Annotated in this window: 97 protein-coding genes and 10 pseudogenes (2 of these 107 running past the window's edge); 40 read left to right on the forward strand and 67 right to left on the reverse strand. The window is 58.6% G+C overall.

From position 1 onward, the window contains the following. From N2601_RS28185 to N2601_RS28200, 4 genes are all read left to right on the forward strand, one after another. Positions 1-323: the end of an electron transfer flavoprotein subunit alpha/FixB family protein gene (locus tag N2601_RS28185; protein WP_104827664.1), read on the forward strand. The gene continues 613 nt to the left of window position 1, outside the view; the window shows 323 of its 936 coding nt (coding positions 614-936); its start codon lies beyond the left edge, outside the window; its stop codon occupies positions 321-323. Continuing rightward, the gene (locus tag N2601_RS28190) at positions 320-1174 is read left to right on the forward strand and encodes a 3-hydroxybutyryl-CoA dehydrogenase (RefSeq protein WP_104827665.1); all 855 of its coding nucleotides are present in this window, start codon (positions 320-322) and stop codon (positions 1172-1174) included. The genes N2601_RS28185 and N2601_RS28190 overlap by 4 nt, the downstream gene beginning before the upstream one ends. Positions 1175-1420: 246 nt before the next feature. Then, positions 1421-2383 (forward strand): C-terminal binding protein, encoded by a 963-nt coding sequence (locus tag N2601_RS28195; protein WP_104827666.1) that lies wholly within the window; start codon positions 1421-1423, stop codon positions 2381-2383. 21 nt (positions 2384-2404) lie between these two features. Continuing rightward, entirely contained in the window at positions 2405-3400 is a 996-nt protein-coding gene (locus N2601_RS28200; RefSeq protein ID WP_104827667.1) for a phosphotransferase family protein, read from the forward strand. A 222-nt stretch (positions 3401-3622) separates the two neighbouring features. Here N2601_RS28200 and N2601_RS28205 read toward each other — a convergent pair whose 3' ends face one another. From N2601_RS28205 to N2601_RS28245, 9 genes are all read right to left on the reverse strand, one after another. Then, the gene (locus tag N2601_RS28205; protein WP_104827668.1) at positions 3623-4177 is read right to left on the reverse strand and encodes an NADPH-dependent FMN reductase; all 555 of its coding nucleotides are present in this window, start codon (positions 4175-4177) and stop codon (positions 3623-3625) included. A gap of 53 nt (positions 4178-4230) precedes the next feature. Beyond that, positions 4231-5361, reverse strand: a complete 1131-nt coding sequence (locus tag N2601_RS28210; RefSeq protein ID WP_104827669.1) for an alcohol dehydrogenase catalytic domain-containing protein — start codon at positions 5359-5361, stop codon at positions 4231-4233. 93 nt (positions 5362-5454) lie between these two features. Then, positions 5455-6669 carry an amino acid ABC transporter substrate-binding protein gene (locus tag N2601_RS28215; RefSeq protein WP_199773633.1) on the reverse strand — a complete coding sequence of 405 codons (1215 nt, stop codon included), beginning with the start codon at positions 6667-6669 and terminating at the stop codon, positions 5455-5457. Positions 6670-6751: 82 nt separating this feature from the next. Beyond that, positions 6752-7753 (reverse strand): VOC family protein, encoded by a 1002-nt coding sequence (locus tag N2601_RS28220; protein ID WP_104827670.1) that lies wholly within the window; start codon positions 7751-7753, stop codon positions 6752-6754. Positions 7754-7850: 97 nt separating this feature from the next. Continuing rightward, positions 7851-9167 (reverse strand): phosphopyruvate hydratase, encoded by a 1317-nt coding sequence (gene eno / locus N2601_RS28225; RefSeq protein ID WP_104827993.1) that lies wholly within the window; start codon positions 9165-9167, stop codon positions 7851-7853. Between the two features lie 47 nt (positions 9168-9214). Then, on the reverse strand, positions 9215-9808 hold the full coding sequence (locus N2601_RS28230; protein ID WP_104827671.1) for a cupin domain-containing protein: 594 nt from the start codon (positions 9806-9808) through the stop codon (positions 9215-9217). Then, positions 9798-10505 carry an ABC transporter ATP-binding protein gene (locus N2601_RS28235; RefSeq protein ID WP_104827672.1) on the reverse strand — a complete coding sequence of 236 codons (708 nt, stop codon included), beginning with the start codon at positions 10503-10505 and terminating at the stop codon, positions 9798-9800. Before N2601_RS28235 ends, N2601_RS28230 begins: the two co-directional genes overlap by 11 nt. Then, positions 10495-12237: a branched-chain amino acid ABC transporter ATP-binding protein/permease gene (locus N2601_RS28240; protein ID WP_104827673.1), complete on the reverse strand. Its 1743-nt coding sequence runs from the start codon at positions 12235-12237 to the stop codon at positions 10495-10497. Before N2601_RS28240 ends, N2601_RS28235 begins: the two co-directional genes overlap by 11 nt. A 2-nt stretch (positions 12238-12239) precedes the next feature. Next, entirely contained in the window at positions 12240-13085 is an 846-nt protein-coding gene (locus tag N2601_RS28245; protein ID WP_199773634.1) for a branched-chain amino acid ABC transporter permease, read from the reverse strand. A 379-nt stretch (positions 13086-13464) separates the two neighbouring features. Between N2601_RS28245 and N2601_RS28250 the strand changes: the two genes are divergently transcribed. Continuing rightward, positions 13465-14475 carry a LacI family DNA-binding transcriptional regulator gene (locus tag N2601_RS28250; protein WP_104827674.1) on the forward strand — a complete coding sequence of 337 codons (1011 nt, stop codon included), beginning with the start codon at positions 13465-13467 and terminating at the stop codon, positions 14473-14475. A gap of 164 nt (positions 14476-14639) precedes the next feature. Here the strand turns inward: N2601_RS28250 and N2601_RS28255 are convergent, their stop codons facing one another. The 3 genes and pseudogenes from N2601_RS28255 to N2601_RS28265 form a co-directional block, all read right to left on the reverse strand. Continuing rightward, a complete protein-coding gene (locus N2601_RS28255; protein ID WP_104827675.1) occupies positions 14640-15176 on the reverse strand; it encodes a carboxymuconolactone decarboxylase family protein in 537 nt (178 codons plus the stop codon). A gap of 162 nt (positions 15177-15338) precedes the next feature. Then, positions 15339-16217: a fumarylacetoacetate hydrolase family protein gene (locus tag N2601_RS28260; RefSeq protein ID WP_104827676.1), complete on the reverse strand. Its 879-nt coding sequence runs from the start codon at positions 16215-16217 to the stop codon at positions 15339-15341. A gap of 78 nt (positions 16218-16295) precedes the next feature. Further along, a pseudogene (locus N2601_RS28265) lies at positions 16296-16532 on the reverse strand (ISL3 family transposase); the annotation flags it as partial. Between the two features lie 271 nt (positions 16533-16803). Here N2601_RS28265 and N2601_RS28270 point away from each other — a divergent pair. Continuing rightward, a complete protein-coding gene (locus tag N2601_RS28270; protein WP_104827678.1) occupies positions 16804-18288 on the forward strand; it encodes a DUF1254 domain-containing protein in 1485 nt (494 codons plus the stop codon). 347 nt (positions 18289-18635) lie between these two features. On the opposite strand, the gene N2601_RS28275 is transcribed toward N2601_RS28270, so the two are convergent. Beyond that, positions 18636-19427, reverse strand: coding sequence for a hypothetical protein (locus tag N2601_RS28275; RefSeq protein ID WP_104827679.1), 792 nt, complete (start codon positions 19425-19427; stop codon positions 18636-18638). Between the two features lie 658 nt (positions 19428-20085). Between N2601_RS28275 and N2601_RS28280 the strand changes: the two are divergent. The 6 genes and pseudogenes from N2601_RS28280 to N2601_RS28305 form a co-directional block, all read left to right on the forward strand. Further along, positions 20086-20222: pseudogene (locus tag N2601_RS28280) on the forward strand (IS3 family transposase); the annotation flags it as partial. 171 nt (positions 20223-20393) lie between these two features. Then, positions 20394-21404: a sugar ABC transporter substrate-binding protein gene (locus tag N2601_RS28285; RefSeq protein ID WP_104827680.1), complete on the forward strand. Its 1011-nt coding sequence runs from the start codon at positions 20394-20396 to the stop codon at positions 21402-21404. Positions 21405-21473: 69 nt separating this feature from the next. After that, positions 21474-23024, forward strand: coding sequence for a sugar ABC transporter ATP-binding protein (locus N2601_RS28290; RefSeq protein ID WP_104827681.1), 1551 nt, complete (start codon positions 21474-21476; stop codon positions 23022-23024). Beyond that, complete coding sequence (locus N2601_RS28295) at positions 23014-24036, forward strand: ABC transporter permease (RefSeq protein ID WP_260304427.1); 1023 nt, start codon at positions 23014-23016, stop codon at positions 24034-24036. The genes N2601_RS28290 and N2601_RS28295 overlap by 11 nt, the downstream gene beginning before the upstream one ends. Positions 24037-24038: 2 nt before the next feature. Then, entirely contained in the window at positions 24039-25040 is a 1002-nt protein-coding gene (locus N2601_RS28300) for an ABC transporter permease (RefSeq protein WP_260304429.1), read from the forward strand. A 42-nt stretch (positions 25041-25082) separates the two neighbouring features. Then, positions 25083-26174, forward strand: a complete 1092-nt coding sequence (locus tag N2601_RS28305; RefSeq protein ID WP_104827684.1) for an LLM class flavin-dependent oxidoreductase — start codon at positions 25083-25085, stop codon at positions 26172-26174. Here the strand turns inward: N2601_RS28305 and N2601_RS28310 are convergent. Next, a pseudogene (locus N2601_RS28310) lies at positions 26142-26276 on the reverse strand (gamma-glutamylcyclotransferase); the annotation flags it as partial. The gene N2601_RS28305 and the pseudogene N2601_RS28310 overlap by 33 nt on opposite strands. Before the next feature lie 163 nt (positions 26277-26439). Here N2601_RS28310 and N2601_RS28315 point away from each other — a divergent pair. Then, positions 26440-28788, forward strand: coding sequence for a PBP1A family penicillin-binding protein (locus N2601_RS28315; RefSeq protein ID WP_104827685.1), 2349 nt, complete (start codon positions 26440-26442; stop codon positions 28786-28788). A gap of 716 nt (positions 28789-29504) precedes the next feature. On the opposite strand, the gene N2601_RS28320 is transcribed toward N2601_RS28315, so the two are convergent. Both N2601_RS28320 and N2601_RS28325 read right to left on the reverse strand, forming a co-directional pair. Beyond that, positions 29505-30992, reverse strand: a complete 1488-nt coding sequence (locus N2601_RS28320; protein ID WP_104827686.1) for a DUF1254 domain-containing protein — start codon at positions 30990-30992, stop codon at positions 29505-29507. Then, positions 30989-32395, reverse strand: a complete 1407-nt coding sequence (locus tag N2601_RS28325) for a DUF1254 domain-containing protein (protein ID WP_104827687.1) — start codon at positions 32393-32395, stop codon at positions 30989-30991. The genes N2601_RS28320 and N2601_RS28325 overlap by 4 nt, the downstream gene beginning before the upstream one ends. A gap of 1078 nt (positions 32396-33473) precedes the next feature. Here N2601_RS28325 and N2601_RS28330 point away from each other — a divergent pair. Next, a complete protein-coding gene (locus N2601_RS28330) occupies positions 33474-34094 on the forward strand; it encodes a diguanylate cyclase domain-containing protein (RefSeq protein ID WP_245464130.1) in 621 nt (206 codons plus the stop codon). Positions 34095-34376: 282 nt separating this feature from the next. Here the strand turns inward: N2601_RS28330 and N2601_RS34265 are convergent, their stop codons facing one another. Genes N2601_RS34265 through N2601_RS28340 form a run of 3 tightly spaced genes read right to left on the reverse strand, consistent with a single transcriptional unit; the run spans position 34377 to position 36544 of the window. Further along, complete coding sequence (locus N2601_RS34265) at positions 34377-34757, reverse strand: TadE/TadG family type IV pilus assembly protein (protein WP_104827690.1); 381 nt, start codon at positions 34755-34757, stop codon at positions 34377-34379. Further along, positions 34754-35308, reverse strand: coding sequence for a TadE/TadG family type IV pilus assembly protein (locus N2601_RS28335; protein WP_104827691.1), 555 nt, complete (start codon positions 35306-35308; stop codon positions 34754-34756). The genes N2601_RS34265 and N2601_RS28335 overlap by 4 nt, the downstream gene beginning before the upstream one ends. Positions 35309-35314: 6 nt before the next feature. Continuing rightward, a complete protein-coding gene (locus N2601_RS28340) occupies positions 35315-36544 on the reverse strand; it encodes a TadE/TadG family type IV pilus assembly protein (protein WP_245464131.1) in 1230 nt (409 codons plus the stop codon). A gap of 210 nt (positions 36545-36754) precedes the next feature. Between N2601_RS28340 and N2601_RS34270 the strand changes: the two are divergent. The 7 genes and pseudogenes from N2601_RS34270 to N2601_RS28375 all read left to right on the forward strand — a co-directional run. Continuing rightward, positions 36755-36922: pseudogene (locus N2601_RS34270) on the forward strand (cupin domain-containing protein); the annotation flags it as partial. A gap of 174 nt (positions 36923-37096) precedes the next feature. Then, a complete protein-coding gene (locus N2601_RS28350; protein WP_104827693.1) occupies positions 37097-37843 on the forward strand; it encodes a CHAP domain-containing protein in 747 nt (248 codons plus the stop codon). Between the two features lie 307 nt (positions 37844-38150). Next, positions 38151-38303: pseudogene (locus N2601_RS28355) on the forward strand (SOS response-associated peptidase); the annotation flags it as partial. Positions 38304-38591: 288 nt separating this feature from the next. Continuing rightward, positions 38592-40118, forward strand: coding sequence for an IS21 family transposase (gene istA, locus N2601_RS28360; protein WP_260303847.1), 1527 nt, complete (start codon positions 38592-38594; stop codon positions 40116-40118). Then, positions 40108-40920: an IS21-like element helper ATPase IstB gene (gene istB, locus N2601_RS28365; RefSeq protein WP_260303922.1), complete on the forward strand. Its 813-nt coding sequence runs from the start codon at positions 40108-40110 to the stop codon at positions 40918-40920. The genes istA and istB overlap by 11 nt, the downstream gene beginning before the upstream one ends. A 191-nt stretch (positions 40921-41111) precedes the next feature. Next, positions 41112-42296: an ROK family transcriptional regulator gene (locus N2601_RS28370; RefSeq protein ID WP_158704613.1), complete on the forward strand. Its 1185-nt coding sequence runs from the start codon at positions 41112-41114 to the stop codon at positions 42294-42296. 168 nt (positions 42297-42464) lie between these two features. Continuing rightward, positions 42465-42884, forward strand: a complete 420-nt coding sequence (locus N2601_RS28375; RefSeq protein ID WP_104827700.1) for a VOC family protein — start codon at positions 42465-42467, stop codon at positions 42882-42884. 328 nt (positions 42885-43212) lie between these two features. On the opposite strand, the gene N2601_RS28380 is transcribed toward N2601_RS28375, so the two are convergent. Then, the gene (locus N2601_RS28380) at positions 43213-44076 is read right to left on the reverse strand and encodes a LysR family transcriptional regulator (RefSeq protein ID WP_104827702.1); all 864 of its coding nucleotides are present in this window, start codon (positions 44074-44076) and stop codon (positions 43213-43215) included. A 581-nt stretch (positions 44077-44657) separates the two neighbouring features. On the opposite strand from N2601_RS28380, the pseudogene N2601_RS28385 reads away from it, so the two are divergent. From N2601_RS28385 to N2601_RS28405, 5 genes and pseudogenes are all read left to right on the forward strand, one after another. Continuing rightward, positions 44658-44954, forward strand: a pseudogene (locus N2601_RS28385) (pirin-like C-terminal cupin domain-containing protein); the annotation flags it as partial. Positions 44955-44971: 17 nt separating this feature from the next. Continuing rightward, positions 44972-46030, forward strand: a complete 1059-nt coding sequence (locus N2601_RS28390) for an LLM class flavin-dependent oxidoreductase (RefSeq protein WP_104827704.1) — start codon at positions 44972-44974, stop codon at positions 46028-46030. Positions 46031-46043: 13 nt separating this feature from the next. Further along, positions 46044-46913 (forward strand): SDR family NAD(P)-dependent oxidoreductase, encoded by an 870-nt coding sequence (locus tag N2601_RS28395; RefSeq protein ID WP_104827705.1) that lies wholly within the window; start codon positions 46044-46046, stop codon positions 46911-46913. A gap of 41 nt (positions 46914-46954) precedes the next feature. After that, the gene (locus N2601_RS28400; protein WP_104827995.1) at positions 46955-47413 is read left to right on the forward strand and encodes a nuclear transport factor 2 family protein; all 459 of its coding nucleotides are present in this window, start codon (positions 46955-46957) and stop codon (positions 47411-47413) included. A 68-nt stretch (positions 47414-47481) separates the two neighbouring features. Beyond that, positions 47482-48075 (forward strand): NADPH-dependent F420 reductase, encoded by a 594-nt coding sequence (locus N2601_RS28405; RefSeq protein ID WP_104827706.1) that lies wholly within the window; start codon positions 47482-47484, stop codon positions 48073-48075. Between the two features lie 835 nt (positions 48076-48910). Here the strand turns inward: N2601_RS28405 and N2601_RS28410 are convergent. The 12 genes and pseudogenes from N2601_RS28410 to N2601_RS28465 form a co-directional block, all read right to left on the reverse strand. Then, a pseudogene (locus N2601_RS28410) lies at positions 48911-49021 on the reverse strand (HNH endonuclease); the annotation flags it as partial. A gap of 76 nt (positions 49022-49097) precedes the next feature. After that, positions 49098-50255 (reverse strand): amidase family protein, encoded by a 1158-nt coding sequence (locus N2601_RS28415; protein ID WP_104827707.1) that lies wholly within the window; start codon positions 50253-50255, stop codon positions 49098-49100. 11 nt (positions 50256-50266) lie between these two features. After that, positions 50267-50974, reverse strand: a complete 708-nt coding sequence (locus N2601_RS28420) for an ABC transporter ATP-binding protein (RefSeq protein WP_104827708.1) — start codon at positions 50972-50974, stop codon at positions 50267-50269. Further along, entirely contained in the window at positions 50967-52724 is a 1758-nt protein-coding gene (locus N2601_RS28425; protein ID WP_245464133.1) for a branched-chain amino acid ABC transporter ATP-binding protein/permease, read from the reverse strand. Before N2601_RS28425 ends, N2601_RS28420 begins: the two co-directional genes overlap by 8 nt. Continuing rightward, entirely contained in the window at positions 52717-53550 is an 834-nt protein-coding gene (locus tag N2601_RS28430; protein ID WP_260304433.1) for a branched-chain amino acid ABC transporter permease, read from the reverse strand. Before N2601_RS28430 ends, N2601_RS28425 begins: the two co-directional genes overlap by 8 nt. Before the next feature lie 50 nt (positions 53551-53600). Then, complete coding sequence (locus N2601_RS28435) at positions 53601-54749, reverse strand: substrate-binding protein (RefSeq protein ID WP_104827711.1); 1149 nt, start codon at positions 54747-54749, stop codon at positions 53601-53603. 30 nt (positions 54750-54779) lie between these two features. Continuing rightward, a complete protein-coding gene (locus N2601_RS28440) occupies positions 54780-55625 on the reverse strand; it encodes a nitrilase family protein (RefSeq protein ID WP_104827712.1) in 846 nt (281 codons plus the stop codon). A gap of 194 nt (positions 55626-55819) precedes the next feature. Continuing rightward, entirely contained in the window at positions 55820-56443 is a 624-nt protein-coding gene (locus tag N2601_RS28445) for an ANTAR domain-containing response regulator (RefSeq protein WP_104827713.1), read from the reverse strand. 1 nt (position 56444) lies between these two features. Continuing rightward, entirely contained in the window at positions 56445-57578 is a 1134-nt protein-coding gene (locus N2601_RS28450) for a transporter substrate-binding domain-containing protein (RefSeq protein WP_104827714.1), read from the reverse strand. 123 nt (positions 57579-57701) lie between these two features. Further along, positions 57702-59052 (reverse strand): annotated as a pseudogene (locus tag N2601_RS28455) (M20 family metallopeptidase); the annotation flags it as partial. Between the two features lie 133 nt (positions 59053-59185). Further along, a pseudogene (locus N2601_RS28460) lies at positions 59186-59602 on the reverse strand (serine hydrolase); the annotation flags it as partial. 49 nt (positions 59603-59651) lie between these two features. Continuing rightward, positions 59652-60319 (reverse strand): annotated as a pseudogene (locus tag N2601_RS28465) (ATP-binding cassette domain-containing protein); the annotation flags it as partial. 808 nt (positions 60320-61127) lie between these two features. On the opposite strand from N2601_RS28465, the gene N2601_RS28475 reads away from it, so the two are divergent. Next, positions 61128-62426, forward strand: a complete 1299-nt coding sequence (locus tag N2601_RS28475; RefSeq protein WP_104827716.1) for a mechanosensitive ion channel family protein — start codon at positions 61128-61130, stop codon at positions 62424-62426. A 184-nt stretch (positions 62427-62610) separates the two neighbouring features. On the opposite strand, the gene N2601_RS28480 is transcribed toward N2601_RS28475, so the two are convergent. After that, the gene (locus N2601_RS28480; protein ID WP_104827717.1) at positions 62611-62910 is read right to left on the reverse strand and encodes a hypothetical protein; all 300 of its coding nucleotides are present in this window, start codon (positions 62908-62910) and stop codon (positions 62611-62613) included. 644 nt (positions 62911-63554) lie between these two features. Beyond that, positions 63555-64226: an HAD hydrolase-like protein gene (locus N2601_RS28490; protein WP_104827996.1), complete on the reverse strand. Its 672-nt coding sequence runs from the start codon at positions 64224-64226 to the stop codon at positions 63555-63557. A gap of 796 nt (positions 64227-65022) precedes the next feature. Between N2601_RS28490 and N2601_RS28495 the strand changes: the two genes are divergently transcribed. Continuing rightward, complete coding sequence (locus N2601_RS28495; RefSeq protein ID WP_104827719.1) at positions 65023-68238, forward strand: PAS domain S-box protein; 3216 nt, start codon at positions 65023-65025, stop codon at positions 68236-68238. A 188-nt stretch (positions 68239-68426) separates the two neighbouring features. Here the strand turns inward: N2601_RS28495 and N2601_RS28500 are convergent, their stop codons facing one another. Both N2601_RS28500 and N2601_RS28505 read right to left on the reverse strand, forming a co-directional pair. Continuing rightward, a complete protein-coding gene (locus N2601_RS28500) occupies positions 68427-68786 on the reverse strand; it encodes an SPW repeat protein (RefSeq protein WP_104827720.1) in 360 nt (119 codons plus the stop codon). 358 nt (positions 68787-69144) lie between these two features. Beyond that, positions 69145-70080 carry a sugar phosphate isomerase/epimerase family protein gene (locus N2601_RS28505; RefSeq protein WP_158704614.1) on the reverse strand — a complete coding sequence of 312 codons (936 nt, stop codon included), beginning with the start codon at positions 70078-70080 and terminating at the stop codon, positions 69145-69147. A 196-nt stretch (positions 70081-70276) separates the two neighbouring features. Here N2601_RS28505 and N2601_RS28510 point away from each other — a divergent pair, with 196 nt between their 5' ends. After that, the gene (locus N2601_RS28510; protein WP_260304434.1) at positions 70277-71152 is read left to right on the forward strand and encodes a LysR substrate-binding domain-containing protein; all 876 of its coding nucleotides are present in this window, start codon (positions 70277-70279) and stop codon (positions 71150-71152) included. 245 nt (positions 71153-71397) lie between these two features. On the opposite strand, the gene N2601_RS28515 is transcribed toward N2601_RS28510, so the two are convergent. From N2601_RS28515 to N2601_RS28525, 3 genes are all read right to left on the reverse strand, one after another. Next, positions 71398-72822: an aldehyde dehydrogenase family protein gene (locus tag N2601_RS28515; protein WP_104827723.1), complete on the reverse strand. Its 1425-nt coding sequence runs from the start codon at positions 72820-72822 to the stop codon at positions 71398-71400. Positions 72823-73170: 348 nt separating this feature from the next. Beyond that, positions 73171-74112, reverse strand: coding sequence for a choline ABC transporter substrate-binding protein (locus tag N2601_RS28520; protein ID WP_104827724.1), 942 nt, complete (start codon positions 74110-74112; stop codon positions 73171-73173). 68 nt (positions 74113-74180) lie between these two features. Then, on the reverse strand, positions 74181-75851 hold the full coding sequence (locus N2601_RS28525) for a choline dehydrogenase (protein WP_104827725.1): 1671 nt from the start codon (positions 75849-75851) through the stop codon (positions 74181-74183). Between the two features lie 191 nt (positions 75852-76042). Here N2601_RS28525 and N2601_RS28530 point away from each other — a divergent pair, with 191 nt between their 5' ends. After that, positions 76043-76642 carry a TetR/AcrR family transcriptional regulator gene (locus tag N2601_RS28530; protein ID WP_158704615.1) on the forward strand — a complete coding sequence of 200 codons (600 nt, stop codon included), beginning with the start codon at positions 76043-76045 and terminating at the stop codon, positions 76640-76642. A 271-nt stretch (positions 76643-76913) separates the two neighbouring features. Here N2601_RS28530 and N2601_RS28535 read toward each other — a convergent pair whose 3' ends face one another. The 3 genes from N2601_RS28535 to N2601_RS28545 are packed head-to-tail and all read right to left on the reverse strand — an operon-like array spanning position 76914 to position 79030. Continuing rightward, on the reverse strand, positions 76914-77549 hold the full coding sequence (locus N2601_RS28535) for an HD domain-containing protein (protein ID WP_104827727.1): 636 nt from the start codon (positions 77547-77549) through the stop codon (positions 76914-76916). Between the two features lie 27 nt (positions 77550-77576). After that, the gene (locus N2601_RS28540; RefSeq protein WP_104827728.1) at positions 77577-77948 is read right to left on the reverse strand and encodes a Rieske (2Fe-2S) protein; all 372 of its coding nucleotides are present in this window, start codon (positions 77946-77948) and stop codon (positions 77577-77579) included. After that, the gene (locus tag N2601_RS28545; protein WP_104827729.1) at positions 77945-79030 is read right to left on the reverse strand and encodes an amidohydrolase family protein; all 1086 of its coding nucleotides are present in this window, start codon (positions 79028-79030) and stop codon (positions 77945-77947) included. Before N2601_RS28545 ends, N2601_RS28540 begins: the two co-directional genes overlap by 4 nt. A gap of 169 nt (positions 79031-79199) precedes the next feature. Here N2601_RS28545 and N2601_RS28550 point away from each other — a divergent pair, with 169 nt between their 5' ends. Further along, the gene (locus N2601_RS28550; protein WP_104827730.1) at positions 79200-80084 is read left to right on the forward strand and encodes a LysR family transcriptional regulator; all 885 of its coding nucleotides are present in this window, start codon (positions 79200-79202) and stop codon (positions 80082-80084) included. Positions 80085-80112: 28 nt separating this feature from the next. Here N2601_RS28550 and N2601_RS28555 read toward each other — a convergent pair whose 3' ends face one another. From N2601_RS28555 to iolD, 14 genes are all read right to left on the reverse strand, one after another. Next, positions 80113-81177, reverse strand: coding sequence for a hybrid-cluster NAD(P)-dependent oxidoreductase (locus tag N2601_RS28555; protein WP_104827731.1), 1065 nt, complete (start codon positions 81175-81177; stop codon positions 80113-80115). A gap of 393 nt (positions 81178-81570) precedes the next feature. Continuing rightward, positions 81571-82335 carry an SDR family NAD(P)-dependent oxidoreductase gene (locus tag N2601_RS28560; protein WP_104827997.1) on the reverse strand — a complete coding sequence of 255 codons (765 nt, stop codon included), beginning with the start codon at positions 82333-82335 and terminating at the stop codon, positions 81571-81573. Positions 82336-82367: 32 nt separating this feature from the next. Next, positions 82368-83678 carry a histidinol dehydrogenase gene (gene hisD, locus N2601_RS28565; protein ID WP_104827732.1) on the reverse strand — a complete coding sequence of 437 codons (1311 nt, stop codon included), beginning with the start codon at positions 83676-83678 and terminating at the stop codon, positions 82368-82370. 121 nt (positions 83679-83799) lie between these two features. Then, positions 83800-84804: an inositol 2-dehydrogenase gene (iolG, locus tag N2601_RS28570; protein ID WP_104827733.1), complete on the reverse strand. Its 1005-nt coding sequence runs from the start codon at positions 84802-84804 to the stop codon at positions 83800-83802. 30 nt (positions 84805-84834) lie between these two features. Beyond that, positions 84835-85704 (reverse strand): SMP-30/gluconolactonase/LRE family protein, encoded by an 870-nt coding sequence (locus N2601_RS28575; RefSeq protein ID WP_104827734.1) that lies wholly within the window; start codon positions 85702-85704, stop codon positions 84835-84837. 2 nt (positions 85705-85706) lie between these two features. Further along, on the reverse strand, positions 85707-86621 hold the full coding sequence (locus tag N2601_RS28580; RefSeq protein ID WP_104827735.1) for a TIM barrel protein: 915 nt from the start codon (positions 86619-86621) through the stop codon (positions 85707-85709). Further along, positions 86621-87754, reverse strand: a complete 1134-nt coding sequence (locus N2601_RS28585) for a Gfo/Idh/MocA family protein (RefSeq protein ID WP_104827736.1) — start codon at positions 87752-87754, stop codon at positions 86621-86623. The genes N2601_RS28580 and N2601_RS28585 overlap by 1 nt, the downstream gene beginning before the upstream one ends. A gap of 20 nt (positions 87755-87774) precedes the next feature. Continuing rightward, positions 87775-88578: an ATP-binding cassette domain-containing protein gene (locus tag N2601_RS28590; protein WP_104827737.1), complete on the reverse strand. Its 804-nt coding sequence runs from the start codon at positions 88576-88578 to the stop codon at positions 87775-87777. An 11-nt stretch (positions 88579-88589) separates the two neighbouring features. Then, on the reverse strand, positions 88590-89705 hold the full coding sequence (locus N2601_RS28595) for an ABC transporter permease (protein ID WP_104827738.1): 1116 nt from the start codon (positions 89703-89705) through the stop codon (positions 88590-88592). A 57-nt stretch (positions 89706-89762) separates the two neighbouring features. After that, positions 89763-90698: a sugar ABC transporter substrate-binding protein gene (locus N2601_RS28600; protein ID WP_104827739.1), complete on the reverse strand. Its 936-nt coding sequence runs from the start codon at positions 90696-90698 to the stop codon at positions 89763-89765. Positions 90699-90755: 57 nt separating this feature from the next. Beyond that, positions 90756-91526 (reverse strand): HpcH/HpaI aldolase family protein, encoded by a 771-nt coding sequence (locus N2601_RS28605; RefSeq protein ID WP_104827740.1) that lies wholly within the window; start codon positions 91524-91526, stop codon positions 90756-90758. Beyond that, positions 91516-92493, reverse strand: coding sequence for a hydroxyacid dehydrogenase (locus N2601_RS28610; protein WP_104827741.1), 978 nt, complete (start codon positions 92491-92493; stop codon positions 91516-91518). Before N2601_RS28610 ends, N2601_RS28605 begins: the two co-directional genes overlap by 11 nt. A gap of 12 nt (positions 92494-92505) precedes the next feature. Next, positions 92506-93339, reverse strand: a complete 834-nt coding sequence (locus N2601_RS28615; protein ID WP_104827742.1) for an NAD-dependent epimerase/dehydratase family protein — start codon at positions 93337-93339, stop codon at positions 92506-92508. A 3-nt stretch (positions 93340-93342) separates the two neighbouring features. Further along, positions 93343-95190: a 3D-(3,5/4)-trihydroxycyclohexane-1,2-dione acylhydrolase (decyclizing) gene (iolD, locus tag N2601_RS28620; RefSeq protein ID WP_104827743.1), complete on the reverse strand. Its 1848-nt coding sequence runs from the start codon at positions 95188-95190 to the stop codon at positions 93343-93345. 230 nt (positions 95191-95420) lie between these two features. On the opposite strand from iolD, the gene N2601_RS28625 reads away from it, so the two are divergent. Next, positions 95421-96218: an IclR family transcriptional regulator domain-containing protein gene (locus N2601_RS28625; protein ID WP_158704616.1), complete on the forward strand. Its 798-nt coding sequence runs from the start codon at positions 95421-95423 to the stop codon at positions 96216-96218. 41 nt (positions 96219-96259) lie between these two features. Here N2601_RS28625 and N2601_RS28630 read toward each other — a convergent pair whose 3' ends face one another. The 5 genes from N2601_RS28630 to madL all read right to left on the reverse strand — a co-directional run bounded on the left by N2601_RS28630 (position 96260) and on the right by madL (position 100735). Next, complete coding sequence (locus N2601_RS28630) at positions 96260-96451, reverse strand: hypothetical protein (RefSeq protein WP_158704617.1); 192 nt, start codon at positions 96449-96451, stop codon at positions 96260-96262. 137 nt (positions 96452-96588) lie between these two features. After that, complete coding sequence (locus tag N2601_RS28635; protein WP_104827745.1) at positions 96589-97257, reverse strand: GntR family transcriptional regulator; 669 nt, start codon at positions 97255-97257, stop codon at positions 96589-96591. Between the two features lie 74 nt (positions 97258-97331). Further along, positions 97332-99290: an acetate--CoA ligase gene (gene acs, locus N2601_RS28640; protein WP_260305265.1), complete on the reverse strand. Its 1959-nt coding sequence runs from the start codon at positions 99288-99290 to the stop codon at positions 97332-97334. A gap of 246 nt (positions 99291-99536) precedes the next feature. Continuing rightward, positions 99537-100301, reverse strand: a complete 765-nt coding sequence (madM, locus tag N2601_RS28645; protein ID WP_104827747.1) for a malonate transporter subunit MadM — start codon at positions 100299-100301, stop codon at positions 99537-99539. An 11-nt stretch (positions 100302-100312) separates the two neighbouring features. Further along, positions 100313-100735, reverse strand: a complete 423-nt coding sequence (madL, locus tag N2601_RS28650) for a malonate transporter subunit MadL (protein WP_104827748.1) — start codon at positions 100733-100735, stop codon at positions 100313-100315. Positions 100736-100911: 176 nt separating this feature from the next. Between madL and mdcA the strand changes: the two genes are divergently transcribed. From mdcA to N2601_RS28685, 7 genes are read left to right on the forward strand one after another with little or no spacing between them, the layout of a single operon-like run. After that, positions 100912-102561 carry a malonate decarboxylase subunit alpha gene (mdcA, locus tag N2601_RS28655; protein WP_104827749.1) on the forward strand — a complete coding sequence of 550 codons (1650 nt, stop codon included), beginning with the start codon at positions 100912-100914 and terminating at the stop codon, positions 102559-102561. A 10-nt stretch (positions 102562-102571) separates the two neighbouring features. Next, positions 102572-102883, forward strand: a complete 312-nt coding sequence (gene mdcC, locus N2601_RS28660) for a malonate decarboxylase acyl carrier protein (RefSeq protein WP_104827750.1) — start codon at positions 102572-102574, stop codon at positions 102881-102883. Further along, complete coding sequence (locus tag N2601_RS28665; protein WP_260304438.1) at positions 102880-103791, forward strand: biotin-independent malonate decarboxylase subunit beta; 912 nt, start codon at positions 102880-102882, stop codon at positions 103789-103791. The genes mdcC and N2601_RS28665 overlap by 4 nt, the downstream gene beginning before the upstream one ends. Next, complete coding sequence (locus N2601_RS28670) at positions 103778-104500, forward strand: biotin-independent malonate decarboxylase subunit gamma (protein ID WP_104827752.1); 723 nt, start codon at positions 103778-103780, stop codon at positions 104498-104500. The genes N2601_RS28665 and N2601_RS28670 overlap by 14 nt, the downstream gene beginning before the upstream one ends. Continuing rightward, the gene (gene mdcG / locus N2601_RS28675) at positions 104493-105134 is read left to right on the forward strand and encodes a malonate decarboxylase holo-[acyl-carrier-protein] synthase (RefSeq protein WP_260304439.1); all 642 of its coding nucleotides are present in this window, start codon (positions 104493-104495) and stop codon (positions 105132-105134) included. Before N2601_RS28670 ends, mdcG begins: the two co-directional genes overlap by 8 nt. Beyond that, complete coding sequence (gene mdcB, locus N2601_RS28680) at positions 105131-105985, forward strand: triphosphoribosyl-dephospho-CoA synthase MdcB (protein WP_260304440.1); 855 nt, start codon at positions 105131-105133, stop codon at positions 105983-105985. The genes mdcG and mdcB overlap by 4 nt, the downstream gene beginning before the upstream one ends. Then, positions 105982-106902: an ACP S-malonyltransferase gene (locus N2601_RS28685; protein WP_104827755.1), complete on the forward strand. Its 921-nt coding sequence runs from the start codon at positions 105982-105984 to the stop codon at positions 106900-106902. The genes mdcB and N2601_RS28685 overlap by 4 nt, the downstream gene beginning before the upstream one ends. A gap of 126 nt (positions 106903-107028) precedes the next feature. Here the strand turns inward: N2601_RS28685 and N2601_RS28690 are convergent, their stop codons facing one another. From N2601_RS28690 to N2601_RS28715, 6 genes are all read right to left on the reverse strand, one after another. Next, entirely contained in the window at positions 107029-108996 is a 1968-nt protein-coding gene (locus N2601_RS28690) for a glycoside hydrolase family 3 protein (RefSeq protein WP_104827756.1), read from the reverse strand. A gap of 95 nt (positions 108997-109091) precedes the next feature. Next, positions 109092-109940 carry a fumarylacetoacetate hydrolase family protein gene (locus N2601_RS28695; protein WP_260304442.1) on the reverse strand — a complete coding sequence of 283 codons (849 nt, stop codon included), beginning with the start codon at positions 109938-109940 and terminating at the stop codon, positions 109092-109094. 44 nt (positions 109941-109984) lie between these two features. Further along, entirely contained in the window at positions 109985-111295 is a 1311-nt protein-coding gene (locus N2601_RS28700; protein WP_260304443.1) for an MFS transporter, read from the reverse strand. Positions 111296-111347: 52 nt separating this feature from the next. Next, positions 111348-112844 carry a bifunctional 3-(3-hydroxy-phenyl)propionate/3-hydroxycinnamic acid hydroxylase gene (locus N2601_RS28705; RefSeq protein WP_245464213.1) on the reverse strand — a complete coding sequence of 499 codons (1497 nt, stop codon included), beginning with the start codon at positions 112842-112844 and terminating at the stop codon, positions 111348-111350. Positions 112845-112957: 113 nt separating this feature from the next. Next, a complete protein-coding gene (locus tag N2601_RS28710; protein ID WP_104827760.1) occupies positions 112958-113851 on the reverse strand; it encodes a VOC family protein in 894 nt (297 codons plus the stop codon). Positions 113852-113855: 4 nt separating this feature from the next. After that, the gene (locus tag N2601_RS28715) at positions 113856-114794 is read right to left on the reverse strand and encodes an amidohydrolase family protein (protein ID WP_245464134.1); all 939 of its coding nucleotides are present in this window, start codon (positions 114792-114794) and stop codon (positions 113856-113858) included. 124 nt (positions 114795-114918) lie between these two features. Between N2601_RS28715 and N2601_RS28720 the strand changes: the two genes are divergently transcribed. Beyond that, on the forward strand, positions 114919-115343 hold the 5' portion of the coding sequence (locus tag N2601_RS28720) for a GntR family transcriptional regulator (protein ID WP_260304444.1). The gene runs 301 nt beyond the window's last position; only the first 425 of its 726 coding nucleotides appear in the window; the start codon lies at positions 114919-114921; its stop codon lies off the right edge, out of view.

Consider the following 115343-nt stretch of genomic DNA (forward strand, 5'->3'; position numbering starts at 1 on the left):
GTTCGGCGGAGAAGTTCAAGGAAGTCATCCTTCCCGTCGCCGACAAGCTCGGGGCTGCGGTCGGCGCATCCCGCGCCGCCGTCGATGCCGGTTATGCCCCGAACGACTGGCAGGTCGGCCAGACCGGCAAGGTGGTGGCACCGCAGCTTTATATCGCCTGCGGCATCTCCGGGGCCATCCAGCATCTCGCCGGCATGAAGGACTCGAAAGTCATCGTCGCCATCAACAAGGACGAAGAGGCCCCGATCTTCCAGATCGCCGACTACGGCCTCGTCGCCGATCTCTTCGAAATCCTACCACAGTTTGAGCAAGCAATATCATGAACGATCAAGGTCCAATTCCAATCCGGTCGGTCGGCATCATCGGCGCCGGACAGATGGGGCTCGGCATTGCCCAAGTCTCCCTCCAAGCTGGGCTTAGCGTACGGCTTTACGATGTCTCGAACGAGCGCGTCTGCGAGGGTATAGAGAAAGTTCGCCATTCGCTGAGTCGAAAGGTTGGTGAAGATCGGCGTCTGGAGGGAACGTTCAGCGGTTCGGACTCCATCGGTGACTTGGGCAACTGTGATCTCGTGGTAGAGGCAGCGACAGAAAACGAGAATATTAAGAAAAATATTTTTGAAGGGCTATGTCCGATCCTGAAGCCCGAGGCGATCCTCGCCACCAATACCTCATCTCTTTCGATCACTCGTCTTGCAAAATCGACGGACCGGCCAGACCGTTTCATGGGCATTCACTTTATGAACCCGGTTCCGGTGATGAAGCTCGTTGAGCTAGTAAGAGGAATGGCCACGTCGCAACAAACATACGAGGCGGCCAAAAGCTTCGCCGCACAGCTCGGCAAACAGGTGACGACCTCAGAAGATTCCCCCGCGTTTATTGTGAATCGAATAATCTTGCCGATGATCAACGAGGCCATTTTTGCGCTTTACGAGGGTGTCGGAAGCATTGAAGCCATTGATACAGGGGTAAGACTTGGCGCTAACCATCCCATGGGACCGTTGCAATTGGCCGATTTCATAGGTCTCGACACCTGCCTTGCGATCATGCGAGTGCTGCACGAAGGTTTGGCAGACCCAAAGTACCGGCCTTGTCCTCTCCTCGTGAGATATGTTGAAGCCGGTTGGCTTGGACGTAAGGCAGGTCGGGGATTTTATGACTATCGTGGTAAATAGATTGTTCGGGCAGATCAGGTCGATCCTGTCAATTAACCCTTAGAGTTTGCATAAAGGATCGTGCGCTCCGTAATTTATGCTAACGTTAGCATAAATTTAATGATCGCAACGTCGAGCTATCGATGCGGCGATGCTGGATGCATCCGCGCTCCGAAACAGTTAGCGACAGCCTCCTATCGATCACCAATTTTCCTTGACTCAGATAGCACGCTTGCGCTAACGTTCGCATAAACAGGAGGATCTTTCATGACTCGCACCGTGTTGCTGACCGACTACGCATGGCCGGATGACAATGTGGAACGGGAGGTCATTGAGCGAGCCGGATTTACTCTCGTGAGCGGACCCGCAAAACCATCCTCGGCCGCCGAAATTGATGCGTTGGCGGTCCAGCATCTGCCGGATGCCATTTTGACCTGCTGGGCCCAGGTCAGCGAAACCGCGATCGCGGCATCTCCAAATCTCAAGATTGTTGCTCGTCTGGGCGTTGGACTGGATAACATCGCTGTCGACGCAGCCTCGGAGCGCGGCGTCTGGGTGACGAACGTTCCTGACTATTGTGTCGCGGAGGTTTCGGATCACGCGGTCGGCTTTGCCATCGCTTGGGCCCGCGGCCTGATCCATTTCGATCGTGAGGTTCGTAGCGGTCATTGGGACCCCGCCTCCGCCAACCTTCGTCGACTGTCAGAACTAACCTGCGGCATCGTGGGATTTGGCCGGATTGGCCGAGCAACCGCAGCGAGGATGCAAGCGCTAGGCTGCAAAGTATTGGCGCACGATCCCTTTGCATCCAACCTCCCTGATAATGTCGAGCTGGTCGATTTTGAAGCCCTTCTTGGCAACAGCGACATCGTCGTGGTTCATGCGCCGCTTTCCGCATCGACCCACCACCTGATCGATCGGGACGCAGTTTCGAAAATGCGTCGAGGCAGCTTGTTGATCAACGTCAGCCGAGGCGGGGTTGTCGACACTGCGGCCGTGATCCATGGACTGGAATCCGGCATCCTGAGCGGCGTCGGCCTTGACGTTTTGGAAGATGAGCCGCGCGTTCCGCAAGAATTGATCAATCACCCTGGGGCGATGATCACCCCGCACGTCGCTTTTTCTTCCGACGCATCGCTCATCGAGTTACGCCGCCGCGCCGCGGAAGAAGTCGTCAGGGTTCTCTCTGGAGAAATGCCTGAACAGCCCCGCAACACGCCCCGCCGCTAGATCGCACAGGACACTCAATTCATGTCTGTATCTGAGATGACCATTTTCGATGTGTTTTTACAGAAGAGCGGGCTAAAAGAACCTTCAGAGGAAGCAATATACAAGCCTCTGACGGGCGGCGTCTCTTCTGATATCTATCGAGTTGAGCTTCCCGGGCGGGCCCTCTGCGTAAAACGGGCCCTTCCCAAGCTAAAAGTCGCTACCGACTGGCAAGCCCCGGTATCGAGAAATGAGTACGAATGGAACTGGATCTCCTTCGTAGCCAAACATTTCCCATCCGCTGTTCCCAAGCCGCTCGCCCATGACCCATCGTCGGGCGTGTTTGCGATGGAATTTCTCCCTGGCGACGAATATCCACTATGGAAAGCAGAGCTTCTTCAGGGGCATGTTGATCTGAAGGCCGCGGAAATTATCGGTCGACGGATCGGGCAGATTCATTCGGTGAGTGCGCGTATGCCCGGGCTACCCGAACAGTTCGATTCAACTCGCAACTTTTACGCTCTGCGGCTTGAGCCTTATCTGGTCGCTACCGCGGCCAAACACCCATTCATCTCCGATCGTCTATCAGAATTGGTCGACCGTACCGCTAATACAAGGCACGCACTCGTTCATGGGGATGTAAGCCCCAAAAACATTCTCTTGAGCAAGATCGGCCCCGTCTTCCTGGATGCAGAATGCGCGTGGTTCGGCGATCCGGCCTTCGATTTGGCTTTCTGCCTGAATCACTTACTGTTGAAGAAGCTCATTGTAGAGAATGCAGCACCTGAGCTTGCGGCGTCCTTCGAGGCGCTGACTTCTGCGTACCTCAATGAGGTAGATTGGGAAGATCGGGAAGCTGTCGAAGCCCGGACATCGAGCCTTTTACCTGCCCTCTTTCTCGCTCGTGTCGATGGCAAATCGCCGGTCGAATACGTGACAGAGGAAAGCCAACGAATGCTCGTGCGCAAAGTCGCCGTCCCGTTGATCGCTTCGCCGCGCAGGAAACTGGCTGAAATCGCGCAAGCTTGGTTTTCCTAACGCCAGATAATGCACTATCTGGCTGGCGCAGCTTGCGTCAACGCGACGAACGCCTGCCATCGTGGCAGTGAAATTTTCTTCCAAGATTTGTTGGATTTCGGACCTGCATCGCGGCGGAAGCGGTCAGTTCTGTAACTGGCTGTTAAAGAAAAGCCATCGCCCCTTTTTGGGAGCGATGGCAGGCTGGGAACGAATATTTGCTTGATGTGCGGGAGCCTCTGCTTACATGAACCGAGCGACCCATACCTCGAACGCATCGAGAAAACTTTCGATGAACTTCTGAGTTCCTTCGTTTAAGAATTCGCCGCTATCCCCCACCAGCTTGTCTGCGGTGCTAAGATAAACTTCCGGCTGCGGCAGCGTAGGAACGTTGATGTTGGTGAGAATTACGCGGAGTTGAAGCGCCGCTGCCGCACCTCCTATGAGACCTGGGGAAGCCCCGGTCACTGCACCGGGCTTGTGATCCCACACGCTCTTCCCGAACGGCCGAGAACCGACTTCGATCGCATTCTTCAATACCGCTGGTACGGATCGATTGTACTCGGGCGTTACGAAGATTGCGCCATCGCAAGCCTTGATGCGTTCGCGGAAGGACGTCCACTCCGCCGGCGGCGTCTCCGTCTCCAGGTCTTGATTGTAGAGCGGAAGATCGCCGATCGGTACGATCTCCAGGTTCAGCCCGCCGGGCGCCACTTTCTGCATTGCACGGGCGAACTTCAGGTTGATCGAAGCCTGACGAAGGCTTCCAACCAAGACCGCGATATCTTTCTTGGACATGTTCTCTCTTTTCGCGTGAGGGAGGCGTCGGTGATAGCCGGCGCCGGTGATTGTTATTGATAAGCGGCGGGGACCGGAGGAACGACCACGTAGTTGCTGAAGCCGCCATCGCGTTCGCCGATGCCGGAGATGGCTTCGTTCACCCGCTCGAGCGGATAGATCTTGTGCTCGAGATACGAGAGGTCGAGCGCACCGGTGCGGACCATGTCGGCCATTTCCTGCCCCTGGGCAGCGCTGAACCAGTTGGAGCCGATGAGCTGAACCTGCTCGTCCATCAGCCACTTCACGTCGACGGGAACATCTTCCGCGACGCCGCCAACGACAACCACACGACCGCCCCGGCGAACCCCGCGCATGGAGTCGACCACGGTCGCTGCCGGGGCTCTCGCACCCAGCGCACTGATAACGAAGTCCACTCCCTCGCCGCCAGTTTGAGCCTTTGCCCATTCTCCAGTCGAGCCTTCGCCGAGCAGGATTGTGTCGATGCGGTCGGGAGCGATGGCCTTTATGCGGTCCATCAATTCTTTGTTTCTGCCGGTGCCCAGAATTTTGGAGAGGCCCATTGCAAGACCGAGCTTGGTGGCTGCGACGCCGAGTGTGCCGGTAATCCCATCGACGAGGCAAACCTGGCCGGGTCCGGCCTGTGCGTTCTTCAGGGCGCCGTATGATGTACCGAGGTAGCCGAAGCGACCGGCCTGTTCGAAGCTGAGATTATCCGGCAGGCATACGAGGGAATATTCCGGGGCAGTCATGTACTGGCTGAAGCCGCCGTACGGATAAAGATCAAAGATTCTTTGGCCATCGCGGCTGGTGCTGAAGTACCCATTCAAGGTGTAGTAGCGGCATTGGCTGCGATTGCCTGACCGGCACGCCTTGCAAGAACCGCAGGATCTGAGGGGGCTGACATAGACACGATCGCCAATTTTGACATTGGTGACCGCCTCGCCGACTTCGGCGACGACCCCGGCTGGGTCCAAGCCAAACACTGCCGGAAACTTCGGTAGTGGCTGGTGGGGAAACCAGGTTGGCCAATTATTGATGACGTTGGCCATGTTGGGCACGATACCGCAAGCCCTGACCTGCACCAGGACGTCGTTGGGCCGGGGCGTGGGAACCGGAATCTCATCCAGCGACATCGGCTGATGCAGAGCATGCAGCCGAGCGGCGATCATAGTTTTAACCATTAACTCCTCCATAGGGACATCGGTCGGACCGTGCCCGACCGAATGCATTTTTTCAGTTTCAGACAGGTGGGCGGGAGTGCCGGGCGGCATTCGTCAGGGGGTCAGGAACTCCTTCCCAGCCGGTCGGAAGTCCGCAGGCCAGACAGTCACCCAATCCTTTCCTTGAATTTGCTTGAGCTTCGTCGATGGCTTTCCGGCATTGAACTTGCCGTCGAAAGTCCTGGGCCCGACGACCGTCTTGACGGTATTCGAGCGCAACCACGCAGCCATCGCGGCGTCGTCCAACTTCCCTGCACCTTCTGCTGCCGCTGCAAGGATTTGCCACGCAGCATATTCCACGGCGGCCTGATACTCGGTGCGCGGATACGGGAAACCCGCCGCCTTCGCCTTGCTGTCATATGCGCTTACGAAATCCTGAGCGCCGTCATACTTGAGGAACGGCTCGTGCTCTTCAAACCAGGTCAGCGAGGTCAAGCCATTCGCTTTAGGGTGAGCTGCGGTCGGGCCGGGTGCCGGGAACAGGTAGAACTGGTTCTTTGGCTGGTAATCGATCCGGCTCATTGCATCGAGAAGCTGCACGGCCTCCATTCCGATCGCACCGGACCACAGCAGGTCCGGATCAGCCGCCTTGATGCGGTTGGCGATTGCGCCGAAGTCCTTCGTGCCGAACTCGTATTCAAGATCCAGCACGTTCTTGATGCCACGCTTCTCAGCGACTTGCTGGCCGCCCTTGGCAATCGTCAGAGCCGACGGAAATTTGCTGGTGACAAACGCGATCGTCTTGGGAGGGGTCGGCAGGCTCGCATAGGCATCGAGAACGACCTCGGTGTCCGTCAGTTGCGGTTCGGCCCCGATCGGAAGAGACGGGAACTGCAGCGGATACGGTGCGAGACTCGGGTCGCCAAGGCTGCTCTGAACAAGCATCTTCTTGAATCGAGCGGCAACGCCCATTGCTGCGATAATCGAGGACGTGCCATAGGGGCCCATCAGGAGGTCGACCTTGTCGGCCGTCACAAGGCGCTCATAGAGCGTTCGAGCATTGGCGGGAACCGATTGGTCGTCGAGAAGGACAAACTCCACCTTTCGTCCCAGAATACCGCCTTTGGCGTTGGTCTGTTCAACGAAAACCTCTGCCGCGAGTTTATGGATTGCGCCTACGCCCGCAAGCGGACCCGTCAACGGCAGCGTTCCGCCAACGCGGATCGGCCCCTCTTGGGCAAAAGCCCTCGGCATCGCGCTGAAGGCAGCCACGGCGGCGGCAGACCCGAGAAATGCTCGTCTGTTCAGTATAGTGGAATTCGCACTCATCTTTTCCTCCCAAGTGCCTCCAGCATGTCATCGTGCTCATGACTCTCGCAGCGCGTCAGTCTCCCGCCGCTGGCGGCAGGTCTCACCTCTTCGCCAGCTCTCCTGCGTAGCGTTCCAGCGTCATGGGGTTCGGCATTTTCTCGGGGTGCTCCAACGGTACTCCCGTAAATTCGCTGGCCTCGAAGAACCACTTCGAGACGGCCGGCATTCCCCAATGCACATTGGTGCTAAGGGACGCCGCGTCCCAACGAATGGGCTCCAATTCCGCGTCTATCGTGGTGTAGTGATTGTTGAAGAACTCCACCCGATGTCCATCGGGATCGCGCAGATAGACGAACAGGACTCCCGAAGGACCATGGCGCCCGGGCCCGCGCTCAACGCTGTCTCCATATCCATAACGGCTGGCAAAGTCGCACACGGCGAAGATGTCGCTGCTTTCCGGAACCGTATAAGCAAAATGATGCAGTTGCGGGCCGATGCCAGGCACCAACGCCAGGTCGAGGCAGACACCTTTGCGATACAGGAAGTTCGCAATGAGAGTGTCGCCTGCCGCAATATATTCCGAAGTCCGGAAGCCGAGTTCGCCGTAGAATGCACTTAGACCCAGCGGATCGGCAACTATGACCTGGCAATGGTCGAGGCCCTGGGCTCGCGCGCCACGATGCTCATGCACCTCGAGAAACTTGCGGGGATGGACGCTCATGCTGGAGCAAAGCTCGATGCGGGCGCCCGACGGATCGCTGACAAGCAGGGTCCGTCCTTGATTTCGAACTTCGACCCATTCCGTCGGAAGCCCCTTCTCTTCAAAAAAGACCTTGGCCTTGTCGAGATCCTCCTCCAGGAACACCCGGTAACCGATCCGCCTGCACGCCGGCTTCCCGCCGGTAGGTGCCAGGACAAGACTGTGATGGCAGGCCTCGGACAATCCGCGAAGGTAGGAAACACCGTCCGCGAATTCTGTTTCGACCAGGCCGCCGACATTGACATAGAAATCTCGGCTGCGCTCCACATCATTGACCTCAAGCACGACATGGCTGAAGCGCGTGATGTTGAAGGGAGGTTTCAAATTAACAGCCGGAAGCATCTCATCCTCATTCATTTTGCTAACGTTAGCATAAAAGGGCCGGATCTTTTGTCAACGCCTGTTTTTGAGCGAGACCCGCAGCCGGCCCATCGAAATTCTAACCTACAGCGGCAGCCGCGGCTGGCTTTTCAGCCAAGTCCAGCGCCGACCATCCGGCGAACGAAGCCTCTTTTCCGAGGGCCTCCTCGATCCGGAGAACCTCGTTCCACTTGGCCATCCGTTCGGAACGGGAGAAGGATCCGACCTTGAGCTGCTTGGCATCCCACCCGACCGACAGATGGGCGATCGTTACATCTTCCGTCTCACCGGATCTGGCCGAAACGATCGTCCGAAAACCCGCCTTCTTGGCAACGGAGAGCGCATCGAACGTCTCTGTGATCGTGCCCGCCTGGTTCGGCTTGATCAGAACCGCATTGGCGCTTTTATCCTTGATCGCTTCGGTTACCCGCGCCGCGTTCGTCACGAAAAAGTCGTCGCCGATGATCTGGCATCTGGAGCCGTAGCGCGCGGTAAATTCCTTGAACCCATCCGGATCGTCCTCGGCGAGCGGATCCTCGATGGAGACGATTGGATAGGCCTTCAACCAGTCGCCAAGCATGTCGATCATCTCGGCCGTATCGAGCTGCCGATCTTCCAGTGCCAGCGAATACTTGCCGCCGCGACCGAATTCGGAGGCCGCAATGTCCAGTGATATCGCAACTTGGCCGCCTGGCTTCAGACCGGCAGCCTCGATCGAACGCACCAAGGCATCAAGAGCCTCTTCATTGCTGGTAAAGGCAGGCCAGTAGCCTCCCTCGTCCGCCACGCCCTGGAGCTTGCCGGTGCGTTTCATGATGTCGCCTGCCGCGCGGTAAACTTCAGCAGTCCACTCCAAAGCCTCCGAGAAAGTCGAGGCAGCAGGGCACATGATCATGAAATCCTGGACGTCTACCCGGCGCGCTGCGTGCGCTCCGCCTCCGAAAATCTGGATTTCCGGGAGCGGCATGGTAATTCCCGTGTCGGAGCCCGCGAGATACCGCCAGATCGGTTGATCGGCCGCGGCCGCTGCCGCGTGAAGCAGCGCCATCGACGTTGCTACCGACGCATTTCCACCCAATCTGCTCCGGTTTGGGGTGCCATCCAGCTCGATGATTGCACGATCCAGCTCGACTTGATCTTTGGCATCCCGGCCAACCAGCAACTTGGCGATTTCACCGTTGACGGCGCCCAAGGCCTTATTGATGCCCAAGCCAGCAAGGGCGCTGCCGCCGTCACGAAGGTCTAGAGCTTCGCCGGTGCCGGTCGATGCGCCGGCAGGTGCGATGGCCCTGCCGATCGCGCCAGACGCCAGCTCGATCTCTACCTCAACGGTGGGCCTGCCACGGGAATCCCAGACGCGACGGCCCTGCACTTTTCTGATTTCGGTGTTGGTCATGTTCAGTTGGTCCACAAAGTCGGATTGAGATTTTGGATCATTGAGGCTCACAGGCCGTCATCGTAATCCGTTGTTTCGGGGGTTCTTGCGCCAACCAGCACCACGGCGATGCTTGCCGGTTTGTCGCTTTTATTTCGCCAGGCGTGACGCGTTCCGTTCTGCACGAAGGCGTCGAACTGACCCAAGCGGGTCTCATTGCCATCGTCGAGTTCCATCCAGATTTCGCCGTCGAGAACGATGCCATAATCGACGGTGGGAGTTTGATGTTTGCCATCCGGCTGGAAGCGTTCGGCCAAACCTGGGCTGACCGCCAGATTCTCCGCCCTGGCCGCCGGGCCATCGAAATCCGGAGACATAAAAACAGCATCTGGCGGGAACGTTAGCACTAAAAAGCGCGTTTCGCCGGGCTGAGGAACGAAGCTTGTCACCAGCGGAGTTGGATCGTGTCCGTTAAATGGGACGGCCGTGGAAGTCGATGTCGACCAGACCATCCGCGACACCAATCCAGGGATCGTTCTGAATATGTCCGTACGCGGAACGGCGCCGTCTTGGGCGAACCTGGCAACGCCCTGACTGCAATGCTCCGTCACGACGCGTCGAACATGCACGGGAACTCCCCCGCTCGAATTTTCAGATACCAAGATACGCCTCCCTGATGCTTGAATCATTGATGAGAATCTCAGGCGCTCCGGATGCCGTCACGCGGCCTTGCTCGATCACGTAGGCCTGATGGGCAATTTCAAGCGCCTTGTTCACGTTCTGCTCGACAAGCAGCACGGCTACGCCTCGCTCATTGATCATCTGGATGATTTTGAACATTTCCCCGACGATCAAAGGCGACAGCCCGAGCGACGGCTCGTCCATGAGCAGCACGCGCGGCTTGGCCATCAGGCCACGGCCGATCGCAACCATTTGCTGCTGCCCACCCGACAAGGAGCCCGCCAATGAATCCTGGCGCTCTTTCAGAACAGGGAAAAGCTGAAACACCTCAGCGAGCGTAGCATCGCGATCAGCCCGAGCGATCGAGCGGTACGCACCGAGCAACAGGTTGTCGAGGACCGTCATCGCGGTGAAGAGCCGGCGCCCTTCCGGGACGACTGCTATGCCGTAGTCGCAGACCCGATGGCTGGGCACTTTGGAAACGTCGTTACCCTGGATAACGATCTTTCCCTTGTGCGGCCGAAGAATTCCGGCGATGGCATTTACCAGCGTGCTCTTCCCTGCTCCGTTCGGGCCGACGACGGAAACGATCTCGCCTGGCCTTACACTGATAGACAGGTCCCACAGAGCGATCGCATCTCCGTAGCCAACCTCGATCTTATCGACCTCAAGCAGCATAACTGCCTCCCAGATATGCGCTGACCACTGCTGGATCTCTCATCGTTTCGCTTGGATGCCCAAGCGCCAGAACTTTGCCTTGATCCAGCACCGCGACACGGTCCGCCAGCGCGACAACCGCACGCATGAGGTGTTCAACGAAGATGATCGCCGTACCGCCAGCCTTGATACGCTTGATCATTTCGACTGCGTGGTCGACCTCGGCTGGGTTCAAGCCACAAAGCACCTCATCAAGCAGGAGCAGGCGTGGTTTTGCGGCCAGCGCTCTGGCGAATTCGACAAACTTTCTATCATGCAGGTTCAAGGCCTCGGGAAGCACGTTGGCCTTGTCAGCCAGGCCAGTGAAGGCGAGCGCTTCCCTGGTGACTGCGTCGACCGCAGCCACGCCCATGCGATCCGCGCTGCCAAATTTCGCGCAGAGCCGAATGTTTTCGAGGACGGTGAGATTATCGAACAGGCGCGGGATCTGGTAAGTTCGCGCCACGCCCTGTTGCGCGATCAGATGCGGTGATCGACCGGAAATCTCCTCGCCTTCCAGTGTGATCTTACCGGAGGTCATGGAGTAGTGGCCGCTGATCATGTTGATCAGTGTGGACTTGCCGGAACCATTTGGCCCAACCAGGGCCAGGATTTCGCCCCGCCGGACGTCCAGGGTTACTCCAGTCAAGGCACGGATACCGCCAAAGGATTTCGTGACATCTTCGCACTTCAGAAGCACCGAACCGGAATCTGACGCGGTTGAAGGCGGGAGCTCAATAGCAGCCTGAGCGGCTGCCTCCGGTGCTCCAGTTTCTTTGCGATTGGCGGCGAACTTGCGAATAAGGCTGGGAACAATGCCAGACGGCAGCACCAGGATTACAACTATCAGCGCAAGAGCCACGCCCGCGCGGCCGAATTCCGCATGGGCACCGCTGACGATAGCGCTCTGCAGCACGGTGATGATGACTGCGCCGATTGCGGGTCCAGCCCAATGGCGAGCGCCGCCAAGAATGCTCATGAGCACGACATAGAGAGGAACGGTCACCGCAAACGTCTCGCCAACCGTGACGTAGCCTACATATACGGCATGGATCGCACCCATTCCGCCGGCAAGCGCCGACGAGACGGCAAACGACATCAGCTTATAGCGAAACGTCGGAACGCCTTTCACCTCTGCGACGTCTTCATCGTCGTGGATTGCAAGCAAGCCCTGACCGAATTTGCTGTGAAAGATGATGTAGGACGTCGCCAGCGCAGCAAGAGCCGCGATAAGCCCGAACATGTAGAGGGAGCCAGACGCCGTCACGCCGATCATCGGGATTTCGATCCCTGAGAGGAATACGCCGGTGCCCGAGTCCAGCGCAGTGTTCGACACAATGGCCGCGATGACAAACGTTACCGACAGCGTCAGCAGCGCGAAGAACTCGCCGCGCAAAGCTCCGGAGCGAAAGACAACCAAGCCAATCAGCACGGCAATTGCGGCCGCAAGCAGTGCCGCAGCAGGTATCGTCGCGACGAAGGGCCATGACAACTGCGTCGCCAGCGTGGCCGTTGTGTAGACGCCAATCCCGAAAAATGCGGCGTGGCCAAAACTCCAGTAGCCCGTGTAACCGCTCAGGATGCCCCAGCTCGTTGCCAGCACGACCCAGAAGAAGATAATGTACAGGTAGGACAGGTAGTAATCCGCCATTCCCAAGTAAGGCAGCGAGGCCAAAATCGCCACGCCCAGCGCTGTGATTAGAAGCTTTTTCATGGTCAAATCACCGGTTTGCGCAAGAGGATGACGATGAGCACGCTGAATGCGACGAGCGGCGCCCAAGCGGGATTGACGACGGACATGGTAAGGCTCTCGGCCACGCCAATCAGCATACCGGCACCCAGCGCGCCGATAGGGCTGCCCAATCCTCCAATGATGGCGACGGCAAATACGACCCCAATCCAGGCCTCGATTTGAGATGGAGCCAAAGTTCCAATCAGGGCAATGAAGACACCCGCGATGCCGGCCGTAGCTGAGCAAAAGCCGGCTAGAATGTATGAGACGCGGGTGGAATTGATCCCAAAAGCCGACGCTACGGGGGCGTCATGGGCAGCGGCACGCAGGGCCTTGCCGAGCATGGTCTTGTTCAACGCGTACCAGGCCATTGTGGCAAGCACCCCTGCACAGACAAACGCTGAAAGATCCAATACGGGCACGAAGATCGGTCCGAGCCGGATGGTGCTCTGGGCATAGGGTGTTTCATAGCGAAGGAAGTCAGCCGACCAGATCCATTGGATCAGCGACTCGATCAGGATCGTGACGCCGAACGTCACCAAGAGAGAGGCGAATTCCTTCACCTTGAAGCGCACGAACAAGCTGTGCAACGCAACTCCGAGCGCGAAGAACAGCGGCGCGATCAGAAGAGCGCTCAAATATGCCGGGATGCCATAGACGGTCCCGAGCTGGTAGGTCAGGTAAGCGCCAAGGAACGCCAGCGCGAAATGGCTGAGGTTCACAAGCTTCAACAGCCCCCAGCTCAGGCTGAGGCCCATCGCCAGCAGGCCATAGATCCCACCCAGCAAGACGCCACCGACAGCGGATTGCAAGAAAAGAGCAAGAGTCATCGGGATCCACGTCCTTCTGTGGACACGATGGTCGACTCCGGGAACACCAGAATATCCATACGTTATGCCTCCTCCCGATTGCGCTAACGTTAGCATAGATATTCATCCCACAGCGAAGCCTCCGTGTCAACGGCGTTCAAGAGGCTAATTCGCTGCCTCTTCGCTGCGGGCGCATCGACGCGGGACGAAAAAATCCCAGAAAGTGAGATCAAATCTATGAGAAATCTACTAGTTTAGAATCGCAACTCGATACCGAGCTTCAGTATCCGGGGCGAAAATTAGATTAGTTCAATTTGGCAGAAACGTCTGCGATCTCGGAGTTTGACAACTGCGACGCCAATGCTATCGTTGGCGAAAGTGATCATTCGAGCCAAACACAATGGTAACAATTAAAGACATCGCCGCCATACTGCAAGTTTCACCCTCAACCGTCGGTCGCGCTCTTGCCGACGATCGACGTATCAGCGCCGAGATGAAGCGAAAGGTGAATGAAGCTGCAGCGCAAGCGGGGTACGTTGCCAATCGTGCTGCACGGATGATGCGCGGGGTTCAGAGTAATCTCGTTGGGCTGATCGTTCCAGATATCAGAAACAGCTTTTATTCGACTATTGCACACGCTCTCTCGCGGTGCCTTCTTTCGGCGAATTACCAACTGACTTTGTGCGAAACCGATGACGACAGAATGCATGAGCTTCGTCACATCAAGGAACTTACTAGCGCCAACGTTGCGGGGATCATTCTGGTCCCGAGCGCAAAACCTCATCCCGATTCTGCGCGAATCCTGAAGATGACGCCTCACATCCAATTGCTGCGAAAGGCACCACTGCTCGGTGACCAATGGTTTGGGATTGATGACCGACGGGCACTTTACGAGAGTACTGAACATATCATCAATGAAGGTCACAAACGGATCGCTTACATCGGCGGCACGGAAGAACTGCCCACTGGCGCGGCTCGCGTGCAGGGTTTCCGGGAGGCCGTAAAAAGCTCCGGTCAAGCGATCACCGTTCGTGAGGAGCTTGGCGCGCCCTCCTCGCCCGAATTCGGACGGGAGGCCGTGCGTCGCCTACTTTCCTTAAAGGATCGACCCACGGCGCTCGTGATCGGTGCGGTACAAAACACCTCAGGAGTTATTGATGAACTCCAGGACCAAGCTTTAAGCATCCCCCAAGACATTTCCGTCATCGGATTCGGAGATGAGCTCGGGTACCGGTGGTGGGGTCCAGGATTGACCACCGTACAGCTACCTGTTTCGGAGTTGGCAACGGCTTGCGGACTTTGGTTTTTGCATCACCTTCAGAATAAGTCTGACCTTAGCAAGCCGTACAGCTTCATCTCTCCGCCTCAATTGATTGTTCGTGGCAGTACGGCGACCCCATCGAAGCAATGACGGCGTCATTTCCCCACGTTTCAAGGCCATGGGGAAAAAGGGGCCGTCCGCCATACGACCACACCTCTTTCTCCGGACGGCCCCTCATCCGCCACTGCGATCTTGAGGAGAGGCCGCTTTAAGGACCAGAGCAAAGTAAAGGCCTCGATGGTGATCTCAGGTCCCTACTTCTTGTAGGAGTCCTCAAGATCTACTTTCAACGCGCCCATCAACCGTACGCCGGAATTGTACCACGCGACATTAATTGCCAATTCGACCAATTGCTTCTCGGAAAGGAATTTCGCGATACCGTTCCAAACCTCGTCGGAAACATCGACATGCAGGGTCGAGTCCTTCGCGAAAGCCATCACCGCCCTTTCCTCTTCCGTGAATAAGTCCGAGGTCTCGAATTCAGGGATAGCTTGGAACTGCTCCTCGGTGAGTCCTGCCTTCAGACCATGCGAATGGTGATGAACGATCTCATATTCCGAGTTGGTGCAGTAACCTACCGTAAGGATCGCCATCTCTCTCAGCTTCGGACTGAGGTCAGAAGCACGAACAGCATTGGCGTAGGTCAGGAAGTCATTCAAAATTGCTGGTGCATTTGCGAGTGCAAGGAAAATGTTCCCTGTCGGCACCTTCCTTTCCTTCAGCAGGCGCTCATTGAGCGCCGCGTGCGTGTCTGCCAGTTCTGAATTCGGAACATATCTAACTCGTGCCATTACTCCACCCTTGGGTTGTCATCGAAGATCACTATTGGTCAAGTGCCACAACGAAGGCCACCGCGAAAATTGACCCGTTATGCGCTAACGTTTGCATTACTAACATCGAGTCACCCGGGATCAATCGCTTCTTTTCCTAAACAAATCCCGAAAGGTCTCGTTCTAATTTGCTTTCTGGGAGTCCTCACCACGGCTGAAGCGAGCCGACCGCGCGTGAAATGGGCGCGGGTTGCCATGCACACCTTGGACGCTCTCAAGCATGGCTCGATGCGCGGCAAGTACAACTGGATTCTTCAAAATGCCGATGCCGGGGATCTCCACTTCGAGATCATCACCCGGACTGATGGGGCCTACCCCGGCAGGAGTGCCCGTCATGATAGCATCGCCTGGCAAAAGCGTCATGAACCGGCTCAAATAAGCAACGATGTCAGCCACTGAGTAAACTAGATCCCTTGTGTTTCCGGACTGCTTCACCGCACCATTTTGACGAAGAATGACGTCGAGATTTGTGGGATCAAGGTCGGTTACGATCGCCGGCCCCATGGGCGCAAAGGTGTCGTATCCTTTCCCGGCCAAAAGGCAGCCGAACTTGCTTTCCTGACGCTGTATGATGCGATCGCTGATGTCGTTGCCGCATGTATATCCAAGGACGTGGCTCAGTGCCTGGTCCTTGCTGATGTGCCGACCACCCTTGCCAATGATCGCGACTAGCTCAGCCTCGTAATGTACGATTTCACCGTCTCGCGGGAATTCGATCCCATCTCCGTTGCCGCTCGCTGCGGTGCTAGGCTTCATGAACAAAACCGGAAGTGAAGGCTGCTCTTTCCCTGACTCGTTGGTATGTTCTCGATAATTGTATGCCACTCCAAAAATGCGGGGACGGTTGACTGGGCATAGTAAGCGAACCGTGGACAGATCGTCCACCTTTCCAGTTCCTTTTATCTCGCTGAATGGCTCTCCAGCGATCCGCACGATACTGCCGCCGCCGCTATCGACACCATAGTGAATCCCATCGGCCGCCTCGTATCGCAAAATTCTCATTTCGATCTCCATTTTTGCTAACGTTAGCGCAAACCATCGGTCGTCGTCAACGCCATCTCTAGCCGTTAGTGATCTTTCTCAATTTGCGTGGTGTTCGGCATTTTTGATCGGCATCATCCGTACCCTGAGAAACTCTGAGCCAGCACTGCCGTGCGTTGCACGCTTGATCGTTTTCAAACGGTTGATATGAGCTTGTGCTTGGCCATTGCTCCACGGGAGGTCGATTGCATTGCGAATGGCGTCGATGTCGCGGCGAAGAACGAGAGCGAACCGAGCAAGCGAGATAAGGCCGGAGACGATGGCATCAATCCAAGCACTTCTTAACACCATTCGTTGGATGTCTTTTGCTGGACGCAAATTCCAGTGCTGGCCCCCTGCTGACGACCTTCGTCCGGGGTTGCCTTCAGCGATTTCCGTCGTCGGTTGCACCCATATGAGTTATCTGCCTCCGGTATTAGAGTAACTATCCTAAGTTTAGTTTTCTCTTTATAATTCGACTCGTCACGTAGCTGGGGAGCTATGTGCACAGGGGATACATCAACAGGTCCGTTCGCATTTCACCTGATCTTAACAACAGGAGGACGCAATGCGTGCATTGGCGAATGACGACAGAAACCTGTTCTGCAAACTGAGACCGGTCGCTTTTCTCACTATTGGCCTTACGGCCTTTTCGATCGGCGCGGCAGATGCGAACACCATCACCGAAGAGGAAGCCCATGCGATAGGCGTGGACGCGTACGTGTATTTCTATCCACTGCTATCAATGGACATCACCCGGAAGCAACTGACCAACGCCGATGCCAAAAAAGGTGCGATCGGCGGCCCGTCCAATCAGTTCAACAACATCCTCGAATTCCCTCCCGCGGACATGAAGGTGGTGGTCCGGCCGAATTTTGACACTCTATATTCGAGCGCCTGGCTTGATCTGACGAAAGAACCGGTCGTGGTTTCGGTCCCCGACACCGGCGGACGCTTCTACTTGCTGCCCATGCTCGACATGTGGACGGACGTGTTTGCGGCACCGGGCTGGCGGACCACTGGAACTGCGGTCGGCCATTTCCTGATTGCCCGTCCCGGCTGGCGGCCCGATCTCCGTGAAGGGTTCAATGAGTTCAAGCTGCCGGCAGGAACCCAGCGGATCGATGCGCCGACACCCTATGTCTGGGTCATCGGACGGACAAAGACCGACGGACCGCCAGACTATGACGCCGTTCATAAGATCCAAGATGGTTACACTGTCACATTGCTTTCGCAGTGGGGAAAGGATGCAAAACCGGTGGAGGTGAAAATCGACCCGTCGGTGGATATGAAGACACCACCCAAGACCCAGGTCGATACCGCCTCGGCAGGAGCTTATTTCGCCTACGCTGCCGAGCTCCTGAAGCTCCATCCGCCGCATGTCACCGATGAGCCCATAATTGCCCGAATGAAGAAGATCGGCATTGAGCCGGGCAAGAGCTTCGATCTTTCCAAAGCAGATACAGTCGTCCAAAAGGCACTCGAGACAGTTCCACAAGACGCTCAGGCGCTGATGGCCTGGAAGGTGAAGACGCTGGCACGCGTCGCCAATGGCTGGTCGATGAATACCGACACGATGGGTGTTTATGGCAATTACTACCTGAAGCGCGCTATCGTTGCGCAGCAGGGCCTCGGCGCCAACCTGCCCGAAGACGCCATCTATCCGCTCAACCTTGCTGACGAAAATGGCCACCCGCTTGACGGCAGAAACAACTATACGATCCACTTTGACAAGGATCAAATTCCGCCAGTTCAAGCCTTCTGGTCTGTGACATTGTATGACGACAACGGATTTCAGGTCGCCAATTCCCTCAACCGCTTCGCAGTCAGCAGTTGGATGCCGTTCAAGTATAACGCCGACGGCTCGCTCGATCTCTATTTCCAGAACGAGAGCCCAGGCAAGGACAAGGAATGGAACTGGTTGCCAGCGCCCAAAGGGGCGTACAACCTGACAATGCGGCTCTACGCACCCAAGCCCGACGCGCTGACGGGCAAGTGGAACCCGCCGCCGGTCAGTGAAGCAATCGCAGCATCTCCACTTGCTGCGCAATAACCGGTAGTGAGAAAGTGAAACGTATCGCAGTGCGCATGCTGTAACGCCAAGGGGGCCGCATTCGTACCTCCTTGGCGGATATACAGCGTTGCTGGCGTGTGAGTACGGCTTGGATTTTTTGTTGCCGGCGTTCATTTCTAACAAGCCGAAGCCGTTTTGGAGCCTTAAGGGGAATGGCAAGGTTCCACCGTTACGAACCTCGAAGGCTGACCGCAGCATGACGGAGTTCTGCGCAACTCCGTCATTCGAAGCTTGTGTCGATATCGCAACTGTATGCTCGTCTCGAGACCAGACGATCAACTGCAAGCATGGATCTGGGACTGGAGCGGACCGCGAGGATTGATATTTCAGAATCGGATCGCAAGCCCCAAAATAGGTCCTTGCTGAACCACGTCGAATATAAAGCCGTCATTGCGATAATTGACGCCGAGAGCGCGATAACCGGCGACGGCGGAGATGGTATCGTTGAACTTGTAGCCGAGCCCTGCCATGACATCCCAATCGATATCTGCGCCGCCGCCGCCGACAAGGCCCCAGCCCGTCAGGTAGACTTTCGGTGTAAAGAAATAGCTACCCTTGACGCCGGCCAGGGCGTCCACCCAGGTGGCGCTGTCGTCTTGGGAGATCCCGTCGAGAAACCCGCCGTTGAAAGATATATTGGTGTCAACGGACCAGAGCCTGGCGCCTCCCACGACGTCGAGATGACCGTCAGGGCCGTCAAGGACCGAGTAGCCTACGCCGAGCAGCCCCGCAAAGGTCTTGGAGGTAACCTCGACATTGTTCACGATGATGCCCCTCGGCGTGTGGGCGTCATTGGAGAGTTTAGTGTACATGATGTCGCCGAAGATGCTGAAGCGGTCGTAGCGCGCTTCGCCAATGGCCATCATGGCAAAATCAAGGTTCTCGAAGAGATCGCCGAAGCTTGCGTCGACATGAACCTCAGGAAGGCCGAACTGCGCCACGTCTCCGGACATGCTCGCGCCCCAAAAATAAGGGGCAAACGTAAAAGTCCATCCACTCTGGGTCTCGATCGATGGTGCCTGCGGGTTCAGAAGTGGCGTCAGATCCGCCGCCTCCAGCGGGCCGCAAGCTGTCATTGCGCCCAAAAGAACAGCAACATAGCCGACATGGTATTTCATAGTCTTGTCCCCCCAGATCAGCCGGCTCTTTGCCGGCGATTCAAATCGTGCTTCCACCCCTCATGCATTCGTTCGACCCACATCGCGACGCCAAAAGGCAATCCCAGCCATAGACGGTGTGTCCCCCAAAAATGTCATTTTGGAAAGGCATGCGGATCAGCAATGCTATCGGATTGGACACCTTCTTTGCGTGACCCGCAAAGTTATCCTCGGCCACTGCCAAGAACACCACGGATAGAACCAGAGGAACGCAAATCAGGCACTGAACTGAGATAACTGCCACACGAACCCCCGTCGCAGTTAGTCGCCGAACGATATATTAGAATCCCCTTACCATTCAATGGTATGAACTGAAAACGAGCCTTGGTCAATATCTCATTGCCGATTGGGATGAGCCCCTAGTTTGGGTGATGGCTGTGTTCCAGGGACCGTCGAAGGTGCTGGATTCGGTTTGGGAAAACCGCCCATTTTCCGAAGATGAATTGCCCGCGGAAGGGACAATCTGCTGCGAATTTCCCTCGTGCTCTCCGAAACTGGGCGTCCGACCATGATGTTTGATCCCAGGATCGCAACTACGTCTGCCAAAGCTGCCAGATCGCACGAGGACGTCTTTTCCTTCAGTGCGTAATTGGCGTTGATGGGTTCGTTGGATGGCTTCAAGCGTGAAGGCTCCGATGTGGCTCGCTGCTCGGTTGCTCGGCTCACAAGATCGATGGACCTTCAAGGCATCGTCAGCGAAAACCGATCCGCACGATGTTCTCAGGCGAGGCGGCTCCGAGCCCACTCGACCGCGTGAAGTTCGGGCGCCGAAGAGATTCTGATTTCTGATCTCACGCGTCTCAAGCAGCATGTTCGCCGTGCTGATGCAGGTTCTTTTCCTCGGTATCCGCTTATTTTGGAAATTCGTATCTCCTCATCCCTTTTAATGCACATAATCTATAGACATTATTATTTTAGGGGTTACCTATGGGCATCGAAAAATCTGAAAGCGGCCTCGGAAGACGGGACTTGTTGAAACTGTCTGCTGCGATGGGGGCCGCCATTGCCGGCGCTGCCCTTGTGGGGCAAAAGCCAGCCTCTGCGGAGGGTGAACTTTCTCTCAAGGGAAAGCGCATCGCCATCAGCGCAACGGGCACCGATCACTTCTTCGATCTTCAGGCCTATAATGCACAGATTGCCGAGGTAAAGCGCCTCGGCGGCGAGCCGATCGCGGTGGATGCCGGGCGTAACGACGGCAAGCTCGTCTCGCAGCTACAGACGCTGATCGCCCAAAAGCCGGATGCAATCGTCCAGATTCTCGGCACGTTGAGCGTCATCGATCCCTGGCTGAAAAAGGCGCGCGATGCCGGCATTCCCGTGCTGACGGTCGATGTCGGCTCTACCAATTCGCTCAACAACACCACGTCCGACAATTGGGGCATCGGCAAGGATCTTGCCCTGCAGCTTGTCTCGGACATCGGCGGCGAAGGCAATATTGTCGTCTTCAATGGCTTTTATGGCGTGACGCCTTGCGCGATCCGCTATGACCAATTGGTGAACGTGGTCAAATATTTCCCGAAGGTAAAGATCCTTCAGCCGGAATTGCGCGACGTCATTCCCAACACCGTTCAGGACGCCTTTGCGCAGATCACCGCAATCCTGAACAAGTATCCGGAAAAAGGATCGATAAAGGCAATCTGGTCGGCCTGGGACATTCCGCAGCTAGGGGCGACCCAGGCATTGACGGCTGCCGGCAGAACCGAGATCCGCACATACGGCGTCGACGGCAGCCCGGAAGTTCTGCAGCTTATCGCCGACAAAAGCTCTCCGGCCGGCGCCGACGTAGCGCAGCAGCCGGCGGAAATCGGCCGCACGGCGATCCGCAACGTCGCAAGACTGCTTGCTGGAGAAAGCTTGCCGCGCGAGACCTATGTCCCGGCCTTACTGGCCAACAAGGACAATGTTTCGGACGTCGTCAAGAAACTCGGCATCGGCTGACGCCACTCAATCGCGATCCGGGCAATTCCCGGATCGCTTACTATTGGTGCGGTGTCGGGAGAAATTGATATGACGGCCATTTCGGTCACGCAGCCGGTCAAGGCGCGAGATGACATCATCCGCTTCGAGGGGATCTTCAAGCACTTCGGCGGGGCGCAGGCACTCGCGGGGGCGTCACTGATCGTCAAGCGCGGAACCATCCACGGTCTTGTCGGCCAGAATGGCGCGGGCAAGTCGACGCTGATCAAATTGCTCGCCGGTCTCCATCATCCCGACGGGGGCACGATCGAGATCGAGGGCGAATATGTCGACAGGTTGACACCCCATCTTGCCGAAGAACTCGGCATCCACTTCATCCATCAAGACCGCCTGCTGGTGTCGACATTCACGGTCGGGGAGACCCTGTTCCTTGGTCGCGAGCCACGGATTGCTGGAACCCCGTTCCTCGATCGCAGGCTAATGCAGCGCCGTGCATCCGAAATCCTCGACGATTATTTCGGGGTTCGGCTTCCGAATGGCGCCTTGATCAGTGAGCTTTCGACCGCCGAAAAGCAGATCGTGCAAATCACCCGCGCGCTTCTGAACCGGCCGAAAGTGCTTGTTTTCGACGAGCCGACAGCGGCGCTCGTTCGCCGTGAGGCGGACATCCTGTTCCGGTTAATCCGCCGTCTTCGGGATGAAGGCGTCACCATTCTCTACATTTCCCATTACCTGAACGAGATCGAGGATCTCTGCGATCATGTCACCGTGCTGCGCAACGGGCTCGATGTGGCTTCCCTGCCGATCAAAAGCACGTCCGCCGCAGCGATTGCCCGGCTGATGGTGGAACGGGACATCAAGGAGATGTTTCCCAAAAGGCAGGTCGCGTTCGGCGATGAAATCGTCAGGGTCGAGCAGCTCAGCGCGCCGGGCAAATACAGCGATATCACCTTTACACTTCGGCGCGGCGAAGTGCTCGGTATCACCGGCCTGCTGGGTTCCGGCGCAAAAGAACTCGTCCGAACGCTCTTCGGCCTGGAGAACCCGGCGTCCGGCAGCATCGAGGTCAATGGCAGGGCGGCGCGTTTCTCCAATCCGACCCATGCCGCAGACCACAATTTTGCGCTTGTGCCGGAAGATCGACGCCGCCATGGGATAGCGCTCGACCTCAGCGTGAAGGAAAACATCAGCCTTTCCAGCCTGGAGCGTTTCACCCGCTTCGGTTTCCTCGATCGAAAAAGCGAACAGGATGAAGCCGATAGCTTGATCAAACGGCTTGAGGTCAAGACTAGTAGTCGGGATGCCTTGTTGCTGACGCTGTCGGGCGGCAATCAGCAAAAGGTCGCGATCGCCAAGTGGCTGAGCCGGCAATCGGAGGTCTATCTTCTCGATGAACCAACTGTGGGCGTCGATATCGGCTCGAAGGTCGAAATCTACAGCATCATCGGCGAACTCGCCGCCCGAGGCGCCGGCATTATCGTGCTTTCTTCCGATTTGCCTGAGCTCGTCGGCATCACCGATCGAATACTGGTTCTCTTCCGCGGCCGCATAGTGCGAGAATTTAAATCATCAGACACCACGGCGGATGAAGTCCTGGCCGAATCCACCGGATCCTCGGAGGGATTGCGCCATGTCGGCTGATGTAGAGCTTGCGCCGCCCATGAGTTTCGAACCTGCGGGACCGAATCGACGTCAGGCCGGCAGCGTGGCTGCCGCGGCATTGCGATACGGATCCCTGATCGCCTTTGCGGCCATCCTGGTGGTCTTCTCGCTGACGGCCCCTTATTTCCTCAGCATCGGCAATATCGGCAACGTGCTTGGGCAATCGACGATCTCAGGCGTGCTTGCTATCGGGCTGACCATCGTGCTGATTGCAGGCGGCTCCAATGTCGTCAAAGGCGGGATAGACCTTTCCCTTGCGGCCAATATGGGTTTGAGCGCCGCCGTCTATGCCAGCCTGACCCAACTTGGCTACGGTGACGCGGTGGCTGTGGCGGCGTCGCTTCTCACCGGCGCGCTGATTGGCACAATCAATGCGCTTGCTGTCGTCGTCGCCGGCATCGTGCCTTTGCTCGCCACACTTGCCGTGATGAACGTGGTCGCCGGCCTCGAATTGGTGCTGACGCAGAATACCGTTCTTCCTGCCTCGACACCGCTCCTCGCGATGCTTGCCGCGTCGGATTCCCTCGGCATCCCCGTTCTCGCCTATTACCTGCTCGGTTTTACGGTGATTACGGCTGCCGTCGTGCAGTACACGCCGCTTGGCTTGCGTCTTTATGCCGTCGGTGAATTTCCGGACGCGGCGCGCGCCGCGGGCCTGCCGCTTCGCAGATTGCTGGCGGGAGCGTTCATCGCAAGCGGCATTTCCGGCGGCATAGCGGGCATCCTCTCCGTTTCCTATCTCGGCGGCAGCACGACTGGCTCCGGCGAGATGCTGCTGCCGGTGGTCGTAACGGCTCTGCTTGGCTCGGTCTTCTCGCGCCGGCTGGTGCCGACTGTCACGGGCACGTTGCTCTCCGCTCTGCTGGTCGGATTTCTGGTCAACGGCTTCCAGCTTCTGAATATTTCGAGCACGCTGGTGAGCGGCGTCCAGGGCGTCCTCATTCTCATCGTCGTCTCCGCCACCACGCTGCTGCGCAAACAGGAGAGCTGACCATGTCGTTCCAGACCTCCACTCCCGCTGCCGCCAGCTTGCCCCGCGCTATCGCCGGCGGCCTGGTACGCTACGGGCTGATCCTGGCGCTGGTCGCCGTCTTCGCAGCATTCTCCATCGCAACGCCCACTTTCCTGACGCTTGCGAACCTGCAGAGTGTGTTGGTCAATAACTTCACGCTTCTCGCCATCGTTTCCATCGCCATGACCTTTGCCGTCTCATTGGGCGGGATTGATCTCTCGGTCGGAACGGCGGCCGATTTCGCGAGCTTCGCCTTCGTGTCCCTCGTGCTTGCGGGCCAATCGGTAGTATTCGCTGCGGCCGCCGGATTGGGTGCGGGCGCGCTGGTCGGCGCCTTCAACGCGCTTCTGATCTCGGGCATCGGCGTATCGCCTTTCCTGGCGACGCTCGGCACGCTGTTCATTGGCCGCAGCATCCAGCAGCTTCTGACCAATGGCGGCAATCCGGTCTATCTGCCGCCAACGGGTGTGCCGGAATCGTTCCGCTACCTTGGCCATGGCACCATTGGCGGCTTCCCAGTGCCGCTGGCGGTTTCCGTCGTAATCATTGCCGCAGCGGCGATCGTTTTTGCCCGTACGCGCTTCGGCCGCGTCGTCCTGTCGATCGGCGTTCAGCCGAGTGTGGTCCGATATTCCGGCGTCGCCTCGCGTAGCCATGTCGCAATGACCTTCATTCTGGTCGGACTGATAGCTGCCGTTGCCGGGTTGATCCTAACGGCGACGGTCACCGTCTACATCCCCTCCTCGGGCAATGCGTTTCTCCTGAATGCGATCGGTGCCACCTTCATCGGCACGACGCTCAGCCCGCTGGGGCGGCCGAACGTAGCTGGAACTGTTCTCGGCGTATTGCTGCTCAGCATCATCGCCAACGGTCTGCTGCTGACCGATCTCAACTTCTACTGGCAGCAGGTGGGAACGGGCACAGTGATCTTCGCCGTCCTGGCCTTAAGCTTCACGAGTCGAAAATCCAGCACTGCCGGCTGAGAACTCGCGTCCAAAACTCATAGAGATCAGCAGGCAGACAGCATGAGCAATCCGTCCGAATTTCTTTGGTATATCCCGAACGACGTCAAAGCCGGCCATCGTGGCGATTCCAGCGTCGAGAACCATAACAGCCTGGAGAGGCTAACCACCCACGCAAAGGCGCTGGAGGAACACGGCTGGAAGGGCGCGCTCATCGGCACCGGCTGGGGCAGACCCGACACCTTCACGGTGGCGACTTCGCTTGCCGCGCGCACCACCACCTTCGAGCCACTTATCGCGGTCCGCCCTGGCTATTGGCGGCCGGCAAACTTCGCGACTGCTGCCGCCACGCTCGACCATTTGTCCGGCGGGCGCGTGCGCGTCAACATCGTGTCTGGCCAGGACGACCTTGCCGCCTACGGCGACAGCGAAGGCGACCAGGCCCATCGTTATGACCGCACCAAGGAGTTTATGCGGCTGGTTCGCAGACTGTGGACGGAAGAGAATGTCACCTATGCCGGCGAGCACTTCTGGGTCACCGGATCGACCGCGATGCCGCGCATCGAGGTCCGCGGCGACCGGCGGCATCCCAAGCTCTATTTCGGCGGCGCCTCCGAGGCGGCCGAGCGGGTGGCCGCCACCGAGGCCGATGTCCAGCTTTTCTGGGGCGAACCCCTCGACGGCGTCCGGGAGCGGATCGGGCGGCTGAGGGCGCTGAGCAAAGAACTCGAACGCGACTTGCCGCCGCTGGAGTTCGGGTTGCGGATCACCACGCTGGTTCGCGACACCACGGAACAAGCCTGGGCCGATGCCGAGGCGAAGGTCGCCGAGATGGTAAAGAACAAGGGCGCCGGCTGGAACGACCACCGGCAGGCCGTGGCGGTTGGCCAGAAGCGGCTGCTCGATCTGCACGCGCGCGGCGATGTCCTTGACGACAACCTCTATACCGCGCCGGGCAGGTTCGGTGGCGGCGGCGCCGGCACCACCTGGCTGGTGGGATCGGCCGCGGACGTTGCCCGTTCGCTACGCAAGTATCGGGATCTCGGCATCACGCATTTCGTGCTCTCCGACACGCCGTACCTGTCCGAGATCAAGCGCCAGGGCAATCAACTGCTTCCGCTACTGCGCAGCATCGAAATCAGGCTTCCAGATTAGCGAGCCGTAGGCGAATATCCAAAGTGCATCGCCTTGCGATTCCTGATACAGCCGCCTCGCCAGCGCGTCCAGTTCGTCTTCCGCGCGTCCTGCAGATGGGCCACGTCCCCGTTATCGGCTGCCATCCAAGCACCCGCATCGCGACCGGGGTGATTTCGGCATGCGAAAAAAATGAATGCACGCGAACCGCTTTACGATGGATCATCGAGCAATCCACGTTATAAACTTGGTACGTTCGGGAAGAAGAGCCTACTAGCGGTAACCAATGCAGAGTCCTCCCAGTTCCTCAGCCGAAAACGCCGGCGACTCAAGCGCAGGTGCTAACCACCCCGCAAACTCGGAGGTCGCCGCCAATAAGGCTGAGGCAGAGACATCCCCCTCGGAGCCATCAGAAGGTTCCAGCTCGTCCATCGAAGCTGAGCGCGCGCGACCGCCTGCCGGATCTTTTGGCCGAAGCAGAGAGGCAACCCGAAATCTGTTGCGTGCACTCGGTCACGATTTGCGGACGAGCTCCATTTCGGCGGGGGCCAAGGCCAAGACGGCCGCCCGCTATTTGAAGACGAAACTCAAGGCATCAATCCGACCCGAAACCACATCAACTACACACAGCTTTGGCAAATGGTCCGCAACAGCTTTCGTCAGAGCAGGAGGCGTTATTCGCAGTCTGCTTGCAAAGACGCTGCACTATCGCCGAAACGCTTCGCCTCGCCCCGGCCGTTGGAAAATCACCATAGGACTAGCCTTGCTTGCCTGCCTCATCCTTGCAGGAAGCGTATTGGTGTGGGCACTCAAAGATGTGCCCTGGGGCGAGATCCGGGACGGGACGTTGAAGCCCGTCGTCGTGCTGGAAACCGCTGACGGCGCGCCATTGGTAAGACAGGGACCTTATCAAGGACCATATGCTCGATACGACCAATTTCCGCCGAGGCTGATCGATGCCGTCCTTTCGATTGAGGATCGGCGGTTCATGGATCATTTCGGCATCGACCTCAAAGGGATCGGAAGGGCGCTCCTGCGGAACGTCCAAGCCGGGTCGGTGGTAGAGGGCGGCAGCACGATCACCCAGCAGCTCATCAAGCTGCAGTATCTCGAGAGCGATCGAACAATAAAACGAAAGATACAGGAGGTCGTCATCGCCCTGTGGCTGGAGTGGAAACTCGGCAAGCAGGAAATCCTGACACGCTATCTCAACAGCGTCTATCTCGGTGCCGGTGCCACCGGCATGCCTGCCGCTGCGCGGATCTACTTCGACAAGGATATCGGTGCACTCAATCTGCCGGAATCGGCGATGCTGGCGGGATTGCTGCGGGCGCCGAGCCAATGGAATCCGATCGACAATTTCGACGGCGCCCGACAACGCACTTCCGTTGTTCTCGACGCGATGGTGGCCAATGGCAAGATCACCGCGCCGGAGGCTGAAGAAGCCAAAGCAAGCTTCGCCAAGCTGCACCCGACAACGCCGACACCGCGCTCCGGAAGCTGGTTTGCAGACTGGATTTCGCCGCAGGCAAGCGAAATCGCCGGCTCCTCGCCGGGCTCGACGACGGTGCGCACCACCTTGGTACCACAGCTCCAGCAGATCGCCGAAAGGGTGGTCAAAAGAGCACTCGATGGTGAAGGAAAGGCGGTCGGAGCATCGCAGGCCGCATTGGTAGCGATGACGCCGGACGGCGCGGTCGTCGCCATGGTCGGCGGGCGTGACTACAAGGCAAGCCAGTTCAACCGTGCCGTCACTGCGATGCGGCAGCCGGGCTCCACCTTCAAGCTGTTCGTCTATTACGCAGCCCTGAAGGCGGGGCTTACCTTATCCGACCGCATTCTCGATGCGCCAATCGACATCAACGGCTGGTCGCCGGAAAATTACGGCGGCAACTATCACGGCTGGGTAACACTTGCCGAAGCCTTCGCCCGATCGCTGAATGCGGCCAGCGTGGCGCTTGCTCAAGAGGTCGGGATCGACAAAGTGATTGCCGCCGCCCGAGAGCTCGGCATCAAAGCGCCGCTTGCCAATACGCCGTCTCTGGCGCTTGGTACATCCGAAGTCAACTTGCTTGAGCTCACCAGCGCTTACGCATCCGTCCAACTCGGCAAGGCACCGGTTGAGCCCTGGGGCATCATCAATTTTCAGGCGGCGGGGCAGGCGAATGCGTTTCGAGTTGGCCCGCAAGCTAGGCCGAATGTCGATCTTTCGACCTACCAGTCCGATCTCCTCGGTCTTCTGCAGTTGGTGGTCGAGCGGGGCACCGGACGTGGAGCGGATCCCGGCACGTTTGCAGCCGGCAAGACGGGCACCAGCCAGAACAATCGCGATGCCTGGTTCGTCGGCTTCACGGAACCGCTCGTCGCCGGCGTATGGGTGGGCAATGATGACGATACGCCGATGAACGGGGTCACAGGCGGTGCCTTGCCAGCGCATATTTGGCGGGACTTCATGCGGGAGGCGATGGCCGAACCTGCGCCAAATGGAGCTCGGTCGCCAGAAGCAGTGATCGACGGCCAAGGCGCACCGCAGTCCTGCAATGTCACCGCCTGCTCACGCAGCTACCGCTCCTTCCGACCGTCCGACTGTACCTACCAGCCCTATGCCGGTGGGCGTCGACTATGCGAAAAATGATCGCTTCAGCTCATGTCGCCTGGCATTTAAGGGGGTTTCCTCAATTTGTGTGGTGATGAGTATTGTTGAGGCAACATGCATGCTCGGAGGAGCTCCGCGCCTGCTCTGCGAAGAGCACTCTGAATCGCGACGGGGCGCCGGCGTTTCGAAACCGCAGTCGCGTCCCCGAATGTCGCTGCAGACGACATTTTCGCGCCGCCTGAAGCCGGCTCGATTTATGATCTGGCGGGCGAGCTGCGGGAAAGACAGTTCGCATCGTCAAATACGCTGGTCGCGACAAATCCCGCTCCGACTTCGAGCAGGAAGGCAAGAAGGGATACGCCGCTCTCGATGGGATTCGAACTGCCCGACCCTGTTGTTACAAAAGCCATCCGCCTGAAATCCCTCAGTAACGGACACCGGCTTCGCCTGCATGGAATGACCGACTTGGGCCGGAAGCGGAAGGTCCGCTTTCGGGTTGTCGGGCTGCAAGCCGACCTTCGAGTCTAGAAAAGCGTGGACTGCTCTGTGCGCCAAAAGCGGAACTCCGATCCTGCTCCGGACCCGAAATTAGGAATTCCCGCGTGAAACGGTCCTCGAAGCGACGTTATCCGAGTTATCCAATAGTCGGAGCATCATCATGGACGCTCAAGCCCTAAAACCGGCTGCCACGTTCGCAAAGCATGCCGGGACACCGAGTACCACTCGGGCTCGCGGCACCTGCTTGACGACGCTGTTCATTTGATTTCCTCGATCTCGCCTGGCCGCCACGTCTTGTCGAAGTAGGGCTCCAACGGCCCGTAGAGCCGCAGGATGATGTTCCACCCTTTGCCCTGCCACGTCTGCACCCAATTGCTCTCTTTGCCGGCCGGCGGCTTGGGGGCGAAGTACACGTCTACCGAGCCGTCCGGGTTGGCCGCGACGCCTTTCTTCTGGCTGCTGATGCTCGGGAACTGCTGGTCGGTTTGAAGCATCGAACGGGTCTGATTGTCATACAGCACGAGCGACCAGAAGTCCTTCACCGGGATGTTCGGCGGCAGGTGCAGCCGGTAACTCTTCCCGCCGTCGAATGGCTGCCCCTTCGAATCAATGAAGGCGACGAGATACTGGGAGCCGACGCCGACGATCTTGGCCGCCATCGCCGGCGTGATCCCGGTAGCGTAGAAGAAGAAGAACGTGCGGGCATCGAGCAGTCGTACGCCATCGCGTTCGAAGAGATAACTGCCGCCCACGAAGGGTGTGCACCAAGCGCTGTTTGGATAGAGATAGGACTCTTTCAAACGCGTCCGGTAGGCAAGTGCGCGAGCGGTGGCATGGCCGACAGCGGCCGCTTCCGTAAGGATCTTCTTCATGCGCGCATCGGGCGCGAACGGCTTTCCCTTCTCGATGCCGATGGAGGCCAGCAGGCCTAGCGTCTCCGGATCCATCGCCTCGTTCGGTTCTTCCTGCACGACGTCGTTGACTTCCTCGAAGAAGGAAAAGTCCATCGAGTGGATCATATTGAACGCCTTGCCCGAAACGTTGATGAGTTTGGTTTCCGGTGGGCGTGTTGCCTGCGACAGCGGATAGATGCGCACCTTCCGAAGGTTCTCGGCTGCCGGCTTCGGATCACCGTTCACCAGAAAGGCGCGGGTCGCCAGCAAATTGCCAAAGGTGCGCGACTTGAAGACATAATAGCCCTCAGGCGGCGTACCCTTGTAGTCCGGCGGCAGGAACAGGAACTTGCCGCCCTTGCCTTTGTCCGGCCCGGCGTTGCCCAGGTCGGCGACATAGTGAAACCAGAAGTCGTCCACGAGGCCGAGGGTGTTGGGGGGACTTTCGACGACGACCGGACCGTTTTTTAGATCGAGCCAGGCTACTCCGTACACGGTCTCGGTGTTCCCCGTCAGGATGAGCAACCTGGAGTCCGCCAACGACTCCCACAACAAAACGGTCTGATTGGCAGGCCCAAATGTGAGCAGTGCTCTGCGCTGGGCTGCCAGCGAGACGGCGGGCATCGTGTTGAGGACAGCCTGCACGCCGCGCTGGAAATCGAGATTGTCGTATACCTTCTGGACGGTCGTGTCGTCGGGGAAGCCGTCGGTGAACTTGAGCGTTCCCAGACGCGTCTCGAGGCTGTCGGGGATGGTAATGGCCGGAGGAATCTCGGTGGCCATCCTGGGCGAGCCGCCGGTCTGCGCCGTTGCGGTACTTGCTGTCAGAATTAGTACAAGAATCGATTTCATTTGACCTCCTCGACGTCGGCCATCACCCACGTCTTGTCGAAGAGCGGTTTCAGCGGGCCGTAGAATCGGGCGGCGAGCCAGAAGTCCTTGCCGGCGGTCGGAATCCAGTTGTTCTCGAAGCCCGCAGGCGGCTTCGCCCCGATGTACACGTCGACAGAGCCATCCTTGTTCACCGCCAGCTTTGCCTTGTCGTAGGACGACACGCCGACGCGGTTTTGCGGGTTATGAATGAAGGCGTTGATGCCGACCTCGTACGCGATGATCGACCAGAAGTCGCGCGCGGGCGTATCCGCCGGCATGCGGACGCGATACAGCCGATCGCCGCGGTAGAGCTGCTCGGACTTGTCGCGAAAGCTGAACAGATAGGCGGAGGCGGGCAGCTTGTCCGGATCGCCGGTCCGCTTCGGCGCCCATGTCGCCCAGTAGAAGTTGCCGGCCCGCGCATCGTAATCGAGCTTGCCGTTCCCGTAGTATGTGTAGCCGAAGGTGCCTTCGAGTCTGAGGCCGAGCCAACCCGGCGAGAACGGAACGAGTGCACGGTTCAGGAAATAGTCGTTCATCTGCACGGCGCCCTCGCGCACGGCTTGCTTGAGAAGCTGCGCCTGTTCCCCCTGCGGGTTGAACGGCTTGCCCTTTTCGATGCCGATAGTCGCGAGCATTGCCAGCATGACGGCATCCTTGTCCTGCGGCGGATCCGCATCAATCGTTTCCGCGAGCAGCCGGAGATAGGTCAGGTCGTAGGCCGGCAGCGTTTTCCACGCCTTCGGGTAAGCGTCGATGTAGCGGTTCGCGTGCGGCTTCGCAGCCTCGGCCAGCGGGTAGGTCTTCAGCCGCTGGCTGTAGGCCACCGCGTCCTGGAGAGTCCCGTTGTTTGTCGCGATGGGTCGTAACGCAAAATGGACGAATACCGTTGGCGAGCGTACGACGAAGTAGCCGCTCGGTTGCTTCCCTTTGAAGCCGGGCGGCAAGAAGAGGTACTTGCCGCCTTTCCCCGCATCGTCGCCGGTCGGGCCGATATCCACGAGCGGCACCTCCCACGAATCGATGCCGCTGCCGAAGAACGCGACCTTGCCAGTCGCCGGCGGAACGTCCAGCACCATGGGTCCCCGCCGCAGATCGAAGAACGTCAAGACGTAGGGTGTCTGATTGTTGGCCGTCAGGAACTCATGCCGTGGTTCCATGACGTTGGAGAAATAGATGACGTCCCCAAAATCCGCGTCCAGATCGCGCTTCAACGACGCGCGGATCGCCGCCATGCTCACGGCGGGCATCCCCCAGATCACCGCCTCTACCGTGCGTCGCTCGATGGTGCGGCGGGCGAGCGCCTCCGGTGAGAGACCCTGCGCGGCGGCTGAGACCGCTCCGCAAATCAAGACGAGTAATGCGAGGGCTCTTCTGCTCATGGCCGCCTTCCTGTGAACTTTGTGGCCTGTCCTAAGGTGCCGCGTAACGAACCAAGCTAGTCGGTGTTGAGCGGACGGCGCGTAAGCGCCGCCGGCGAGCGGTTGAGCAAGCGGTTAGGCCGCTTACGAGGCCAAACGCAAATAACTGTCGCTTAGCAGGCCGACGCTTTGCCCGATGTCTCGGTACTGGCGCAACGAGACCCGCATCTCGTTCGCCATCTCCGTTTGCGTTGCGCCAACGCTCCGACGCATCGCCTTCAACTCGGACATTCCCAAAAACCGCCTACAACCGACCAAGGCGCGGTCATTCGAAGGATCGTGCGGAAGTACGTTACAGTATACAGCCAATTGCCGTAAGCACGAACGGCTGGCCGACCAACGTCAAGGTGTATAAAGCCATACGCAACGGACCGTCGCCCGGGCCCCTTCCAATTTCCGCAACAGGCACAGCCGAGACCGCCCCGCGTGGGCAGCAAAGATAGTCTGCTCTCGGGATGCGGCGAAGCTGATCGCTACGCCCGACATCGAGGTGCAAAGCTGTCGTTGAACTTTAAAGTCTTGAGCCCCCCACATTCGACATCTGGCGCAGTTGATGGGATTAGAACCTTCTGCACCGCCTGCGAGTGTAAATAGGCATCAAGTAATGACCCCAGACGCTGCAGCGAAAACAGTTGCTTGTTGTGCCTACCGGCATCGTGACCCCATGCCGATTCACACGTTGAAGATGAAACACGCCCAGGGCCATGGATCGAGATGAAGCACTGGGGTTCTGTCGCAAACCGGGCACCAAGCGCAAACAACGGTTCCGGATCTTCGTTCGAAGACTGTTAATTTGTGAAAACAACTGTGCAAAGCAACAAATTTTACAGGATTTCTTAAGCCGGTTTTTTCGGGCTCCTGTTTAGCTGATGCAGCATTAGAAAACGGGTATAATTCCGATATGATTCGACAACAGCGACATCCCTCCGCCACCATTTTCAAAGCCCTGCGGAGGGCCACGCTCGGCGCGCTATGCGCCGTGGTCGGTTCCGTTGGTCTTTTACTTTTATTAAACCTGTTGATGCCGGATCGACCTTTTTTGGTCGGATTTGTCGGCGCAGCATTGATTTCCGCATTTGTGGCCTTTCCGCTGCTTTTTGCCTTGCAGCTCAACAACGGCGTCATCCGCAAGATGCGGGAAAACGTCACCCAGGCGGCGCGCTACGATAGCGTGACGAAGACGCTGAACGGCACCGCTTTTGCCGCGGCCGTCGAGCACTTTGTCGACCGGCGCAAGCATGCCGGCACCGATGCAGGCGGCATCGTCATCGCCGTCATCATCGATACGCTCGACGACATCGGCCGCCGCTGGGGGCCGCAATGGGCCGACACCGTGATGCAATCGCTTGCCTCGATCATCCAGTCCTCGGTTCGTCGTGGCGATCTCGTGGCGCGGCTTGCGACCAACGAACTCGGCATCTTCCTGCCTGGCGCCACGATCGAGGACGCCCGCGACATCGGCACCCGCATCCGCACGCGCGTCTCCGCGGCCACGTTCAGCGCCGACGACGCGCCGCTTTCCGTCGCCATCCGCCTCGGCGGCATCTCCTTCGACGGCCCAGCCGACTTCAACCAACTCCGCCAGCTCGCCGACCAAATGGCCTTCGAGCGCGGCGACGAGAGCGACGACATCCCGATCAGCGTGCTGCCGGCAGCATGACGCTGGCGACCCCACCGCCGCGGCGGCGGCGGCATGGGCCCAAACGGCGAGACCTCTCTTTGATGCGGCGTCAGAGCCAGCTGGGATCTCGGTTGGCCTTCTGGATCCACCGAGGCTGATCGAGCCTCGAGGGATGAGTGTCGGTGTGGGTTTCGTTAAGCAGCGCCATTGCCGAGGAAATTTCACCGCTCGGAATCGAAATCCGCGCCGGGCTTCATACAGGCGAATGTGAAATGATGGGCGAGGATGTCGGCGGTATTGCCGTCCAAGTAGGATTCTTCATCAATAAGTCGGGAAGCACGACGCTGCGGCAATTGGCACTTGCATCGACGGCAGCAAAGGAATCGCGATCGTATAGATGTAGGATGCCGTAACATTCTGCCCACATGTATCTTGAGTCACTGAAAACACGCTGGGATCTATATTAAGACCATATGCCTGGCCGGCGGCGTAAGCCTGGGTTGAGCCTTCATCCGGACAGGTGGTGTGCATCAGACTCGCGCACCGGGCGCTGAGATCGACGGCATGTTGCAATCCCAATTGGGTCCACAGAAAAAGCCCGAATTGTCCTATAGAAAATACAAGAATGATAAAGACGGGAGCAGTCAGGGCAAACTCGACTGCGCTCGTTCCCTCGGCCTCTCTCGCAAGACGGCAAATCATTGAAGCCTCGCTGTTGCCGTTGACTGCAGTGCAAATGATGCGGGGATGAAGGGAAGCGCAACATACGGCACGTAGGTGGCAGCGGCCGAGGCGGACACATAGGTGCCCGCTCGCGATCCGTCCGAACAGACATCGGAGCACACCGTGATGGAGATGCCTTGACTGCTGGGGCAACCGCAAAATTTCGAGGGTACGGGCGCCGCCGAGATAACGGCCGAGCCGGTATTTCTTGTAATGACATTCGACATGGCGGAACTATCGAAGCCGCGAGCCAAAGCATACTGCAGGCCTCGCTGAGCAGCATTCTCCACCTGCGTCTGCTGAAGCAGTGCGCACGAATAGTCGACAAGTCCGAATGTCATCACGATCAAAACCGGTAGTATGATCGCCAAGTCGACGGCGACCGTGCCGTGCTGCTCATTGAGCAGATCCCGACAGAGCCTTTTTAGAACCCACGCCGGTATTGCCCGGGTGCGCGAACCCAGCCCCCGTTCGGCGATGAGCATACCGGAGCGCGATACTTCAGTTGGTATTGCTGTTTTTGCAGCCATGACGCATCACTCGACCAATTTGCCCGCAGCGCCGCCGATGGCGCGGGTCGGATAAGCACTGCAATCGATGGATAGGTTGGAATTACCGGTGAAGGTGACCGTATCTGCGATAATCTTGATGCAGGCATTTGTTGCGGAGTTACCCCCTGAGTAGCTAACGGCCGCCCTTGGCAGATAGATCGATCCGGCCAAACTCTGGGTAGCACCGCCGTTAAAGCTGAAGGCCGTGCCCACGGGCATATTACGGTCGCCGAAAATGACAATACCGGCCGTGTCTCCCGTCAGCGGTGGCGTGAGATCAAGGATCGCCCCACCATTGATCGACGCAGTGCCGTAGTTGCTTCCCGTGCTGGAGGTGAAGACGATCGTGACACCGTGGCCGATCAAAGTCGCGCCGCCATTGACCTTCAGATTGGCCCGATCGAGGATGTAGATCCCCGGGTCAAGGGTGAGAACGGCGCCAGCGTTTACGGTAATATCGCCACAATAGACACCGGGATCGAGTGTGGTCTTCCCCTTGATATTTTCCTTGGCATTGGTCGTGCAACCCGAGTAGGTCGGCATTTGAACGTCGGCATAGGGATCCGTGAGAGGCCAAATTCCGGTCGCCGTTCCCTCGCTCGCTTTAATGCCGCTAAGGCCGTTAATGCCACCGGCAGCTCCGACCGATAACGCTTGTATCAGCGCGGAACCGCCGACACTAACCGACGTGGGACTTGTCGAATTCGAAACCAAGCTGCAATTATTCAGTGTCACCGTGGTTGAACCCTGAGCCGATGCGGCAGCACTTGCGGTCTGATCGAGCGCCAGCACGCAGGCGCTGGCCGCATTCGCAATGGCCACGGATCTAGTTGTAACGACAAACGCCTGCTGCCAAAGCGCGGAGAACAGCACGTCCATTGGTTGCTGCGCGACGACTTCGATCGCCGAATTATTTCCAACATAAGATCCCTGCGTCGGAGGGCGATGGATCGATATCACCACGTTATTCTGGCCATTAACCAGCCCATAGCTCGCCGCTATCGCATTGACCTGGGACTCAACCGGCCCCTCGCCGCTGGTGGTATAGGCAGCCGCGCCGCTTACAGCGGCGGCGTCGGTTGCCGACTGCATCTTCTGTTGCTTGTAGGTCCACAGCCCATAGTCCGTGCCGAGCCCTATCAAACCGATCAGAACCGGGAGCGACACAGCAAAGACGATCAGGTAAGCACCGGACGAATCGTGAATGAAGTCCACGATTGTCTTCCGGTGGCGCGAGCCAACAGGAAGTCGAAGCATTGTCCCTCCCCTCAAATTATACGGAAAATCCGATGGAGGACTGTGCGACTCAATTCTTTATTTTTCTCTTTTTTAAGAAGTTCGAATTGAACAGAAAACAGTAAAATTAAAGGGGTTGAAGAGAAGCTGAGTTTTCAGATTATCACTTGGTTCAATCAGCCACTACGCGAAGAAGTGGGGCGCGTGCTGATGACCGTCTCTCCACCCGAACACGAGCATTCTTTTGAGGAGCTTGCGAAGCTCGCTGTACATGGCTTTCCCGATTCAAACGGGCTTGCCGACTTGTGGAGCCGCTACGATACCGATCAGATCTCTACTCTGACAACAAGCGCGTAGGCGCGATTGGCGACGTACCTTTCCCGCAAAGGTTAGCATCGTTCTCTCGTCGGCGTGGAACGATCGATGAGCTCTGAGCGTTGCCACCGCTTGGTTCATTGAAACCGTTCTCCTCTTTGCGTGTTACAGCAACTGGCAGCTAAGGCGTTTCCAACGTTACCATGGAGGTCTCGTATGATTACGCGGCGAGTGCTTTTGGCGATGGTTGCGACCGTTCCGGTCCTAAAATCCGAGCTTGCCTTTGGAGGCAAAACTGGTCGCGAGACCATCGTCCAACTGCAATACCCACCGCCCCTGGTCACCATCCCAGAGCGGCGGATGCGACGCTCCGCTCCGACACCCATGGAGATTGAACAAACTCGTGACGCCGTTGCCTTAACGCCGACCGGACCGCGTCCGATCGACATCGCGCAGAGTTTTATCGACCGCTACTACGAGCGCAAACCTTCAGTCATCTCGCAACGACCACCGCCGGCAGCACTGAACCCTCTCATTGCCGAATTTCTCGCGGTTACAGCGCTGCATCCGCTGAACGATCCGGTTCCATGGTGCGCTGCCTTCATCAATTTCTGCATCCGCCGTAATGGCGGGGTAGGCAGTTCAAGCGCATGGTCGCAGTCGTTCCTGCCACCGGCGTTCGACGCTGTCGAGTCACCTCAGGAAGGCGACCTGGCAGTCTTCACCTGCGTTAGCTCATTTACAGGGAAAGATATCGGACTAGGCCATGTAGCTTTCTTCAGACGTTTCGAAGACGAGCAGCACCTTGTCGTCGTTGGCGGCAATCAGGCAACACAAGACCATTCCAGCATCATTTCACAGAGAATTTTGCCAATCGGCAACAAGCCCGTGCGAAGGCACACAAGCACCGGCAAAGTAATATCGGCGATGATGCACCTCAACCAGTTTGTGCGACCGGCATAATTCCCGACATTCACCGTGGCGACATGCGACCGCCGCTAGATCTGTCTCACGGAATGCGGATCAAAGCAGGGGCGCACATGGATTCCACCTTGTTCGAATTGTACGCTTCTGGTTCCGGACACCACGCTTTTCGATTACAGAATGGCGACCCCGCTTTAACTGTCATGGCCGAAATGGAACCGAGCTCTGGACCCGGTTATCAAAAGAGGTTTGCTCGTGGCCAGTATGCGGCGCGAAGCGGTCCGACGGACCTACGCGCCGCCGGACGGCTACAAGTTTTGGTTGAGATTCTTGGGGCGTTGATGCCATGCTGACGACGGCGCCGGGGCCGGACATCGCGCCATATCACGACCGCCAGATCGTGATATTGGAGCGCAATGCGTGGGCCGATTGGCTCGATATTAACGTCTCCGCGAAATCTATCATTCGGCCTTTGCCGATAGGTTCGCTAATATTAGACTCTCAGCGGCCATCCGAACCGCTAGTCCGGCGAGGACGGTCCCCAGACCCACCGTTGTATTTTGATCCAACCAGAATGGCGTGCGTGTGATGCCGTTCGGGCGCGGTCCGGCAATGTCTCGCTGCCGGCAGCCCAATTTGCGAGGATGAACGGGGCACTCCTGAGATATCCCCGATGTTGATTTGCACTGAGAAGTGACCCGGCATTACCGGATATTGTCATCGAGAATTGACCCATGTTTTGAACCTTGCTCCGCGTGTTTTCAGCGGGAGCTATGGAGTGATCGACATGGCGTTATTGAGCGTGATCCGACGCTGGCATTTTAGAGAGCATTTATCGATCCGGGAGATATGCCGCAGGACTGGCCTGTCCCGGAATACCATTCGCAAGTACCTGCGGTTGGGTGGCGTCGAGCCGAAGTTCAAGGTTCCGGAGCGGCCGAGCAAGCTTGACCCTTTTGCCGACCGGCTATCGGCCTGGCTGAAGACGGAGGCCAACAAATCCCGCAAGCAGAAGCGGACCCTTAAACAACTCCATGCCGACCTGCTGAGCTTGGGCTACGAGGGTTCCTATTGCCGTGTCGCCGCTTTCGCTCGAGAGTGGAGAGCCGATCGACAGAGAGAGCTTCAGACGTCGGGACGCGGAACATTCGTGCCTTTGGCATTCGAGCCCGGTGAAGCATTCCAGTTCGACTGGTCGGAAGACTGGGCGATCATCGGCAATGAGCGCACCAAGCTACAGGTTGCCCATACGAAGCTGAGCTATTCCAGGGCCTTTTTCGTTCGGGCCTATCTCCTCCAGACACACGAGATGTTGTTCGACGCCCACAATCACGCATTCCGCGTCTTCGGTGGCATTCCCCGGCGCGGCATCTACGACAACATGAAGACGGCGATCGACAAGGTCGGCCGCGGTAAGGAGCGCGACGTGAATGTTCGCTTCCTGGCGATGGCCAGCCACTACCTGTTCGAACCGGAGTTCTGCAATCCGGCGTCCGGTTGGGAAAAGGGTCAGGTCGAGAAGAACGTCCAGGACGCGCGTCATCGGCTATGGCAACCCATGCCACGCTTTCCATCTCTGGAGGCCCTCAACGAGTGGCTAGAGCAACGCTGCAAAGAGTTTTGGGCACAGACGTCTCACGGCCAGATGCGCGGCACCATCGCCGATATCTGGGCGGAGGAAGCACGGGCTCTTATGCCGGTTTCCCGTCCGTTCGATGGTTTTGTCGAATACACCAAGCGGGTCTCTCCCACCTGCCTCGTGCATCTGGAGCGCAACCGCTACAGCGTTCCGGCATCCTTCGCCAATCGACCGGTGAGCCTGCGGGTCTATCCGGATCGTGTCGTTGTCGCCGCCGAAGGCCTGATCATCTGCGAGCACCAGCGCATTATCGACCGTTCCCATGATCGGCCGGGACAGACGGTTTATGACTGGCGGCACTATCTCGCGGTCGTGCAACGCAAACCCGGCGCTCTCCGCAACGGTGCTCCATTCACCGAGCTTCCCGAGGCCTTCAAAGCCTTGCAACAACACCTGCTCAAGAAACCTGGCGGAGACCGCGAGATGGTCGATATCCTGGCGCTCGTCCTGCAGCACGATGAACAGGCCGTGCTATCGGCCGTCGACATGGCGCTGAAGTCCGGCGTTCCGACCAAGACGCATGTGTTGAACCTGCTGCATCGCCTCGTCGATGGCAAATCCTTCACGCCGCCGACGATAGATGCGCCCCAGGCACTGACACTCACCAATGAACCAAAGGCCAACGTCGAACGCTACGACACCCTGAGAAAGACGGAGATTCGCCATGCGTCATAACCCAGCAAGCGGCGCGATCGTGATCATGCTGCGGCAATTGAAGATGCACGGTATGGCCCAAGCCGTCGGTGAACTGACCGAACAGGGAGCGCCGGCGTTCGAGGCCGCCATTCCGATCCTGTCGCAGCTCCTCAAAGCGGAGACGGCGGAACGGGAGGTGCGATCGACAGCCTATCAGCTCAAGACGGCACGCTTTCCCGCTTACCGTGATCTGAACGGCTTCGACTTCGCAAGCAGCGAGATCAACGAGGCGCTCGTGCGTCAGCTTCATCGCTGCGACTTCCTCGACGAGGCCAACAACATCGTCCTGGTCGGCGGGCCCGGCACAGGCAAAACGCATGTCGCCACGGCAATCGGTGTTCAAGCCATCGAGCATCATCATAAGCGGGTTCGCTTCTTCTCGACCGTCGAACTGGTCAACGCTCTCGAGCAGGAGAAAGCTCAAGGACGGTCCGGTCAGATCGCCAACCGGCTCATACACTCCGATCTCGTTATCCTTGACGAGCTTGGATACCTGCCATTCAGCGCATCAGGCGGTGCACTGCTCTTCCATCTGCTGAGCAAACTATACGAGCGGACCAGCGTCATCATCACCACCAACCTGAGCTTCAGCGAATGGGCCAGCGTCTTCGGCGACGCCAAGATGACCACCGCATTGCTCGACCGGCTTACCCATCACTGCCACATCCTCGAAACTGGAAACGACAGCTTCCGGTTCAAGAACAGCTCAGCGCATGAACCCAAAACAGCAAAGGAGAAAAGTAGGAACTTGACCACCACCACCGACCCGAAACATACCTAAGAGGCGGGTCAATTCTCGGCGCAAATGCCGGGTCACTTCTCAGTGCAAATCAACAGTCCGGAGCTCCTCCCGGACGGCAATCCGCTGTGATAAGCAAAGCGGCAATTGATCCTGAGCGTCTTTCTAATGCAGGATGCGGATCAGTGCAAGACTTTTTTCATTGTGTTAAAGAAGTATCGATGGAGCAACGCATGGCGCTCAAAGGCGACCAAAGCACGACACGAGCATTAAACAGGCGCCTTGTCCTCAATCTGCTGCGACGAGAAGGCGGGCTGAGCCGTGGAGAGATTGCCAGCCGCACGGGGCTCAGCAATGCCGCTATTACCGGCGTTGTGACAGAGTTGATGAACGAGGGCTTTGTCAAGGAAGGCGAAAGCGGACAAAGCAGTGGTGGCAGAAAACCTACGCCGCTCGATATCGATTACTCTGCGCGCCTTTCAATTGGATTGAAATTGATGGAGGACCGGCTTGAGGCTGTTCTCACCGATCTAGCAACTGAGCAGATCGCAAACCATGTCGTCGCGCTGCCCCGCCTGGTTCCCGATCGAGTGACCGAGGCCGCTCAACAGGCGGTGGAACATTTGCTGACCAAGGCACGACAACCTCGCGAGAAACTGATCGGCGTAGGATTGGCGATGCCGGGCCTCATCGATATCGAACGAGGGGTATGCCTGATTTCGCATCGCTTCGGTTGGAAGGATGTTCCGATAGCTGCCCTCCTTGCAGAACGGCTGAACGTCCCGGTCTGGGTGGATAACGATGTAAACGCGTTTGCAATCGCCCAGCAGTTATTCGGCCATGCTCGCCGTCGCAATTCGGCACTTGTGCTAATCATTGGCACCGGTGTCGGCGCTGCCCTGATCTTTAATGGGCAGATCCATCGAGGTGCTCGATATGCTGCCGGTGAAGTCGGCTTTGCTGTAGATTCGACGGCACTGGGAGCTCCGCGTGAACACAGGCTGAGCTGGGGAAGCCGCTTCTCCGAGCCGGCCATGACCAAGGCGTGGTCGGAAATTCAAGCCACGCAGCCCCACCACCCGCCGCTTGAGCTGCAGCAGGCAGCCTCCAGCGGCGATCTTCGCGCGATTGCCTATCTTGGCCAGACGGGTCATGAGATCGGCGTGAGGTTGGTGACGATGATCGATCTCGTTGACCCTGACGTCGTCATTGTCGGTGGGGAAGCAATTCGCTTTGGATGCGGTTTGGTCGAGCCGCTGATAGCTGCGGTTAACGAATATTGTTTCGAAACACCTCCCCCAGTCGAGGTGGATTGGGAGAATAACGTGTGGTCGCGTGGTGCATCCGCGCTTGCTATCCAGAAGTTCTTCGATTTTGAAAGTGCGGCTGGCTTCGAAGCCAAGTTGCTGTCGGAATAGGCTAAATCGCATTTCGGTCTATGCCGTTGCCGGCGACACATTCGCCTACATTCTGGAACGGTGGCGCGAAAGCACTTGAAAGATCGACTTCTTTTATTTAATGAAATATCGAATGCCGAAGGGAAGTCATGGCGAATTACACCTTCGGTAACGACGCGAGGAGGCACCATGATTAAGCTCAGACAACTCGCCCATGTTTGCATTTTCACCCGGGATCTCGATAAGACCCGGGCGTTTTATCGGGACGTACTTGGCGCGGACACTCAGTTCAGTTTTCTCCGCGACGGCAAAATCTTCGGTTTCTACGTCAACTGCAATGGACGGACCGCAATCGAAGTTTTCGAAAAGAGCGAGACCAGCTACAGCGAACATAACCAGATCAACCACTTCTGCCTTGAGGTGGAAGACATGGACGATGCCATCGAACATATCCGATCCAAAGGGGTCGAGATTACCAACAAGAGGCTTGCGTGCGATGACACGTATCAAGCTTGGTTGCGCGATCCCAACGACGTCCGAATTGAGCTGTTCGAATACACGGATAGAAGTGCCCAGTTTATCGGTGGTGACCGCATTGCCGATTGGTAATCGCATGTGGTGTTAAGCGGCATGGCATCATCGCCTGCTCCTGCGTGCAGGCCCATTTCGACCTGATGATCTCTGGCATGGTTGCCGACGCGATCAAAGCGTTTGCCCGACACCATTTTGAAAACAGCGATGACTTCCAGGGTGGAACGCCCTTCGAGCATGAAGAGCTGCAGTGGCGAAGGTAAAAGGAAGTCACACCACGCTATTACCAATTCATCTGCTTGAGACAAAAGTGCGGCGCAGCGCAAACGGCGTGTTCTCAAGCAAGCGCTCGGCGCCCAGCCATGCTGCGAACTTAACAGCGAACTGCCAAGCAACAGCTTGGATATTATCCAAAATGTTGGATCATCAGTTCTGTAAGCGCCCGGATTTTGCGCGCAGGGTGTTGTCCAGGCGGCCGGACCACATATATGCCAGCCTCCGGGCAACGATAACGGGTCATCACTTGCGTTAGGGCACCGGACGCCAAATAGGTTTCCACAAGGAAATCCGGAAGCGCAGCAATTCCAAGTCCCGCCACTGCCGCGGCCGCCAGCGCGATTCCATTGTCTGCCTTGAACCGGCCTTGCGGGTGAATAGTGATCGTCTTATCTCCATCGATCAGCTGCCGAGCTTCCGTTCCCTGCATAAGAAATTGGTGGGTCAGGAGTTCTTCGGACGTCTCGGGGGCTCCATGTTCTTTGATGTAGGCTGGGCTCGCGACCAGCATGCCATGGATCGGGCCAATCCGCCGAGCGACAAGGTTCGAGTCGGGAAGGTACCCGACGCGCACTGCACAATCAAAGCCTTCGGCAATGATATCAACGAAGCGATCAGTGTAAGCCGTGTGCACGCAGAGTAGTGGGTGACGCCTAGCGAATTCGGCGAGCACCGGTGCCAAATGCGTCGTCCCGAATGACAAAGGGGCTGTAATCCGTAGGAGCCCGCGCAACTCGCCATCAGGCAAGATGGTTTCCCGAGCAACATCCATCTCGGCGCAAACTCGGGCCGCATGGTCTCGGAATGTGACTCCGGCTTCGGTCAGGGACGCGCCCCGTGTCGTTCGCGCTAGAAGCTGGACGCCCAGCTCTGCTTCCAATCGAAACAACCGCCTACTGACGATGGACTTTGAAACACCTAGCCGCCGAGCAGCCGGCGAAACGCCGCCAGCGTTGGCCACTTCGACAAATGTCTGCAGATCTTCAAAATCCAACACAGGCGTTCCAGTTTTCGAGACATGGTATGCGCGTAGTGAGACTAGCACGCCATCTTTAGGAACGATAGGTAAGGTTTGGGGAGTAGCGGGCCTCTGATCCTCCGGACATTTATCGCGGCACAAGCATCCAGACGCGGCAGCGCTGATTCCCGCTGACCTGGAAATTCACCAAGATCCCAAAGTGTCGGTGATGTTCCTGTCCTACGAAGGATGCGGCGGCCGTCCTCTTGCTCTCGTGTATGAAAGACCTTGGACCGGTGCCCCCGTGGGTGGGGCTCGGGTATAAAGCGTTCAATCTTCGATACGCTGCTGCGATGAAGACGCGCTGCTTCAATCCAATTTCAGATTTCCATCCGCCCTGACCGTTCCAGTTTTCGCGACACAGTTGGTTGCTTTGTAAGGCTACCGCCTTGCTCGCCTGAAGGCCATTTTGAGCGCTGTTCACACCAAGGAGAGCGGTTATGGCAAGTATTCCCGCCCTCAATGGTAGCGTTCTTGGCGAGGTATCCATCTCCAAAGTCTTTTGTAAGCATATCCTGGCGTCATCGTTATCAAGTCGCGCGGCGGATTTGCTCCCTGGTGAGATAGAGGTTGCTGGCCAGACGGACGCCTTCGGCGAAGCACAGTTGGTGGTCTTCAAGCCGGGGGCTGAGATTGTGCTGCGAGCCCGCGGCAGCGCCCATCTGATGTTGCTCGGCGGCGAGCCTTTTCCCGAACCACGCCACATCTACTGGAACTTCGTCTCAAGCTCGAAGGAACGCATCGAGCAGGCCAAGGACGACTGGCGCCATGGGCGCTTCCCCGAGATCGCCGGCGAGACCGAATTCATTCCGTTGCCACCCGATCCGGTGCGTGTCGCTCGCGCCGACCGATAACTTTGCAAGGACATTTTATGGAAATTGGCATAGACAGTTTCGCGGCAATCCTGCCCGATCCGGCAACAGGAAGGCTGCCTTCGGCAACTGACCGCATGGCCGATCTCATCGAGGAGGTCGAGGTTGCCGACCGCGTCGGGCTCGACGTGTTCGGCATCGGCGAGCACCACCGTGCCGAATTCTTGGATTCTGCACCGCCGATCATTTTGGCGGCTGCGGCTGCCCGCACGGGCCAGATCCGTCTCACAAGCGCGGTCACGGTGCTGAGCGCCGCTGATCCCGTGCGTGTGTTTCAAGAATTTGCGACTCTTGACTTGATCTCGAAAGGTCGCGTCGAAATCACGGTCGGCCGAGGGTCGTTCGGCGAGGCCTATCCCCTGTTCGGTCTGGACACTCGGAACTATGACGCACTCTTCGCTGAGAAGCTCGATCTTTTGCTGAAGCTTCGCGAAACGATCAATCTGAAGTGGGAAGGGCACTTTCGCCCTAGGCTCGATGGGCAAGGTGTCTTCCCGCGTCCCCATCAACAGCGGTTGCCGGTATGGGTAGGCGTCGGCGGCACGCCGCAGTCCTTTGCTCGCGCTGGCGCGCTGGGGCTTCCGTTGATGGTCGCGATTATTGGCGGCAGCTTTGAGAGGTTCCGTCCGCTGGTCGATCTCTATCGCGAGGCTGGGCAGCGTGCCGGCCACCCCCCTGAACAGCTCACCGTCGGCGTCCATGCGATGGGCTTTGTCGGAGAAACCACTGGGAAGGCCAAGGACGCCTTCTTTCCCGGCTGGGCGCATCTAACGGCAAAGATCGGTCGTGAACGTGGCTGGTCTTCCCCTACGCGCCAGCAGTTCGAGGCAATGTGCGGACCGGAAGGTGCATTCTTGATCGGCGACCCAGCAACTGTTGCCGGCAAAATGCTCAAAGCGAGCGCCGCACTCGGCGGCGTGTCTCGCATCACCTTCCAAATGAGCACGGCATCTCTCGATACGACCGCGATGAAGCGCTCGATCGAGCTGCTTGGAAACGACGTGGCACCCATCGTCCGGACAGCGCAGGCAAAGCCGTCAGGAACCCTCGACTTCTGAAAGGAGACGCATGATGTCATCGACCTCGCAACATTCCGGTCGTTCCGTTGCGATAACCGGAGCAGGAGGGGGTCTCGGCCGCGATATTGCCCTTGGGCTTGCCGCCAAGGGCTACATCGTTTTCGGCACGGCGATGTCCCCGGCGGAGGTTCATGACCTGAAAGACGCCTCCGATGGGCGTGTCAGCCTGACAGTTTGTGATATGACCAAGGAGCAGGCCGTAAAAGCCTGGGCAGGCGGCGTGTCCGACGCGCTCGGCGCCGCCGGGCTCGACATCCTGATCAACAATGCGGGGATCCTGACTCCAGGCCCGATCGAGCTTTTGTCACTCGACGCCATCCGGCACGAGTTCGACGTCAATGTGTTTGGGGCTTTGTCGGTCATCAACGCCTTCCTGCCGGCGTTGCGCAAGGCGCCTGGGCGCATTGTTCAAGTCAGCACCTGGACGGCTACCGTGCCGCTCCCCTTCAACGGGCCGTCTGGCGCATCGAAGGCGGCCATGGAGGTGTTCGCAGCAGTCTACCGCGCTGAACTGAAGTCTTTTGGCATCGATGTCGTAGTAGCGCCTGCTGGCAATATGAGAACCGGCGGCCCGGCGAAGACAGCTTCCGCCCTCGCTCGCGTCGCCGACGGTATGACGCTTGAAGAGCGCGCATTGTACGGCCAGGCGTTCGACACATTCGCCACCACACTCAACACCATGCAGAGTAGCGGCCTTGACTCAGTTTCGGCCGCCAAGCGCGTGATCGAACTGGCAGAGCAGGTCCCCGCACCGAGCCGCGCCCCGGTCGGCCCCGACGCCGACCAGATGCTTCGCGCGGCTCGTGAGAAATCCGATGCGGAGCTGGATGCCCTGCGCCTTCAAATCGTCGGTCTAAGTTGAATTTGTCCGATAGCCATTCGCTTCCAACGAAAGAGGAATCCATGCTCGTACTCGTAGACCCCAATGATGCCCGCGCCGTTCGTAACAAAGATAATGTGCTGGCCCTCTATGATTTGATGATCAATCAGAAGAAATCGGCGGAAGCGACAGCCAAGTTCGTCAGTCCTGATTACGTCCAGCACAACCCGCTAATCGCCGACGGCTCGGATGCTTTGGGGAAATATTTTGGCCAGGTTACGCATGAGCGCGCGAACGCGCGTGTCGTTATCCACCGTCTCATCGCGACTGGTGACTATGTCTGGACCCACGTGAATTTCGTGAATCTTTTCAATGACGATACTGATGACCCCGGTGTCGCCGGTGTCGATATCTACCGAATGGATGCCGATGGAAAAGCGGTGGAACATTGGGATGTTCTGCAATTCGTCGGCAGCTCGGATAATTCGGCTCCATGGGTCGCCCCGAATATCCCCCGCGCCAATCCAAATGATATGTTCTGAAAGAAGATCCGGCGGTACGGAGCCAAGCTCCACGGGCGGAAATAGAGAACTGCGAAAGGACTCTTTTAATGAAGTATGCCATTCTCGGATCGGGAGCTATCGGCAGCGCGCTCGCCCGGCGGTTTGCCGCCAAAGAAATCAATGTATCGCTCGCCAACACCAAGGGTCCGGAGAGCCTGGCCGGCTTGGTCACGGAGCTCGGTGATCGGGTGAAGCCGGTGACGGCTGCGGAAGCCCTTCAGGCCAATGTTGTCATTTTAGCGATCCCATTCGACGCCGTACCCAATGCGGTAAAAGGTGTCGAATGGGACGGCCGCATCGTGGTGGACGCGACGAACGCTATCGACTTCCCCGCCTTCACGCCGCGCGACCTTAAGGGCCGACTATCCACGCAGATCGTTGCCGATGCTGTTTCAGGTGCCAGAGTCGTGAAGGCCTTCAACACGCTCTTGGCGGCCCGGCTCGGGGCTGATCCAGCGATATCCGGCGGCCGTCGCGTTTTGTTTGTTTCGGGCGATGACGTGTCGGCCCGGACTGCTGTTGCCGAGCTCATCGAGCGCCTCGGCTTCGCCGCTGTCGATCTGGGCGGCATCGCTGAAGGCGGCCGTGCCCAGCAATTCGGTGGCGGCGTTGCCGCCAAGGAGTTCGTCCAACTCGGATAATTGGTAGGCCGATGACAAGAGAACGGTCAGTCAAATCCGTTCTTGAGCGCGACCGTGGGCTTTGCGTCAGACTATGCATGTTTCGATTGACTAATAGAAAATGCCCCTTCCCATTGCTTTTCGGATCCCAGAAATGATCTTGGAAGGTCCCAGATTGAAGGCGAAGCGCTCGTCAGTGCTTCAATCAAGAGGGAATCAGAACTCGCTGTTCCACAACGGTCGTATGAGCTGTTCCAGGTTTCACGGCACAGTTCTGCAAATCTTAGGGCTACCGATTGCCTAGCGAAGCGGTATCAAACTGGCAATCGCCGAAACGGTGACCAAAAACTCACTATCGAACAGCGAAAGATCGGGGCAATGAACAGCAACACGCGTCGGGACTTTCTAAAAATCGCAGCGGGTTCCGCCACTTTGGCCACTTCTGCGGCGACGAGCGTTGTCTCTGCTGATGAGGCGCCATCTATTGCCTATACGGGCGACTATAAGGCTGGTACCGCGTCCAATGGCTTGGATATTTGATTTGGAGGTGAAATTCTGAGCAGCTTCGGTCAGATACCTGAAGGATTTCCCAGCACAAGACCTCCGCCCTCACGGGCGTGACGAGCAAGACGCCTGATGATTTCCTGACCGAAACTCCATGCTGCGTTTCCCGACGCGCTGATCTCCAGCGTCAAACGTGCGCGGCTTAATCTGCGCAAGACAACGCCAACGGTTGAAGGTTTCATCGACGCGCTTCAGCAAAATGGGCTGACGAAATTTGCAAGGATGCTCCACCAGAAGATAGCCTCGCCGGACTGATCCGGATGATCCAATCAACTTGCCGCAGTCGTCGCCTTCAGTGCTTGAAGCAGTTCTCGCGATGCCACCTGAGGAACTGTGGGTGCGGCCGCTCGGAAATTCCGTTCGGCACGATCGCTTTGCCAGTTTTGTTAACAAGGCCGCGAACGCGCCTGATGCAAATGAAGAGCAATCTTTGCAACCCCGTCAACACTACGGGAACTGCTTTTCGATAGCGCCGCTCTTCAATCACCCACTCGCATCGCCACATTGACGAGCATCCTGTCGGCGGTTCTTGCGCCAACCAAAGAAACCGAAGCGCTCTGGGCCGAACCGACGATTGGAACCGTCAGTTGCGGGCAACCGCTGAGGCCTGAGAGACAGAGAAACTTGATGCAGGTGGAGCGAAACGCAGCAAAGCTTTCCACCGTAGCATCACGCCTTGGTGGGCTCGTGGCCAATGTCGGAAGAGCGATAACGACGCCGTCGCCGAGCAATCGGTCGATCTCCCTCGAAAGGTTCTCTCGAACCCGGCGTGCCTCCCGCACCTCTTCCTCGCTCAGGCAAGATCCTGCCAGAAGACGCGCGGCGATGTCGGGTGCGATAGACTGCGGACTTCGCTCGAAAAATAATTTGTTGCTTTCCCAGGCTTCCTTTTGGAGAATGGTGACGAATGCCAAAGCAAGCTCGTCCAAGCTGAGCGAGCTGATCGAGCCTACCTCACGAACGGGGATGGCAGCCGATCGAAGAAAGGCGATCAATTGGTCCGCCACGTCTTGGTCGACGCTGTCAAAGATATTCGCGGCTATCAGAACAGACGACGGCCTGTCGTCTACTGCGGGTATCCCGACTGCACTCATGATTGCGGCCATTGGCTCCAGGCTTCTCGTCATGAAACCGGGCACGTCGAAGCTCGGTGCCAGGGGGCGCAGCGCTCCGGTGTCGAGGCTTCCATGTGTTGGCCGCCAGCCAACGAGCCCGTTGACGGCGGCAGGCAGTCGGATGGAGCCGGAGGTATCCGTCCCGAGGCCGATATCCGCAAGGCCTGCAGCGACCGCGACGGCTGAACCCGATGACGAGCCGCCAGGAATGATATCGGGATCGGAAGGATTGGTCGGCATGCCGAAATGGATGTTACCGCCGATGAGGGAATAGGCAAGTTCATCGGTATTGGTCTTGCCTATAAACCGGGCTCCCGCATCCAAAACCGTTTGCACTAGGGGTGCTGTCGATGTCTTGATGCCGGAGGCAGCGAGCACCGCGGCATTGCCGGCCGCCGTAGGATAGCCGGCGACGTCAAAAAGGTCCTTCACTGCGAGGCGAAGGCCGGAAAGCGGGCCGGCGGATGCGTGGCCGACATCTACCTGCGGATAGGGCATGAATGCATTCCACCGGTCCTGCACTTAACCGCTCCCTAGATCTTCAGATGCTGCAAGACACGGTTGCGGCTGTCTGGACCATTGGGGCTTTCGTCTTCGATCGCTCCAAGTTTGAGAATGGCCCAGCGGTCCGCCACGGAAAGGGCGAAGTCCAGGTTCTGTTCGACCAGCAGGATGGTCGTGCCGCGCTGCTCACGGTCGTGCCTCAGCGCTTTGGCAATGTTCTGTACGACAGAGGGCTGCAGGCCTTCGGAGATTTCGTCGATCAGCAGCAGCTTTGGCCGCAGCATCAGCGCCCGCGCCAGGATCAGCATTTTCTGCTCACCCCCCGAAAGCGTGCCGGCCTTCTGGGGCAGCCGGTCCTTCAGAAACGGGAAATAGCCGTAGACCCTCTCCAGCGCGGATGCCAGATCCCGATCGCCTTTGAGCGCGAGGCGCAGATTGTCGCGGATGGAGAGATCCTGAAACAACGGCAATTCTTGAGGTGCATAGCCGATTCCGGAAGCGATTAGTTCCGCAGGCTTCCTGTCGATGATAACGGCACCATCGACCTCGATTGTACCTTTGCCGGCACGCAGGAAGCCGAGGATCGTCTTCAGCAGCGTCGTTTTGCCCATGCCGTTCTTGCCCATGAGGGCAAAGATCTCGCCGGGCCGGATGGCGAGCGACACGCCATTGACGACATCGACCGCGCCATATCCGCTCGATACGCCGCTGAGCTTGAGTTTGAACGCGTCAGCCATGGGCGCCTCCTGCGTAGATGGTGCGAACCGTTTCGGAATTGACCACGTCATTCACCGTGCCGTCGAGAACAAGCTTGCCTTGGTGGAGAACCACGATGCGGCTCGATATGTCACGCACGAAATCGAGATCGTGTTCCACCAGGATGGCGGCGAAACCCATCTCGTCCGTGAGTTTCTTGAGGATGGCGCCGATGGTCATGCGCTCGGTCTTGGTTAGGCCCGCAGTCGGCTCGTCGAGCAGAATGATGCGTGGCTCCAGAGCTACGACCATCGCCAGCTCGAGAGCCTGCCTTTGACCGTGCGACAGTAGCGAGACCGGTTTGTCCAGCATGTCAGCCATGCCGGTGAGCATCAGGATCTCGGCCGCAGCAGCCGGCAGCACGATCTCGGCGGACGAGCGCATCGGGTTGGGCGTCTCACGGCTGAGACGCGCCATCTTCAGGCATTCGCCGATGGTCATGCTGTCGAAGATGCTGGCGACCTGAAATTTCCGGCCGACACCGAGGGCGACGATCCGTTCGGGTGAACGACCAGCGATATTCGTACCGATGATATCCACTTGACCTTCGATCTCTTGGGTACCGTCCGACAGACAACGCATCAGAGTGGTCTTGCCGGCGCCGTTCGGGCCGACCAGGCTGACGAGTTCTCCGGCGCCGATTTCAAGGTCGATGCCCTTCAGCACGGATAAGCTGCCATAGGACTTGCCGAGACCGCGGATCGACAGAAGGCTTCCGCCTGCCAACCCACCATTCTTGGCGACGATGCGCGTCGGCAAGGGCTTCAAAGTGCTGTTGGAGTTTGCGGACTGCAGGAAACGCGTCACCAAGGAGGCGAGGCCGCCCGGCAAAAGGATGATCATGACGACGAAGAGCGCACCGACGATCAGTTGCCACAGGAAGGGTAGATCGCCCGACAGGCTGGCGCTCAGATAATCGATGCCGATTGCGCCGAACAAGGGCCCGATGATTGTTCCCCGACCACCAAGCGCCGTCCAGACGACGAGTTCGGTTCCGAATACGAACCCGGTGTTCTCGGGCGCGACGACACCGGACGCATTGGCATAGAGGAAACCCGCAAGGCCACATACGCCGGCAAGAACGCCGACCAGGACGATTTTCGTCCGGGCGGGGTTCATGCCCAGATAGGCGACGCGGGCTTCATTGTCGCGGATTGCAGCGAGCAGACGGCCGGCGTCCGACCGGACAAAGACGATCCCAAGAACAGCCAAAGCCAGCAAGCAGGTGCCCGATAGGCGAAAATAGCCGGAAAGCCCGAGCGGGAGAGTTTCGTAACCGACGAGGCCGCTCGAGGAGCCGGTCCAGGTACCGCCCGAAAAGACGAGCTGTGTAACGACGATCGGCACAACGAGCGAGATCACGGTGGCATAGAGCGGTGTCGATCCGTGATAGAACGACAGCCAGCCGACCGCGAGACCAAGCAGGAGCGGAACGAGCACGGCGGCGACAAGGGCGACGACGAAAAGCGCCGGGCTTGCGCCAATATGGGTGAGAACCATGGCGGTGGCATAGGCGCCGACGCCAAAGAATGCCGCCTGCCCGAAGGTGAGAACGCCCGTATAGCCCCACAGCAAATCGACGGTGATCGCCAGCATGGCGTAAATCATCGAACGCGTGAGGACGTTGAGGCTGAAGCGGCCGAGGAACATCGGTCCGAAAGCGATCAGCAGAAGTGCTGCAGACGCCAGCGCCAGCAAAAGAACAAGCCGGAGTTTCTGTTTGTCAGGCACGGGCAAATCCTTTCGGACGTATGCGCAATGTGACTGCGCAGAGGACGGCGACGGTGATGCCGCCGAGGATCGGACTGAAATAGGTGCTGACGAGCACCTGAGCGGCGCCGAAGATGAGACAGGCGGCGGCAAGCGCGCCGAAAGAAGAGCCCGCGACCATCACCAGCATGAAGGCGCCGGTCAGCCAGGCGACGCCCATATTGGGATCGACGCTGGTCAGCGGCGCGAGCAGCACGCCTGCAAGGGCGGCAAGGCCGGTGCCGATCATGAAGGTTGCGAGCCGCACCTTTTCGGTGTCGATACCGAGCCCGCGCGCCAGCGTTTCGTTCATGATGACTGCCCGCGCGGAAAGACCAAGCCTTGTCCCATCGAGCAGCAAGGTGAAACCGAGACCCAGACCGATAGCCGCCGCAATGGCGAAAAGGCGGTAGGCCGAGTAGCCGATGCCGAAGAGATCGAAGGTGCCGGGCAGCAGAGCCGGTGTGAACTGCACATCGCGACCAAACCAAAGCGTGATCAGTTGGCCGATGACGATGCCTAGCCCCCAGGTTGCAAGAATGGCGTCGAGCGGTCGTCGATAAAGAGGCCGCACGATGAACCGTTCGGCAACGCCGCCGAGGATCGCTCCGACCAGAAATGCGAAAGGAATGGCAAGCCATGGATTGAGGCCGAATCCGCTGACGACGACGGCGCAGTAAGCCCCGATGGTCAGCCATGCGCCATGCGCGAAATTGATGATCTTCAGCACGCCGAAGATCGCAAGCAGCCCGGCGGCAACGATGAAGAGAATGGCCGCGGTACTGACGATATCGAGAAAGAGGGTCATTTCTGGAACTCCGATGCTGGAGGCGGGGGCCCTGCCCCGCCCCGCTGATTTCAGAGGTTCGGGCACTGATCGCCAGGATCGACGTCTTTGAAGCTATCGACGACTGCAACGCTGCCGTCGTTCTTTACCTGGCCAAGATACATCGTCAGCGGCGCATGGTGCTGCTTGTTCATGGAGATCTTGCCGCGCGGACCGGTGAAGGATACGTCGGGAAGAGCCTTGAGCACATCCGCCGTATCCGTGCTGCCGGCCTTCTCGACGGCTGCTTTGTAAAGGTAGATCGCCTCATATTGCGGCACGGAAAGATCGTTCGGCGTTCGCAGTTCCTTGCCGAATTTCTTTTCCATGGCCGAGAGGAACGCCTTGTTTTCAGGGCTGTCGATGCCGGTGACGTAGGAGGCGGAGAGGAAGATGTCCTTGGCATCCGCGCCCATGCTCTTGGCGGTGCCTTCGTCGACCGCGAGATTGCCGTAAGGCAGGGTGACGCCGGAGGAGCGCAACTGCTTGGTCAAGGTCACGTTCGGTGCGCCGCCGGCCGTCGAGGTAATGATGGCGTCGGCGCCGGAGGAGCGGACCTTGGAGATGATGGCAGTCCAGTCGCTGCCGTCCATCGGCAGATATTCCTCGCCGACGACCTGAGCGCCGGCTTTTTCGATATAGCCTTTGGCGAAGGTCAGCATGCCGCGTCCGAAAGCATAATCCGAACCGATCAGGAAGAACTTCTTTGCGCCCTGTTTGCTGATGAAATTATCGACGACAGGCGGCACCTGCTGTTCTGGAACCCAGGCATCGACGAAAAGCTTGGCGTTGCAGGATTTGCCTTCGTAGAAAGACGTGTAGATATACGGCACGTCACCCTTGGAAATGATCGGCAGTCCGGCATTGCGTGCAGCGCTCGTTTCCATGGAGATGACGACGTTCACCTCTTTCTGGAAGACCAGGGAATCGAAGGCCTTTTGTGCGCCGGCCGCCCCTGATGCGTCGTCGGCGATCTCGAGCGCCAACGGCCGCCCGAGCACGCCGCCTTTGGCATTGATTTCTTCGACGGCGAGTTCGGCGGCTTGGACGACGGACGGTGCGACGACGCTGTTGGCGCCTGACAGCCCCACCGGCACGCCGATCTTGATTGGATCCTCGGCGAAAGCTGCGGTGGCGAATGCCGCGGATGCCAGTGTCAGGATGATGGTTTTCATTTGCATTTTGTTCCCCTTTCTTGAGTTGGGTTGATATTATCCGTAGACATCGGCTCGGCGGTCGCCGAGCAGATGATTGAAGCTGTTAAGCGTGCGGGTTTCCGTGACGCTCGACAGATCGATTTGTGCAAGGAGGATTTCCTCGCGATCGGCACTGGCCGGACCGGACACGGGCCAGCCTAGCGGGCCGACGATAAGGCTGCGGCCGATGAAGGTCTGGCCGCGCTCAATACCGATCCGGTCGGCGCAAGCGATATAAAGGCCATTGGTGTGGGCGGCCGCCTTGTGCAGGATATTGGCCATCGGCTCCGCAGCGCTTTCCGCCCCGGCCATCGGTACCCAGTTGGTGGGCACGCAGACCAGTTCCGCGCCGGCCAGCGCCAATTCGCGAAACGTTTCCGGAAACCACCCGTCATAGCAGATGGCGATGCCGATGCGGCCGAAGGGCAGGTCAAATACCGGCAGCCCGATATCACCTTTTCCGAAAAGACGGTTTTCGTTGTTCCACAGATGGAGCTTGCGGTATTTGCCGATATATCCCTCGGGACCGCAGAGAAGAGCGCTGTTGTAAAACCGGCCGCCATCCTGCTCGGCAACGCCGCTGACGATATAAAGGGCAAGCTCCGCGGCAAGGCGGCAGAGCGTCTCGGCGCTCGGGCCGCCGGGTACCGGGCCGGCCAATGCGGCAACCTCGTCGCCGTCACGGAAGTTATAGCCGCTGTCGGCCAGTTCCGGCAGAACGATGATTTCTGCGCCCTTGGCCTTCGCTGCCCTTGCCAGCCGCTCGATGGCTGCGAGGTTATGGGCGCGATCGCCGACGATCGGTTCGAACTGGACGGTTGCGACGGTTACCGTCCGCGCGGTCGAGGTCTTGATGCTCAATCTCGTCTCCAAACGCAAAAAACCTCTGGCACGGAATTCAATCCGTGAACCAGAGGCTACATAGCCATGATGTGAATGCGGCAGCTCTGCCGCTGAGCAAACCTGCTCGTTATCTTTAGACTTGCACGAAAGAATGGGACCGTCAAGCCGCTTTATCGGGCTTTTTCAAAAGGTGCGTAGATACAGCTAAGGGTTTAAATTTGAGGTTTTCCGCCGATGGACAGTCCAAGGCTTTTCATGGTGTCCTGCGCGGCGATGATGGATTCGGCGATCGTCGCCATCGGAACACGCTTTGACGTCGCCTGATCGCGCAAGAGCTTATAGGCCGCGTCCTCGTCGAGACCATTCATGACCCGCAGCGCCGAAACGGCTTTTTCGACCAGCCGGCGACTTTTCAACGTTTCCTCGAGTTTCTGCACCTTACCGGCGAGTCGCTTTTCGTAACTTTGCCGATAGCGTGCAAGCGCAAATTGCGTCAGAATGCCGAGCGGCCGCAGCGGTTTGCTGATAACGCCGTGGGCGTTGAGGTCGATGATCGCCTGGAGTGCTGTCGGGCTCTCATATGTCAGGATGGCGATGACCGCCGTCTGCTGGAGGTCGATGATCTCAAGCGCGTGCTCGACATGGACATCCTCGACATGCAGGAAGACGGTGTCTACGTCGGGAGGCAAGGCGGGCGGAAGCGGCCAGGTCGCCCGAACCTCGCAGCCAAGGCGCTTGAGATGGGCGATCAGCAAGTTGCCGTCCTCGTCGCGCGGATGGACAACCAGAACGCGTGCGCGCCGCAAATCCTGAATAATCCGGCTCGGTCCCGCCATCTCAGGCCTCCAGCCAAACGTCTTCGAACCGCGAAGCCGTCAGATACGGGTCCGGCCGGATCGGTCCAGGCGCTTGCCAGGCAATGTCGAAAAGCCCGTCGGCCCGCGCCACGCCGATGCGGGGGTGCAGCCATAGATGACGGGTATCGGCGTCGAAATTGATGCGACCTTCCGGAGCAAGAAAATCTTCCAGGAGAATTTCCTCGGAAATGCGATGGGTATCGAGCGAGCCGGCCCGGGCAAGCGCTCGGGCGAACAGGTGAACCTGCGCATAGGCCGGTTGCGACCACACGCTCGTGGTGAAGTCCTGGCCGAAACGGGCTTTGAACGCCGCTACGAAACGCTCGTTCGCCTCGTTTTCGACCGTCTGGAAATAAGTCGCCGAAAGAATATGGCCGGTGCAAGCGTCGGCTCCAATCTCGCGAATCTCGCTCTCGGCCATGGTCAGACTGGCAATCGGAACCCGCCTTCGATCGATTCCCGCCTCGGCATACATGCGGTAAAAACGCTGCGCCGGCCGCCCGATGAGCGTCGAGAAGATGGCATCGGGCTCGAGACGAACGATATCGGAAATAACGGAACGCAGCATTTGCTCGTCGGCATGGAGAGGAAGATATCGCTCGCTGACGACTTCACCGCCCTTTGCCTCCACCACATCCCGCATGACCCGATTGGATTCGCGCGGATAAATATAGTCCGCTCCGACGAAGAGGATCCGGCGTCCATGGTTGCGGAGCAGGTATTCCGCGAGCGCGAAGGTGTTCTGATTGAGCGTGGCGCCGGTGTAGATCACATTCTCCGAATACTCGAATCCTTCGTACATCGAGGGATAAAACAACAGCCCGTTATGCCGCTCGACAATCGGCAGCACGGCTTTACGGCTGGCCGACATCGACGCGCCGAAGATGATATTGACGTCGTCGTCGGCCAGGAGGCGCCGCGCCAGATTGCGATAGGCAGTTTGATCGCCGCCCGGATCATAGGCGATCGGAACGATGGGCTTGCCAAGCACGCCTCCGGCCGCGTTGACCTCTTCGATCGCAAGCGCGGTGCCAAGAAAGTGCTCGGTTTCCGTGATTTCGCTGATTCCGCTTCTGGAAAACAGCACTCCCACCCGCCATTCGGAGCTTGTCATCTTCGCCTCTTCGGACGCCGTTGGAGTTCGATAGCAGGGAATTTCTCAATCCCGCGCATTCGATTTCCCTACCCTTAGTGCGTTTCCATGTGATGTCGCAAGCGGGTTGCAAACAGGTATGGGTTAGTCACCGCTAACAGAATGACGTGAGTTACCGCTGTGAACCGATCCGGGCGTCACATGGTCGGGTATCGGGCAGATATACGCCTGCCCTTCGGTCTTGTCAGCCCATTCGGCCCTGGCCGCGGTCAGAAGTTCGGGCGTCGTCATCAGCGAGAGCCCAGTCGTCGCAAGCGCCTTTGCAGCATGCGCCATGGCCTTGTGGGCGGCTGCGCTCTTTCCCTGGGCGACCACCTGCCAGGTATGAGGATAGGTGCCGATCGCCCAGGCCGACGTCCAGCATTGCGCCGTCGGCGTCACCCAGCTGACATCACCGACATCGGTCGATCCAGCTCGAAAATGCGACTGGCCCTCGAACTCGCGCAAGCCGAGATGCAGCGGCGTCGATCTTCGCATTGGAAAAGACACCTCCATTGATCTGATAGAGCCGGATACCGCTCCTGATCGCCTCGTCGGTAAAGGTTTGCTGAATGGATTTGGCAAAAGCAAGATCCGCCTCGTCGAAGGCGATCGGGCCGAGCGCCATCATATTCTCGTGCATGGCGGTTTCGAGCGTGATGTTCGGCAAGAGATTGGTCGAAGCCGTGTCGAAGACGATCTGCACCTCCGTTTCCGCCATCATGGCGGCGCCGCGCGCTACTTTCTCGACGCGCTTGGCAATATCCAGAGCCTGCGGCATTTCCGGAGAAGGGATCAGATAGAGTACCTCGGCCTCTGCCAGAACGACATTCGCGGCCCTGCCGCCCGTATCGGTGATCGCATAATGCACGCGGCAATCCTGCGGCATGTGCTCGCGCAGAAAATTGACACCGACATTCATCAGCTCTACCGCATCGAGCGCCGATCGGCCGAGATGGGCCGCGTTCGACGCATGCGCAGCGACACCCTTGAATCGATAATAATATTCGATGACCGCGAGATTGTTGGTCGAGCGCACCCCATTGAACGGCGCCGGATGCCAGGTCAGAGCAGTATCGACATCATCGAAGAGCCCGGCCCGCACCATGAAGGTCTTGCCTGAGCCGCCCTCCTCGCCCGGGCACCCGTAATAGCGGAAGGTGCCGGGGAGATTATTTGCCTTCATGTGCCGGGAAAGCGCAACCGCCGCCATCAGCGAACCGACGCCGAGCAGGTTATGCCCGCAGCCATGTCCCGTCGCGCCATCGACCACGGCTTGGCGCTCAGCCACATTGGCAACCTGGCTCATGCCGGCCAGGGCATCGAACTCGCCCAGAAAAGCAATCACCGGCTTGCCGGCACCGAAGTCGCCGATAAAGGCCGTCTCCATGCCTGCCACGCCACGCCGGAGCGAAAAGCCGTTATCTTCGAGCGCTTTTGCAAGGAGTTCGGACGTAGGTCCGAACTCTGCGCAACGGTGATATCGCGCGCTGCCGCGACATTTGCCAATGCGAGCAGGGCCGCGCCCGCAAGAAGAAGCTTTTTCACTGTTCTACCCTCTTATCTGTCGTTGATTGTTATGACGCAAATCCATCCCAGTGGGCGACGACCGTGCCGAAAGGCAGTCGGGACGGGATCGCATAACGCAGGATCTGGTTCTTCAGCGTCTGCAGCGCATAGGCACAGAGTGCGGCCGAGACGCCGAGCTTTTCCTGAGCTGCCGCCGAAGTCTGCGCATCGAGGATCATCTGAAGAAGTACGGCCTGGTCGCGCGCCGTGGTGGTCGTCACCGACTTCAGCGCATGATCCGGCGACAGGGCGAGCGGCGGGATCAGAAACCGGTGGTGCGTGCCGACAAGGCCGATCGACTTGCAATAAGTGTCGACCTCCTCCAGCGTCAGGCGCTCGAACACCATCTTGGTGCAGACATTGCCGCTCAGAACCATCATGCCGGTGAGGGCGTCACGCAGGGAGAAGCGGGTTACGGAGGGTTGCGTGTCGCAGATCTCTGCGAGCCGCTCGGCAACCGAAGCAGAATTGGAAAGACTGACCACATCAATTCTCCAGGCGCCATTTGAGTATCACACCACCCTTTTCGTTTGGTCCAGGGCGGGAATGGCCGAGAGGAGCCGGCGCGTATAGGCCTCCTTCGGGTGATCGAAAATCCTGTCGCGGTCGCCTTCCTCGATGATGCGCCCGTCTTGCATGACGACGACGCGGTCGGCGACCTGTTCGACGACACCGAGATCGTGGCTGATGAAAAGGCAGGAGAAGCCGTAGCGCTTCTGCAGATTGGAGAAGAGCTCCAGCACCTGGGCCCTGACCGTAACGTCGAGCGCTGAAACCGGCTCGTCGGCAATGAGAAAGCGAGGGCGTCGCTCAATGGCCCGCGCGATCGCCACGCGTTGCCGCTGGCCGCCCGACAGTTCATGCGGGTAGCGGTTGGCGTAGTCACTGCTAAGACCAACCTCCTCCAGCGTTTCCAAGGCCCGCTTGCGCTTGGCATCGCCCTCGAGGTCCGGCACGAGCCTGAGCGCCTCCTCGACAAGCGCCTGGATCGTCATGCGCGGATCGAGCGAAGAATAAGGGTCCTGGAAGACCATCTGACAATTCAGGCGGTAATCGCGCCAGTCTTCGTCGCGTGACCGGCCCTGAAAGCGAATGTCGCCTCCGCTCTCCTTGACAAGACCGGCAATGGTCCGGCCGAGCGATGTCCTGGATGACCGCAGCGTTGAGAGCGCAAAAGCATGATTGCAAGAACACCACACCATTCAGGTCGTTAGCCGAGATCGCTGCGGCGTGCATGCACAGGCCGCCAGAGAGGGTGCTCCGCAGGCCGCCAGGTGGTTGACCGTTTTCATCTTGTCGAAAATCTCAGGGCGGCGATCAAGGAACAGACGAGCGTTTATGGTCACGCCCATGTTAGACCCATTCTCTCCGAAGATGCTATCGCCGGCGCTACGGCACAACATCGCCGTGCCCACTTGGCCCACAGACAATCCCGTCGGGAAATATTCGAGATACTTCAGGCTTTGCGCCAGCAGGGGCTTACCTACAGCGAGATTGCAGCGATATCGGGCAAAACGCTGCGGCCAAGTTGAGCCCAGGACTTTCCGGGCAGCCCGGCAATTGGACCACGTCGCCGCCAATAGTCGGTCGCGCGTCGCGCGATATTGGCGTCAGATATATCTTGCCGCAGGGCCTTTTTGGGAACGGCCTTGCCGGCCTTAATGAATTGGCTCTGGGAAGCGGCATCGCAAGGAAAGCTCAGTACCGTTCTCCTCTTTGCCGCTCAGGCAACGCCAAAAAAAGCATGGCGCAAAGTCGTGGGGTGTTACAAATCGGTGACTGTCTGAAGGCGTCTTCCAGCGTCTACATGATGTCGGCGATGGCATCTGGCATGACGGAGCGCGAGAACGAAGCTCGCTGTCATCGGTGGCCGTCGCCCGATCGCCGGAAATCGTTGGGTGGATTGAACAAAAACTCGTGTCGACGCCTTTATCTGCCTGAAGCTGTTTAAAGGCCGGAGCCATGTACGTCAGGCAGACAATCGACGCATTCGAACAGTGGTTCAGAACGTTCGTAATGAGCGAATGGACGTTCTACCAATTCGGCTTCATTGCCGTCGGTTACGTTGCAGCGTCATTCTTAGCATCACGCACTGAACCTGCATTGGAATCGAAAGCCAGGCGCATCAAGGGTAATCCAGACCTGTTGCGCGTCATCATCGCTTTTATGCGACGCTTGAAGTGGCTTTTTCTTGCGGTCTGGTTATGGCTTGTAAACGTCATTCTGACTCAAAACACCTGGCCATCGCAACGGTGGCTAGTTTCGACTGCCCTGACGCTGACGGCGGCGTGGTTCATCATCTCAGTTCTGACCAAGATTATCCGTAATCCCGCTTTGTCGCGTATCGTCGCAATCTTTAGTTGGGGCTACGTCGCGTTATACGCGCTGCGGCTTGACGATCCCGTGTTCTCCGCGCTCGATGGACTGGCTGTCAATCTGGGCGCTGTCCGCCTTTCACTTCTTCTTGTGCTAAAAGCCGCCGTCTTGGCCGTCGCGCTTGTTTGGATCGCGGTCCTCATCGGTAACGTTCTTTCCCACTGGGTACAGAGGTCGGGCGACCTTTCCCCATCGATCAAGGTGCTGATCAGCAAGTTCATAAAAATCGGTTTGATCATGATCGCCGGCGCAATTGCCTTATCAGCGACCGGCATCGACCTCACGGCGTTGACCGTTTTTTCCGGTGCAGTTGGCGTAGGAATAGGCTTCGGCCTTCAGAAGGTCGTATCGAACTTCATCTCCGGCATCATCATTCTCCTCGACAAATCTATCAAGCCAGGTGACACGATCACGCTCGGCGACACCTTCGGTTCAATCCGCGATTTGCGCTCGCGGTTCGTCTCGGTCATCACGCGTGATGGTAAGGAATACCTCATCCCCAACGAGGACTTTATCTCCCAGCAGGTCGTCAACTGGTCGTTCTCCAGTGACTACGTCAGGATCGATGTCGACTTTGGTACGGCTTATGACAGCGATCCCCATGAAGTTGCTAGAATTGCGATCGCGACTGCCTCTTCGGTAGATCGCGTTGCAAACGAGTACAAGGCGCCGGTATGCTGGCTTACATGCTTTGGGGCTTCGTCGCTGGATTTCCGGCTGCGCTTCTGGATCTCCGACCCCGCAAACGGTCTGACAAATGTCAGGGGCCAGGTGCTGATGGCGCTGTGGGACGCGTTCAAGGAAGCTGGCGTATCCATCCCGTTCCCGCATCGGGAAATCATTATGCGGACGCCCGTCGAAATCAAGCAATCGCGCGAAGACTAACCGTGGCATCGAAACATAGATAGGGTACCTGCCGACGCACTTGCGTCGATGTTGCTCGTTATGACCACGCGACAGACGCTGGGATTTCGAACCCAATGAGCGTCGAATGACGTGCGATCGAACCGACACTGCATAGCTGAAGGACAAACCGCACCAGCAGGGCTGAGACGCGTGCTGAGCCTATTTAGCGCTTCCGTGAATGCCGCAGAACGATGTTTTCATGCAATGCACCGCAAAACGCGGGCAACAATCCAAAGAGGATCAATTGCGGAGTCCCCGAAAGCGCAAGAAGGTTCGACAGTATAAATGAAATCAGCAGTCCCAGGGCGGCGCCCGCAATATATGGCAGATAGTCAACCACTTCGTCATCCCTCCAGTGTGTTCTCCGAACGATCTTGACATCAAGAGCAAGATGGAAGCCTTTCGCGGCAAGCGTGTCTACGGAAATAGCGACCGTCGGCCCCATCTCGGGGCGTTGAGACATCGAGCGCGGTGCAGCTACCGAAGCCCCTCCTCGACCGCTTCCCGGATTGCGCCGACGACATAGTTGACGAGCCCGCCGCCTGTGCGAGCATTTCCTGGCGAATGGCCTCATTCTCAGCATCGGCGACAAGTTCCTCGACTAGCTTCAACGCGTCAGCCTGCTGCGTGCCGCTGTCGATATGTTCGGATTTCCAACGTTCGAGAAACTGTTCTGACTTCATAGCTTAGCCCGTCCTTTTCGATGCCAACGCGCGAGGACGGAAATGGTTGTTAAGGTGGCTCCGAAGTAGCGACCGGGCTGAGCCGTCTCTCGCGGAAAGTGGAGCATTCAAGCGAAGCGTCGTGGCTTAGTTAGAGATATCCACCGAACACTAGCAGAAGTACGCCGACGGCGATGATCAATAATCCCGGCCAGTTTCTCGATACTCCGAGAAATCGGATTCCCTGGCCTTGTGGCTCTAACGTTTCATTCCCTTGCAGTGACCTGTACGGTTCGCTCAATCGCCCGCCAAGGGCCTCCCGAAACAGGTAAAGAAGCCCCACGATCACTAGTATCGCTCCGAGTAAGATAGCCCACATGTTGCAGAGCCCTTGTCATGGCCAATAACACAAAAGACATTCTGACACCCATTGTTCCGCGATGCATCACAAGATGGAGACCGCCTTTCTGGCTAGTGACATCAACTCCGCCGGTGCGCCCACGATGACGTCCGTACCGGCAAGTTCAAGTTCCTCCCGACTACCATAGCCCCAAAGAACCCCTACAGCGCGCATTCGGTTCGCGTGCGCTCCGACGATGTCGAATTTTCTATCGCCGACCATCAGGCAGTCCTGGGCGTCCAGCCCCGTATCCCGCAGAATATGCGCCAACAGTTCAGGCTTATGCTCCAGACCTGTTCCGGGCATCGAGCCGTATATGCCTTGGAAGAGATCCGACAGTCCGTGATTGTCGAGAATGCGCCGAGCGAACGTTTCCCGTTTTGAGGTCGCCAGGAAGAGACGGACGCCTCGAGAATGCAGCTCGACCAGCGTTTCCCTGATCCCTGGGTAGAGCTCGCATAGTAAGAGGCCACGAGTTCCGTAGTCAGACCGGTAGGCCTCGACAGCTTCCGCGGTGCGATCATCGCCGAATGAGCTGAGAAGGTAGCGCATTACGTCCTCGATCGGCGGCCCGATGATCGAGCGAATATCCATCTCCGGGTCCGTTTCATGGTCTAGTGCCCGCAGGGCTGCCCGGCAGCTTGAGAGAATGCCCGGTTGGGAATCGACCAACGTTCCATCGAGATCGAGAAGGAGGTTTGATACAGCGTAGGACACAGGCAGATCACTCTCTTTATGAATTGCTGAGCAAAGGCTTTCGGCCAAATTCACTGGACAACGCCAGATGATGCCTTGAAATTCAAGGTAGATCCGCAAAAAACTTGAGCTATCCCGCAAAGCAGCTTAATCGCCCCAAGCGTTCGCCACCCTTCGTACCGAGAAACGATAGCCGATACCCCGCACAAGTGTTCCCGAACCTGATTTCGATCTGATGCTGCCACGCATGAGGCGCAAGAACCTTCGCCACCCCGTCGATCTCGCCCCGACCGAAGATCCCGAGCTGACCGCCTTCCTCATGGCAGAGATCGAGGAGGCTTATTCGCTGAGCCTCGATCCGCCGGCCTGCTTTTATTGCCAGAGCGGCAATACAGTTTCACGATGTCGAGCTCTGAACAGTCCAACGTGTGGTGGTAGGCTGCGCTCGATCGATCCGCGCTCTATCACGTTGCACGCGCCCGGCGTCTCCCACGGGCATTATCAAGTCCAGCGCTTGTGCTTTCGCTCCGTAATCCGTGCCTGCCTTTGGCGTCGGACGGCGTTCATTTGCTTTACGGCTCACGACTGCCTCTGACTCTTTCCCGATTGTTGCCGATAAAGGGCTCGATTGTTTAGAGACCGTCGACCATCTGCGCGACCGCGTTCCAACCTAAGTCCTCACGACCTGAAGTCGCAAAAATCGTAGACAGTGACTGGAACCAATTGCGACTGAAAAGAGTTTGCCGAGGTTGCACAACCAGGGAGGAATTCTACCGGGCAGGGTCGGTTGACTGCCGCTCGGTGGAAAAATCGAGTTATGAACGCTCCGCTTCCGCAAAACTCATCCAAGAAATCTTATGACTTTTTCCAATATCTGATGGACGGCATTGCCGAACCGGTGATCGTAAAGGATGATCGCTCGCGGTTTGTTTTTGCCAACAGCTCAGGCTGCGCACTTCTGGGTAGAGACTGCGACGAGCTTCTGGGGCATACCGATTATGACTTTTTGCCCAAGGAGGAAGCCGACAGAATTGTATCCCTGGAGCAGGTCGTACTTTCGACCGGCGAGGAACATCATCTGGAGGAGTTGGTGACGACGCCAGATGGCGCCAGACGAACGCTGCTGACCAAAATACGTTGCGTGCGTGTACCAGCGGGGGGAACCGAGGAGAAATTTCTGGTCGCCATCATAGTGGACGTCACGGAATTGCGTCAGGCGGAGGACACCCTTCGATCCAGCGAAGATCACTATCGCTCCCTTGTCGACCTTCATCCGCAAGTTCCCTGGATTGCAGACCCGGCGGGAAACGTTTTAGAGGTGGGTCCTCGCTGGACCGAATTTACGGGATTGAGCGTAGAAGAGACGGTCGGCAGTGGTTGGGGAAAAGCCGTGCATCCGCAGGACGCTGGCCCGCTTGTAGAGCATTGGCACCATTCTCTTTCGAGCGGCGACCCGCTGGATTATGAATACAGGCTATTGTCTCGGACAGGCTCTTATCGGTGGTTTCGAGTTCGAGCCGCCGCCAAGCGCAGTGGCCTTGGCAAGATCGTGCGCTGGTATGGTGTCCTCGAGGATGTCGACGACAGACGGCGCGCCATTGAGGCTTTGCGCGAAAGCGAGGTGCAGTTTCGGACAATCGCTGATAATGCGCCGGTGATGATTTGGATGGCGGATCCATCGGGCGACACAAGTTTCTTCAATTGCCTCTGGCTAGAGACCACCGGCCAAACTGAGTCCGAGGCGCTTGGCTTTGGTTGGGTGGATGTTATCCATCCCGAAGATCTGGAGAAAGTGCAGAAGGCTTTTTTCAGCGCAAAGGCGGGCAGAGCATCGGTACGCTGCGAATACCGTTTGCGGCGAGCTGATGGGAGCTGGGCATGGGTGATTGATGTCGGCCATCCCCGCTTTTCTGCCGATGGAACTTTTTTGGGGTATGTCGGATCAGTTCTCGACATTACGGAGCGCCGAGCCGCGGAGATCGCCCAAGAAGAATCGGAAGCCTTCATCCGGAGCATATTTGACAGCAGCGCCGATTGCGTGCGCGTGCTCGACCTCGAGGGGCGACCGCTACTTATGAACATGGCAGGTCGGAAGATATTCGGTCTTACTGAAGAGGCACCGCTGTCGAAAACTACATGGGATGTCATCGGCAAAGCCTCAGACACAGAAAAGGTGAAGACCGGTTGGGACAAAGTCAGATCGGGGGAAACGGCCCGTTTCGAGATCGCCATTCGAGATGCCGATGACAGGGAAAGATGCATGGATGTGATCGCAGCACCGGTTATGGGGCGCGAAGGAAAACCGGTGCGAATGCTTTCGATCTGGCGCGACGTCACTGAAGCGAAGCGCGCCAGCGAGGAAATCAGCCGCGCGCAAAAACGGGCAGAAGCTGCGGCCCAACAGCTTTCCTCGGTTCTCGAGAGCACTATGGACAGCGTCATGCTCCTCGATCCCGAATGGCGTATCCGGTATTTGAATGAAAATGCCAAAAGACTTTTGCGAATTGGGGACGAGTCGCTTGGAAAAGTCTTTTGGACACTGTTCCCGAAAGAAAGGAAAGGAACTTTTGCTAAGCATTGTCAGGAGGTGATGAGCCGACGCTCGCGCTCCTTCTTCGAGGACTACTTAACGTCACTCGATCGGTGGATCGAGGCAAGTGCTTCTCCTACTCAAGACGGTATTTCCATTTTCTGCCGAGACACAACCGAGCGCCGTCGGGCGGAGGAGGACAAGCTCCTCGCCCAGAAACAGATGGCTCACATGGCAAAGCACGACATGCTGACCGGGCTTGCGAACCGGGTGTTCTTCCGCGAAAGCTTCGATCGCGTCTTGAATGAAAGACGTGCAAATCAATGTGTGGCAGTACTGTGCGTGGATCTCGATGGCTTCAAGGCAATCAATGACACGCTTGGACATCCGGCCGGCGATTCATTACTGCGGCAGGTATCCGCCCGGTTGGTTCAGAGCGTGAGGGCCACAGACATCGTTGCGCGACTGGGGGGTGACGAATTCGCCATCATACTCCCGGCTGCAACGGATGAAGATGGGGCTTGCCATCTCGCTCAACGAATAATCGAATTGCTATACGAGCCCTTTACCATAGAAGGGGTCAGCGCGACTGTTGGAGCGAGCGTCGGAATTGCTTTTGCACCCGACGACGGGGCGACCGCGAATGAATTAATGAAAGCGGCGGATATCGCCCTCTATAGCGCGAAGTCGAGCGGTCGTGGCACTTACAGACGCTTCAATGTGGCGATGCATGCTCAACTGCAAGCGCACCAGCAGATTAAGATTGCGCTCCGAGGTGCGCTGGAGAGGAACGAATTCGAACTGCATTACCAGCCGCTTGTTAGCTTACGATCGCGCCGCGTAACAGGCTGCGAAGCGCTTTTGCGGTGGCGCAGTCCGGAAAGAGGCATGATTGCGCCGTCGGAGTTCATTCCCATTGCCGAAGAAACCGGGCTGATCGTGCCGATGGGCGAGTGGATTCTCGCTCAAGCCTGCCGGCAGGCCGCTCAATGGCCCGAGCATGTCAGCATAGCCGTCAACCTATCGCCGGTCCAATTCAAGCATCGGAACCTCGTCAAGGCAGTGGCCGGTGCCCTATCCGCTTCCGGCCTCGCTCCCGCTCGTTTGCAAGTGGAGATAACGGAATCGGTCCTGTTGGACGAGAGCGAACACAATCTCCATCTGCTCCAGGAGCTGCGTAGCCTTGGAGTGAAAATCGCTATGGACGATTTCGGAACAGGCTATTCGTCGCTCGGCTATCTTAGAAGCTTTCCCTTCGACAAGATCAAGGTGGATCAAGCCTTCGTTCGCGACCTACCGCATGGAAAGGAATCGCTTGCGATCGTCAGAGCCGTCGCAGGCCTCGGTGAGAGTTTGGGCATAACGACAACCATCGAGGGCATTGAGACAGAAGATCAACTGGCCATCGTCAATGCGGAAGGATTCCATGAGGTTCAGGGCTATATCTTTTCTCGGCCTCTGCCGGCATCCGAGGTCTCCAAACTGATCGACGGCCAATTGTGATCGGGGTAGGTCTGGCAGCCGGAGCCAAAAAAATGCACGACAAGCCCGAGAATCGGACCTTGCGGCCCGCCGATTCGAGCAGTTCACTCTCGGTCGTTGGGCTGCCGAGGAGCAGTTCGAAATCTTGGTTGCCTTGATCCTGCACAACACGCCGCTGCGGCGGTCATTTGACGCAAGGCGGTCGTAATCTAAGCATGGGCGTGTGGATGATGAACGTCCCAGACCGCCCACAGCGATACAGCGAAGATAAGCACGCCAAGAACGACATCTGTCCACATTGCACTCACGTTCGTGGCAAAACCCAGCAACCAGGGCGATGCGATAGACCACAGACCCAGCGCCATATTTGCCCATTCCTCCCATTCGGCGAATACCGAAAGTGCTGCGGTCGCCAGCACGCCAAGCATGACGGCAACAATCCAAGCGTTCCAGCTTGGCATTGCCTCACTTGTGAAGCCAAAGACCCACGGAGAAACGAACAGACATACCGCCAGGACTAAATTTGCCCAATCCTGCGTCCGTTTTCCTTTCATCAGAGCGATTGCCATGACAATCTCCTCCTTCTACTACCACGAAGCCGCGCCACGACTTCTTCTCCCGCAATTTTACACCTGATATACAAGTAATTTCAACGGGAATTAATTCGGGATAGCACGGCCAATACTTCCATCGTCACATTTGAAATTTCAGCTGTTGGATTGAATAAAGTACTTAGTGCCTATAATGCATCTGACCGCGCTGGCGCTGATGTCGCTGCTAGCCATCACGTTAGCGGTCCGGTGCGTCGTTTCGCTGGGCCGGTCTTCAGCGTCAGCGCCGGCAGCCTTGGACTTGCAAGTTTGCCGCATAAAGATCCTCGCCATTGAAAAGCATGATCGGCTGAATTGCTCATCTGATCCTCCCGCCTCACGTCACGATCAGCTTGGAGAGGGTGTTGTAGCCGAGCCGCAGGCCAGCACGCTCCTGGCTGTAATTGCTGACCACGTCGGCCTCCGATCTGATCGAGTGGATCGTCTGCATGCTCGCGAAGACGTCATCCTCGTGCTCGATATCGAGATTGCCCTGGTAGCCCGAGATGATGACGGCGCTGATGAATTTCGGCCAGTCGACTTCGCCCCAGCCCGGCGCGCGCGCCCGCCACCACCGGCGATCGAGGCCCTTTTTCGGTGCGAACGAGCGCCCGAGGATCCCGCTCCGGGCAAGAATCTTCCGGTCGATCTCCATGTCCTTGGCGTGAACATGGAATACCTTGCTCGCATAGTCCTTGATCGCCTGGCAGTAATCGATGCCCTGCCAGACGAGATGCGACGGGTCGAATTCGAGGCCGAGGCGATCGGAGGGAACGACGTCGAAGATCACGTCCCAGATTTCCGGGCTGTAGGCGATGTTGTTGCCCCTCATCGTCACGACGTTGATCATCGGGCAATTTTCGAGGGCGATCTTCACGTTCGATTTTTCGGCGAGATCGCAATAGCGGGAGAAAAGCTCCTTAAAAGCGGGGATGTTCTCCTCGACATTGAGCCGCGGGTCCTGGCCGGCAAAGGTCGCCACCACCTCGACGTCGAGACGAGAGGCGAGGTCCATGACCTTGGGCAGATAGGCTTGCGCCGCCTCGCGTTCATGATCGTCGGGATGCTGGTAGTTGGGATAATATCCGAGAGCCGAGATCTGGATGTTCTTGCTGTCGAGATCCTTGCGGATTTCCGCGAGCTGGGCGTCGGTTGTTGTGTTGGCGTCAAGGGCCGAACCCGGCCAGGCGGAGAGCTGCAGACTGGTGAAGCCGACCTCATGGGCGAACTCGGCAGTTTCCTTGGAATAGTTCGTGTAAAAACCGATTCTCACGGGAGTTGATCCTCTGGTTTGATGTCTTGGTGGAAAGCGAAAACGCTGCAGCTGTTTCCATGTGAAAGACCATCGCGCCGAACGTGAGTCCCGAGGAGGTGCAAAAAATGCTAACCAAAATGCATGAAATGCACCACACTGCGAAAAATGCATATGATATTTTTCGTCACCGCCTCCTTACAAAACCGTGGGTTCGATGCCTCGTAATTTGCCGCCGCTCACCGCCTTGAGGGCCTTCGACGCCGTCGCCCGACTCGGCAGTCTCCGCTCGGCCGCAGAAGATCTGTCGATCCACCACACTGTGGTCGGACGGCATGTCCGCAAACTCGAGAATTGGCTTGGAGTCAAACTGCTCGACAGCAACTTTGCGGAGACGCGTTTGACCGGCGCCGGAAAAGAGTATCACGAGCGTATCGCAGTGGCTTTCGATCACATCGACGACGCGACGTTCATGCTTCGCCCGTTGGGTCACCAGCAACTGAAGCTGTGGTGCGGGCCGGGCCTCAACAAGTCGTGGCTAATGCCGCGAATTGAGGAGATCAACAGAGCCGCCCGGGTCAATGTCGTGCTCTTGCGGGCAACCGATCATCTTCCGGATTTCCGGCGCTTCGAAGCGGACGTAGCCGTCCATTACGGGCGGGAGTACATTGCCTACAGCAACTCCCTCGAATTATACCGGCCAAGGCATATCGCCGTCGCAAGCCGTGACTTCTTGGAACGCTATCCAGCGAATGAACCGCGTGATCTGCTCTCGGCTCCTCTGCTTCACGAGCAGACCACTGACGCATGGGTGAGATGGCTCCACGCCAACGGCGTCAAGGCTCCTGCCACACTCAGCGGCCAGAAACTGGGCTACGCGCATATCGTCATCGAAGCCGCGGCGATCGGCCAGGGCGTGGCGCTTGCCAACGAAATCCTGGTCGCGCCCGAAATCGCGCAAGGCCGGCTGGTGGAAGCGGTAGCAACGGAAACCTACCTGGATTCCTATTATTTCTATGCCTCCAAGAGCCGCTGGAACGAGCCTGCCATCGCCCGCCTTCGCCAGTACCTCGTCGATAATCTCGGCGCTTGACGGGCCGCGACGCCTCATCGATCTGATGCCTTTGGCACTCCGCCGGGCGCGCAGGCGCTCCCGATGGATCCGGTCGGCTCGACGACGCTGATGGCCAGCAGGCCGTCCTCGCAGATCGTCGTATTCGCAGGGCGGATGCCACAGGAGACTGCGTCCGTCTCGGCGCGGCATCTACTGCGGTCACGATGTTCGTGCAGATGCGCGAGGAAATGTTTCTGACGAACGCCCGCCGGACGGGCTCCTAGCTAGGCACCGTAGCCCACAATTCCCTTTAGTTCGCAAAAGTCGTGGATAGCCCAGTCTGCATACTCTCTGCCGTTCCCCGACTGCTTGTAGCCGCCGAATGGCACCTGCAAGTCCCACGACGGGTAGTTGATCTGCACCTGCCCTGCCCGAAGCCTGCGCGCGACAGACCTTGCGCACCCCGGACTGCCCTGCACGTATGCTGCGAGACCATAGACGGTGTCGTTTGCGATTCGGACCGCGTCATCCACATCGCGATACGGAATTATGCACAAGACCGGCCCGAAGATCTCCTCTCGTTCAATCGCCATCCCGGGACGGACGTTGCCGAAGACAGTCGGCTTGACAAAATATCCGCGACTAAGTCCCTTCGGACTCTCCGTTCCTCCGGCAGCCAGAGTTGCGCCCTCATCTATGCCAATCCGGATCAGCCCCTTGACCTTTTCGAACTGCAATTTACTGACAAGCGGCCCCATTTCTACACCTGGATCTTTAGGATCTCCGACGATTATCGAATTCGCAATATGCGCAGCAATCGCCAATGCTTCATCATGGCGGTCTGCCGGCACCAGCATGCGAGTGGGTGCATCACACGACTGACCAGTATTGCTAAAACAGGATCTAGTGCCCTCAGCCACCGCTACAGCCAAGTCGGCGTCGGGCAAGACAATGTTGGCGGACTTGCCACCCAATTCCTGCGCCACCCTCTTTACAGTCTCGGCGGCCGTTTTTGCCACAATAATGCCTGCGCGGGTGGAACCGGTGAAGGACACCATATCAACATCAGGATGGCCTGACATAACTTGGCCAACATCAGGGCCATTGCCATTCACGAGGTTGAACACGCCTTTCGGGACGCCGGCGGCATGCATGACCTCGGCGAAAATCAATCCGCTGATTGGAGCGATCTCGCTGGGCTTGAGCACGACAGTACACCCCGCAGCCAGCGCCGGAGCGACTTTACAGACGATCTGGTTAAGCGGCCAGTTCCAAGGCGTGATCAACGCACATACGCCGATCGGCTCCCTTAGAACCATGCTCGAGCCGCGCCTCTCCTCAAAATGAAACTGCTCAAGCGCTTTGATTGTTGCGATCAGGTGTTGTTGCCCCGCCCATGTCTGAGCGCTTCGCGACCACGTGATCGGCGCTCCCAACTCGTTGGTAACAGCTTGCGCGATATCTTCGTACCGTTCATCGTAGGCGGCTAGAACCCTCTTAAGAAGATCAATACGCTCGTCTCGTGTGGTCAGCGAAAATGATCGAAACGCGGCTTTTGCGGCCGCCACGGCGCGATATACATCGGCCTTGCTGCCAAGGGATATTTGCGACCATGCGGTTTCCGTCGCTGGGTTGATCACGTCTGATGGACTTGGAATTTCTGGGTCAATCCAGGCGCCATCGATGTAAAATTTGTGATAGTCGATCATCAATAGTCCTCATGTCTCATACAGCCGGGTCGTAAAGGCTTTCACTGCGAGAATAGTCTTCAACTGCAGAGCCTTTCTGACGTTCATCTCGCTTATTTGTAATGTGCCGAGTTCCAGCGGTAGCGTCCGCCTGCAGCCCGGACAGTGGATTTGTCAGCCGCACCCTCAACCTAGCGCAAACTTTTATCAACGAGCGCCTTCGCTTTCGACGCAGCCCTATCCGCACGCCAACGAGACGAAGTGGAATGCACCGGCCACCTGCCCGGCCAGCTCTAGCGGCGAGAGCGCATGAGCGCCGCAGCTCGCCGGGGCACATGACGTGCCGAGCCCGGCGAGCATAAATCGCCTTCAGCTCTTCACAGCTCTCTCAACGGCATCCAGCGCGGGCTTGCCTTCGAATGTCGTCACGCCCTCGAGCCACGGCTTCACGACTTCCGGGTGCGCCTTTAGCCAGGCGCCGGCGGCTTCCTTGGGGTCCGCACCTTGGTTGAGGATGGCGCCCATGATCTCGTTCTCCATCGTAAGAGAGAACTTTAGATTCTGCAGAAAGCGGCTTGCATTGGGGCATTCCGCCATGAAACCCGAACGAATGTTGGTGTAAACTGTCGCGCCACCATAGTTCGGGCCGAAGGTCGCATCACCACCTGTAAGGTAGGCCATGTCGTATTTCGTGTTCATCGGATGCGGCTCCCATCCGAGGAAGACGATCCATCCGCCCTGTTTAGTCTGGCGATCGACTTGGGCGAGCATGCCTTGCTCCGAGGATTCGATCAGTTCCCACCCCTTGAGGCCGAACTCGTTCTTTTCGATCATAGACTGGATCATGTTATTGCCGGTGCTTCCCGCCTCAATGCCATAAATCTTGCGATCGAACTTGTCTGAGAAGTTTTGGAGGTCGGCAAAGTCCTTCACTCCGGCGTTAAATGCAGCCTTCGGAACCGCGAGCGTATATTTCGCGCCCTCGAGGTTAGGGCCAACAACGAAGATGGACTTGTCCTCGATGTAGGGCTTGCGATCCTGCACCATCGCGGGCTCCCAGTCACCGAGATAAACGTCGATCTCCTTGTTCTTCAGGCTGGCGTAGGTCACCGGAATTGAAAGCATGAGGCTTTTCGGCTGATAGCCGAGGGCCTCCAGGATGATCGACGAGATCGATGTCGTCGAGGTAATGTCCGTCCAGCCGACGTCGGAAAAGCGCACCTGTTTGCAGCTCTCCGGCTCGGCGGCCTGGGATATGGAAGGCACGATGGAAAGCAGGCTGACGCCCGCGGCTATTAGATATTTCAGCATTTCAGTTCCCTCTTTGTTGAGCTTAGGCATGCCCAGCGACGGGTAGCCGCGTCCGAGACCTCGTGGCTTCAGGCGACGTGCTTCTCGTCGAAGAAGAAGAGCGGACGTTCGGGCTTGAGGGCCGGATTCCCGCGGATGCTGTCGGCGGCCTTTTCGGCCATCATGATCACTGTGGCGTTAAGATTCGAGCTGATCACGTTCGGCATCGCCGATGCGTCCACGACCCGAAGTCCGTCCACACCCCTGACCTTGAGATCGGTGTCGACCACAGCGAGATCGTCGGTTCCCATCCGGCACGAGCAGCTAGGATGGAATTCCGTCTCACTCACGCTTTGGACGAAACGCAAAATGTCCTGCCGGGTATTCGCGGATGGGCCGGGACGCAGCTCTTTGCCAAGAAATTCACGGAACACGGGTTGGTTGACGATATGGCGTGCCATCAATACGCCGTCGACGAGCTCCCGCTTATCCTTTTCAGTCTGCAGGAAATTGAAGACGATGCGTGGGTGCCTTGACGGATCGGTGCCTGCAAGTTCGATATGACCGCGCGCGTCCTGCCTGAGCTGGCTCACATGCATCTGGAAACCCTGCTCGAGCCGGATTGCATTGTCGACATATCGCATGGCCACGGGCGCGAAATGGTATTGTATGTTCGGAGCAGGCAGGCCGCCCTCCGTACGCACGAGCCCACCAGCCTCCCAGATGTTTGAAGCAACCGGGCCGCTTCTGTTGAGAAGCCAACGCGCACCGACGAACGCCTTGATGAGCGGATTGGCGAGGTGCTTCAGAGTGACAGCCTTGGGGCAGCTCCATTGCATCACCAAATCGATGTGGTCCTGGAGATTCTGGCCGACGCCGGGGACGTCGGCATGAACTTCGATGCCTGTGCGTCGAAGGGAATCAGCTGGACCAACGCCAGACAGCATGAGCAATTGCGGAGAGTTGATCGCTCCCCCGCTCAGGACGATCTCACGGTCCGCGCGGACAACGTACTGCCCACCGCCGTGGCGGACGACGATCGATCTCGCGCGCCCGGCTTCGATGACGACTTTCTCGACCAGCGCTTCGGTGACGATCGTCAGGTTCGGCCGCGTGGCTGCGGGATGGAGGTAGGCGACCGCAGCGGAGCAGCGGCGGCCGTTCCATTTCGTGCTGTCGTAGTGGCCCAGCCCTTCCGGCTTGTAGCCATTGAGGTCATCGGAGGTCCCGATACCGGCCTCGTCCCCAGCAGCAACGAACGCATCGTACAATATGCTGGCCGAGGAGCCCTTGCTGACGCCGAGTGGACCGGAGCCCCCGTGCCATGGATTCTCTCCGCGTTCGTTGCGTTCGGCCTTCTTGAAATAGGGGAGACAGTGGGCATAATCCCATTCTGGCAAACCGAACTCGCTCGCCCAGCGATCATAGTCGGACGGATGCCCCCTCAGATAGACCATTGAGTTGATTGACGAACTGCCACCGAGGACCTTGCCGCGCGGAACCGGGATTTCCCGGCCGTCCATCTCGGCTTCTGGCGCGCTCGCGTAGTTCCAGTTGAGCTTAGGGTCGTTCCAGACCTTGTAGACTCCGGCAGGCATGTGGATGAAAAGGTTACGGTCTCGAACGCCCGCTTCAAGCACCAAGACTTTAACGTTTGCATCGTCCGACAGGCGATTGGCGATCACGCAACCTGCGGAACCGGCGCCCACAACGATATAGTCGTAGGACTGCCGCCGCGGATGTTTCGAAGCGTTCGACATGTCATCACTCCGCGAAACCATTTCGTTGTCAGCCATGATAACAATCGTTATGTTGAAAGATAACAATTGTTATTTATATGCATAACAGTCGTTATGCATATGGTCAACTGGCAAACTGAATGATTATCGCTTTGCCTGCGGACGGCCGGGAAGTTATGCAGGGATCAGCAACAGAAACATTCGAGCAAGCCATGCTTCAGAAAAAGACGAACGCAAAGCCGCAGGACGGCGATCCGATAAAGCGGATTGTCGATGCCGTATGTGAAGTCATCGCCGACGAAGGCGTCGCGAATGTGAGCATGCGCAAGGTCGCGGACAAAGCCGGCGCGACGATCGGTTTGATCACCCATCACTTCCCCAATCGCGCAGCGATGGTACAGGCGGCCGTCGAGCATGCCTGGGATATGGCCAAGAAGGAAATTCGCTGGCCGACGACATTGGATCGCAACGAGATCACGGCTTCGCTCGAAGCCTTCCTTCCCCTCGACCCCTCGCGGCGTCGGCAGTTGTCTGTCTGGTTGGCTTTCTGGGCGCTCACACAAACTTCGCCGGAACTTCAGACCATTCACCGCAACATCCATACCTTCATGAGAGACAAGCATGTGAAGTGGATACGGCTACTTGGCCACTCGCTCAAAGACGCCCGCAGGATCGCCGACGCTTTGCTGGTACAGTGCGACGGCATTCTCGTTTATGCACTGCTGGATGAGAAATACTGGACGCCGGAACACCAACGCCTGATCGTTGCCGAGGCGGTCGATAAAGTGTTGAGCAGAACGGGATCATCCTAGTAACAAAAAACTCAAAGACGACCCAACCTCCTTGCGCCCGCGTCAGCAAGGCTGCGGGCTCAGGTTCGGATTTTGAAGCCAGAACGCCGTGTCACGGTTGTCTATGCGTAGACGTAGAGGGCAATGAAGAGCAGGTGGCCGTGATGAATGGCACCATGGCGGTCTCAACCGGCACTGGTCATGAACACGGGCAGACCTTGCCGGGCAGAAGACGGCTAATCCGAACAACAGGAGATCGTTCCGTCCGCCACTGGGGGCGGACGGAACGCGGTCAAGCGGCCTGGCTAGCGTGTTTCCTCGCCTGCGCGGTGCGAGGGTCGCAAAGAGGTTCACGGACGCCGACACGCAGGACGGCGGGATCGTAGCTCCTTCTCGCGAAAACCTCGTGGACCAACGACGCAAAGAACTCCAGAGGCAGCGTCTCGAAATCAGGATCGAAACTCGACTGGTCCCATTTTTCGCAAAAGTCCGCGCAATCGCCGAAATATTGATTGTCACGGTAAGAGTCTCGCTTGTTCGGGTTGGCCCCTACATGCTCCCCATAGTACAGGAGCTGGAAGTCCCCGTGCTTCTCGACGACCCAAGCGCACTGCTCCCTCACGAAGGGCCTGAGGATCGCCGCGGCATATTCGTCATGATTGTACGGTGCGAAAATGTCGCCGATATCATGTAGCAATGCGGACACGACCCAATCGATGTCGGCCCCATCCTTCCACGCTCGGGTTGCCGCCTGCAGCGAATGGCCCAAGCGGGTGATCTTGTACCCCGACAAAGACTTGTCGAGATCGGTCATTGCGGAGAGCAGCCGATCGGCGGTCCCGGCTGCGTACTCGACTTCGTGTTCGGTGAGAAAGGCGTAATCTTCGGCGTCGCCGTCCTTCATTTGGGTGAACTTGACTGTTTCCATTTGCAATCTCCTTGGCTGGATACCGCGTCAGCGGGCCAGCTCTATGTAAATCTCATCTTCCTCGACGTGGACGGGGAACGTCCGGGCACGCAGTTTCTCGTCGACTAGACATGTGCCCGACTTGATGTCGAACTCCCATCCGTGCCACGCGCAGCGGATGATCTGGCCGGCTCGGTCGTAGACGAACTCCATCCGGTCGGTCGACTTGGCCGTCCCGCAAACCGGACCCTCGCACAGCTGACCCGCGCGGTGCGGACAGACGTTCAGCATCGCGGCGTAGCCGTCTTCGATTTCGAAGATTCCGATGCTCAATTGTCCAACCTTGACGATCTTGGGACTTGACGGGCCGACATCCTCGATCCTGCAGGCGAATGCTCTGTTGGTCGCGCCGGACATCATGCGGCCCTCCCGAGGGAGTCCGGAGCTTTGATGCGCTTGTAGACTTCGAGCGCGTTCAGGCCGAGTATCTTCTCGCGCCAGGCGGGAGGAATGTGCAGGTTGGTCGGCGCGTCGAAATCCCAATGCGGGTAATCGGATGCGAAGAGTAGCGTGTTCTGGCCGTCCATCTGCTCCAGCGTGTCCCATAGCTGCTTCACATTGGCGGGCTGCTCGAGCGGCTGCGTGCTGAATCGGATGTTCCGGCGACAGTATTCCGACGGGAGCATCTTAAGCCATGGCGTCTCCTTCCTGAGCGCCTTGAAATTGGCATCGAGCCTCCACATCAGCGAGGGCACCCAACAGACGCCGCATTCGATGACGATGAAGTATAGATCGGGATATTTCTCGAAGACGCCATTGGAGATCATGCTCGCGACGTGAGTCATCGCCGGCTGGCTGAGCAGTGCGTGGGTCTCCCAGTAAAAGGAGGTCGGGCCGCTCGCGATGGCGTTGTGATTGACGCCGCCCTGTCCTCCGAGGTGAATGGCGAAGGGCAGGCCCATCTCGACGCAGGCCTCGAAGATTGGGTGGTAGAACGGATCGCCGTACGGACGTTGCGACCCATGGCTCGCAAGCACCTGCACGATATCGGGGTGATGGCCCACACGGCGGATTTCCGTGGCTGCACCGTGCGGATCGGTCGGCGATATGACGATCGACCCCTTGAACCTGGAGTCCTTAGGAAGCCACCAGTCGATCATGTAATCGTTGTAGGCTTTCACAAGGGCGTTCGCGTAGTGGGCGTTGGCGAGGGTCGACGCCTCTAGCGGCTCGTCGGATGTCAGGATGGCGACATCAATCCCGTAATGGTCGAGGTGTTTTTCCTTCATGACCAAGTAGTTGTCTTCTTCGGACTCCGGCTTGATGTCATGCCGCGAGAAGCCCTCGGGGTGCAGCCATGGCCGATGTCCGTGCGGGAAGCTTCCCGTCGGCCCCGGCTTCTCACCGCGGACCAGGAAATCTTGCCAATACGGTTCGAGATACGGCAAAAGCACTTCGGCCGTGGACCAATAATTGTGAACGTCTGTGTCTACTATGAACATCCAGTGCACCTCCAGAGGATCGCTTCAGCAACCCATTGAGGATGCATGGTTCCCTCAGCCGCGGCTACGCGCCTTGGGGGGCGACTTTAATCGAAAAAGTCGATGACGGATTGCCTATCCGCCGATGTCCGGCACAAAGTGGCAAGGCTGACGAACACTTGAGGATGACATGCAGATCGAACTGCTCGACACGTTTCTGGATTTGATTGAAACGCGCAGCTTCAACAAGACTGCCGATAGGCTCGGCATTACCCAGTCGACGGTGTCGAGCCGGATACGAGCCCTCGAGGGACTGCTCGAGAAGCAGCTGTTCATCCGAAACAAAAGCGGCACCGAACCGACCGCGGCTGGTATCCGCTTCGAAGCGCACGCCAAGGCCGTCAAGCTGCGTTGGCTTGACGCTCGACGGGAAATCCAGGCGGTGGGTAAGTTCGATCGCCTGATCCGCATCGGTATTCACGCCGAGATTTTCGAGGATCTCCTAACCAAATGGCTGGACTGGGCGCAGACTGCGATGCCGAAGTTAGCCATATATATCGAGATCGATTATTCCAACCAAATGATCCTGGACCTTACGACGGGAAGCCTGGACCTGGCGGTGCTTTACTCTCCTCAGCATTTTCCAGACATGCATTATGAGCAAGTGGCGGAGGAACGATTCCTCATGGTGAGTACGCGCCGAGTCTCTCTCGCCGACGTCAAAGCTTCCGACTACATTAGAGCGAACTATTCTCCGGTGTTCGACCAAGCACATCGGCAGATGCTGCCTGAACTCGACTCAAGTCGCGTTTCCATAGGCCACGGCAGCGCCCTCACAACGCTGCTGAGAAGTCGCGGCGGCACTGCGTTCGTGACCGCTTCAGTGGCCTCGAAACTGCAGAAAGAGGGCGTCGTTGAACTCGTATCGGACGCGCCCATAATCTCCCATCCCATCTATTCTGCTGTCCACGTGCGGAATTGTCATTCGCACACTCACCTCAAGTTGCTGAAGGCATTGAAGATCCTCGCGGCAGGCTCCCCGGCCGGCGACGGCCAACTCGCTGCAACGAAGTAAACGCTCTAAATGCGGAGGGTTCCCGCGATCACGCTTCGATCGAAACCGCGCCGATCGGCCGACTGCAACAGGCCAGGGCGTACCCCTCGGCCTTCTCCTGTTCCGTAATGCCCCCGAGGTCGTCCATCCTCACTTTACCTTCCGTCACGCGGACGCGGCAGCTACCGCAGACGCCCTGCCGACAAGAGCTATTAATCCAGACCCCCGCGTTCATCGCCGTCTCCAGCAGTGTTTCACCCGCCGCGCAGTCGAGGGTGGCACCTGTTAGGGTAAAATTGACCTGCCCGCCCTGCTTGTCGTTTTCGGGAATCGCGATCCTTTCACCGAAGCTTTCCTGGTTGATGGCTACGACATCAAGCTCGGAAAAGATGGAGCGCGCCGCCCGCATGAAGCCTTCAGGACCGCACATGAAGACTTCCCGCCCGCGGAGGTCGGGAACGAGTGAGCGGAGGAGCGCGGCGCTAATTTCTCCTGTTGAGCCGGAAAAGGAGTCATCGTTCAGATCGTCGCCGACGACGAGGTGCATGCTGACGTTCTTGAACCGTCGGGAGATGAAATCGAGCTGATCCCGGAAGATGACGTCGTGCGGAGTTCGCGCAAAGTGGACAAACGCGATGTCCATCGGATCAGCCGTGTCGTTGAGGAACTGTAGCATGGACATGACTGGAGTGATCCCGGAGCCGCCCGACAGAAAGAGTGGCCTTTCAAACGGGCGGTCGACGATATTGAAATCACCCGCGATATCCATGATATCCAACCTCATTCCGGGACAGGCGTGATCGTTCAGCCAATTCGAGACCAGGCCGCCCGGCACTCTCTTCACCGTGATCGAGACATTGTGTGGCCGCGTCGGGGCAGAGGAGACGGAGTAAGCTCGGTAATGGGCTTTCCCCTCGATCTCGAACCTGCACAAAGCATACTGGCCGGGTTTGAAGTCGAAGGCGCGGTTCAAAGCGTCTTCGAAGACGAAGGTTTTTGCATCATGGGTTTCGGTGATCACTGCTTTGCATATCAGGTTCGCCGGACCGCCCTGGTATCGAGGCTGCTTATTGGCGGTGAAAACATCATACCGGAATGGCGATTTCGTGAGCATCAGACATTCTCCCTGTCGATGTCTCCATCTATATCAAACCCTCTCCAGCCCGGTTATTCCGCGGGAGGGCTGTGTAGATCGCGAAATCCGATCACACCAATATGCCGAGTCAATCTCGTGCGTCGTTTCCTGGAATATCAAGGCCGTTGCATTGCCTTCCGGGCCGATTGCTGGCGTGCGGCAAACGCAGCCCTACGAGTAGATGGTAGGGGTCCTATTGGCGATTATCACCGGCGAGATGAGAGTTCTAATGTTGCCCTGGCGGGAGAGCTGGTCATTCGCCGGACGGCGCAAAACTTCAGCACTCAAGTTCGCTTAGGGCCGGCCGAAAGAGGAGGTCCTATCCTCTTGATGGGAATCGAAGTGAGGACGACGTCATTCCGACCGCGACTCTCACTCTGCGGTCCAGCCTCCGTCGACCATTAGCGCAGTCCCGGTTACCATTGAAGACGCATCGGACGCCAGATAAAGAACAGCGGCCATAACGTCCTCGACCTTGCCAATTCTCCCGAGCTTGATCTTCTCGTTGATCCACTTGATCCGCTCCGGGTTTGCGAACGTCTCCTCGGTGAGCGGCGTTCGAATGAACGTTGGGCACACTGTATTGACGCGTATGCCGTGCTGACCCCATTCGATCGCCATCGATTTGGTAAAACCCTCAACCGCGTGCTTCGTTGCGCTATAGACCGCCCGGTCAACACCGCCCACATGCGCCATCTGGGAAGAAATCGTGATCAAGGATCCGGGCTTGCCGCACGTGATGAGACCTTTGGCGACGGCCTGCGCGAGGAAGTAAGCCCCTCTGACATTGATCGAGAACACGGTATCGAAATCTCGCGCCGTTGTTTCCAATGCAGGCCCATGAATAGCAAAACCCGCGCTATTGACGAGAACATCGAACGGCCCCCTGGCGGAGACAGTCTCCAATAGGGTTCCAACATCCGTAATGTCGAGCGGAACTGCGTCCGCAGCAAATCCCGCCGCGCTGATCGAATCTGCGGCTTCCTGGAGCTTCGGCGACTGGCGGGCCGCCAGGGAAACGGCCGCGCCAGCTTCGGCAAGCGCAACCGCTGCCGCAAATCCGATACCGGACGAGGCTCCGACAACCAGAGCCCGTTTGCCATCAAGGCGGAACGAGGGGGTTCGGGGAAGCATCATGCTCATAAGGTCACCATCTCGAGTTCAAGTGTTTACTCCGCTGCAGCTCCGTAAGGGACGTTGCGGCCACCATAGCGTCGAACACGAACATTCGCCTGCTCCGCATGGCCGACGAAACCCTCAAGTATGCACAGCCGCGAGCAATAGGCGCCAATGTCAGCGGCGGCCTGATCAGTGACCACCTTCTGATACGAGTGCGTCTTAAGGAACTTCCCAACCCACAGCCCGCCTGTGTAGCGCCCAGCTTTCTTCGTCGGCAGAGTATGGTTCGTGCCGATCACTTTGTCGCCATTCGCGACATTTGTCCTCGGACCAAGGAACAACGCGCCGTAGGAGTGCATGTTCTGAAGGAACCAGTCGTCGCGATCCGTCATGACTTGCACGTGCTCGGAGGCTATGTCGTTGGCGACATCCAGCATCTCCTCGTATGTATCGCAAACGATGATTTCGCCATAATCGCGCCAGGATGCCGAGGCGGTCTCGGTGGTCGGCAGGATTTTCAGGATACGATCGATCTCCGACAGAGTTCCCCGCGCGAGCTTCTCCGAGTTGGTGACCAAAACCGCAGGCGAATTGTAGCCGTGCTCTGCCTGCCCGAGAAGATCGGTGGCGCAGATCTCGGCATCGACAGTCTCGTCGGCAATCACCATTGTCTCCGTCGGCCCGGCGAAAAGGTCGATGCCGACCCGACCGTACAACTGCCGTTTCGCCTCGGCGACGAACGCATTCCCAGGCCCAACCAGCATGTCGACGGGCTTGATCGTCTGTGTTCCGAGCGCCATCGCCCCGATTGCCTGCATGCCGCCGAGAACATAGATCTCGTGCGCACCGCCCTTGTGCATCGCTGCGATGATGGCTGGATGAGGTTCACCTTTCTGGGCTGGCGCAGCAGCAACGATACGAGGCACACCGGCAACCGAGGCAGTTAGCACGGACATATGCGCCGAGGCGACCATCGGGAACTTGCCGCCCGGGACATAGCAGCCGACCGATTGGACGGGGATGTTGCGGTGGCCGAGGATGACGCCGGGGTACGTTTCCACCTCAACGTCCTTCATCGAATCCCGCTGAACCTGCGCGAACTTGCGGATCTGAGCCTGGGCGAACTCGATATCGGCCATGTCCCGTGTGGAGACCTTGTTGATGGCCGCCTCTATTTCAGACGTCGAAAGAAGGAAGGAAGGCGGCGAATACTTGTCGAACTTTTCGGAAAGCTCGCGCACAGCGGCATCGCCCCGCGCCTCGATATCCTTCAGGGTAGCTTCGACAACTGCCCGAACCTTCGCATCGTCCTCGGCGCGATCGGCGGCAGGCTTGCCTGTCTTCAGGTGGCGAATGGTCATGGGTGAACCTCCTAGAAAATTGGTTGGCTGGCGCGACCGCGCTCGAACTGTTGCAGATGGGAATCCAAGCTCCTTGCTACGGAATTCCATGTGAGATCCGGATCTGGTCCGGATCGAAATGTCAGGCGTCCAAGTCGAGGCGGACGACAGTTCCTTCCTTCAGCGATTTCCGCGCAGCGTCGGCGAGCAGCACCGCCTTGCGGCCGCTCTGGAAGTCGGACTCGATCTTCCGCTCGTTTGACACCGCGTCGATGAAGTAATCGAGTTCCGTCGCGTAGGTCGGCAGATAGCGTTCCATGAATCCCGGTAACAGCGTATCGCGTGCATTCGTGGCGGCGGCGCCGAACCGCTCGATCCCCGTCTTGAGCAGATTGGCAGAGGTCACCATGCCCTTTGATCCGAAGACCTCGACGCGCTGGTCATAGCCATAGGTTGCCCGACGACTGCAATCGATGCGGCAAAAAGCGCCGTTGGCAAACCGGATCAGAACCTGCGCAGTGTCGGTATCACCCGCCTCCCCGATTGCCGGATCGACCAGATTGCTCCCCATGGCGCATATCTCGAGTGAACCCTTCGGCTCGGCGAGCCACAGGGCCATGTCGAAGTCGTGGATCATCTGATCGTGGAACTGGCCGCCGGAAACCTTGATGTAGGATGCGGGTGGCGGAGATGGATCGCGGCTGACGATCGTGATGACCTCGACCTGGCCGACCTCTCCTCCGGCAACGGCCTTCCTCACGGCCATGTGCGTAGCGTCGAAGCGCCGTTGGAATCCGATCATAATCGGGACGTTGAGGCCGCTGATCTGCTGCGCGCAGTAATCGACCCGGGCGATATCGAGATCAATCGGCTTTTCGCAGAGGACAGCTTTGCCGGCTTTTGCAGCGTCGACTATCAGGTCTACGTGAGTGTTGGTCGCGGATGCGATGATGACCGCGTCGACGGCCGGATCGTTCAAAGCCACGCGGGGATTATCGGTGGCCTGCGCACCGTAACGAGCCGCAAGCGCTTGGGCGCGACTCAAGTCGACATCAACCACATACTCGAGCACGGCATTCTCGTTGGCCGCGACATTCGCGATGTGCTGCGCGCCCATGCGGCCGGCACCGAAAACACAGAACTTCATCGTCTCATTCCTTCGTTTAAAAAGACCAATTCATAGAGCGGCAAGGCGTTGGGGAACGCCTGGAACCTTGACCTGGACCGCGAAAAGCCCGCCGGCGAGGGGTGCTGCCTCCAGTTCATCGTCGGTGTGCATAACGCGTAATGTTGTCGCGTAGAGGGTTCGTCCGTCCTTGCCACCAAGCGTCACGCAGGTCGGCCCCTTGGTCGGCAGTTTCACCGTCTCCTGGACCTGACCGTCCTGACCGATCCGCGCAAGGCAGCCGCCCCACACCCGGGCGCTCCAATACGACCCTTCGGAATCGACCACAGCTCCATCCGGCCGGCCATCCGCGACGTCGAGATTGGCCAGGGGAGCAAGCTCCCTCAAGTTCGTCCAACCCGAACTTCTGATCTCGAAGCGGCGAATGGTTCCCTCGGCCGTGTCGGCGAAATACATGACGTCCCCCGAGGGCGAGAACGCGATCCCGTTGCTGATCGTGATCCCTTCGAGCAGTTTCGTGATCTCGCCTGTCGGAGCGCAGCGATAAAGAGCAGCGGCTGGCTTGCGGTCCCGCTCGTCGAACGTTCCGAACACGACGCCGCCGAAAGGATCGACAGCCGCGTCATTGACGCGGGTCTGCGGAAGCCCCTCCTCGATGACGGAGACTGTCTCGAAGTTCCTGAATCCCGCATCGCCGATCACCACACGGGTTGCGAGCCCGAGCACAAAGCCCGAATGCTTCCGAGGCAGAATGAATCCTGCCCGCTCCGGAAGCGGAAAAACCGTCACTGCGCCATCAGCGCCGAGCTTGTAGATTCTACTCTCGGCGATATCCGTCCAGTAGACACTTCGGTCGCGAGGGTCCCAAACGCAACCCTCGCCAAGCGTGTTCTTGCAATCGACGACGCAGGACGCTTCCATCTTCAGCCCCTGTCCGACGACGACATCCCGATCGAAGCGAGGTAGTCGTGGCTTTCCCTGGCATTGCTGAGCGGCGACGCATTGCCGGTGGGATCGACGTCTTGCTCGACAACGGCCATCCCACGGTAGCCGATAGCATCGAGCGCATCGCGAACTTCGACGAAGTCGACGACGCCCTTGCCCAATGGGCAGAAGATGCCGCGGGCGATCGCATCGAAGAATCCGGTCTTGTCGGCGACGCACGCCGCGTGAACGTCCCTGTCGATGTTCTTGAGGTGCATGTGGCCGATACGGCTGCCATACCGCCGGATCAGGGCGATCGGGTCGATCCCGGCATAGGCGGAATGCCCGGTGTCGACGCAAAGGCCAACCAAGTCCTCCGGAAGGTCCGACATGGCGCGGTCGAGTTCATCTTCATATTCGATGTAGCAGCCCGCGTGGGCATGGAGGTAGGATTTAACTCCGTACTCGTTCTTCGCGATCTTCGCGAGCTCGACGATACGGCCGATCATGGCCTTCCAATCCTCTGACGAAAGACGCGGAGCGTCGCTGGGGCGGCCAGCGTATTTGCCGCGCTCGTCGGACACGCAGTCGATGATGACGAGCCGGGGGGCGTCGAGATCCTTGAGGATCGAGCATGTGCGTCTCGTCTTGTCGACAATGCCATCGAACGCGCGGGCATCCGTGAGCGGATCGAAGAGACCGCCCGCCGAGAGCCGAAGATTTCTCTTCGAAAGCTCGTTCTTAAGCTGGGAGGGATCTGTCGGGAAAAATCCGACTGGCCCGAGATCGATGGCGGAGAAACCTGCCGACGCCGCTTCGTCGAGCACTTTCGTCCATGCCGGATTCTCCGGACGGTCAGCGAAATCGATGCCCCATGAGCATGGGGCATTGGCGAGCTGGTATGCGGCGGTCATCAGGCAATCTCCTCAGTCTTCACCCATCGGCCTTCGTCGGCCGAAACAAGAACCGCTTCGACCACGCGGTCGACGGTGTATCCAAACTCGAAATTCGCGATCCAGCTCTGGCCGGAGATGACGGACTCGATCAGCCGACGCGCTTCGATGATCTTCAGATCATTGTAACCGAGTGGATTTCCCTGAAGTCCGAAGAAGGCCGCATAGTCCGGATGCTGCGGAGCCACGAGAACGCGCTTGTAGCCTCGCTCTGCCGGATCGTCGGTCTGACGGTAGAAGTTCAGCTCATTCATGCGCTCCTGGTCGAAGAACAGCGCGCCTTTGGTGCCCTGGATTTCGTATGAGAGGTAAAGCTTGCGACCCGTCCCGATGCGGCTCGCTTCCAGATAGCCGGAAGCGCCATTCTTGAAGCGGCAGATGAAGTGCGCAAGATCGTCGTTTTCGACGGTGCGCTCTGCGCCTTTTGCGTCGCGGCGCTTGGCATGAAGGATCTGGCGCGCGCCACTTACTTCCGTCACCTCACCGACAAGATAATGCGCGAGGCTCAGGACATGGCTTGCCATATCGCCGAGAGCGCCCGCCTTGCCTGCGGCAGTCGCGTCCGTCCGCCAGGTAAACGGGAAACTCTCATCGACCATGTAGTCGTTGTCGAATGTGCCTCGGAAATGGAAGATCTCGCCCAGATCCCCGTTTTCGATAAGCTGCCGGGCGTAGGCCTGGATCGGGCTGCAAAGATAGTTGAACCCGACAAGCGTGACGACGCCGGCCTTCTTGGCGGCTTCGTGCATGGCACGCGCCTCGGCCGCCGTATTCGCCATCGGCTTTTCGCAGTACATGTGCTTGCCAGCCGCGATTGCCGCGAGAGCGATCTCAGGATGAGCATCGTTCGGCGTCGTGATGTCGATGACATCGATCTCGGGATCGTTGACGATGCTTGTCCAGTCGCTTGTATATCGCTCGACGCCAAACCGCTCGGCAAATCCCTTCGCGGCAGGTTCGTTGACATCCGCCACAGCCACGATCTTCAGGGTGGCAGGCTCCGTCCCGAATATCCGGGTCGCATTCTCAAAGGCAGCCGCATGGGCACGTCCCATCCAGCCTGCGCCGATGAGACCTATTTTGATAACGGTCACTTTGCTTCTCCGTAGTAGTACTAGATTGTTCCGCCGAGCTCGTCCGAGAGGCTCTGTAATTCCTTGCCGCCCGCCATCAGATTCTGCAGCTCGTCGATGGCGATCTCGTCCTTCTTGAAAACGCCGACGGTCTTGCCGCGGTTGAGAACAGTGAAGCGGTTCCCGACCGCGTAGGCATGACGGACGTTGTGGGTGATGAAGATCACTCCCAGCCCCTTCGACCGGACGGCATCGATGTATTTCAAGACCATCGACGTCTGCGCAACGCCGAGTGCGGACGTGGGTTCATCGAGGATGAGAACCTTCGCACCGAAGTACACGGCGCGGGCGATGGCGACGCACTGACGTTCGCCACCCGACAGGGTACCGACCGCCTGGTTCGGGTCGCGGACATCGATCCCGATCTTCATCATCTCGTCGTGGGTGACCGTATCCGCGAACTTGCGGTCGAACCAAGAAATCGGCCCCAGTCGCTTCAGTGGCTCGCGTCCCATGAAGAAGTTCCGGCTCACCGACATCAGCGGGATCATTGCGAGGTCCTGGTAGACCGTGGCGATTCCGGCATCCAGCGCGTCGCGCGGACTGCCGAATTCAACCGGCTCGCCGTCCACCAAGAACTCGCCGGAGGTGGGTTTGTGAACACCCGACAACGTCTTGATCAGCGTAGATTTGCCTGCGCCGTTGTCGCCCAAAAGGCAGAGCACCTCTCCAGCCCGTACGCTTAATGAAACGCCATTCAGCGCGATCACCGCTCCAAAGTGTTTGACCAAATCTCTGATCTCGATGAAGGGCGTCGTTGTGTCTGAGTTTTGACGATGTAACATAGATTTTCTCCTCAACGCTCGCCAGTTACGCGTTTGCGGATGATGTTGTTGAAGAGAACGGCAAGCAGAAGCATGCCGCCGAGGAAGACCTGATACCAGTCCTGGTCAATCTGCGTGTAGGTGAGGCCGATGAGGACCATACCGAAGATGATGGAGCCGAAGAACGCCCCGATCGCTGAGCCATAACCGCCCGTCAGAAGGCAGCCACCGATGACAGCGGCGATGATCGCTTCGAATTCCTTCTGGAAACCGCGACGCGCGTCTGTTGATCCAGCATCGAGAACCGTCAAAATGGCAACCAAAGCCGCCGCGCAGGCGGTCATGATGAACAGGATGGTCTTGACGCGAGCCACCGGAACGCCGGAATTGCGAGCCGCATTGGCGTCGCCGCCGGCAGCGAAGATCCAGTTGCCGAATCCCGTGCGGATGAGCAGATAGGTGGCCGCCAGCGCGATGACCAGGAACCAGATGAGCTCAACTGGAACACCGGGGACCGTCGGAGAGCCATTGGGAAACTTGGAAATGACGTCCTTGTCCGCGAGGTACTGGAAGAACCCCTTAAAGGCGTCTCCGGAGAAAATCGGCGCCAAGGGACTGCCGGCGACGGCGTCCTTGATCCCGCGCATTTGAGTTGCGCCGCCCGTCGCCCACTTCAGACCCACCAGGGAAAGGCCGCGCAGTACAAACAGAAAGGCGAGTGTCACGATGAAGGATGGCAGTCCGGTTCGCATGACGATCTGGGCGTTGGTGATCCCCAGAAGGGCGGCCACGGCAAGAGTCATGAGGATTGCAAGGCTGAGCGGCAGCCCCCATGCGACAACCGCGGTCCCGAAAATCATACCGCTGAATGCGATCATCGAGCCGATCGACAGGTCGAACTCGCCGCCGATCATGAGAAGAGCGGCAGCAACGGCCAGAATACCGAGCTGTGAGGCAGGCGCCATGAAATTCATCACGCCCGCCAGGGTGAACATCTGAGGGCTTGCGGTCGTGAGGAAAAACACGAAGACAAAGATCAGGCCCGCGAGCGCCCCAAGTTCAGGCCGCCGGATAAGCGATGCCATCAATGAAATGCGGATCAATCGTTCGTCTTTCGCACCATGAGGTGCCTTGGTTATGTCAACCATTTTTCGTCTCCCGATCAGGCATGGACGGCTCCAACACCATCCATGCCTTCTCTCATGCTATCGGATTGATTTCTTGGCGAGTTCGAGCACCTGTGGCGCTTCCTTGGCAGTGATGAACTTCGGTCCGCTTTCGATCAGATCGTTCGTCGGCATCAGCCCGTAGCGGATGTAGTTCGTCAGAAGGACCGTGCTGAGGTAGCCGTGGAAGAACGGCTGGTGTTCGACCGCGAACGACGCCTTGCCATCGATGATGGCCTGCAGGAAGCCCGGTGAAAGGTCAAAAGAAACGACCTTTACCTTGGTGTTGCCCGTTGTCTGAACCGCATCAACTGCGGGTTCGCCGGCCTGGCCGGCGCTAAGCGCGACGATGGTATCGATCTGCGGATCGCTGGCCAGCGCTGCCGTGACCTTCGACTTTACTTCCTGGAAGTCATTGGTTGTCGGCAACACAGTGACCGGTCCTCCGAAACCGTCGGCCACACCGCGGCAACGGTCGTCGAGGGCCGTGTTGCCGACTTCGTGGTTGATGCAGATCGCCTTCTTCTGGCCAAGCTCCTTGAGCTTCTCGCCGACACGCTTGCCGGCCGGATATTCGTCCTGACCAATGTGGATCAAAGTGCCGAAGCTTTTTGCGACAGTTGCACCCGAGTTGACCGAGACCACCGGAATGCCCGACGCAACGGCGGTTTTGATGGCATCCTTCAGTGCATCGGCATCCGGGATGGTCACGATGATCCCATCGGGCTTCTGGTTGACCGCCGAGGTTATCAGCTCGGACATGCGGACCATGTCGAACGTCTCCGGAGCCACGTAGTCAAACTTCACGCCCATCTGCTTGGCGGCCATGTCGCCACCGTTCTTGACGATGTTCCAGTACGGATCGTTCGCAAGGCCGTGGCTGATCATGATGATGCGTTCCTCGGCGAAGCTGCTGGTCGCAGCTCCAATCAGTGCCGCGCCAGCAAGAACCGCGATCTTCATAAAGTTTTTCATGCCATTCTCCTCCCACGATGGAGATGGTGCATCCCGTGCACCATCAGTTACCCGCACCTATTTGCGGACATTCACTCTCGCTCCGCTCGCCTCCGCGTTGAGAGCCGATTTCAGAAGGTTTGCGTCGCTGTTTGGAACGACGAAGTCGAAGCCCTCGCTGCTGCGGCGCGCTGCGACGGCGCTCGACGGGCAAAAGATCCCAGCATGCTTGCCGTGTTTTCTTGCAACCGAAAGGCAGCGCAGGATTGCTTCCCGCACGGTTTCGTCCGTCGGATCGCCGAGCGTGCCTTTTCCCAAGGCGAGCCCCAGGTCGTTCGGGCCGACGAAAATCCCATCGAGCCCATCAACCGCACAGATCTCGTCGAGTGCATTCAAGCCTTCCAGCGTTTCGATCATGCCCAAGCGAACGATCGATCTGTCAGCATGCTGGAAATAGTCGGCGCCGCCGTAGAGAAGCCCGCGAGCTGGACCGAAACTGCGGTTCCCAAGAGGCGGATATCGCGTCGCCGCAACAAAGGCCTCCGCTTCCCTAGCGCTGTTGATCATCGGGCAGATGATCCCAAACGCGCCCGCGTCCAATGCCTTCATGATGACTGGTGGATCGCACGACGGAACACGCACCATCGGCGTTGCCGGGGTTGCCGAAATCGCCTGCAGCATCGAGATCATGGTCCGAACGTCTGTCATGCCGTGCTGAAGGTCGACGAGGACACAATCGTATCCCGACCATCCTGCGATTTCTGCGGTGTAGGCATTTCCGATCGAGAGCCAAGCGGACACGACCGCTTCGCCACGTTCCCAGACATCGCGGATGTTGTTATTTCGCATCGACGGAAACCTTCAGAACGGATCGATTGACCACCAGTTGCGGATCGAGGTTTCCGTCGATGCCTGCAAGCGCATTGCGCGCAGTCATCACGCCCATTGCGATCAGGGATTCCTCGGTGAGCGCGGCCGAGTGCGGGCTGAGGACGACCCGCTCTTCCGAGACCAGGCGATCGGTCGTGGGGAGCGGCTCCGTCGCGAAGGTGTCCAGGCCCGCCGCCCGCACTTGTCCGTCCGCCAGCGCATCGCCGAGCGCGTCTTCATCGATGATCCCGCCGCGAGCGGTATTGATGATGATGGCGCCGCGCTTCAACTGTCTGAGGGCGTCGGCGTCGATGAGATTGCGCGTCGTATCCGACAGAGGAATATGAAGAGTGACGACGTCTGCTGCGGCCAAGCCATCTTCGAGGCTATCCACGAAGGTGGCACCCTCGACTTCGGAACGCTTGGCATAAGGATCGTAGACGACGATATCCATGCCGAAGCTCGCGGAACGTTTCGCCACTTCGCGTCCGATGCGTCCAAAGCCCACAACGAGGAGCGTACGTCCACGCAACTCTATCCCGATCAGTCTCGACCGTGCGGCAAAATCCCCCCGGCGGACGGCTGCATCGAGCTGGACGCCGGACTTGGCCGCGGCCAGCATGAGAAACATAGTCTGTTCGGCTACGGAGATGGCGTTTACGTCGCCGACGACGGTGACCGGAATTCCGCGCGAGGTGCAGTAGTCGATCGGGATGTTGTCGTAGCCGACGCCATGCCTCGATACGATTTTCAGGTTCGGTGCCGCAGCAAGGACATCCGCCGGTAGCGGGGCATCGCGGACAGTGATGGCGTCGGCATCGCCGACGTGCTTCAGGAGATTGTCCCTGGAAAAATCGGCAACGACTTCATACGAGACGTCGGTTCGCTGGTCGAACAGGCGCAGAGCTTCTGGCCGAAGCGGCTGCACAACAAGTATCTTCTTCAATTCAGTCCTCCCTCACCAACGCCTGCCCAAGGGCGGCACCGAGGAACCGGACGGAGCGAGCTTCTCGCGAAGACACGCAGTCCGATCCTTCAGCCAACCTGAGAAACTCAATTCCGGCCGATGCCGCTCAAGCGGCGCGTATCCGATGACACGACCAGCCTCCTCCAGGTCCCAGCGCATTCCGTCGTTGCGAGAGACGATGTTGATCGCGTGGAAACCTTCGTACCGGGAGGTAACCGACTTCTCGACAGCCTGCGCCCAGTCCTGATTTCCGAGCCACATCTGCTGGCCCCATGTGCCGAATGCCATCTGTGGGCCGGGCTTGTTCTCGCCCGGCTGGCAATAGCCGATCCGAAGCGACAGAAACGCCATGCCCGTCTCGTCACTGACCATGCGGCCATAGCGTTCAACGAAGAGCTTCGAAGCGCCGTATGGATTGACGGGCCGCGGCGGCAGCGCCGAATTCAGCCGATCCTTCCCGAAGCGATATCCACCGAGTACCCAGTTGGAACTGGCAAAGACAAACCGCTTGACAGCCGCATGTCGCGCTGCGCGCAAGACATTGAGCGCAAGATCGATGTTGAGAGGCGACACGGTGTCCCAATCCCCGGCGGCGCGCGGGTCGGCGGCTAGATGCAGAACTGTGTCGACGCCCTTGAAGTGTTCAACCCAGGCTTCGTCGTAGACCTCGAGGTTTGCTGTGATGACCTCGGGATCAGCACCACCGTTTCGGCCGATGCGCGTCAACGACACACCCTCCACCGATTGGAGCGCCATCGTCGCCTTGTGCCCGAGGTTTCCCGTCGATCCCGTCATGAGAACGCGGGTCGTGGTCGGCGCTGACATCCGTCAGACTCCCTTGCGCTGGTGCTTGCGTTGAGCTTCCTGTGCGTCACGCGCCGTGGCGATCGAGTGACGGTTTGTCACCTCCGGCATCCCGACATCCCACCAGGAGCCGCCGTCCATCCACTCGTACGGATGCGTGCGAAGCGCGATGACGTAAGTACGATCGCTCTGGCGCGCGCGACCGATCGCCGCCTCGAGCTCTTCGATCGTCGTGACGTTTTCGGATTCCGCGCCCATCGAACGGGCGTGCATGGCGAAGTCGATACGCGGGACCTCGCCGGCATGTTTCGACGAAGCGAGAAGATTGTTGAATTCCGCCCCGCCTTTTCCAGTCTGCAGGCGATTGATGACGGCGAATCCGCCGTTATCGCAGACGATGCAAATAATCTTGTTGCCCGTGAGAACCGATGAATAGATGTCGGAGTTCAACATCATGTAGGAGCCGTCACCCAGCATGGCGATGATCTCCCGCTCAGGGTTTGCGATCTTCTGGCCATAGGCTCCGGCGATCTCGTAACCCATGCAGGAAAACCCGTATTCGGATTCGAACGTCCCAACCCCGATGGACTTCCAAGTGCAATAAAGCTCGCCTGGAAGACCGCCGGCCGCGGATACGATCACATCATCCGGCTTCGCATTCCGCTGAACCGCGCCGATGACCTGCGGATAATTCGGGACATCCTGGTTCGTCCGGCCCGTGCGCTGTTCAACAATGGCGTCCCAGGCTTCCTTTTCCCGGACGGCCTCGTCGGCCCAAGCGGCCGGAGCAAGCCAGTCACCGAGTTTCGCTGTGATGGCTTCCAGCGACAACTTCGCATCTCCGACGACGGGTTGCGCCATGTGCTTGTTGGCATCGAAGCGGTTTGCATTCAGCGACAGGAACTTGACATCCGGATCTCGGAACACGCTCCAGGAACCGGTGATCATGTCCGCCAGCCTCGTGCCGATCGCGATTACCAGATCAGCCTTCTGGCCGATATTGTTTCCAGCGTTTCCGCCCATGACACCAATCGACGCGATGTTGAGCCGATGGTTATGAAGAAGTGCGGATCTGCCCATGATCGTCTCTGCGACCGGGATGCCGAAGCGATCGCTGAAATCTGCGAGCTCGTCAGTGGCGCCAGAATAATGAACGCCACCTCCAGCAATGATCAACGGCCGTTTTGCTTCCTTGATCAGGCGGACAGCAGCGTCGATTTGATGATCAGCGGCCGGATAACGTGGGATCTTGTGCACACGCTCGGCGAAAAAGGATTCCGGATAGTCGAAGGCCTCTCCTTGCACATCCTGGGCAAGCGAGATGGTGGCGGGACCACAAGCGGCCGGATCGAGCATCAGAGCAACTGCCTGCGGCAGGGAATTGAGGATCTGCTCCGGGCGAGTGATGCGATCGAAGAATGACGAGACCGCCTTGAAGGCGTCGTTGGTCGTCAGCGACATATCGTGGAAATGCTCGACCTGCTGGAGAACCGGATCCGGAAGGCGCGAGGCGAAGTTGTCACCGCACAGAAAGAGGACCGGAAGGCGATCGGACATCGCGACGCCAGCGGCCGTCACCATGTTCGAGGAGCCAGGACCAACCGACGCCGAGCATACATGGATCTGCTTGCGGCGACGGGCGCGGGCATAGGCCACTGCCGCGAGCGCCATCGACTGCTCGTTCTGGCCGCGATAGGTCGGAAGTTCGTTCTGCACCTCCTCGAGAGCGGAACCGAGGCAGGTCACATTCCCATGCCCGAAGATCGCATGGACGCCGGCGAAGAGCGGGAGGACATCGCCCTCATCTTCGATCCTCTGCGCGATTAGAAAACGAACAATCGCCTGCGCGAGCGTCAACCGAACGGTACTCATGAATTTCCTCCTTCAGGCGCCTCTAATCAGATCGCGTGACGTTAGCGACCGCTGGCCGCTATTCACTGCTGCGACTGATCACCTCCTCATCTGTCTTCGCGTCCATCGACGGAGGTCTTCGGAAGCGATGGCGATACATATTTCACATTCAAAACACGCTGTCAACATATCGCGCAACTGCGCGATTATCGCACATTGACATGATATCAAGGACGTGAGATTAGATGCTCATGGACAATGACATTCAAAAGCGCGACTTCGCGCAGACCCTCGCGAGAGGCCTGAACTGCTTGGAAAAGCTGGCCGAAACGGATGCTCCGGCAACATGCACTGAGGTCGCCCGCGCGATGGATGTCAGCCGCGCCGCGGCCCGAAGGATATTGCTTACATTAGAGAGCCTGGGATACGTGAAGGAGGAGCGCGGTCTATACGCTTCCACACCAAAGGTCCTATCGCTTGGACGGGGCGTACTTCATCGGACGAATGTCTGGACGGCGGCGTCCTCGATCATCATGCGTCTTGCCGATGAGTTGAACGAACCTTGTTCTATCTCGGTGCTGGAAGGGCTCGACATCCTGTTCGTCAGCCGCGACGCCACGCGCCGGATCTATACGTCTCGACTGGGTGTCGGCGATCGCCTTCCCGCCCACTGTTCGGCCAGTGGCAAGATGCTGCTTGCTTCATTACCTTTCAACGAATTGGACCAAAGGCTCGACGGTGTCACTCTGCGTAAACAGGGGCCTGCCTCCATTACGGATGTCGATATCCTGAAATTGAAACTGGGCGAGGCTCGGCAGGCCGATTTCGCAACTGCAGTCGATGAGATGGAGAACGGCACCATCTCGATAGCCGTTCCACTTCGCGAGAGGGGCGGTCGCGTCGTAGCTGCGATGAGCGTTGCGTCTCACCGAGACCGGATGGCACCTGGGGAGTTGGAAGAAAGAATTCTGCCGCCGCTCCGACGTTCCGCACGGGAGGTTCAAGACATATTGCGAGATTACCAAGATCGAAACTGGGCGGTACTTTAGAAGGCGCCCGGCGGCGGCAACGAAACTAGACTTGAAGTCAGCTAGGTGCAACCGTCATCAAAGTCGAGCCCCTCTCCGGTGGCAAGAGAAACCGTGCATCCAGTCGAGATCCGGACCATCGGCGAAAAAAGGTCGAAGAAGAGTTCGGCTTCGCCGAAATGCAAGTTCTTTCCTTCGAGAACCTCTTTACACCGACCGTCGCACGAACTGCTGGCACCAAGCATCACGGACATCGAAGCCACCTTTCGGCAGGAATTTGAAGGGATGACAGTCGATGCTGTGATATTGGAAGATTTGCTGGAGGCGAGGAAGCGGCTGCTCGCCGACATTCGCGACAAGCTGGCCTCTACGATCTTAATAGCTATTGTCTCTATTCGGCTTCCTCGCCGATTTCCATATAGCGTGCCAATGCCAGGGCCGCATTCAGCATGTGCTCGCGCATGATCAAAGCTGCTTCCGTCGCATCACCGCGCATCATGGCTCGCAGGATCGCCTCATGCTCATGAAATGACGCTTCCAATCGCTTCGGCTGACGTAGCTGAGTTCTGCGAAATGGCAGGAGCCTTGCACGCAGCCGCATCAATTCATCAAACAGAAACTCATTATGTGCGCCGCGATACAGCGTTTCGTGGAAAGATAAATTGAGTTTGTCATATTGTTCAAAGTCGTCCGCTTTTGCCGCAAGGTCGGAACGCTCGTGAATCTCAGCCAGAACCGCGCGTTCCATGCCAGTTATGCGATGAGTTGCCAGACGGACGCACATGCATTCCATCTCTGCAGTCACTTCGAACATCTCCATAAGCCGCGGCAAGGTCAGCGGCAGGACCGTTGCACCGCGTCGGGGGCGGATCTCAACCAAGCCGATCGCCTCCAGCTGACGTAGAGCCTCCCTTACCGGCGTACGAGAAGCGCCAAAGCGGCTACTCAGCGTTGCCTCGTCCAGACTCGTACCAGGCCTTATGGCGCCGGAGGAAATCTCATCCATCAGCACTAATTTAATGCGCTGACCGATCGATCCGGCTTCGTCAATTTCAGTCATTTCAAACCTTACTTCCGATTTGGCGGTTCGGTTTTACACCATCCAATTCGAAAGATAGCAATCAATATAAAGCATCAAGCCGCATCCGCCCTGTTCTGCCGGTTGGCGATCAGATCATCGACAACAGCGGGATCGGCCAGCGTTGAGGTATCGCCGAGTGCGCCGAAATCGTCTTCGGCGATCTTGCGCAGGATGCGGCGCATGATCTTGCCGGAGCGGGTTTTCGGCAGGCCCGGGGCGAACTGGATCTTGTCGGGCGAGGCGATCGGGCCGATTTGGGCGCGAACATGTTTGACGAGCTCCTGGCGCAACGTATCCGAACCCTCCTGACCCGCCATCAGCGTCACGTAGCAATAGATGCCCTGCCCCTTGATCGCATGTGGATAGCCGACAACGGCGGCTTCCGAGACATGCTGGTGCGAGACGAGGGCCGATTCGACTTCGGCCGTGCCGAGCCGGTGGCCGGAGACGTTCAGCACGTCGTCGACGCGGCCTGTGATCCAATAATAGCCGTCCTCGTCACGCCGGCAGCCGTCGCCGGTAAAATATTTGCCCTTGTAGGTGGAGAAATAGGTCTGGATGAAGCGTTCGTGGTCGCCGTAGACCGTGCGCATCTGGCCGGGCCAGCTATCGGCGATGACGAGATTGCCGTCGGCCGCCCCTTCCAGCAGATTGCCCTCATTGTCCACCAATTGCGGCTGGACGCCGAAGAACGGGGTCGTCGCCGAACCCGGCTTCAGGTCGGTCGCACCCGGCAATGGCGTGATCATGTGGCCGCCGGTCTCCGTCTGCCACCAGGTATCGACGATCGGGCAGCGGCCATCGCCGACGACGTTATAGTACCATTCCCAGACTTCCGGATTGATCGGCTCGCCGACCGTGCCGAGCAGGCGCAGGCTGGAGCGCGACGAGCGCTTGACGAACTGATCGCCGGCACCCATCAGCGAGCGGATCGCCGTCGGCGCCGTATAGAAGATATTGACCTTGTGCTTGTCGATGACCTCCCAGAAGCGGCCCTGATCCGGGAAATTCGGCACGCCTTCGAACATCAGCGAGGTCGCGCCGTTCGCCAGCGGCCCGTAGACGATATAGGAATGGCCGGTCACCCAGCCGACATCGGCCGTGCACCAGTAGATGTCGCCGGGATGATAATCGAAGACATATTCATGCGTCATCGCCGCATAGACAAGATAGCCGCCCGTCGTGTGCAGCACGCCCTTCGGCTTGCCGGTCGAACCCGACGTATAGAGGATGAACAGCGGGTCTTCCGCCTTCATCTTCGCCGGCGGGCAGTCCGGTTTCACCTTGGCGACCTCCTCGTGATACCAGAGATCGCGACCCGGCGCCCAACCGGTCTTGCCGCCGGTGCGGCGCACGACCAGCACCTTTTCCACGGTGACATAGTGCCGGCCGGCAATGTGGATCGCCGTATCGGTATTGTCCTTGAGCGGCACCGGCTTGCCACCGCGCAGGCCCTCGTCGCAGGTAATGACGAAGGTCGACTGGCAATCGATGATGCGGCCGGCCAGCGCCTCCGGGGAGAAACCACCGAAGACGACGGAGTGCACGGCGCCAATACGGGCGCAGGCAAGCATCGCATAGGCGGCCTCGGGGATCATCGGCATGTAGATGGTGACGCGATCGCCCTTCTTGACGCCCTGCTTCTTCAGGACATTCGCCAGCCGGCAGACATGCTCGTAGAGCTCGTTATAGGTGATCTTCTTGTCGATATAGGGATTGTCGCCCTCCCAGATGAAGGCCACGTCATCGCCGTGCTTCTTCAGGTGGCGGTCGATGCAATTGTAAGAGACGTTGGTCAGTCCGTCTTCGAACCATTTGATTGAGACCTTGCCCGTGAAAGACGTGTTCTTGACCTTGGTGTAGGGCTTGAACCAGTCGATGCGTTCGCCGTGCTTGCCCCAGAACCTGTCGGGATCCTCGACGCTTTGCTTGTACCATTTCTGATATTTCGCCGCGTCGATCAAAGCGCGCGCTTGAACCGGCTTCGTCACCGGATGAATCTTTTCCGACATCATTTCCTCCTCCCGTGGGCTCGCTGGGGGATCCCGCAGCGGCCTTATCAAGCCTCTAAAATATTCGACATAGGCACCCTCTCAGCATCTTTGTCGCCCAAGTCGTGGATGAGGTTCATGGTGCGGCTTCATCGAGCGATTGCGTCCCAAAGTCATGGTTTAGGTCACCAAACGCACCCATGTCGCCTCGATCTCCCTCAAATCCCTTTCATTGAGCCGCATGCCGGCCGGCATGTTCACGCCACTTCAGCCTCCCACAATCGCCCGTACGGCAAGATAAAGGATCGAAGGTGCGACGAGGCAGCCCAGCCCCGTATGAAACGTCGCAGTCAATGCGCCATAGGGAACGAGACGACGATCGGTCGCCGCCAAGCCGCCCGACACGCCGCTGACGGTTCCCATCAGGCCACCGAACACCATGGCGCTACGGGGATTGTCGAGACCGATCGCCCTGGCGACAATCGGGGTTCCGACCATGACAAGGACCGCCTTGAAAACACCGGTCGCGATGGACAGCGCGATCACCGCTGAGCTTGCGCCCAGAGCGGCACCCGTCACAGGTCCCACAATGTAAGTAACGGCACCGGCACCGATCGTCGTTATGGATACGGCATCCGTGTAACCGAAAGCGACGGCGAGCAACGACCCGATGATGAACGGGAGCAGCGTGCCGAGGCCAAGGGCCAGTGCACCGACGGCACCAGCCTTACGCGCCTGCGCAACGTCCACTTCAAAGGCTGTGGCGACGATGGCGAAATCGCGCAGCATGGCTCCGCCCATCAGGCCGATGCCGCTGAGGATGGGAATATCCACAACCCCTTTTTCGCCTCCGGTCCACAGACCAGCGGCAAAGGCTGCCGCGAGCCCCAGAACGATTGCAATGGCTGAGCCGTGGACGCGGCCAAACAGGATATGTTTAGAAATGGCGTTCGACAGCCACATGACCAATCCAACGATCGCAAACGCGGTGAGCAGACTGTTGGCGGTCAAGCCGTGTTTCAAGATCTCCATGAAAGCCTCCCTCAGGCCGCGTTGCCGGAGGTGGCAAGCTCACCCCTGGCCCTCGCTTCGATTTCATCCATCGTTTCGCCTCTCTCGCCGAGACGGCTCATCAGCGCGACGGTCGCGAAGCAAACGAAAACCGTCACGATCCCGGCAATCAGCACCAGCGGACCGCTACGCGCAGCCACCAACACGTTCTGTTGAGCCGCCATGGCAACGACGATCGGAATATAGAGAGCGCCCCAGAACTCGACGCCGAGTTTGAGCGGCAGCGTCAACAGACCCCGCCTGCTCAGCCATAACCGCGTGGCGATGAGCAGGATCATGGCTATGCCGACGCCGCCGACATTCGCCTTTACGCCAAGCACCATCCCCAGGAGGTCACCGAGGATACTCCCCAAGAGGGTACAAAGGGCAAGCATTGCGACACCGGAGATCACCATGGATGATCCTCCCCATATGCGTGCCCGAAGAAATACAAGATCGACATTTGTTCTCCTCCCATGAATACAAAGATGCCGTATATCGAAATTAAAATACACATTATTGCGTTCCTGGCAATTGTATATATAGTGAACGCACGAAAACGCTCTCTTGCGCATACAAAGGGCAATCGAAAATGCGAGATTGGAACACAAAGGGCCGTGAAAGGCTGGCACGTCTAGAAGCCGGCCAGCGCTTCTCTGCCGGCAAGCTTGTCGACCCGCAGCACCTCGTAGCTTTCCTGGAAGCGATCCTGAGACCCGGGGATCGAGTTTGCCTTGAGGGCGACAATCAGAAGCAGGCCGACCTGTTGGCCAAGGCGCTGTCTAAGGTCGATGTCGACAACGTACACGACCTGCATATGGTGCAGTCGGGCGTGGTCTTACCGGAGCATCTCGACATTTTCGAAAGTGGCGTCGCCCGGCGGCTTGATTTTTCCTATTCCGGCCCGCAGTCGGCCCGCATCGCGCGCATGATGTTCGGCGGCCAGATCGAACTGGGTGCCGTTCACACCTATCTGGAACTCTTCGCCCGCTACTTCATTGATCTGACGCCACAGGTGGCCCTCATCGCCGCGGTCAGCGCGGACAAGGCCGGAAATCTCTACACCGGGCCGAATACGGAAGACACGCCAACGGTCGTCGAGGCGACGAGCTTCGGCAAGGGACTGGTCGTCGCCCAGGTGGGCGAGATCGTCGAGCGTGTGCCGCGCGTCGACATTCCTGCCGACCAGGTTCATTTCGTGGTGGACGCCAAGCGCCCCTTCTATGTGGAACCGCTGTTCACGCGCGATCCCGCGGCCATTACCGAAACGCAAATTCTGACGGCAATGCTGGCCATCAAGGGACTGTATGCGCCCTATGGCGTGCGTCGCCTCAATCATGGCATCGGCTTCAATACCGCAGCCATCGAACTGCTGCTGCCGAACTATGGCGAACGGCTGGGATTGAAGGGCAAGGTCTGCACGCACTGGGCGCTGAACCCTCACCCAACTCTGATCCCTGCCATCGAAGCAGGATGGGTGGAGCAGATTCATTGCTTCGGGTCCGAAGTGGGCATGGAAAACTATATGCAGGCTCGCCCTGACATTTTTTTCACGGGACCCGACGGCTCCTTGCGCTCCAACCGTGCCTTCTGCCAGACCGCCGGACTTTATGCCTGCGACATGTTCATCGGCTCGACCTTGCAGATCGACCTTTCCGGCAACAGTTCGACCGTGACTGGCAGCAGGGTCGCAGGTTTCGGCGGCGCCCCCAATATGGGATCGGACGCCCGAGGTCGGCGTCATCCGAGCGAAGCCTGGTTGCGTGCCGGCAGGGAAGCCGACCCCGCCGCAGCCACCCCTGCCCTGCGTCGAGGACGTAAACTGGTTGTTCAGATTGGCGAGACCTTTGGCGACGGCATGGTGCCGATGTTCGTCGAGCGTTTGGCCGCGTTGGATTTGGCCGACAAGCTGCAACTCGATCTGGCTCCTGTGATGGTTTACGGCGACGACGTGACCCACATTGTTACGGAAGAGGGGATCGCCAATCTGCTGTTGTGCCGTGACAAGGACGAACGGGAGCAGGCGATCCGCGGCGTGGCCGGCTACACCGAAGTCGGTCGCGCCCGGGACCGCAAGATGGTGGAGCATCTGCGTCAGCGCAAAGTCATCCAGCGTCCCGAAGACCTTGGAATAGATCCATTGGATGCCGATCGCAGTCTGCTGGCTGCCCATTCCATCAAAGATCTGATGCTTGCCTCCGGCGGCCTCTACAGGCCGCCCACCCGGTTCCGCAATTGGTAAGGCCGATACCATGGAAAATCTGCTCTATGAATTGAAATCGACACAGACCGGCGGAACCCGCGCCGTCGCTCTGGTGGGCGTCGTCGCTTCGGGTAACCTCGAAATATTGCTTGAACGGCGGGAAGCGCCCGACCGGTGCGTCATCGAGATCGCAACGCCGGCTCATGGTTTCGCCGAGTTGTGGGCGGCGGTCACCGAAGATTTCGCGGCACGCTCTGCCGCCGGCGGTCTGCGCATCACGATCAATGATGGCGGCGCACGACCTGACATGGTGGCGCTGCGCCTGGCCCAGGGCGTGCGGCTGATGGAGAAGCCAGAATGAACGATCCTCGCACGCTACGCCGAAGCTGGTACGAAGAATCTGCCCGCGGCCGGTTGCTGCATCTGCTCGATGCCGGCAGCTTCACCGAATTCCTAGGCCCGGAATGGCGGGAGACAAGCCCGCACCTTGCGCTCTTCGATTTGCCTCGGCAGTTCGACGACGGCATCATCGTCGGTGCCGGCCGCATCGACAGTCGCCCCGTGCTGGTGGCCGCCCAGGAAGGGCGCTTCATGGGCGGCGCCATTGGCGAAGTTCACGGCGCCAAGCTGACAGGCCTGCTGCAAGCCGCGGCCAAGATGCGGCGGGATATCGTCATTCTCTTCGACACCGGTGGCGTGCGCCTCCAGGAGGCCAATGCCGGCGAGCTGGCGATCTCCGAGATCATGCGCGCCGTGCTGGACGCACGATCCGGGGGCGTGCGTGTCATCGGTCTTCTTGGCGGCAGGGCGGGCTGCTATGGCGGCGGCAGCCTGATTGCCGGCTGCTGCTCGGCGCTCGTCATCTCCGAGCAGGGGCGTTTATCCGTTTCCGGGCCGGAGGTTATCGAGACGAACAAAGGCGTGGAAGAATTCGACTCCCGCGATCGAGCCTTGGTCTGGCGAACCATGGGCGGCAAGCATCGCTACCTGATTGGCGGGGTTGATGTCTTCGTCGAAGACGATATCCCCGCTTTCCGGGTTGGTGCAATTGCCGCGCTACAACGGCCAGCCATCTTGGACCAAGCGGTGCTGGAAGCGGAACAGACGCGGCTCGAATATCGATTGCGCCGTTTTGGAGATGCCCGTGATGCCACCGAGATATGGGCCCGGCTGCATATTGAACATCCCGCCGAAATACCGGAGCGGGATATCGAGACTTTCCTCACCACAGCCAATATCCATCGGGAGAGTGCCGATGCAGCTCGCTGATATTCTTCCTTCACTCTTTCCAGCCGGCTACGAGATAACGCAGGCGGATGGGCTTGTTACCGGCTGGGGCCGGTTGGACCAACAAAACCGGATCGATCTGATCGGCGTAGCCGACAAGACCTATCCCGGCGTCGATGAGGCGCTAGCCGTGGCCGCGCATGTCCTTTCCGTCGCCCGGCGGCCGGACAGGTCGCCCCTGCTCTTCCTGGTCGACTCCGGCAGCCAACGGATGAGCCGGCGTGATGAACTCCTTGGTCTCAGCGAGGCGTTGGCGCACTTGGCGAAGGCATTATGGCAGGCAGAGCGTGCCGGACATCGCACGGTCGGCCTGCTCTACGGTGGCAGCGCTGCCGGCGCCTTCATTGCCACCGCGCTGGCCTGCGGATCGCTCGCAGCCCTGCCCACCGCCTGGCCCGAAGTCATGGATCTGCCATCCATGGCCCGAGTGACAAAGCTGCCGCTCGCTACGTTGAAGGAAAAAGCCGAAACGACCCCCGTCTTCGCGCCCGGCCTCGATAACCTTCTTGCAACCGGCGCCATAGCAGAAGTTTGGGATCCGGCGGCTTCTTTGAACGCTCAACTCGCAGCAGTTCTTGCCAAGCCTGCTTCAAGTGATCTGCGCGCAAGATTGGGCGCCGATCGAGGCGGCCGGCCGAAGGCCGCCATGATTGCGGCCGAAGTGGAACGGCTGGCTTTGCTCCATGATTGATGTCGCTGCCCTCCGCCGTCACGATCTCGCCTATGTGCGCTCCGAGGCATGGCCCGGCCTGCTGCAAGGCCGAGTCGAGGCGGAAATGGAGCCCGATCTGCTGGCATGGGCAACATTGGGGCGACCGACAATTTTCCGTCGTCGAATCTGCAGCGATCCAACAGATATCATACCCTTGGGGCTGCCACTTCCACCGGGCATGGGGCGCAAACGGCTTGCGCTCGCCTGCCCACCGACTGCCGTGATACGGACAGCGCCTCCTCCTCTGCTGAGGGATGTGCTGCCCGCGGCACCGGCACGATGGCGCCCGACCATTGGCGCGCTGTTGGAGGCAAATGCCTCGTGTCGCTGTTTCGGGAGTTTGGCTTGGCAATACCTGACCGGCCTTTCCTATCTGAGCAATACTTCCGATCTCGATCTTTTGGTCGAGTGTCGCTCGAGCACAGATGCAATGCGAGCGACGGCTTTGCTGAACTATGTTGCCGAACGCGCGCCGATGCGTATCGACGCGGAATTGATCACGCCTTGCGGCACGGCCGTGCAATGGCGGGAATGGCTGTCGGGAAACCCGGAGCTACTGGTTAAATCCCATACCGGATCGGCCCTGATTGCGCGGGAGGCGCTCTTTGCATGACGTTTCCATTGTTGGCTGAACGACGCTCTGTCGCCATCGAGCATTGCGATCCCGAGCTGATCGGACAGTATGCCGCACGAGCGCTGGTTCTGGAGGTGGAAACTTGGCCCAAGCCCGGCTTGGTCAGCCACATCGACAACGGCGCTCACGCCGACATGGACGCTGATCTCCTGCGCCTGAGCGCTCGGACGCTGGAACCATTCTTCATCGCGCTTGCCGAGGCGGGCGCCATGGATGCGAGCATGGATCGTCTGCGCCAAGTCGGTATAGAGGCGGAAAGCGCAATGCGGAGTGCGACCGGAGGGGTCAATACCCATCGCGGCGCCATCTTCGGTCTTGGGCTGCTGGCGGCGGCAGCCGGCTTGGCGGCAACGTGCGATTGGCAGGCGCCGCTCGGTGCCCTGATCAAGCTGCGTTGGGGACAGGATATCATCGGCAAGGCGCCGGAGCATGACAGTCACGGCAGCGTCGTGGCACGACGCTATCGTGTCGGCGGCGCCCGGGCCGAGGCTGCCGCCGGCATGCCGTCCGTCTACGATATTGCCCGCCCGGCGCTTGCCGAAGGACGGCGTCTGGCCATGGGTGACGATGAAGCGGCAAGGGTCCATGCATGCATGGCTCTGATCGCGGTGGTCGACGACAGCAATTTGCTCTATCGTGCCGGCCCTGAAGGGCTGAATTTCGCCCGCGACAAGGCACGCGCCTTCCTGGCGGATGGCGGGGTCGGACGGGCGAATTGGCGCTGGCATGCCAAAGCCATTCACGAGGCGTTCGTCGCGCGCAACCTCAGCCCGGGCGGGTGCGCCGATCTCCTTGCCATGGCGCTATTTACCGAGGTGTTGGAATTGTGACCCTTGCGCTGCTTTGTTCGGGCCAAGGCCATCAGAACCGGGAGATGTTCCGGCTGCTGGCAACGGAACCCGAAGCGCAGCCCATATTCGAGGCCGCGACCGCCGTGCTCGGGATCCACCCAATGGACTTCTGCCGAACTGCCCCCGAAGCCGCCTTGCATGCAAACCGCGAGGGCCAGATCCTGTGCGTGACGCGCGCGCTTGCGATTGTTCGCGCCCTTTTCCCGACCGGCGCGCCCAGCGAAACGCTGGTGGCCGGCTACAGCGTCGGCGAAATGGCGGCATGGGGGGTGGCCGGCATCTGGTCGCCCATGGATACTCTCAGGCTTGTCGATCAGCGGGCACGGGCAATGGATGCAGCGGGCGGGCCAAATGACGGGCTCGGCTATGTGCGCGGTTTGCCAGAGGCGGCCGTGGAACATCTAGCCAACCGGTTCGGCTGCGCAATCGCCATTGTAAACCCGGATCTCCTGTTCATCGTTGGCGGTGACAGACGATCAATCGATGCGCTCTGCGCAGCGGCGCTGCAGGAAGGTGCCGCGCGTGCCGCCCCGATGATGGTACATGTCGCCTCTCATACACCACGGCTCGCCGGTGCGGTCGCACAGTTTGACAACGCTCTTGCCTCGGCGGTCATGAACCGCCCGATCCTCCGCCTCATGACCGCCAGTGGTGCCACCCTTGTTACCGATCCGCATCGCGCTCGAAAAGGTCTGGCACGGCAACTGGCCGAGAGGATCGATTGGGCAGGCATGGTTGAAGCCGTGGCCGAACGTGGCGTGACCGCGATCCTCGAACTGGGGCCTGGCCGTGCTCTGGCGGAAATGGCAGCCGTTGCCCTGCCTTCAGTCATGGTGCGCGCAGTGGATGACTTCCACAGTCTTGCAGGTGTTAGGGCCTGGCTGGCTGCTCGCTGAAATCAAGACCTCTGCCTCGATTCCTCGAAGCGACCGCGGCACAGATACCTCTCTCGTAGTGACGGTGGAAACGGATGCAGACGACCCTTGGGACCGATTTCATTCAGACAAGTGGACGGCCCTATGTCAGTACTGCATGCTGAAACCGATCGGATACAGCGGATTGGCCGTGTCGTGCGGAACGTCGGATTTCTGCGCCAACACCTCGGCCATGGATGAGGGAAGTTCGAACGGCAGCTTGCCTTGCGCCTTCTGCTTACCCTCGATCACATCGAACAGGGCTTCGTCGCTGGCACCGAAATTGGCAAGGATAGCACCGGCCCGATCACGGAGGCCGGTGAGGATCGCCGGCCGCGCCAGATAGATCGTGACAATGGTCGGAACCTCCTTGGCGGCGCTTTTGAAGGCCTCGAAATCAGCATTGCCGTCCTTGAAATCAAGATCGCCCTCCTGGTGACGGGAGCCGAAGAAATAGTTCATATGCGGCTGTTGATAGGGTGCACTCAGCCGCACCAGCGCAAAATCAGCTTCGCGGGCCGTAGCAACGACCGTAAAGCCGCGGGCCGCTGCCACTTTCGGATCGACCCCATAAAGGAACACCTTCTTGTCGCTCCGGACCGGCAGAAGCTTGGCTTTGTTGTCGAGCAACACCATTGCCTTGGCCTGCGCGGCAGTCGCTTCCGCTGCGAATGTCGGATTGCCGACGATCGAGCGTGCCTTCTCCGGATCGACATAGGGATTCTCGAACAGGCCCTGCTCGAATTTCTGGATCAGGATCCGGGTCGCGGATTGATCGATGCGCTCTTCGTTGATCTTCTTATCCTTCACCGCTTCCACGAGAAGGTCCGAGGACGTCACGCCGCCGAACTGATCGACGCCGGCATTGACGGCTTTTGCGAACCGGTCGACACGGCTCATGTCCTCCACACCCCAGGGCATGCCGAAGGTTTCCTCGTTCAGAGTTGGCTTCACACCCGGCTTCTCACCTTCCAGGCAGGTGCCCTTGCAATCGTTGGTGATAAGCCAATCGCTGAGGATGACGCCGTCGAAACCGTATTTCCCGCGCAGCAGGTCGGTCAGAAGCTGCTTGCTGTATCCGGCTCCGACCGGTTCCAGCGGCTTGCCGTCAAGGTTGACGCCCTCGAGGATCGAATAGGTGGGCATCACGCCTGCGACCTTGGCCTTGAACGCTCCTTCGAAGGGGATCAGATGCTCGGCGAAATTATTGCCGGGAAAAACGGAACGGCGGCCATAGGCGTTGTGACTGTCGTAACCGTCCTTTGCAGCACCATAACCGACCCAGTGCTTAGCAACGGCGACGACGCTATCGCGGTTGATGCCGGTCTCGCCGTTCTGAAAACCGGCGACATAGGCTTCCGCCATGGATTTGGAAAGTTGCGCATCCTCGCCGAACGTGCCGTTGATGCGCGGCCAGCGGGGTTCGCTTGCGAGGTCGATCTGGGGAGAGAGCGCCTCCTGGATACCGACGGCGCGATATTCCTGGCGGGCAATGTCGCCGAACCTTCGCACGAGCGCCGCATCGCCGATGGCCGCGAAACCAAGAGTCTCAGGCCACTTCGAGAAGCCGCCGGCAGAAACGCTCGCACCGAGCACGAATTGGAAATGATTGCGAGGATCAGTACTGATCGTCGCCGGAATGCCGAGACGGCCGGCTTCGGCGATCTCCTGCAACTTGTTGTTCTCTCCGGCGAGAACAGCAGGATCGCCAGACAATCGGGTGATGAAGGTGACGACCTTGCGCTTGTCGATCATCTCGCTAGCGCGGTCGAGATCATATTGGGAACCGACACCCATGCCGGCTCCGGGACCGACGGAAGGCGCCGTGCCGTGCATCATCAAGCCCGCCTTCTCCTCGAGAGTCATACGCCTGACGAGATCGGCAGCGCGCTCAGCGGCCGGCAGCCGCCAATCCTCGTAAGGGTCGAGTTTGCCGTTGCTATCGAGATCCTTGAACGACAGCCCGTCCACGTTCAGCGTTTTGGCGATGCGGGCGGAGAGCGCCGGCTGCTCCTGCGACAAAGCCGTCGAAGCGAACAGCGATCCGAGCACGGACATGGCGATGAAATATTTCATGGCATCCCTCTCAAAAGCATCCTAATCGATCCCTAAGCTGAAGGGGCGCAGACTGCGCCGCGTCATTGTGCAATCATATAATCCGTAAGCAAAAACTAACGTAACTCATCGACGATCGGATTGCTGAGAATACCGAGCCTGTCGACTTCCACCTCGACGACATCTCCGGGCTTCATCCACAACGGCGGCTGGCGCTTGGCGCCAACGCCGCCCGGCGTGCCGCTGACAATGACGTCGCCTGGCTCCAACCGAGTGAAACTGGAGCAATACTCAATCTGCTGGGCGATATCGAAAATCATCTGGCCGAAGGTCGCGTCCTGCACGACTGTTCCATTGAGACGCGTCTGAATACGAAGATCGGGCAGCGGACCAAGCTCGTCCGGCGTCATCATCCACGGCCCGAAAGCGCCGGTGTCGGGAAAGTTTTTGCCCGGGGTGAACTGGTGCGTATGACGCTGGAAGTCGCGCACGCTGCCATCGTTGTAGCAGGCATAGCCGGCGACATAGCCCATGGCCTCATCGCGCGTAATGTAACGGCCGGACTTGCCGATAATGACTGCCAGCTCGCCTTCGAAATCGAGTTCCGTCGAGACCTTGGGACGCACGATCGGGCCGAGATGGCCTATCTGGCTATTGGCATAGCGAGCAAAGATCGTCGGATTTTCCACCTCCGCACGTCCCGTCTCCTTGCGATGCATTTCATAGTTCAAGCCGACGCAGAGGATCTTGTCGGGATTGGGAATGACCGGCAGCCATTCGATTTGGCTAAGCGGCGTGGCAGGGGCGGAAGCGGCTGCCTCGGCAACGCCGTCAAGACCGGCGGCGACAGCCGATTTGAGATCGGCATAGCGCGACGCGAGAACCGCGCCGACATCGAGGAAACGATCGCCCTCGACGACGCCCCAGGTCGTGCGGCCGGCGATCTTGACGGTGGACAGTCTCATGGCTCTTGCTCCTGTAGTGGGATCAGACTTGGCGGCGGGCGCTTTCACACCCGCTGCATTTGATCGGTGAAGCGCGTCATCTTGCCGAAGCGCTCAATGGTGCGATCCGGAAAGATCAGCGCGAAGGCGGAAATTGCGCCGATGATGAGGATTGCGGCCGTAAACAGCATGGCATTTGCATAGCCGGCCGCCAGATGATCGGGTCCGGCCGCCTGCACGATCATGCCGGTGACCGCGTTGGACGCGAGCGCAGAGACAGCGTTTGCCGAATAGATCACAACGATCAGCCGGCCGCGCTGGACGGCGGGCGCGACGCTTCCGAGTGTGATTGGGCCGTAGATGGTCGTCAGGCTCGGAGCGGCAAAAGCAATCGCGATCAGCGCCAGTTGCAGCGGGCCGCTGACATGAACCGAGGCGATCAGCGCCAGGCCGCTGACGAGCAATGCATAGCCCGAGGCGCTGCCGAGGGCGGTACGCTTGCTGACACCCTTCTGAAGCATCCGCTGCGCGATCCATGATCCGATGAGCAACAGCGGCGACTGAAAGATATAGACAGCCGAGATGATCGAACCGGTCTCAGTCTGCGAATAGCCGAGACCCTGCTGCAGGAAGGGCGGCAGCCATGTGGCCGACATGCCGACGATCCAGTAAGACATGGTCGACATGATGATGACGCCGATCACGGTCGGGTCGAGCCAGAGCTTGCGAGCCGGAATCGGGGACTCTTCGCCAACAACGCGAGCTTTTTCATTCTCGGCGACCGCATGTGGTCCCTCACCGCCGATGAGCAGCCAGGCAATGATCCAGGCGACGCCGATCAGGCCGCAAAAGAGGAAGCCCGAACGCCAGCCGTAATTGACGATTACATAGGTCAGGATCGGACCGCCGGCGAGCAGGCCGACGCTGATGCCCTGCAGCACGACGGCACTCGGCACGCTGCGCTTTTGCGGGCTGAACCAGTTGTGGCAGGCATGCAATGCCGTCGGCAGCCCAGGTCCTTCTCCAAGGCCGAGCAGGATGCGGCAGGCGACCAGAACCGTCACCGAACTGGTGAAGTAGATCGGGATCTGCGCGATCGACCAGATTGCCGCAAGAATGACGAGGATCCATTTGACGGGGACGCGGCCGATCACGAAGAGGCCGACGAGGACGCCGGATATCGAGAACAAGAGAAAGAAGCTGCTGCCGATCAGGCCGAACTGCTGCGGCGAAATACCGAGGTCTTTCATGATCGACACGGCGGAAAGGCCGAAGACGAGCTTGTCGAAGAAGTTCAGCGTTTGGAACAGAAAGAGAAGGATAAGGACGGCAAAAGGTCGCCAATTGCTGGCGGTATCAGCGGTTGACTTGGTCATATGTTCCTCCCAGAACCCCACAAAAAACTGCAATTCCTGACGGGCGCATCTGTCAGGCGAGACGAGTACGCAGATCGGCGATCTGCTGGCGAAGCGTCTCGACGTTGCTGGCGGCGCCAAAAACATAATGATCAGGGCGCACCAGCGCGGCGACCGCGCCATGGCGGTCGAACCAGGCCGAAAGCACGCCGTCCTTTTCACGAAGCGCCGACGGATCGGCTGCATCATCGTTTTGACGCGCAACGGCTTTCACAACGATCCCGTCGATCGCCTCAGCGAGTGCTTCTCCCTCTCCCGCCCTGATCCGACGGCCGTCGAGAACAAGCCGCCATTCCGGTCCGGTAAAGGTATCCAACAGGCGCGCAGAAGCGCCTTCGACGATTACCGGCTGCGGGAATAGCAATCCTCGCGCCGGTGTGCCTTCCGCTGCGATCAGACCTTCCTCGATCGGCGGTACGATTTCCTGACGGGTCAGGACGGGTGGTTTGCCGCCGCCCTCCGCGAGAATGCGTGCGTCGCGTGCGGCAGCTGCCGCCGGGTCGCGTTCACAGATCGTCTGGCCGATCGCCTTGATCTTGCCGGTCAGCGCCCGCACATGCCGCTTGCGCTCGACCGTGTAAGTGTCCAGCAGCTTTTCGGAAGATTGCCCCTTCAGGATGCGATCAAGCCGCCAGACGAGATTGGAGACGTCGCGCAGGCCCTGGCACATGCCTTGGCCGATGAAGGGCGGCTGCTGGTGCGCGGCATCACCGGCAATCATTACCCTGCCCCGTCGCCATTCGTCGGCGACCAGCGCATGAAAGCGATAGGCGGCGGCGCGCCAAAGCTTACCCTCGTCCGGCGTCAACCAGGGCGACAGCAGCCGCCAGACATTCTCCGGCTTTTCCATCTCGCGTGGGTCTTCGCCTGGCAGAAGCATGATTTCCCACCGGCGGTGGTTCTTCGGCCCCATGATGTAGCTGGTCGGACGCGCCGGATTGCAGAACTGGGCCGAAGTCTGCGGCAGGTTACCAAGTGCAGCCTCATGCACCTGCACATCGACGACGAGCCACGGCTCGTCGAAGACGAGATCTTCGAGCCTCATTCCGGATAATTCTCGCACGCGGCTCCAGGCACCATCGCAGCCGGTCACGTATTTTGCGGTGATCGTCTGATATTCGCCGGAGGCATTCTTAAGCGTTGCGACGACCTCATCAGACCGCGACTGAAGAGCGACCATTTCCGTACCAAGCTCTATCGTCACGCAGTCGAAGCTCTCCGCATGACGCCTCAAGACGGCCTCGACCGGAGGCTGGGTAAACACCATGCTGGGGGTATAGCCGAGCGGATAGGGCTCGGGCACCATATCGATACGGCGAATGAGCTGCCCTTCAGCGCCAAAGTGCTGGGATGCCGTGAATGGTGCGATATGGGGAAGCACTTCGTCGGCAATGCCCATATTGTCGAAATGGCGCAAAATTTCGTGGTCGAGCGCGATGGCGCGCGGCTTGTCGTAAATACCGGTCAGCCGATCGACGACGAGCGTGGAATGGCCGCGTGCGCCAAGCATGCCGGCAGCCACGGCTCCCGCCGGGCCGAACCCGACCACCAGCACGTCATAATGATTTGAAATATCGTTGTCGTTCTTCACAGGCATGCCTCTGCAAGTGTCTACTGGGCGCATCAGGCGCCGGAAAATCCGATGGAAATCTGCGCCTTCTTGCAGGCGTCGCTCTTTGGAGGCGCAATGCCCCAGTGGTCGGTCCGACCGGGCGGCCAGACCCATTCCTCCGGACCTCGGGCTCGGTAGCTGTCATCGACCTGCAGGACTTCCGCGGTGTATTCGATCACCACGCCATGCGGATCGACAAAATAGGCGAAGACGTTGTCGCCCGGCCCATGCCGGCCGACGCCCCAGCCGATCGGATAGCCGTGATCGACGACGCGGCCCGAGCCTCGCATGACGGATTCGAGATCGGGCATCAGGAAGGCGACATGATTCAGCCCATTTGCCGGTGCTTCAGCCAGCACGACCGCATGATGGTCGTCGTTGCAACGCAGGAAGGCCATAAGCTTCGATCGGTCGGTCAAGCGGAAACCAAGAACATCGCGGTAGAATTCCGAAAGCGCCTCGATCTGAGCGCTGTTGATATTCACATGGGCAAGCCGCCCGGGCCGATTGGGGACCACATGCCCTTGCTTGCGGTGGTCGCCGTACACAAATTCCAGAACCGAACCTTGTGGCTCGCGGATGACGAAACGCTCGCCGCCAGAGGGCGCATCGGCGGGCCCGATTTCGCGCAGGACTGCGCAGCCTGCAGTAACTGTTTTTGCGAAGAGCGATCTCAATTCTTCGGGCGTACTCACGCGAAAGCTGATCTTGCGCAATTCCGAGCGGTCGCTTTGCTTCAATTCCAGCACATGAAAATCATCGCCCGTTGCCGCTAGGAAAACCTTGTTCCCCACCCCGGCAACGACATCCAGCCCCCACACGCGGGTGTAGAAATCGACCGACGCCGCAAGATCGGGCGTACCCAGTTCCACGCTGCGCAGAGCAATAACAGGAAATTCGGTCATAGGATCAAACCTCATCCAGAGCCAGAAAGGCTTGCGCATTCCCAAATGTCAGGCGCTCGCGCAAACCTGTATCTGCGAACGCTTCCTCGATGCGAGTAACAGGCTCGTTCTCGCGGAAATTAAAGGGATAGTCGGTGCCGAGCAGCACGCGCTCCTCGCCGAAAATAGAAACCAAGCGGCGCAGCATGTCCGCATCGAAGACCAGCGAGTCCACGTAGAGCCGCCGTACCTGCTCCGCGGGCCTCTCCGGCATGGTCTCATTGAGGGCCGGGAAAGCCGAATAACCTTGCTCCAGCCGCGGCAGCAGCGAAGCGAACGTCCCACCGCCATGACTGAAGGCGATCCGCAGTTTCGGGAATTTCCGAAGTAGCCCGCCGGTAATCACGGATGCGGCTGCCAATCCGACATCGGTCGGGTAGCCGAGCACCTGCTGAAGCGGAGCCGGCCCAAACAGCCTGTCCATACCGGTCGGACGCACCGCATGTACGAACACGGCGGCGCCAAACTTCTCGGCTTCCGCAAAGAACGGATGAAAACGCGGATCGCCGATCGTGACACCATTGATGTTGCTGCCGATCTCGACACCGCGAAAGCCGAGTTCGCCGACGATGCGATGCAATTCGAGGATGGCAAGATCGATATCCTGAAGGGGAACACCCCCAAGTCCGACGAAGCGCCCCTCTCCTTCGGTAACAATCGCGGCGATCGAATCATTGACGTGTCGGACCAGGTCGCAGGCAGCGCTTGTTTCGATCCAGTAGCCGAAGAGTTCCGGCATGGGCGAAAGTGCCTGAATCCGAACGCCGGTCCTGTCCATCTCCTCCAGCCGTCTTTCAGCAACCCAGCAGGCATCGCTGACCGTGCGGTATGGCTTGTCATCGATGCCACGGCAGGTGCAGCCGTTCGAAAAGGCGCCCGGCGCTCCCTTTTCCGCTCCGCTCATTGGATCCTCCCTCATCAGCACCCCTCATAATGTATAAACTTTTCTGCGTAAAGCAAAAATTTATAAATTTCGCGCGGACGCTTCATCGTGTATATAAAAAGCGATTTGCAAGCCAGAGAGCACCATGAACGTCAACCTGCTGAAGAAAGGGGCCGAAAGCCCCGCGACATTGGCAACCAGCATCTATGAGCGGCTGAAGGCCGACATCCTCTCAACGCGACTGGAGCCCGGCCGGAAGCTGCAATTGCGCTTTCTGATCGAGCATTACGATGCCGGCCAGACGCCATTGCGCGAGGCACTGAACCGCCTGACGACGGAGGATCTCGTCATTGGAAAGGAACAGCGCGGCTTCTTCGTGAAACCGATCAGTCTGGATGAATTACACGAACTGACGAAAACGCGTTGCTGGGTGGAGGGGCTGGCGCTGCGCGAATCCATGGCGAACGCAACGCCCGAGTGGGAGGAGGCGCTTCTGGTGGCGCATCACCGGCTGGAGCGCACTCCGCGCTCGCTCAATCCGGACCATTTTGAAGACAATCCGGAATGGGA

This window comes from Rhizobium sp. CB3060, assembly GCF_025200735.1.
In the GTDB taxonomy this organism is placed as follows: Bacteria; Pseudomonadota; Alphaproteobacteria; order Rhizobiales; family Rhizobiaceae; genus Rhizobium.

Bases quoted from the DNA above. Each gene is read 5' to 3' on its own strand.
- N2601_RS28540 (WP_104827728.1), bottom strand. From the start codon at position 77,948: ATGATGTCCGGCGCGACCAACAGAGCATTCGCCTGCAGGATCGAGGAT.
- N2601_RS28475 (WP_104827716.1), top strand. From the start codon at position 61,128: ATGTACGTCAGGCAGACAATCGACGCATTCGAACAGTGGTTCAGAACG.
- N2601_RS28215 (WP_199773633.1), bottom strand. From the start codon at position 6,669: ATGAGTGCGAATTCCACTATACTGAACAGACGAGCATTTCTCGGGTCT.
- N2601_RS28615 (WP_104827742.1), bottom strand. From the start codon at position 93,339: ATGTCAGCGCCGACCACGACCCGCGTTCTCATGACGGGATCGACGGGA.
- N2601_RS28240 (WP_104827673.1), bottom strand. From the start codon at position 12,237: ATGAAAAAGCTTCTAATCACAGCGCTGGGCGTGGCGATTTTGGCCTCG.
- N2601_RS28260 (WP_104827676.1), bottom strand. From the start codon at position 16,217: ATGAGAATTTTGCGATACGAGGCGGCCGATGGGATTCACTATGGTGTC.
- N2601_RS34265 (WP_104827690.1), bottom strand. From the start codon at position 34,757: ATGATTTGCCGTCTTGCGAGAGAGGCCGAGGGAACGAGCGCAGTCGAG.
- N2601_RS28525 (WP_104827725.1), bottom strand. From the start codon at position 75,851: ATGTCGAACGCTTCGAAACATCCGCGGCGGCAGTCCTACGACTATATC.
- N2601_RS28500 (WP_104827720.1), bottom strand. From the start codon at position 68,786: ATGGCAATCGCTCTGATGAAAGGAAAACGGACGCAGGATTGGGCAAAT.
- N2601_RS28220 (WP_104827670.1), bottom strand. From the start codon at position 7,753: ATGCTTCCGGCTGTTAATTTGAAACCTCCCTTCAACATCACGCGCTTC.
- N2601_RS28550 (WP_104827730.1), top strand. From the start codon at position 79,200: ATGCAGATCGAACTGCTCGACACGTTTCTGGATTTGATTGAAACGCGC.
- madM (WP_104827747.1), bottom strand. From the start codon at position 100,301: ATGGAGATCTTGAAACACGGCTTGACCGCCAACAGTCTGCTCACCGCG.
- mdcC (WP_104827750.1), top strand. From the start codon at position 102,572: ATGGAAAATCTGCTCTATGAATTGAAATCGACACAGACCGGCGGAACC.
- N2601_RS28480 (WP_104827717.1), bottom strand. From the start codon at position 62,910: ATGTCTCAACGCCCCGAGATGGGGCCGACGGTCGCTATTTCCGTAGAC.
- iolD (WP_104827743.1), bottom strand. From the start codon at position 95,190: ATGAGTACCGTTCGGTTGACGCTCGCGCAGGCGATTGTTCGTTTTCTA.
- N2601_RS28270 (WP_104827678.1), top strand. From the start codon at position 16,804: ATGCGTGCATTGGCGAATGACGACAGAAACCTGTTCTGCAAACTGAGA.
- N2601_RS28710 (WP_104827760.1), bottom strand. From the start codon at position 113,851: ATGACCGAATTTCCTGTTATTGCTCTGCGCAGCGTGGAACTGGGTACG.
- N2601_RS28590 (WP_104827737.1), bottom strand. From the start codon at position 88,578: ATGTTACATCGTCAAAACTCAGACACAACGACGCCCTTCATCGAGATC.
- N2601_RS28560 (WP_104827997.1), bottom strand. From the start codon at position 82,335: ATGATGCTTCCCCGAACCCCCTCGTTCCGCCTTGATGGCAAACGGGCT.
- iolG (WP_104827733.1), bottom strand. From the start codon at position 84,804: ATGAAGTTCTGTGTTTTCGGTGCCGGCCGCATGGGCGCGCAGCACATC.
- N2601_RS28595 (WP_104827738.1), bottom strand. From the start codon at position 89,705: ATGGTTGACATAACCAAGGCACCTCATGGTGCGAAAGACGAACGATTG.
- N2601_RS28435 (WP_104827711.1), bottom strand. From the start codon at position 54,749: ATGCAAATGAAAACCATCATCCTGACACTGGCATCCGCGGCATTCGCC.
- N2601_RS28200 (WP_104827667.1), top strand. From the start codon at position 2,405: ATGTCTGTATCTGAGATGACCATTTTCGATGTGTTTTTACAGAAGAGC.
- N2601_RS28580 (WP_104827735.1), bottom strand. From the start codon at position 86,621: ATGACCGCCGCATACCAGCTCGCCAATGCCCCATGCTCATGGGGCATC.
- N2601_RS28530 (WP_158704615.1), top strand. From the start codon at position 76,043: ATGCTTCAGAAAAAGACGAACGCAAAGCCGCAGGACGGCGATCCGATA.
- N2601_RS28605 (WP_104827740.1), bottom strand. From the start codon at position 91,526: ATGCGAAATAACAACATCCGCGATGTCTGGGAACGTGGCGAAGCGGTC.
- N2601_RS28405 (WP_104827706.1), top strand. From the start codon at position 47,482: ATGAAGTATGCCATTCTCGGATCGGGAGCTATCGGCAGCGCGCTCGCC.
- N2601_RS28630 (WP_158704617.1), bottom strand. From the start codon at position 96,451: ATGTCCGTGATGCTTGGTGCCAGCAGTTCGTGCGACGGTCGGTGTAAA.
- mdcA (WP_104827749.1), top strand. From the start codon at position 100,912: ATGCGAGATTGGAACACAAAGGGCCGTGAAAGGCTGGCACGTCTAGAA.
- N2601_RS28370 (WP_158704613.1), top strand. From the start codon at position 41,112: ATGGCGCTCAAAGGCGACCAAAGCACGACACGAGCATTAAACAGGCGC.
- N2601_RS28430 (WP_260304433.1), bottom strand. From the start codon at position 53,550: ATGACCCTCTTTCTCGATATCGTCAGTACCGCGGCCATTCTCTTCATC.
- N2601_RS28555 (WP_104827731.1), bottom strand. From the start codon at position 81,177: ATGCTCACGAAATCGCCATTCCGGTATGATGTTTTCACCGCCAATAAG.
- N2601_RS28395 (WP_104827705.1), top strand. From the start codon at position 46,044: ATGTCATCGACCTCGCAACATTCCGGTCGTTCCGTTGCGATAACCGGA.
- N2601_RS28285 (WP_104827680.1), top strand. From the start codon at position 20,394: ATGGGCATCGAAAAATCTGAAAGCGGCCTCGGAAGACGGGACTTGTTG.
- N2601_RS28690 (WP_104827756.1), bottom strand. From the start codon at position 108,996: ATGAAATATTTCATCGCCATGTCCGTGCTCGGATCGCTGTTCGCTTCG.
- N2601_RS28320 (WP_104827686.1), bottom strand. From the start codon at position 30,992: ATGAAATCGATTCTTGTACTAATTCTGACAGCAAGTACCGCAACGGCG.
- N2601_RS28600 (WP_104827739.1), bottom strand. From the start codon at position 90,698: ATGAAAAACTTTATGAAGATCGCGGTTCTTGCTGGCGCGGCACTGATT.
- N2601_RS28210 (WP_104827669.1), bottom strand. From the start codon at position 5,361: ATGGTTAAAACTATGATCGCCGCTCGGCTGCATGCTCTGCATCAGCCG.
- N2601_RS28315 (WP_104827685.1), top strand. From the start codon at position 26,440: ATGCAGAGTCCTCCCAGTTCCTCAGCCGAAAACGCCGGCGACTCAAGC.
- N2601_RS28255 (WP_104827675.1), bottom strand. From the start codon at position 15,176: ATGGCACGAGTTAGATATGTTCCGAATTCAGAACTGGCAGACACGCAC.
- N2601_RS28510 (WP_260304434.1), top strand. From the start codon at position 70,277: ATGCCTCGTAATTTGCCGCCGCTCACCGCCTTGAGGGCCTTCGACGCC.
- N2601_RS28695 (WP_260304442.1), bottom strand. From the start codon at position 109,940: ATGAGACTGTCCACCGTCAAGATCGCCGGCCGCACGACCTGGGGCGTC.
- N2601_RS28300 (WP_260304429.1), top strand. From the start codon at position 24,039: ATGTCGTTCCAGACCTCCACTCCCGCTGCCGCCAGCTTGCCCCGCGCT.
- hisD (WP_104827732.1), bottom strand. From the start codon at position 83,678: ATGACCATTCGCCACCTGAAGACAGGCAAGCCTGCCGCCGATCGCGCC.
- N2601_RS28670 (WP_104827752.1), top strand. From the start codon at position 103,778: ATGCAGCTCGCTGATATTCTTCCTTCACTCTTTCCAGCCGGCTACGAG.
- N2601_RS28520 (WP_104827724.1), bottom strand. From the start codon at position 74,112: ATGCTGAAATATCTAATAGCCGCGGGCGTCAGCCTGCTTTCCATCGTG.
- N2601_RS28625 (WP_158704616.1), top strand. From the start codon at position 95,421: ATGGACAATGACATTCAAAAGCGCGACTTCGCGCAGACCCTCGCGAGA.
- N2601_RS28205 (WP_104827668.1), bottom strand. From the start codon at position 4,177: ATGTCCAAGAAAGATATCGCGGTCTTGGTTGGAAGCCTTCGTCAGGCT.
- N2601_RS28290 (WP_104827681.1), top strand. From the start codon at position 21,474: ATGACGGCCATTTCGGTCACGCAGCCGGTCAAGGCGCGAGATGACATC.
- istB (WP_260303922.1), top strand. From the start codon at position 40,108: ATGCGTCATAACCCAGCAAGCGGCGCGATCGTGATCATGCTGCGGCAA.
- N2601_RS28450 (WP_104827714.1), bottom strand. From the start codon at position 57,578: ATGACAAGCTCCGAATGGCGGGTGGGAGTGCTGTTTTCCAGAAGCGGA.
- madL (WP_104827748.1), bottom strand. From the start codon at position 100,735: ATGGTGATCTCCGGTGTCGCAATGCTTGCCCTTTGTACCCTCTTGGGG.
- istA (WP_260303847.1), top strand. From the start codon at position 38,592: ATGGCGTTATTGAGCGTGATCCGACGCTGGCATTTTAGAGAGCATTTA.
- N2601_RS28305 (WP_104827684.1), top strand. From the start codon at position 25,083: ATGAGCAATCCGTCCGAATTTCTTTGGTATATCCCGAACGACGTCAAA.
- N2601_RS28335 (WP_104827691.1), bottom strand. From the start codon at position 35,308: ATGGCTGCAAAAACAGCAATACCAACTGAAGTATCGCGCTCCGGTATG.
- N2601_RS28235 (WP_104827672.1), bottom strand. From the start codon at position 10,505: ATGCTGCTTGAGGTCGATAAGATCGAGGTTGGCTACGGAGATGCGATC.
- N2601_RS28275 (WP_104827679.1), bottom strand. From the start codon at position 19,427: ATGAAATACCATGTCGGCTATGTTGCTGTTCTTTTGGGCGCAATGACA.
- N2601_RS28245 (WP_199773634.1), bottom strand. From the start codon at position 13,085: ATGACTCTTGCTCTTTTCTTGCAATCCGCTGTCGGTGGCGTCTTGCTG.
- N2601_RS28445 (WP_104827713.1), bottom strand. From the start codon at position 56,443: ATGGCGGGACCGAGCCGGATTATTCAGGATTTGCGGCGCGCACGCGTT.
- N2601_RS28350 (WP_104827693.1), top strand. From the start codon at position 37,097: ATGATTACGCGGCGAGTGCTTTTGGCGATGGTTGCGACCGTTCCGGTC.
- mdcB (WP_260304440.1), top strand. From the start codon at position 105,131: ATGACGTTTCCATTGTTGGCTGAACGACGCTCTGTCGCCATCGAGCAT.
- N2601_RS28390 (WP_104827704.1), top strand. From the start codon at position 44,972: ATGGAAATTGGCATAGACAGTTTCGCGGCAATCCTGCCCGATCCGGCA.
- N2601_RS28190 (WP_104827665.1), top strand. From the start codon at position 320: ATGAACGATCAAGGTCCAATTCCAATCCGGTCGGTCGGCATCATCGGC.
- N2601_RS28635 (WP_104827745.1), bottom strand. From the start codon at position 97,257: ATGACTGAAATTGACGAAGCCGGATCGATCGGTCAGCGCATTAAATTA.
- N2601_RS28515 (WP_104827723.1), bottom strand. From the start codon at position 72,822: ATGATCGACTATCACAAATTTTACATCGATGGCGCCTGGATTGACCCA.
- N2601_RS28400 (WP_104827995.1), top strand. From the start codon at position 46,955: ATGCTCGTACTCGTAGACCCCAATGATGCCCGCGCCGTTCGTAACAAA.
- N2601_RS28715 (WP_245464134.1), bottom strand. From the start codon at position 114,794: ATGAGCGGAGCGGAAAAGGGAGCGCCGGGCGCCTTTTCGAACGGCTGC.
- N2601_RS28535 (WP_104827727.1), bottom strand. From the start codon at position 77,549: ATGGAAACAGTCAAGTTCACCCAAATGAAGGACGGCGACGCCGAAGAT.
- eno (WP_104827993.1), bottom strand. From the start codon at position 9,167: ATGACCAACACCGAAATCAGAAAAGTGCAGGGCCGTCGCGTCTGGGAT.
- N2601_RS28575 (WP_104827734.1), bottom strand. From the start codon at position 85,704: ATGGAAGCGTCCTGCGTCGTCGATTGCAAGAACACGCTTGGCGAGGGT.
- N2601_RS28295 (WP_260304427.1), top strand. From the start codon at position 23,014: ATGTCGGCTGATGTAGAGCTTGCGCCGCCCATGAGTTTCGAACCTGCG.
- N2601_RS28195 (WP_104827666.1), top strand. From the start codon at position 1,421: ATGACTCGCACCGTGTTGCTGACCGACTACGCATGGCCGGATGACAAT.
- N2601_RS28250 (WP_104827674.1), top strand. From the start codon at position 13,465: ATGGTAACAATTAAAGACATCGCCGCCATACTGCAAGTTTCACCCTCA.
- N2601_RS28705 (WP_245464213.1), bottom strand. From the start codon at position 112,844: ATGCTTGGCGCACGCGGCCATTCCACGCTCGTCGTCGATCGGCTGACC.
- N2601_RS28700 (WP_260304443.1), bottom strand. From the start codon at position 111,295: ATGACCAAGTCAACCGCTGATACCGCCAGCAATTGGCGACCTTTTGCC.
- N2601_RS28545 (WP_104827729.1), bottom strand. From the start codon at position 79,030: ATGTTCATAGTAGACACAGACGTTCACAATTATTGGTCCACGGCCGAA.
- N2601_RS28420 (WP_104827708.1), bottom strand. From the start codon at position 50,974: ATGGCTGACGCGTTCAAACTCAAGCTCAGCGGCGTATCGAGCGGATAT.
- acs (WP_260305265.1), bottom strand. From the start codon at position 99,290: ATGTCGGAAAAGATTCATCCGGTGACGAAGCCGGTTCAAGCGCGCGCT.
- N2601_RS28495 (WP_104827719.1), top strand. From the start codon at position 65,023: ATGAACGCTCCGCTTCCGCAAAACTCATCCAAGAAATCTTATGACTTT.
- mdcG (WP_260304439.1), top strand. From the start codon at position 104,493: ATGATTGATGTCGCTGCCCTCCGCCGTCACGATCTCGCCTATGTGCGC.
- N2601_RS28325 (WP_104827687.1), bottom strand. From the start codon at position 32,395: ATGAGCAGAAGAGCCCTCGCATTACTCGTCTTGATTTGCGGAGCGGTC.
- N2601_RS28665 (WP_260304438.1), top strand. From the start codon at position 102,880: ATGAACGATCCTCGCACGCTACGCCGAAGCTGGTACGAAGAATCTGCC.
- N2601_RS28375 (WP_104827700.1), top strand. From the start codon at position 42,465: ATGATTAAGCTCAGACAACTCGCCCATGTTTGCATTTTCACCCGGGAT.